Raw genomic sequence first — 98,443 nt, forward strand, 5'->3', positions numbered from 1 at the left:
TTAAGCAGCTTGCCCGAATGATGAACGTTTAAAACAAAAAAACGACGTTCAAAAAAATCGAAAATCGAACCTTTCACAAAAAAAGGCTGTCCTTACTGCTGTTGGCAATAACTTCTTGGACAGCCCCTTAAACCATATAGTTCAGCGGCTTCCTTGCCGGACTATCTCAACAACCGAAGGTGCAGCTATGGAATATACCCATAAACCCGTCGACGAGCTCTCCTTTACCGACGACTTTATGTTCGGTACCGTCATGAAAAACAAAGTTATATGTAAGGGTGTATTGGAGCGCTTATTGCACATCAAAGTCGGTAAAATAGAATACCCATCCCTGCAAAAAACGATAGCACCCTTTTACGAAAGCAAGGGCATACGCCTCGATGTCTATGTCTCAGAGCCCGAGCGCATCTTCGATATCGAAATACAAACGTCGATCCCGCCCTCTCTTCCCAAACGCACGCGCTATTACCAAAGCCTTATGGATGTCGATAACCTCTTACGCGGACAAAGCTACGCGGAACTGAAAGAGAGCTATGTCATCTTTATCTGTACGCAGGATCCCTTCGGAGAGGGCTTGCCCGTTTATACATTCCGCAGTGTGTGCAGTGAGGACGGCAGTATTCTTCTTGATGACAAATCGTATAAAGTATTTTATAATGTGGGTGCCTACGGTAAAGAGGGAGAGCCTGAATTGAGCGCCTTGTTGAAGTATCTTTGCGAGAGGCGGGCGACGAGCGGTTTTACACAGCACATCGATGAGCTTGTCGAAAAAGCGAAACGGAACGAAAAGTTCAGGAGCTGGTATATGTCGTTGAATATACGGGAAGATGATTTACGCATGGCAGGTGAAAAGATCGGCTTTGAGCGGGGCGTTGCTGCGGGGATACGCAGAGGCCGACGCGACGGCATCGCCGCGGGATCATATCAAAAAGCACGAGAGACGGCAAAGCTGATGGCTGAACGCAAATACCCGCTCTCTGAGATCCACCTTATGACCGGTCTTTCGGAAGCGGAAATCGAAAAACTGTAGTGTCATTTGCTTTTCAAAAAGCTTGACATCCGGCCTTTTAGGTAAAAATTGATTTCCGTATATCAAGGACGGTTTTTACGGGGCAAGGATATCTGAAACCATAGTCATAAAAAAACGACCGCCCTTTTCGGACGGCCGTTTTCGTTACATTACATTCGTACGATTTTTATGCGCTTTACGCGCACTCTGCACATACGCCGATCAGAACGGGCGCTTGGCGAGGTAGTCGTACTCCTGCCACGTCCGCTTTGCGGCTGCAGTCGCTTTTTCGAGCAGGATATTCGCACGCTCGGGATTTGCGGCTTTCAGCGCTTTGAAGCGGCCTTCGGCGTACATATAGTCGGCAAGCTGATAGTTCGGTTCGCGCGAATCGAGCTGGAAGGGATTGAGTCCCTGTTCTTTCCGGCGCGGATCGTAGCGGTACAGCGGCCACAGTCCGCATTCGACCGCCTGCTTTTGCAGCTTCAAACCGTCGCTCATATTGATCGTGTGGTTGATACAGTGCGAATAGGCGATGATGAGAGACGGACCGTCGTAGCTTTCGGCTTCGCGGATCGCTTTGATAGTCTGAGCGGCATTTGCGCCCATCGCAACCTTTGCGACGTAAATATAGCCGTAGCTCATCGCGATCATACCCAAATCTTTTTTCGCGATGTCTTTTCCCGCCGCCGCGAATTTTGCAACCGCGCCGAAGGGCGTCGCTTTCGACATCTGACCGCCGGTATTCGAATATACTTCCGTGTCGAGACAGAGGATATTGATATTGCGTCCCTGAGCGAGTACGTGGTCGACGCCGCCGAAGCCGATATCGTAGCCCCAGCCGTCACCGCCGATGATCCAGTTGCTCTTTTTAATAAAGTGATCGGCAAGCGACAAAAGCTCTTTCGAAAGCTCGTCTTTTTTATCTTTCAAAATCGTTTTCAAAGCCGCGACGTTTTTGCGCTGCGCTTCGATCGCCGCATCGTCCGCCTGCGTATTCGAAAGGAGCGCATCGATCTCTTTTGCTGCAATGCCCTTTTCCTTCGCTTTGGCTGCAACTTCGCGCGCGTATTCGGCGAGCTTTTCCGCCGTAAGGCGCATACCGAAACCGAATTCCGCCGCATCTTCAAAGAGCGAGTTGCTCCACACGGGACCCTGTCCGTTCGCGTTCGTTGCGTACGGCGTCGTCGGCAAGTTGCCTCCGTAAATCGAAGAACAGCCGGTCGCGTTTGCGATCATTGCCCTGTCTCCGAAAAGCTGGCTCACCGTTTTGATGTACGCCGTTTCACCGCAGCCCGAGCACGCGCCGCTGAATTCGAAGAGCGGCCGCTTCATGGAAAGCCCCTTCGCCGTCGCAAGGTTGAGCGTCGAAGCGTCCACTTCGAGCAAACCGAGGAAGTATCCCCATTTTTTGTTTTCGGCTTCTTTGTATTCGGGCGTAAAGAGTTCCATGTGCAGCGATTTTTTCGGCTGCGTCGGACACGCGTATACGCACAATCCGCATCCGGTGCAGTCTTCGGCGGAGATAGCGAGTACGAATTTCTGTCCGGGTTTTGCAGGCTTCAGTTCGATGCTCTTGAATCCTGCCGGAGCCTTTGCCGCTTCCTCGTCGGTCATCGTTTTCATGCGGATACAGGCGTGCGGACATACGAGAGCGCAGTTGCCGCACTGGATACACGTCGCTTCGTCCCAACACGCTACCCGCTCGGCGATACCGCGTTTTTCGTACTGCGTCGTCGCCGTGGGGAAAGTACCGTCAGCGGGCAATTTGCTGACCGGCAGTTTGTCGCCTTCTTGAGCGGCCATAGCGCCGAGCACGTTTTTGATAAAGGAATCGTTCGTGTTTTTCATCGCCGATTCCATGTGGAAATTGCCGCCGACCTTTTTGCCTTTGAGATCGACTTTTTCGACGGCGGCAAGCGCCATTTCGATCGTCGAAATGTTTTTGTTGACGACGTCCTGACCTTTTTTGCCGTAGGTTTTCGCGATGAATTTCTTCATGTATTCGACGGCGACATCTTCTTTCAAAACGCCCGAAATCTTAAAGAACGCGGCAAGCATGACGATATTGATGCGGTTGCCCATGCCGGCTTTTTCCGCGATCTTAAACGCATCGATGACGTAGAACTGCGCCTTTTTTTCGAGAATGCGCTTTTGCTGTTCGACGGGAATCTCCTCCCAAACATGCTCTTTGTCGAAACGGCTGTTGAGCAAAAAGATTCCGCCCTCTTTCAGATACTGGAGCATATCGTACACGTCCATGTATGCGAATTTGTGACAGGCGAGAAAGTCGGCGGCCGTAATCAAATACGGGCGGCGGATCGTCCGCTTGCCGAAGCGCAGGTGCGACACCGTGATGCCGCCGGATTTTTTCGAGTCGTACGAAAAATACGCTTGAGCGTTGAGGTCGGGGCGCGCATCGCCGATGATTTTGATTGCGATTTTATTCGCGCCGACCGTACCGTCGGAACCGAGTCCGTAGAACATCGCTTCGGTCATGCCCTGTTCGGCGATGAAAAAGTCGGGATCGTATTTCAGCGACGTCTTCGATACGTCGTCGTTGATGCCGATCGTAAAGTGATTTTTCACTTTGTCTTTCGCGTCGAGATTTTCGAAACACGAAATGACCATCGCAGGCGTAAACTCTTTCGAGCCGATACCGTAGCGACCGCCGATAATCTGCGCTTTGCGTCCGGCTTCTTCGAATGCCGTGCACACGTCTTCGTACAGCGGTTCTCCCAAAGCGCCGGGTTCTTTCGTGCGGTCGAGTACGACGATCTTTTTCGCCGTTTCCGGGATCGCTGCGAGGAATTTATCCGCAGCGAAGGGACGATACAGATGCACTTTTACGACACCGACCTTTTTGCCTTTCTGCTTGCACAGATATTCGACCGTTTCGTGAGCCGTGTCCGCGCCCGATCCCATGATGATCATAACCGATTTCGCGTCTTTTGCACCGACATAATCGTAGAGTTTGTATTTGCGTCCGGTAAGCTTTGCGAATTTCGCCATTTCGCTCTGCACGATCGCCGGGACAGCTTTGTAATAATTGTTGACCGCTTCGCGGCTCTGGAAGTATACGTCGGGGTTTTGCGAGGTACCGCGGATTTCAGGACGTTCGGGATTTAAGCCGCGAGCGCGATGTTCGCGTACGAGGTCGTCGTCCACCATGCCGCGCATCTCATCGAACGAAACTTCATCGTATTTTTGGATTTCGTGCGATGTGCGGAATCCGTCGAAAAAGTGCAAAAACGGAATGCGAGAACGGAGTGTCGCCGAATGCGCGATGACCGCCATATCCTGCGCTTCCTGCACGGAGTTCGACGCGAGCATAGCCCAGCCGGTTTGACGACACGCCATAACGTCCGAATGATCGCCGAAAATCGACAGGGCGCTCGTTGCGACGGCACGTGCCGCAATATGAAATACCGTGCTCGTCAGTTCGCCCGCGATTTTGTACATATTCGGAATCATCAGGAGCAAGCCCTGAGAAGCCGTAAACGTCGAGCTCAACGCGCCCGCCGTCAGTGCACCGTGTACAGCGCCCGCAGCTCCCGCTTCCGATTGCATTTCGACAACCGTCGGCACCGTGCCCCAAATATTTTTTTCGTTCTTTGCCGACAGATCGTCGGCAACCTCACCCATCGGGCTGGACGGAGTAATCGGATAAATCGAAATTACTTCGCTCAGCGCATGTGCAACGCGTCCGACCGCAGTGTTGGCGTCGAGCGTTACTTTCTGTTCTTCTGTTGCCATGGCAGCTTCCTTTTCTTGAAATGTATTGATTTGAAACGAGTATCAATTCGCACCGTCTATTTTACACCCGATGGCAGGGATTTGCAAGGGCGCATACGCCGTTTATCAAAGACACGTGATATTTTCGTATGCGCCGCATCTTGCGTCTCGGAACAAAGGCATCAGGGGCGCTTCGCATTTCCCGTATAAAGCAATACGTCGTCTGCCTGTTTTTGAAAATAATCGCGGATGCGGACGCGGGCATCGCCGGTGTCTTTTGCGTTTTGCATCTGCGTTTGAAAATAGTGCGCAAACGAAAAACCGAGACAGTAATACGCGAAAAAACGCTGCATACGGGTTTTCCAAAATTCTTGGGGCTGATATTTTTCAAGCATATCGATAAAATCGAGGGCGAGCTTTTCGCGGTCGATCACCGCATCGAAGCTTTCGTGCCGCAAATCCGCGGCAAGTTCGGCAAAAAGCCACGGTTTTTCGATCGCTCCCCGTGCGATCATAATGCCCGAAGCGTGAGGGGAGGCGCGCAGGGCATCGCGCATCGACGGCACATCGCGTACACCGCCGTTTAAAACGACGGAAATACCTTCTTTCGCATATCGCAGGGCAAGGCGTTCGACGTATTCCCATCTGAGAGGCGAGCGGTATTTTTCTTTACTCGTGCGCGGATGCAATGCAAAAAGCGTTACGCCTTCGGATGCGAGCATATCGCACAACGAAAAGAATCGCTCGTCGGTAAAGTGCTCATCGCCGAGGCGGAGCTTTACCGAAAGCCTTTTTCCCGAAGGCGAAAGCGCATCTTTTACGCTCCGCACCATAGCGCGAGTTTCGGAAGCATCTTTCGAAAGCCACGCCGCACCCGCTCCGCTTTTAACGATGTCCGGAGCCGAGCATCCCATATTGATATCGATCCCGATTCCCGGAAGCTTGCCGATCATCGAAGCGGCTTCCGCAAGGTGTTCGGCTTTCCGTCCGGTGATCTGCCACACCGTTTTTTCCGGCGCAGGATCGGGAATGACATAGTATTTTTCAAAGGGGCCGCCGTTGACGAAGGTAGCCGCGTTTATCATTTCGGAATAATATTCGTCGCAGCCGCCGAAGCGTTCGACGAGGGTGCGGAACGCCGCGTGCGTAACCGTCGCGACGGGCGCGCAGATCAATTTCATAGCGCTACTATATCACGTATCAAAAATCGATAAAATAGCCGCAGGGAAACTTCGCGTTCCGCGGCCGTTGCAAGCTGCTCGGAAAACTTCGCGCTCAGCGCCCGTTGCAAGCTGTGCGGACAATGCGGGCGCTTTTGCAAAAGGGGCTCCCGTGCTACAATGCGCTATGTACGAAATCGAACTGAAAGCGCATGTCGAAGACCGCATCGCAGTCGCGCACGCCCTCGATATTTTCGCACGGTACGAGGGTTCCCTCACAAAACGCGACACTTATTACCGGCTGCCCCTCGCTTGCGTGCCGACCGATACGGAGAAGTCATCCTCGAAGCGCACTGACGCAAAAGTGCATTCGGAAAATACAGCGGTGCAGGACCATATCGGCTGCCGCATACGGAAAACGGTTTTCGAAAAAACGGGCGAAACAAAAATCACGTTCACGTATAAACGGAAAGAATTGCGCAAAGATGAGAGCGGAATCGCAATCGAAGTAAACGACGAAAAAGAATGTCTTCTCTCCGATAGTGATGCGATCGAATCGTTTATCAAAGATGCGGGAGGCGGCATTTCGCACATAAAAGAAAAAATTATTAAAGAGTGGTATGCCGAAACAGAGGCGGGAGCGGCGCACATCGAACTGTGTACGGTCCCGCCGCTCGGAGATTTTCTCGAAATAGAAATACTGGCAAAAGACGATGCGCATACGGAAGACGCGAAACGCGCGATCCTGTCTATTTTCAAAAACTGCGGTATCGATGAAAGCGCGATCGAAAATCGCTATTACAACGATATGCTCGACGAAAAAGCGCGGGCAAATACGGCAAGCGGCGGGTAAAACCGCACGCCCTTGATACGCTCTGTTGAAGAAAGGCGCATTATCGTTTATCATCGAGCGGAGGCAGGAATCATGTTCGACAGAAAAAAATATAAATCGTTTGCGCGCATCCAATTAAAAAAGCGGCGGACGGTGCCCGCGCTCATGACGCTTATCACTATGCTCGTCCTGCTGCTCTTATCGCTTCCGTCGATCAAAACGTCGATCGCGATGTACAGCGAAATTTTGCAGGCATCCGCTTTATCGCTAAACAAAGACGTGCTCCTGCAAATCGTGCGTAAATATCAAAAAGCGACACCGCTCGATTCGTTTTTAAGCTGGGTCGTGTTTTTCGTAACGGCAATTTGTACGATCGCACAATACTGTGTGTATTTGAAGATGTCGCGGAGTCCCGAACCCGTATCGATCGAAGATTTTTTTGCGGGTTTTGCGCATTGGCTCCGCGCGATCGGAGCGGCGCTGTGGAAGCAGATTTGGATGTTTTTGTGGTCACTCCTTTTTATCATACCCTGCATGATTATCATCTTCGCGTTCATCCGATCGCTCAATTGGCGCTTGCTCTTCTTTATCATCCCCGCTATCATCCCCTACATCGTCAAAGGCATAGCGTATTCACAGATGAATTATATCGTTGCGGAATTTCCTCACGTACCGGTAGTGCAGGCACTCGACATCAGCAAAAAAATCACTCGAGGGCATAAAGGGGAATTATTCGTTTTGTATTTGAGTTTTTTAGGATGGGCACTGCTTTGCGTTTTGACATTCGGCATCGCATCGCTGTGGGTCATACCCTATCAAACGATGACATGCGTAAACGCGTATCACGCGCTTATGAAAGACGCGCTCGAATCGGGCGTCGTCACGCTTGAAGATATCGGAGACGTTAACGGAGAACACTATGGCAAAAAATAAAAAACGCGGCGGCATCATCGTATTCATCGTCATTTTGCTTATTGCGGCGGGGATCGGCGTCTACACGATAGCGACGGACAAATCGCGATACGACGGCAGTACGGGATTTTTTAATAATTTTATCGTTCGGAAAAATTACATCGCATCGCTGTACATCGAAGGCGTCATCGAAGCGGAAAACAAAACGTACAATCACGAGTGGCTCATCGACACGATACGATCGCTCGAAGACGACGAAAAAAACAAAGCGATTTTGCTGACCGTCGATTCTCCCGGAGGCGGCGTCTACGAATCGGACGAAGTGTATCTCGCCCTCCGCGATTATACGGAACACACCGGACGGCCGGTCTACGCGTACATGACGACGCTCGCCGCTTCCGGCGGTTATTATATTTCGTGCGCCGCCGAAACGATATATGCGAACCGCAATACGCTCACCGGTTCCATCGGCGTCATCGCAAGCCAATCGGTCGATATGACCGAACTGCTTAAAAAGCTCGGCGTAAAAGTGGAAACGATCACTGCGGGAAAAAACAAAAATATGCTCAATATCAACTCGCCGCTCACCGACGAGCAGCGGACTATCATGCAGTCGATCGCGGACGAAGCGTACGAACAGTTTACCGCCATCGTCGCAAAAAGCCGCGGCATGAAAATCGGAGAAGTGAAAAAACTTGCAGACGGCCGCATCTATACCGCGTCCCAAGCGAAAAAAAACGGACTCGTCGATGAAATCGGAACGTGGGAAGATGCGCTCGCTTCTCTTCGAAAAGAACTCGATGACGATGAAAGCGTCGTGACGACGTATCGCTACGAAAAAAAAGATTCGCTTTTAGATATACTTTCGGAAGCGACGAGCAAAGCGGGAAAAACCGACGCGCTCATCCCCGATGCGATCCGGAATGAACTCATGCTCGGCATTTCATATCCGGCGTACATTTATCGAAAGTAAATGCGGCAAGGATTGGAGGGGCGAAAGTTCCGAAGCGAGCATAAAGCGAGCGCAGGAATGAAGCCGAAAGGCGGAACCCCGAAAAGCCTGTTTTTTGCGATGCAATCGCAAAAAGCCGCCCTTATGAAGCCTTGTATCAATCTTTGAATACGCGGGCGACGGCGGCGTGGGAAGAGAATCGCACGGTCTTTCTGCGCCGAGGATTGCTCGGCCGATTCAGATTTTCGGTATTGCAATCTTTATGATTAAACAGACTCCTTATGATTTTCCGCTGCGAGGGATGCCGACTTTCCCTTTCCACGGAAACGCTTGTATGCAGATGCGGCCGCTTTTTTTCAGCTGAAAGACGAGTTCGGAAACGGTATCGTGTTCCCATGTATTGAGTCCGCAGATTTTTTGCGAGCGCTCGTTTAAGAGCGGAAGCAGCAGCCCTTCAAGTTCGATTTTCGTGTATGCGTTCCGGTGATTTGCTATAAAACGCAAGACGAAGTCTTCATCGCACGCAGCCGGGAAAAAACGATTTCGTACAAGACAGTATATTTTTTTATACGGCAGCATCGCTCGGAACGCTATCTTTTTTGCTTCGGCAGCCTCTTTCGCATCGCAGATATCGCAGCCGCTGCACACCGCCTCCTCCGCGCCGAGTGCGTCGAGGAGTACTTGCCTGCGGCAGTTTTTCGTTTCGGCGAATTCTTTCATCGCATATTCTCTGCTCCCTTTCGGAAAGCGTGCAAAGCGTTCGGCGTCTGTCGGGCTCCACAGCAAAATCGCGTTCGCATCTTTTCCGTCGCGTCCGCTCCGCCCGGCTTCCTGTATGTATTGTTCGGCCGTGTTCGGCGCATCGAGGTGAACGATCGTGCGTATGTCTTTTTTGTCGACGCCCATGCCGTAGGCGCAGGTCGCACAGAGAACGGCATCGGTTTTATCGTAAAACCATTTTTCGATTTCATCCTTTTCCGGTTTTTCCAAACCCGCGTGATAAAATCGCGCCGCTTCTTTGCCATAGCAGAGTACAAGGTCTCGCGCGACGTCTTCGGCCTGAACGCGCGTAGGGCAGAAAATTATCATCGGTTTTTGTTCGGTATGTGCGAGCATGAGCGCCGCGTGCTTTTTGCAGCAGCTGTATTCGACGCGATAGCGGATATTCGGCCGATCGCTTTCCGAGCGCACGATACGCGCGCTTCCGTCGAAAAGCACTTCCGCTATGCGGGAAAGCACTTGAGGAGAAGCCGTCGCGGTAAAAGCGGTGACGAGGGGCGAACCGAGTTTTTTGATGATATCCCCGAGCGTCAAATACGACGGGCGAAAACTGTCGCCCCATTCGGAAACGCAGTGAGCTTCGTCGATCGCGACGTGCGCGATGGAGCATTCGGAAAGTCGGGCAACAAGCTCCTCGTTTTGCAGCACTTCGGGATTTGCCAAAATGATCTTCGCACCCGCTTTTATTTTATTAAAATTTTCCTCACGCTCTTCGGCTGTTTGATTTCCGCGGAACGTAACATTGGTGATACCCCCTTCTTCCATGCGCCGCTTTTGATCGGCCATGAGCGCGAGGAGGGGATAGATGATGAGCGTCGGTCCGTCCAAAAGCAATGCGGGAACGAGAAAACACAAGGACTTCCCGGCTCCCGTCGGAAGGAGGACTATCTGCCTGCCGTATTCGGCAGCGTCGGTTGTGCTGCCCTCGTTCGATTTCTGAGCGCCGTCGTCGTTCGCATGGGTCGCAATGCCGCCCGCATTTGCACCGCTGCCCGCCGCTTTTGCAGCAATGTCTTCGTTCGCTTCCGAAGCATTGCCGTCACCCGCGCTTGTATTCGCAGTCGATTTTTTTTCGACCGCATTCGAAACATCCGCATTTGCCGCCGTCCTGCTGCGGTACGCGTCGATGATATTCGCGATGACGAGGCGCTGCCACGGATAGAGATAGCTTATACCGAAAGCGCGTTTTGCCGCACCGAGCGCTTCATCGTCCAAGCCTGCTTCGCCGTCGCTGCAGATTTCTTTTTCGATTTGCATAGTTTCCCCTTTTATTTTTCGTACCGGGAGAATGCCGAACTGCATTCTCCCACTGTAATAATCGGTTTAAAAAACAAATTTACGCGGAATTGCGGAGCGCTTTTTGACCCTGCCGCTTGCAAAGGGTACGAAGTTCCTCGTGCAACTTGCAACGAGCGCAAAGCGCGAAGTTCCTTGCGCAAACGGCAGGGGTGCTGCCGGGAGTGCAGCCGATTTTTATGTTACTCGCAATTTTTTTTAAATCGTATTCTCCGATGCGATTGTCCTGCACACTTGCTGTGCTTGCTCTTGCGGTTGAGAAAGATATCGTTTTATTATATAGTATAAATATGAAGCTCATACAAAAAGCGGCGTTCGCATCGCTCGTTCTATCCGCATCGCTGTTGCTTTCGTGCAAAACGCTCGTCGGCAATGCGCTTTCCACGGCACTCGCGGGTGCAAACGACAAGGGCGTTCCTCAAAAGAAAAAAGCGTCCGCCGCCGATCCTATGATCGCGATCACCGGCGAAACGGACGTAACGCTCGTCGGAGAATTTTTCCCGACGGTGCTCAAAAGCTATGAAATCCTGCAAGCTGCGAATCCCCGCCATATCGGTTTGATGACGATGACGGGTTCGCTCAATATCATGTATGCGAACGCGTTCGTGCAAACTCCTGCGGAAACGCTGCCGAACGAAGAATTCGATCGCCAGCACGAAGCGTTCGAACGCGCAAAGCTGCACTACCTGCGCGGCCGCGATCTCTGCCTTAAAGCTCTCGACGGAAGACACGCGGGTTTTCGCGCCGCCGTTTTGAGCGGAGACGAAGAGGCGGTCAAAAAGGCATGCGCAAAGCTCGGCAAGTACGATGTCGAAGCTTCTTATTGGGCGTGTGCGGGCTGGCTCGGTGCGTTCAGCCTCGATCCGCTCAGCGCCGATCTTCTCGGCACTATCCGTTCTCCCGCTCTGATCCTCGAACGCGCTGCTTTTCTCGCTCCCGATTACAATGCGGGTGCGATTTGGGAGCTTTTGTGCAATTTTTACATGAGCGCTCCTCCCGAATTCGGCGGAGATACGGAAAGGGGACTCCGTTGTTACAACGAAGCGCTCCGCGCATCGGGCGGAAAAACGCCAGGTCCCTATGTCACTTATGCCGAGGCGATATGCGTTCCTGCGGGAGACAGGGAAGGCTTTGAAGGCTCTCTTCGTAAAGCGCTCGCGATCGATCCCGATGCGGATCCTTCGAGCCGCCTTATGACGACGATCGTGCAAAAAAAAGCGAAACGATTGCTCGAACATGCGTCGGATTATTTTCTCGAATGGTGATCGCCGCATTCGCTTCGAATTGCGGCCGGTAATTTATTAATTTTCGATTGAGGAATACGATATGAAATTACGTTTTATTATTTTTTCGATGCTGTTTGCGTGCGTCGCCGTATTGCCGGCGCAGCAGGCAAAAACGCTTAAAATAGCGACCGTCGCGCCGAGCCGTTCCGCATGGGATGTGCAGGAGCGCATCCTCGCGCAGGATTGGGCGAAAGATACCGGAGGCGCGATCCAGCTGCAGTTTATGGGAACGAACGCGATGGGCGGAGAGACGGGCGTCGTGCAAAAGCTCAACACGATCCGTCCCGGACAAAAAGCGCCGATCGACGGAGCGATCTTTACGAGCCTCGGTATCGCAACGCTCGCGCCGGAAACGCATATTTTGACGACGGCCGTTCCGTTTATGTTTCGAGATCAGGACGAAGTCGATTTTGTGCTCGATACGTTCGCACCGACCTTTCAAAAAGCGATTTCCGCAAAAGGTTACGTGCTGCTCGGCTGGTTTAACGTCGGCTGGGCGTATTTTTACACGAAAAAGCCGGTACATACGCCCGCCGATTTAAAGACGCAAAAACTTTCCGTCGCCGGCATCGGGCTGCCGCAGCTTTCCGATGCGTTCAAAGCGGCCGGTTTCCGCACCGAAGATATTTCGCCCGATAAACTTTTGCAAAGCGTAAAAACGCCCGGGGGCGTCGAAGGTTTTTATTCGATTCCGATGTATGCCTATGCGGGGCAGTATTATAAATCGCTGCCCTATATTCTCGACGCGCCGATATGCCCCGTTATGGCAGCCCTCATCATATCGGCTCCCGTGTGGTCGGGCATTTCCGCCGCGCATAAAACGGCTATGCTGAACGGAGTCAAAAAAGCGCAGGCAAATTTTATCGCAGCTCAGCGTTCTTCCGATAAAGAATACCTCGACCGCTGCGTCGAAGACGGCTGTACCCTCGTCAAACTCACCGCCGCGGAGCGCAAAGTCATGGAAGAGACGCTCAGCAAAGACGCCGCCGCGATGATAAAAACCGGCCTCCTCGACGAAAAATTTTATGCCGATATCGAAGCGCTTTTAAAACGCCGGCGCGGTGAATAGCCGGTGAATACTATGCTGCGAAAAATCGAAAACGCTTTGGCGGTCATCCTCATCGCCCTCATCGCCGCGCTCCCGCTCTTTTTTAAATTTATGCAGGGTCTGTGCCGTGTGCAAGTGCCCGGCGCCGATATCGCTTTGCTCCATTTCGTATTTTTATTCGCAAGCCTCGCAGGGCTCATAACATGGCGCGAAGAGCGGCACTTGAGTCTCGCGTCGGTAAGCGCATCCTTCGGCGAAAAGATACGCCGCCCGATCGAAGCGGTCAAAACGGGAGGGGCAAGCTGTATCCTCTCGGCGCTCTTTATCGACGCGCTCTGCCAGCTTGTCAATCCTGCGCAGTTCGACGCGCGCTTTTGGGGCATGAGTACGCGGATTTTTTTCGCGTCTCTTCCGCTGTGCTATTTCGGCATCATTTTCGCGATCGCACGCAGAAAGGGCAATCTCATCGCCGCCGTCATCGGCATCGTACTCGGTATCCTCATTTCAATGGGACCCTTTACCGGCATCCTGTATTATCTTTTCGGCGTACAAAACGCGCAGCCCCTGTACGCGATAAACGATGCGTGGCTTTCGTTTTCGAAAATCGCGCTTTTGCCGCTCATCATCATTTTCGCAGCTCTCGCGTTTTGCGGTATGCCGCTTTTTCTCGTGCTCGGCGGCATCGCATACGTGCTCTTTTCCGCGAGCGGCGGCTACGTCGACGTCATCCCGCTTGAAACGTACCGCATACTCACCGATCGCAATATCGCGGCGATTCCCCTCTTTACGATCGCGGGCTACATCCTCGCGCACGGCAGCGCGGGAAACCGCTATGTCGCCGTATTCAAATCGCTCATAGGCCCGTTCCGCGGCGGAACGGTTATCGCGGCCGTCATCGTGACGACGTTTTTCAGCACCTTTACCGGCGTTTCCGGCATAACGATCCTCGCGCTCGGCCCGCTGCTTGCCGTCGTACTCACGGGTTCGGGCTATTCCAAGGACAGAGCCGAATCTCTCGTAACCGCATCCGGCGCGATAGGTTTGCTTTTTCCGCCGAGCGCCGCGATCATCATGTATGCGACCGTCAATTATTTTTCCGTCGACGTGTTCGAACTTTTTAAAGGCGCGATCATCCCCGGCTGCATTATGGCGGTTTCGATGATGGTGACGGGAGCCGTATTGGACAAAAAGGGAGAGCGGCCGAAGTTTTCCGTAAAAGAAGCGCGAGAGGCCGTCCTTCACTGCATCCCCGAACTGCTCATGCCGGTCTTTATTTCGGTACTGTATTTTAAAGGTGTGTTCGACCTCTTTGAAGTTGCGGCTTTCGCCGTCATCTACGCGTTTTGTCTTTCGGTGTTCGTGCGCCGCGATTTTACATTAACAAAATCGACCCGTGTCGTCGCTTCGAGCGTTCCCGTTTCAGGCGGCGTTTTGTTTATACTCGGCGCCGCGTCCGGCATCTCCTATTTTATGCTCGATGCGAACGTCCCCGCTATCCTGACGGACTTTATCACGCAGTACGTAAAAAATCCGTACGTGTTTTTGATATTGATGAACCTCGTCCTGCTCGTCGTCGGCTGTCTCATGGATATGTTTTCCGCGATCCTCATCGTTTCCCCGCTTTTGCTGCCGCTCGCGGAATCTTTCGGCGTGAGTGCGGTCAGAGCCGCCGTCATATTTTTGATGAACCTTTCGATAGGATTTTTGACGCCGCCGGTCGGCATGGATCTGTTTATTTCGTCCTATACCTTCGATAAGCCGCTTTCCCGCGTCGTCAAAGGCATCGTTCCGTTTTTGATCGTACAGTTTGCCGTCCTCATGCTCGTCACTTACGTGCCGTATTTTACGGAAGCGCTTTTGTAGGCGACAAAAGGTGCGCCCCGCGCAATGCGGGGCGTACCTTTTAGATGGAGGAGTCTACTGTGATCTGTCCGTCGATAATACCGCTTTTGCTGCCTTTCAATAGAGTTTTTACCGCGCCGGTTTTTACGGTAAAGAGGATGTCGCTTATACTGCTTTTCAAACTGAAAGCGTAATCCTTTATCGTTGCGACGTTTCCGGAGCGTATCGTTATCGATGTAATCTTTGTGCAGCCCATAAAAGCTTTTTCGCCGATAAATGTAAGATTTTCAGGGAATACGAGTTTCTCTTTTAAATTTTCGCACTGATAAAAAGCGAATCCTCCAATATACGTGAGCGTTGAAGGTAAAATCAAAGTCTCAAGTTTTTTACATCCGGAAAAAGCGCCTGCGTCGATTTTCGTCACACCGTCCGGTACGGTAAGCTGTCCTGTTAAATCATTACAATTTAAAAAAGCATTATATCCGATTTTCGTAATACCGCTCGGCAGGATTATATGTCCTCTCGGTTTTTCTCCCGTATATCCCGCAAGAACGATATCGCCGCCGACGGGTTCGGTTTTAAACTTCGTATAATTCGTAACGACGTAGACGGTTGTGCCGGCGGTCAATGAATCACTGTCGTCTATCGCTGCACCGTTTTCATCGTTCAGTTTCCACTCGTATACTCCGTAGTCGTCGCCTTGCCATTCGTTTTTTAGTTGCAATTTTTCGACTACATAGGATTTTATCACTTCCCATGATGTATTTTCCGGTATTTCGACCGCAGTTTCCTCTACGCGCTCATCGCCTTTTATCGTGATGTTTTGCGCTTTTTCGAAGGCGACTGAAATGACCGTCGGCTTTGTTATAATAAGACTGTAAGAGCTTTTTATTCCTGCTTCTATTATAGGTTCACTGCTTTGCAGCCACCCTCCAATGAGATAGTTAGGTGCAGTTTCAGTAACTTTCGCCGTAAAAGTCACGGTTTTTCCTTTTTCCACCGTATCGCCGTCATTGATTTCAGTTCCGTCGTCAAGTGCTGCAGTGATTTCTCCGCCCTCTGTGGCGACATTAAAGTTTACCGCGTATTTCAGCGTTTCAGGCTCACCGCCGCTTCCGCCCGAACTGTCCGATGCGTTCGTACACCCGCCGAATCCGACCGCTGCGGCAAGCGCAAAAGCGGCCGCCCATGCAGCAATTTTTATGTTTGTCCGTACTTTGCAATTTTTCATACTCTTTCCTCATATAGCAAATTGTGATGCCTTTTTACGCTCACACATACAGTATATAAGATTTTGGAGAAAAAAGCAACTTTGGAGATATTTTTTTTACTCCCCTACTCTTCTATCCCCTGCTCCCTGCTTTGCATTATACGCTTCGACGCGCGCTTTTATATCGCGGTAATTTTCGGGATAATACGCATACTTACGGACGAGGCGGCGCACTCCGTCTTTTATGCCGTAAAGGCGCAGTTCGTCGAAAGGCGGGTCTGAAGCGAATACGCTCCCGTCGACGATCGACGAAAGACCGTTTATCGCTATCCAATTTTCTTTGAGATTCCGCCCTTCGCGCATCGGAGCGTCGAGCGGCACGGCGATATAATCGCTTTCGCTTCGATAGGTTCTGTGATGCGATTTTGCGCGGTATCTTTCGAGAATGAGTTTTTCGTAGCCGAGCTTATCGAGCTTTTTTGCGCCTTCATACGTTTGAATATCCGCACGCCACTTCCATTCCCAAACGTTGACGACGACCGAAGCGGCTGCGACCGAAAAAACGAGAGCGGCGATAATGCCGAGCAGAACCGTCACGCTTCGAGTCCCGGAATCTTTTGCCTGAGCGATTTTAAAAACTGCGCGCCGCTTACCCCTTCGCGAAGGCATGCAAAAAGGCAATTGTCGCCTGCAACGGTGCCGAGTATATCGTCCAAGTCCATATTGTCGAGCGCGTTGCTGACCGTATTCGCGTGACCCGGAAAAGTTTTAATGACGACGATATTGCCCGAACAGTCTATACTGATATAACCGCGCAAAAAATCCTGAATGTAAATCTTTTCCGCTTCCGTGCGCTCTTCTTCTTTTTCGAGCGTGTAGATATAGCCGCCTTTTCCGTCGCTCATTTTGCCGACTTTGAGCAGCTTCAAATCGCGCGAAAGAGTCGCCTGCGTCACATCGTACCCCGCTTTTTGCAAGTGGGCGAGCAGCGACTCCTGGCTTTCGATCCTGTTATTTTTAATAAGTTTTTCTATCGCGCTAAGCCGCGCTCTCCTCTCTTTTACAGCCATCGTATATTGTATACCTCATTTTCACCGAACATACAATCGGATAATTCAGGGCGACTTTTTGCGATCGCATCGCAAAAACCGGGCTTTGCGGGGTTCCGGCTTTCGCCTTCATTCCTCCTCTCGCCTCCGGCTCGCTTCGGAACTTTCGCCCCTCCAATCCCTGTCGCATTAAAATCCGCATTCGACCGAATGCTTTTTCAATGCAGCTCGACGTAGGTTTTTCCCGCTCCTCCGTCTTCGGGAGGTGCAAAACGAAACGCTTTTATGCCCGCACAGTGCGAAAGATAATTTTGCACCGCCTGCTGCAGCACGCCGTTTCCCTTTCCGTGTATGACGCTGAAACGCTTAAAATCGTGAATCGTGCAGAGGTCGAGCTGCCGCTCAAGGGCGGCGATCGCTTCGGCTTCACGGAGTCCCAAAAGACGCAGTTCGAAAGCCGGATGTTCGAGCGCATCTTCGCGCTTCGTTTCGACGGTGACAAGCGGTGCGGATGAAAGCGAGAGCGAAGCGGCGGGCGTCAAATCTTTTTGCTTCATTTCGATTTTTATCGAACCGAACTGTACGAGAAATTTTTCCTTGCCCGTGCGCGAAAGGATCGTGCCGCTCATGCGTTTTTCACCTGCAATGACGGCAGTCCCCGGCTCAAAGGACGGCGCTTTGCTTTTCGTTTCGTTTGCATTGTCGGCGCTTCGGAGCGCGCGGAGCGCTTCGGCGTTTTTCACGCGGCGTTTTGTCGGTTTCGCGCTTTTCGGGTGCGGCATCGGAGTGATATTTTTAAATGCGTTTTGCGCATCGGAAAGTTTTTCGCCTTTTTCGTCGAGCGCTTTTTTTTGCGAGGCGACCGCTTCCGTCAATTCGTCGATATAGCGTTTTACCGCGAGCGTTTTTTCCCTCGTGATCTCGCCCTCTCTGATGACGCGAACGAGATTTTCAAGGCGCTTCCGGCTTTCCGAAAGAAAAGCTTCGGCTTTTTCGTGCGCCGCATCTTGCAGTTCCTGCTCCTTTTGCCGGTTTTCGAGCTCTTTTGCATCGAGAACGTATTGCCTTTCCGCAAGTTCTTCTTCTTTCCGACGGCAGTCTTGCAGGAGAGCATCGGCTTCGGCGTGCTTTGCCGTAAGTCCCGCGATAAGGGCGGAAATATCGGCGGTATTTCCCGCGATATACTCTCGCGCTTTTTCGACGACGGAAGGAGGGAGACCGCTTTTTTGCGCGATGTCGAGAGCGCGGCTTTCGCCCGGAACGCCCATAAGTATGCGGTAGGTCGGCGCGAGCGTTTCCCCGTCGAACTCGGCCGACGCGTTGATGCAGCTTTCGTGCGTCCATCCGTAATTTTTGAGTACGCCCTGATGCGTCGTTACGAGCGTAAAGGCTTTTTTTTCGATAAGCGCGTCGAGAACCGCCATGCCGATCGCAGCACCTTCCTGCGGATCGGTACCGCTTCCGAGTTCGTCGAGGAGGACGAGGCTTTTTTCGCCGCATTCGGCGATCGCGCGCGCGATGTTTTTCATGTGAGAGCCGAACGTCGAAAGCGACGAATCGATCGATTGTCCGTCACCTATGTCGGCGAACACTTTATCGAAGATCGGAAGACGCGAACCTTCCGCTGCGGGAATCGGAAAACCGCTTTGGTTCAAAAGCGAAAAGAGCGCTATCGTTTTGAGCGTAACCGTTTTGCCGCCGGTATTCGGCCCCGTGATTATTAAAACTCTTTTTCCGCTCATAAAGCGCACGTCTATCGGCACCGCTTTTTCTCCGAGCAGGGGATGGCGCGCCCCGAGCAGCGTGAGCGCATCATCCTTTCCGCAGGGAAGCGCATAGGCCGCGCGGTGTTCGCCGCCCCATTTCGCCCTCGCATAAGCTTCGTCGATCGCGATCATAGAAGGAAGAGCCGTTTCGAACAGGGGCACATAAGGCGCAAGCGATGCGGTAAGCTTTTTTAAAATCGCTTTGACCGCGATTTGGAGATTCGCCTCTTCTTCGAGCAGTTCGTTTCCCGTCCGTACCGATTCTTCGGGCTCTATGTACACGGTTTGCCCCGACTGCGACACTTCGTGCACGATACCCGCAATACGGTTTCTGTGAGAAGCTTTAACTGCAAGCACTTGATGACCCGAGCGAAGAGCGGGCACCGTCGATTCGAGGGCGGAGGAAAGCTTTTGGTTTGCCGTATACGAGCGCATAATGCTTTGAATTTTTTTATTGAGGTTTGCGATTTTCGTTTTTATTTCCCGGAGTTCGGGAAGATCTTTCAGCTCTCCGTCGACAGCGACGACCCGTGCGATCTCGGACGCGGGCTTCGTTAAATCGGGAAGGCGTCGGACGGTTTCGGAAAGCGTTTCTATCGAAAGCTCTTTTTCGGCTTCCTCGATGGATGACGAAAGTTTTTTGACCGAAGCGCAAAAGAGCGAAAGCGCCTGAAACTCTTCGACGGAAAGAGAAGAACCCGGAACGCTTATACGAGAAAAAAGGGAGGCGACCGGAGGCCACGAAAAAAGCGCGATTCCGAACGAAGATGCGTTGTATGCGCTCCAATCGCGGCTTATATTTTTAAGCGCTTCGATTTTCGCTTCGTCCGTAAGCGGAAGCCGTTCGCAAAAACTCTTTTTCCCTTCTTCGCTTACGCAGTAGGCGGCCGCTTCGTCTCTGATACGGAAATAGTCAAGCTCGGAAAGTGCTGATGCGTCCATGCTAATCTTCCCAGCTTTGCGATTTCATTTCATCCTTTATGCGCATCCAGCTTTCATAGCGTTCTTCGGTGATCACGCCCGCGTACACGGCTTCGAGGATTTTGCAGCCGGGCTCCGCCGTATGCGTACAGCTCATGCCGAAAGTACAGCTGCCGACGATCGGTTTGAACTCGCGGAAATAAAGCGCCAAATCTTCCGCTGCAATGTCGTGCAGCACAAAGCGGCGGATACCCGGCGTATCGATGATCGAAGCCTCATCTCCCTCTCGTCCGGTAAAGCGCTTATCGATGACGATCGTATTGAGCGAACCTTTCGTCGTCGTATGAGCGCCGCGCTCGTATTTTCGGCTTAAATCTCCCGTGCGGAGCGCTTCGTTTCCCGCAAGCGCGTTTATAAGGCTCGACTTTCCGACGCCCGACTGCCCGACAAAGGCTGCGACGTGCCCTGAAAGCGTGCGCGCCAATGCATCGAGACCCGTACCCGTTTTTGCCGAAACATACAATACCGCATATCCGAGGTCTTCCCATATTTTTGTACGCGCTTGAAAATCGATGTCGTCACCGGCTGCGAGGTCGCATTTATTGCACACGATAATCGGTTCGAGATTTTGACATTCGGCTTGTGCGAGTTCGCGGTCGATAAAGCGCGGGCGGAACGGCGGTTCAGCGGGAGTCGTCACCAAAACGATAAAATCGAGATTCGCCGCAAGAAGCTGCGGACATTTGCGTTTGACGTTCCAGCGCACAAACGAGTTTTTGCGCGGCACGAGCGACAGTATCTGCCCCTTCGAAGAATCGAGCTTATCGGCTTCGACTTCCACGATATCGCCCGGAGCGAGCGGATTGTAAAACCTGTCTTCGCTTTTTAATATTTTTCCTTTGAGCGAACACGAGCGCATCGCCCCGTCGGTGCAGCGCACCGTAAAAAAATTATTCGTTCCGTCGAAGACCGTTCCCTGCATAAAAAATATCGTAATAAAAAGAACGCGATTTTGCAAGCGGCGCATTCGATCCGGCGCTTTCGCTGCAAGTGCCTTATAAGAGCGGCAAGCCTTTCACAAAAACACGATGCCGAACACGGCTCCGAGCAGCATGACGAATACGGGATGGATTTTCGTCCTCATCAAAACGATAAGGGCTGCGGTATAAAACGCAAGACTCGGCCACACGAAAAGATTTTTCCAACCTTCGAGCGTCAAAAGCGAGACGAGGGAAAAAGGCCGGTTCAAGAGCGCGACGATAAAAACCTGAGCCGCAGCTACGAGGATGATTCCCGTAGTCGCAGGTCTAAGCGTCGAAAAAGCTGCTTTTACGAGCGGCGTATCGTGAAATTTCATAAAAAAATGCGCGATTATTAAAATGCAGATAACGGACGGCAGCATTTGGCCGAGCGTCGTAACGATGCCGCCGAAAACGCCGTACTGCGAATAGCCGATATATGTCGCCATATTGATGCCGATCGGTCCCGGCGTCGATTCGGAAATCGCGACCATATTGTAAAACTGTTCGGCGGAGATGACACCCTTGTCGACGAGGGTCTGCTGCATGAGCGTTATGGCGACAAGCCCTCCTCCGATCGTAAACGCACCGATATAAAAGAAAATCAAAAAAAGCTGAAAAAGCGAATACGTCGTTTCCATCACTTATCCTCCATGCCGCTTTCCGTTTTCTCGCTATCGTTCGATTTCGTTTTGTCGGAAAACGCACCGGACGCTTCCGTTTTACCGGACGCGCTCGAAGCGAATTCTTTTTTTCGGGAAAGCACCGAAACGATGACGCCCGTCGCAGCTCCCGCGATGATCATCCAATACGAGGGCACTTTGAAAAACCAAATCGCCGCAAACGAAACTGCGAGGCACAAAAATCCCAAAATCGATTTTACGGTCTTTTTTGAAAATTGAAACACGACCGACGTCAAAAGCGCCGCGACCGACACGTTGATGCCGCGAAGCGCTTTTTGCGCAAGCGGCAAGTGATCAACCGAACTGATAAAGCGCGCGATAAGCGAAATAATAACGACGGACGGAGTAACTATACCGAGCGTCGCGACAATGCCGCCTGCTATCCCCGCCTGCTTAAAGCCGACAAAGGTTGCGACATTTACCGCTATGATGCCCGGAGTCGATTGCCCTATCGCATAATAATCGAGCAGTTCGTCCTCGGTCATCCACTTCTTTTTTTCGATGAGGTCGCGCTGCAAAATCGGCATCATCGCCATACCGCCGCCGAATGTAACCGAACCTATCTTGGCAAGGGAAAGATATAAATCAATCAGTATCGGAATCTTTTTCATACGTATCCTTATTAATTTACAATATTAGTTTTCGTTCGCTCGAATATCGGCTTCACATCCGTAAACCGAAGCATAGCAGTCGCGCCACGCTTTCGCCGCCCTATCCATCGCAAAAGCGGCGTTCTCTTTACGCGAAAGCGTTTTATCGGGATAGATCGGTGAAAGGATATGGAGCGTCGCAATCTTTTTTTTACTGAAAAGCGAGCGGAGTTTTGAAGGCGCGGAAAAGGTGATAAACATCGGAATGACGGGCACTTTGTTTGCGGCGGCGATGTGAAACATACCGCTATGAAAAGGGCGCGGTTTTTCGTAGCGAAGCCACAGCGACTGCTCCGGATAGCCGAGCACGGCGCAGCCCTTTGCGAGCAAAAGTGAAAGCGTTTTTTGCAGCTTGTTCATCGCTTTCACATTTCCGCTGAACGGCAACGTCCCCGCCCCGCGCATGATGCTTCCGATGGGTCCTCTCATATTGTTAAATTCCGCAACCGTGATGTACAGCGTATGCCCGAAAACCGCCTCGCGCACGATCATGTTGTCGAGCGAATGCACGTGATTGCACACGGCGACAAAGCCTTTGATACCGCGGAGATTTTTGCGCCCTTCGACGCGGGCGCCGAGCACGAGTTTTGTCAAAACCGGGCCTAAAACGGAAGCCGTCGTGCGTATAAAGACGCGCCACAAAAAAAACGAAACCGTACGCGGAAGAAAAACATAATCGTCGGTTACCCGGATCATCGCATCATAGTCGATCGGCTGAACGTTTCCGTCGAACTCGCCTTTTTTTTCAAGCTCTGCGATGCGATTTTGTATTTCGCGCTGCGTATCGCCCTTGATGCCGCCGATATCCGTCATTCCGCTTCCTTCATCACCGTTTCAATGCGCTCGATCTGCTGCCACGCTGCGCCTTCGCCGTAATGCGGATTCCGAAGCAGCGTAAAAAATGCCGCAACGTAAAAATATGCGTATTCGGCTATAAAAAAGGGATTGTACAAAAGCACGGCGAGCTTTTCGCCGAACGTAATCTTGAGCGCTTTCGGATCGATTATGAGCGCGATAAACGTATAGAAGACGAGTACGCCGTAGAGTATGAGCATGATGATCATGCCGTATTTTAAAGCGGTAAAATTAATAAATCCGCACTTAAAATAATCGACAGCTGAAGCGATCATGTATAGCACAAAACAAACGGCGGTATTGCCGAAGAACAAAAAGAGCGGGCCGAAGCCGTACAAAAAATCGAAATTTCTTACACGGATGCCGCGTATCTTTTGCACAAACGAAAGCGAGCGATCGCGAAGAGATGCATAGGTTTGTTTTACGATTTTATTGCGGTATTTAAATGAAATCTGCATATAGCCGATGAGCCAACGCTCACGGCGCCGATCCAACGCTTTATGCGAAAGCGCTTCTTCGGTGTAGACGACCGCGTATTCGTAAAAACACGACGACCAGCCGTGAAGAATCGCATTGATCGTCATTTCAAGGTCTTCGGTAAAACTGCGGTACGGCCACCCGCCGATCTCTTCGATGACGTCGCCCCTGACCATAACGCCCGTCCCGCACATCGTACAGGGAACGCCTGCCTTCGCTCTGAACGCATTTCCCATCTTGTCGAGAAAGGTATACGTAAGCGCGCTGCAGTTCGTCGCAAGCGAACGGAGCTTTTTACCGCCGAGGAGATAATTTTTTACTTCGCGCTTACCGAGCACGATCTGAGCGTCCGACGCGAGAGCGTTGTTCATCTCTTCGATAAAATTGTCCGAAGCGATATTGTCTCCGTCGATGATGATATATGCGTCATAGCTTCCGTGCGAGCCGGAAAGCAATTCTTTGAGGGAACCGTCGAGCGCCATACCCTTGCACGTTTGATTTTTGACAATCTGCACATAGGTACCCTCGTATTTTTCCGCTATGGCGCAAGTCGGATCGTCTTCCGAATCGACGATGACGAAGGTATCGAATTTTTTGCGGTCGTAACTTTGGCGCGCAAGGCTGTCGAGTAAGAGTCCGATACCGGCGCTTTCGTCCCGCGCGGGGATAAGGACGGCAAATCGATTTTGCACGCGGTTTATTAAATGCTCGGGCTTTTTAAAACCGCTGACGTAATACAATAAGCGCGGTATGTATAGAACGAAGGCGATCAACGAAATAACGCCGTACATATGGAAGAGAGATACGGCTTGTATATCAGTCATACGCGAATGATAGGAAGTAAACGGGTAAATGTCAATTGCGCGCGTAGGGGTTCGGTATACGCGAAATCCGTGTATATACCGACATACACAACCAACGCACATATGTGCAAATGAATATATTTTCGCTTGCCGTGGTCATCACGACAATCACGACAACACACCCGCGATACGGATACCCCGTCAAACGGATATATTCACGCTTGCTTTTTTACGGTAATATGGATATATTAAAGGCGTGGTAATTACCTACTTTTTTCGTAGATAATTCAGCTTTTGTCCCTTACATAATCAGGAGTTCTATTATTTATGAGTGATCTGCTGCTCGACGTCCGACATGTGTCGGTCGATATAAACGAAAAGCCCGTGCTGCACGGCATCGATTTGAAAATCAATAAAGGCGAAACGCACGTATTTATGGGGCCGAACGGCGCGGGAAAATCTACGCTCGGCAACACGCTTATGGGAAATCCCGTCTACACGCTTACCGAAGGAAAGATCATCTTCGACGGCAAAGACGTAACCGAAGAAAAGACGGACGTGCGCGCGAAAGCCGGTATGTTTTTATCCTTTCAAAATCCGCTCGAAGTGCCGGGCATTTCCCTCGAAACTTTTATCAGAAGCGCGCTCCAGCAGCGCACGGGCGAGCGGATAAAACTTTTCCAATTTCAAAAAGATCTGCAGGCGGCGATGCAATTGTTAAATATGGACGCATCGTACGCTTCGCGCGATTTGAATGTCGGCTTTTCAGGGGGTGAGCGGAAAAAAAGCGAAATCCTGCAGCTGCTTATGCTCAAGCCCAAATTTGCCATACTCGACGAAACCGATTCGGGACTCGACGTGGACGCGGTACGCACCGTATCGAAAGGCATCGAAGCGTATAAACAAAACGGCGGCACGCTGCTCATCATCACGCATTCGACGAAGATACTCGAAAGCCTTGCCGTCGATTTTACGCACGTGCTTGTCAAAGGCAAAATCGTCAAAACGGGAGATGCATCCCTCGTCGATGAAATCAACAAAAACGGATTCGAACGCTTTGAAAAGGACGGCGGACAATGAGCGAAGTCATCGACAGAAACTCCGCCGCAAAAATCGATATCGATACGTCGATGTACGATTTCCGTTACAACGAAAAAGATTTTTATCGTAACGATCCCGGTCTGACCGAAGAAATCGTTTTAAAGCTTTCGAAAGACAAAAACGATCCCGAATGGATGAGGGACTTCCGCCTCGCATCTCTTAAAATCTACAACGAAATGCCCGTGCCGAACTGGGGACCGGATATAAGCGGACTGCACATCGAACACATTGCGACCTACGTGCGCCCGAATACGAAAATGCAAAACAACTGGGAAAACGTTCCCAAAGACATTAAAGAAACCTTCGAAAAGCTCGGTATTCCCGAAGCGGAGCGCACGTCCCTCGCAGGCGTCGGCGCACAGTACGACAGCGAACTCGTCTACCACAATATACGCGACGAAGTTGCAAAGCAGGGCGTCGTTTATTCCGATTTCGAAAGCGCGCTCAGGGGCGAATACGCGGACATGATCAAAGAACATTTTATGCGCTTGATTTCCCCGCGCGCTCACAAATTCGCAGCCCTTCACGGAGCGGTATGGTCGGGCGGTTCGTTCGTATACGTGCCCAAAGGCGTTCACCTCTCCTTTCCGCTGCAGTCGTATTTCCGTTTAAACGCTAAAGGGGCCGGTCAATTCGAACACACGCTCATCATCGTCGACGAAGGAGCGGATTTGCACTTTATCGAAGGGTGTTCCGCACCGAAATACAATGTCGCAAACCTGCACGCGGGAGCCGTCGAACTCTACGTTGCAAAAAACGCGCGGCTCCGTTATTCGACGATCGAAAACTGGTCGAAAAACATGTACAATTTAAACACGAAGCGCGCGCGGGTCGAAGCAGGAGGATCGGTCGAATGGGTGTCAGGTTCGTTCGGCTCGCACATTTCGTATCTCTACCCCGAAAGCGATTTGGTCGGCGAACGGGCAAGAGCCGAATTCACGGGCGTCACCTTTGCCGGAAGCGGCCAGAACCTCGACACGGGAGCGAAGATGGTGCACAGCGCACCCAATACGTCGAGCGTCATTACGACAAAATCGATTTCAAAAGGCGGAGGTATCAGTACTTACCGCTCGGCAATCTACATCGATAAAAAAGCGCACGGCAGCAAAGCTTCCGTTTCGTGTGAATCGCTCATGCTCGACGAAAAATCCAGAAGCGATACGGTGCCCGCTATGGAAATCCGTACCGACGACGTCGATGTCGGACACGAAGCGAAAATCGGACGCATATCGGGAGAGGCGATCTTTTACCTCATGTCGCGCGGCATCGCCGAAGACGAAGCGAGGAGCATGATCGTCAGCGGGTTTGCAAATCCCGTGAGCAAAGAGCTGCCGCTCGAATACGCCGTCGAAATGAATAATCTCATCCGCCTCGAAATGAAAGGCACTCTTTAAGGATCGCGTATGGCTGAAATATTAACAATTAATAATTTACCGACGCTTACGTGGAATTGGCTGAAGATAAATTCGACGCCTTTTTCAACCGATGCTCTTTTTTCGGGCGACGGAGATCCCCGTATAAGCGCCCTCCCCCAAGGTGTCGAATATGAGCGGCACGCAAACGCGGATGCCTATCGCGATCTCGAAACGGGCTGCGGCAAAGCGTTCGGCTCGCATTTTTTTAAAGATGCGAGCGCTTCGCTCCTCACCGTAAAAAAAGGCGTCCGTGCTAAAGAGCCCGTCCGTATCGATTTCGATTTGAGCGATAAAAGCGCGACAGAGGCATTCCACATCATCAAAGCCGAAGAAGGAGCGGAGATCACGGTTATCATGAGATACGAATCGGCGCGAGCTTCATCGGGTACGCAAATTCTTCGTACGATATGCGACGCGGGAAAAGACGCGTTCATTCACTTGATAAAAGTGCAGCTTTTGGGAAAAGGTTTTATGCAGGCCGACGATATCGGCACAACTTGCGCGGAAGGCGGCCGCGTCGAAGTGACGCACGTGATCCTCGGCGGAAAAGAAACGTACACGGGAGCTGCGGGGGCGCTTCCGGCTTTCGGAAGTGCTTTCAAAGCCGACACGGCGTACTTTTGCCGCGGAGAGCAAAAACTCGATTTGAATTACGTCGTGCGCCTCAGCGGAAAAAAGACCGACTGCCAAATGACAGCCCGGGGAACGCTGCAGGACAAAGCCGCGAAAACCTACCGCGGTTCGATCGATTTTATAAAGGGCGCGGCGGGGGCTGCGGGAAACGAGTACGAAGAAGTGTTACTGCTCTCTCCGACCGTCGTCAATAAATCGATCCCGCTCATTCTGTGCGGCGAAGAAGATATCGCAGGCGAACACGGCTCGACGATCGGAAAGCTCGGAGACGACACGCTCTTTTACATGCAGTCGCGCGGCATCGCAAAATCGGAAGCGGAAATGCTCATGGCTCGCGCAAAAATCGTACGCATCGCCGCTCTTATCCCCGACGAAGCGACGGTTGAAAAAATCAACGCTTACTTGGACGAGGTATTTTCACATGACTGATTTCCGAAGCGACTTTCCGTTTTTTTCGAATGAAAAAAATAAGGGTTTAATCTATTTCGACAACGCGGCGACGACGCAGCGGCCGCACCAAGTCATCGATGCGATAAGGCATTTTTACGAAGAAAACAATGCGAATCCCCTGCGCGGCCTCTACGATTTAAGCGTACGTGCGACCGAAGCGTACGAAAATGCGCGGCATACCGTCGCCCGTTTTATCAACGCGGCAGAAGATTGTGAAGTGATTTTTACGCGGAACGCAAGCGAATCGCTGAACCTCATCGCTTATACCTACGGCATGACGAATATACGCGAGGGCGACGAAATCGCCGTTTCGATTATGGAACACCATTCGAACATCCTTCCGTGGCAGATGGTAACAAAAGCGAAGGGCGCAAAGCTCGTCTATTTGGAATGCGATAGGGAAAGCGGCGTCATTTCCGACGAAGAGATTGCGGCAAAGATAGGAAGCCGTACAAAGATCGTGGCCGTTGCGCATGTAAGCAATGTGCTCGGTATCACAAACGATATCGAAAAAATCGCGAAGGCGGCGCACAAAGCGGGAGCGGTCGTCGTTGTAGACGGCGCACAAGCCGTGCCGCACATCAAAACCGACGTGAGAGCCCTCGATGCGGACTTTTACGCGTTCAGCGCCCATAAGCTCACCGGTCCCACAGGATGCGGTGTTTTGTACGGAAAAAAATCGCTTCTTGAAAATATGCCGCCTTTTTTACGCGGCGGTGAAATGATCGAATACGTTACGCGGGAAGAGGCGACATGGGCGCCGCTCCCTGCCAAATTCGAAGCGGGCACGGTAAACGCAGGAGGTGCGGTCGCTCTTGAAGCCGCCGTCAAATACATCGAATCGATCGGCTTCGATTACATAACGAAGCACGACAACTCACTCGCCTCGCGCCTCATCGAAGGCATGAAAAAAATCCCGCACGTAAGCGTTATCGGAAACTCCGACGGAAACCGGCACTGCGGCATCGTTACGTTTACGATAGACGGAGTGCACCCGCACGACATCGCGACCGTACTCGACACGGAGCGCATTGCGATCAGGGCGGGACACCACTGCGCCCAGCCGCTCGGAAGCTACCTCGGCGTTCCTGCGACGGCGCGGGCAAGTGTCTATTTTTACAACACCGAAGAAGAAGTCGACGTTTTTTTGAGTAAAGTAAAAAATATCCGATCGTGGATGGGATTTAAAGATTAGGGAAAACGCTTTCGGCTGCGGAACAAAAAAGCTCGGACGAAAGAGACGGCGCATAAACGCGAATACAAGGACGGCATTGTTATGGAAACGAAAGAACTGTATCGGGAAATCCTCAACGAACACAATTTGAATCCCTCTCATAAAAAACCGATGGCTCGTCCCTCCCTCGTTTTAAACGGCGTCAATCCGAGCTGCGGAGACAATATCACGCTCAGTTTACAGATCGATGATGACGGCACGATCACCGACGGCTCTTTTACCGGAAGCGGCTGCGCCATCTCCCAGGCGTCGGTCGATATGATGCTCGACCTCGTCGTCGGGAAAAATAAAACCGAAGCGCTGCACCTTGCAGACATCTTTATGAACATGATAAAAGGCGATGCGGCCGCATCCGATATCGAACAGCTCGACGAAGCGGCCGCCCTCGAAGACGTTTCGAAAATGCCCGCGCGCGTCAAATGCGCCGTACTCGGCTGGCGGACGATGATGGAAATGTTCGACAAAAACAAATCGGTCGGAAGCGGCAGCGCGACGCACTGCGACAACTGCACGCAAAAAGCCGTGTGCACGAAAAGCTAATACCGAAAGGTCAATCGCTGAATCGGAGAGGGGCCGATCTCCCGGCAAATACGCCTGTGCTCCGCAGTCGGATAGCCTTTGTGCCGCGCGTATCCGTAAGCGGGATATCGTTTATCCATTTCGATCATAATCGCATCCCGGCAGGTTTTTGCGAGTATGCTCGCCGCCATGACGGGAGCGTATTTTGCATCCGCTTTCACTTCCGATCGGCACTCACATCCGATATCGGGACAAAACGTTCCGTCGGCGACGGCGTATATCGTTTTTGCGGAAACACCTGCCCCCTCAGCCCACACGTTGAATTTTATCGAAAGCGCTTCGTACGCTTTTTTCATTGCGAGGAGACTCGCTTCGAGAATATTGATCTCGTCGATGACCGTGTGAGAGACGATGCCGATACCCCAGCACGCTTTTTCTTTAATAATTTTTTCGGCAAGTTCCCGCTTTTTTACGGAAAGTCTTTTCGAATCGTTTAAAATCGCCGGAGGAAAATCGTTCGGCAAAATCACCGCGGAAGCGACGACGGGTCCCGCAAGCGGTCCCCTTCCCGCTTCGTCGAGCCCGCACAAAAGGGGAGCCGACGCATCACCCGCACAAAACGCCGACATTATCGAGCGGTCGGAAAACTCATGCATCCGCGCATCACCTAATAGCCGCTTTCGGTATTGCCGTCGTATTCGAGGGAAATATTTTTTGCATCGGTATAGACCGCATCGAGCGATGTTCCCGAATGACGCAGGTCGGCAGCGAAGGAATTCCCGGTGATTTTGCTTTTTCCGCCGAAAAGTTCGACCGCCCTGCCGTAGCCTCCGGTAACGCGGCACGAAGACGAACGCAATTCGAATTCGCCGTCCTGCACGGAAAAGTTGACCGCGGTCTGCGCTATCGTCGAAATGCGCGAATCGATTATTTTTAATTTGGAGCCGACCGCCGATATACACGACGAATAGCGCTCCGCGGAAGAGGTAATGCCGCAGCCGCTTATCAAAACGACCGACGTATCCGCGCTTATGACGCTGCCGCTTTCGACAAAGGTCGCCCCTATTTCACAGTTTTCCGAAACGAGCACCGAGTGTTCCAAGCGTATGAGCGCATTATTGATTTTTCCCTTTGCGTCGCCGTCATCCCGTCTGACGATGAGATTCAAAAGCGCAAGGCTTGCGCTCCGCACGGTAAGGAAAGAACCCGTACCGAAAACAAGGCGCGCATCGCTTTCGCCGCGTATCGAACAGTTCGATGCGATGATCGTCTCCCCTTTCGGCATAGCGAGCGCACCCGAAATCGTGATGTTCGCAAATCGATTTTTTTCTACCGCGGCGAGGCAATCGGCAAGAGAAGCATAGGGATCGTCCCGCGTTCCGTCCGCGCGCGCTTTATCGGCCGACGCATCGACATAATAGTCGTATTTATCAACGACGACGTGGTATAGGGTATACGCGCTTTTGTTGCCGCTTCGGTCGGCGGCGTACGCGCAGATTTTATAATAGACGGGATCTTCGGACGGCGAATCGAGCGTAAGCGGAGAAGTAAACGGTGTAAACACATCCGCATGCACGACATCGATAAGGGATGCCGCATCTTTTTTTGTCATCGTTCCGGAAAGAGTCACCGGATCACTCACAGCGATAAAGAGATCGGAGTTCTCCTCTCCCGAAAGAAAAAGCTTCACCGCCTTTCTCGAATAAAAAGATTCTGCCGACGAAATGAAAACCGGAACCGAAGGAGGGCGGCGGTCGACTGCGTACGGAACGGAAATCGTCCCCTGATACACCCCGTCGTAATAGATGCCTGCCGTAAAGAGGCCCGACACTTCGTCGCCGAAAAACGTATCGATCTCCGCCGTTTCGAAAAACACCTTTCCCTGTCCTCTTTCGGGTTCGATACCGAATCGGAAACCCGCTCCGCCGTCCAGCGCAATGGCAAGCGAACCGTCTTCACGGCGCTCGGCGTCCGCTTGGGGTTTCGGCGGAAGCACAAAAGAGCTGACGGGATTGCCGGGAGCGACGGCGACGCTTTGCCACGAAATCGTGTGCGCGACTGTCCTGTCAAGGGTGACGCGATCTTTTCCGCCCGTCCAATACGCGTTATCGACCCTGTAAATGAGCGCGGCATTTGTAAAAGTCAATGTATTCCAATCGGTGATTTGAAAGGGAACGTCACGCATGCCGAAGGAACCGGACAGAGCCGGTTTTGTTTTTATGATAAAACGCCACTTCGCCGTACCGTCGGTAAGCACACACGGAATGCAGCGAGAGAGGATGCAGCCGGCGCCGTACGAAATCGAACGTCCCTCTTGAAAGAATTCGGATATGCCGCCGAGAGCGTAATCGAGTTCGGGAGGAAGGGAAAGCACGTCTCCCGCCGTGTAGCCGATAATACCGTTTGCGACGGCGTCTCCGATCGCACTCGCCGAATGCGATGTCGGAAACGGGACAGGTGCGACGGTATACGAAACGCGGTATTCGCTCAAGACGCCGCTTGCATCGACGGACGCGATGCGGAGTTCGACATCGCCTGAAACATCGAGCATGACCGGGCCGTCGTAGGCGAAACCGGATTCGCGCGGATCGGAACCGTTGAGCGAATAATACGCGTTTTCGCCTTCGGAAAGTTCAAGCATGAGCAGCTGTTTGTTTGCCCATACGCCCTTTACGGGATTAATAATTTTTACATCCGCCGAAACGGCTGCAAAAACCAGAGCCGCAAGTCCTATAAGGCATACGCGTTTTTTCATCGCGGTTTTCCTGAAGATTTAGACTTTTCCCAAAATCGGTTCGAGCACGGGACGCAGTTCGGGATCGTCTTTAAAATAATACTCTTCGAGCTCATCCTTTGAAAGCCCGACGAGTTCATGGCTCAAATAGTGAATCCACCGGTCGTCTTCCGGTTTTGTGATTTCCAAAAGCCTGCACCAATAGTCGGGCTGAATGGACTGCTGTTCTTTGTGATAGGTAAAGCGCTTATAATCGTGCACGACGATTTTTATATTGCTGCGGGGTACCCCTCTCTGCAAAAATATTTCGACGAGCGAATTTATCGTTCGTCCGGAATCGAAGATATCGTCGACGAGCATGATCTTATCGCCGGGACGGAGATATTCGGGTGCATACGTCCATCCGTCGACGTACACTTTTTCGTGCTGCTGAACGTCGGTATACGACCTCGCGACGACCGATGCGTACAAAACGGGATGATGATCCTTCCGCACGAGTTTGTAATATTCGCTGATAACGTTCGCCATGTACGCTCCACCGCGCAGCGAACAATAGATCACATCCGGCACAAATCCGTCGGAGTACATTTTATGCGCAATTTTAAGCGCATCGTTTCGCACAACGTCGAACGGAAGAAATTCCTTTATCATCGCTATAACCTCGTTCGCGTCATTATAATCGTAATCGTCGGAATGCTCAACACACATTGCGCGCTCTATCGGGGACACGTGATATTTTCGCGCGACGTACGACCGCACATCCCCTGCATCATACGAATGCGCCGCACACGGAGACACAGCCCTGGTTATGTGTGGAGATTTTCCTTTGCGAACGTGCGCGCGTCGACAGGCCGGCTGAACAGATAGCCTTGAAATTTATCGGGGCCGAAAGGCAGCAGTTTTTCCACGTTGCCGTATGATTCAATGCCTTCCATACACACCGTCATGCCGAGCGCGTGCGCCATGCCGACGATAAATTCGATTATCTTCAAATCTTTCATATCGCCCGTGAGCGCTTTTTGAATAAACGTATAATCGAGCTTGAGCGTATTCGCGTGAATGTCCTGCAGATAGCGCAGGTTTGAAAATCCCGTACCGAAATCGTCGATATCGATTTTTACGCCGAGCGCCAAAAGTTCGGCGAGTACCGATTGAATTTCTTCATCGTCGATATTGCCGCTTTCGGTTATTTCCAGAACAATATTTTTCGGATTGACTTTCGTACGCTCGAGCGCGATCTGCACTTCGCTGACGAGGTTCGACTGCAAAATCTGCACAAAGGAAATATTGACGCTCACATAGAGTTCGGGAAAGAGCGTATTCCACGCGGCACACTGAGCAAACGCTTTTATCAATACCCAACGGCCGACGGGCACGATGAGTCCGCTCCGTTCAAGAATAGGGATGAACTCTCCCGCGCCGACCGTGCCGAAGCGTTCGTTTTTCCATCTCAAAAGCGATTCCGCGCCGACGACGATTTTTGACAATTTTTCACTGTTGCTCTTCCCTACGGCCTTTGCATTTACGATGGGCTGGAACAAAAGTGTAAATCCTTCGAATTTGTTTTTTATGGAATCCCTCATCGCGCTTTCGATTTCGAGAGCGCGAAGATAGTTTGCATATTCGCGGGCATTGAACAGCTCGAGCATATCTTTGCCGTCCTTTCTTGCGAAGTCTACGGTAAACACGAGCTTTGCAAGTATTTCCGTAAGCGTACTCGTATCGTTGATAAACGCGATACCGCCTGCGGAAATGGTAAACACGCGCTTATAGCCCGACGCGTATTCGGCATCCCGAATGCTTTGCTTTATGCCGCTGTATCTGCGGCGTATTTCGTCCACGCTTCCGCCGCTGAAATTTATCAAAAGAAATTTGCCGCCGGAAAACAGATAAGCTTTCGTGTCATCTACGCATTGCCGCTTGCATGCATCCGCGACGATGGACAATATTTCGTTGCCTGCTTCAAAGCCCACGCGCTCGCTTATCGAAATAAGATTGTCGACTTCGATCTGCATCGCAAAACCGCTCAGCGCTCCCGCATCCATGCGCGCCGTATCGAAATCGAACTGAGCGTCCCGTTCCGAACCGAGATTTTCGTCTTCAAAGAAAGGATGCTTTTCTGCGGGATCAATGGACCCGGCGACGATATCGCGTGAAGAAACGGACAAGTGCAACATACGGATCTCAACGGAAACATATTCGCCGTATCTGTTGCGAATGTGGTACGTCGCTTTGATCCGGTTTTTTTTATTTGAAATAATGGATTCGATATCGCCGGAACAACGGACGCGTTCGTCCTCATGCACAAAGGTGATGATTGTCCGCGCCGCGCCCGAGAATTGTGCGCCGGGTAAATCGTAATGAGCCAATGTGCGCTCCGAAATAAAAAATGTATCGGCTGCGATATCGTACACGAATGCAAACGACTCGGTACAGGTTTCAAGAAGCGAGATAATATTTTTTACGATGCTCGAATCAACTTTGTTTTGCAAATTTCTCGTTCCGCTGCAGTACAGTATACAATACTCGATACGATATTGCAATTGCATTGTACACATTATTTTTCACCCGCAAAGTGCGAGCCGAATATTTTCTACACCAAATATTTTCTTGCTTTTCCGACAGGATGGTTTATAATGGGCGTATGACTTTTATACAAAATGTAGCCGAATATTACGACGAATTGTATCCCGTCGCAGAAGAACAAAAAAAATTTTACAGCCGTATGAGAGAATCCTATCCGTCTCCGGCACGATTTTTGCAGATAGGATGCGGAACCGGAGCACTTGAGCACGCGCTCGCCAAAAACGGCGCGGACGTAACGGGTCTTGAAGTTGCAAAAGAACTCATCGAAATAGCCGCCCTGCGCCGAAGAACGCAGCTCATGCCCATACGTTTTTTCCAGCTTTCAACCCTCGACATGACACGCTTTCTCGGAAAAAACTTCTATAACGTCATCTCGTGTCTGAACAGCCGTATCGTCTTCGTCAGAGATAAAACGCTCCTGCGTAAATTTTTTTTCGACTGCAAAGGGCTGCTCTCAGAAGGCGGCACACTCATCCTCCATCTGTATAATTTTTCGCGCGCGCTGCAAAGCGGAAGGACGGAACTCCGTACACGCAGCAGCATCCGCGTCAAACTTTTATCGACGCTTGCGCCGGGAAAAGAGGGAGCTTTTTTTATGAATCAAACGCTCGAAACGGGCGCCGGCAAAATTCTTCCGGTCATGGAAAACGAAGCGTTCTACCCTCTTTCAAAAGACGAAATCGTTTCGTTCGCAGAAGAAGCGGGTTTTACGGATTTTTCGTTTTACGGTTCATACGCTATGGAAGCGTTCACCGATCAGAGCGAAGATCTCATCTGCACCATACGATAGGCGCAGCATTTATCCGCACGATACAGCATTCGACGTAAGCTCTTGCCGAGTCCGGCCATCTGCACTATACGATAAAGCGGGGCATTCTAAGGTAAACTTTTTCCGACGCGGGCGATCGGTACTATGCGCGTCAGCCGATGCGCCAGCGGCTGCCTGAATCTTTGGCAAAGCGCTTGGCGTTCACTTCGAGCAGGCGGCCGTCTTCTCCGAGCATCTTTACCGTCGAGGTAATCGGATTTACTTCGGTGATTTTAAAATTCGTTCCGTCGTAAAAAAGGTGAATGCCTTCCGACGGCAGATTTTTCCGCGCTTCGCTGTACCAATCGAATTCGTACGAGAGACAGCACAAAAGCCTTCCGCACTGCCCCGAAATCTTCATCGAATTGAGCGAAAGATTTTGATCCTTTGCCATGCGGATCGACACCGGCTTGATCTTATCCGAAACGGCGTGGCAGCAGTAAGAACGGCCGCAAACGCCGAGACCTCCGGTGATTCGCGCTTCGTCGCGCACACCGATTTGCCTGAGTTCTATGCGCATTTTAAATACGGAAACCAAATCTTTGACGAGTTCGCGGAAATCGACGCGGTTATCCGAGCTGAAAAAAAACAGCGCTTTTTGCTCGGCGACGAGAAAATGCACTTGAATCAATTTCATGTCGAGACGATGATAGGCGACTTTTTCTTTAAAGACTTTCACCGCATCGCTTTCTTTTGCTTTCAGTTCTTCCGCGCGCTTTGCATCTTCTTTCGATACGATGCGGTCTATGTCGACGATGTCGCTCCGGCGCACGCCGCGCGGCTTTTTCGTTTCGCCGAGCACGACTGCGATATCGTGTCCGTACCGCGTCGGCACGATGACGCGCACCCCTGCTTCGATGCCTTGCACCCCGCCCGCCGTCGCAAAAATACTTTCGCGCGAATATTCGAGTTTTAAGTGATAGAGAGGTTCGTCGGGCGTAAAGTCCGTATCTCCCTGATCGCTTTCATCCGCAGCATCTTCAAGCGCTTCGAGATTTTCTCTCTCGTCATCTATATCGTTTTCAAAAATATCGCTCATCATCGCCTCTTACGCGCCTCTGCGCGTTTTTCGGTTTTAATAATCGGAAACCCGAACAAAATTACAAGTTCCGGAAATTTTCTTCGAATTTATTAATTTTTATTTTAGCATCAAGAAGCAAACACGTCTACGAGCAAACCGCGGATCTCTTCGACGCGTTTCAAAAGCAAAAATTTATCGGCTTGATTTGCAAGAATTTCCGCCGCAAGATTGTTGAGCTTTTCGTCGATGATCCGCACTTGCACGAATATACGCTCTTTATTTGTCCGCCGATTGCGCCGCCCTTTGAGTTCTTCAATCTCGAAGCTGTACTTTACGACGTATTTCATAAGCTGACTCACCGCGCGCCGATATTCGACAAAGGCATCTTCCGACATCGAATCGATGAGCTTATCGCCGGCAGTCGTCACGCGGTCTTTCAAAAAAACGACGGCGTCTTCGACCGACATCCCCGCGATTTCAGCCGGAAGCCCCGCCGACGCAAGTTCGTTCGCTTCTTCGTTTTTTTTCAGCATCGCGGAAAAGATCCCCGCCGTTTGTCGGGTATCCGCTTTTTTCCCTTTTTTTGCTTCTTTCGCCGCTTCCCCCGAAGCCGAGGACAGCGCAGTAAAATAAAGCGCCTGCCCCAGCGGATCGACCGTGTTCATGCAAACGCCGCCTTCGTACGGATGGCTTTCGCTTCGAGATACCGCTCCGATGCCGAAAGGTATTTTGCTTCGTCTTCGATGGAAATGCAGTGTCCGTGAAAGATCACCTTTTCTTCGATCCGGACTTTTTGCGAAATGATGTCGCCGATAACGGCAGCCGATGAAAGCAGCGTTACGCTTTCCTTTGCGATGATGTCGCCGAGCACGATGCCGCCGATGATCGCGGACTTCGCCGTAAGATTGCCGCAGAGCCGCGCACGCTCGCCGATCTGCACGTTGCCGTCGGTTTCGAGATCGCCGCGTACGTCGCCGTCCAAGCGAACGGAGCCGTTTATCCGAAGATCACCGGAAACGGCAGAACCTTCACCGATAACCGTATTGATCGAAAAGTCGTCGGAACGCAGCGCCATAAGTCAATTCGAAAGTTTTACGTTAATGTATTTTGCAGGGTCTACGACATCCGAACCGATGTGCACTTCGTAATGCAGATGCGGTCCCGTGGTAACGCCGGTGTTGCCGACATAGCCGATGACGTCGCGCTGAGAGACGAACTGCCCCTTCGTTACGCGCGAAGACATGAGGTGCGCGAAACGCGTATAGATGCCGTGCTTATGTTTAATAATGATGTAATTGCCGTAGCTTGCATCGTAACCGACCGTAACGACCTGCCCGCTCGCCGTCGCGATGACCGGATCGCCGGAACGGTAGGTCGAAAAATCGATGCCCTTGTGAATGTACCATTGCCCCGAAATCGGGTGCACGTTCGGACCGAAAGCCATGGAAATATGAGCGTTGACATTTTTCAGCGGCCAGATACTCGGTATCTCCGTAAAGAGCGTATTTTGATTTTCGAGCATTTTACCGATCTGCTCGACCGGCTGCACCGCATTTTCGAGGTAGGTTGCAAGCTGCTTCACGTCTTCCGTTTCGCGCATGGAACCCTTTACCGTTTCCTGCGTACCGAAAAGAGAAGAAAGATCGCTGTTTGAAAGCGAGGCGCGAGCGACGTTTGAGCTGTCCGTAATGCCGAGCAGCGCGAGCGACTGGGACAGGGACGTTTGAAAGCGTTTTGCCGCCTGCATGAGATTCATATTTTCGTCGCGGAGTTCGTCGAGACTCGCCTGCGTCAAACGATTCTGCGATGAAAGACGCGATATTTCGGCTCGCGAACCGATCGCTTTGCGATCAAAGTAAAAAAAAGATGCGACGATGCCGAAAACAAGCACGACGCCGAGACCGAGCGCAAAAACGTTTGTCTGAAAATTAACAACTTTGCTTTGCGAATGCGGAACGATCATTATCGTCAGCTTGCCGTCGAGGATTTTAAATATCCGCTGCGCACCGTTTTTTATGTAAGCTAAAAAAGAAAAAAACGCGCCGCTCGTTTTCGAAGCAACTTTTTTTTCAAACTTTTTATATTTTTGCGTCCGAGCCACAACCTCGCTCCTGTTTTATCCGAAATAGCCCCGCTGCCGAAACGCGGTCTTAACGGTGTATTGTAGCACATTCCGCGCCTGTATGTCAAATAGTAAAAATCTCCAATTCCAGTGCAAATTGCAATATTATCACAATTATGCTAAATTACATCGAGGAACAAAGAGAGGCTTTTATGAAAACAATACGACCCGTTTCCGACTTGCGCAACAATTTTGCCGATATTTCAAAAACCGTACACCAAACGCGGCAACCGGTATTTTTGACAAAAAACGGTTACGGCGATATGGTTGTCATGAGTATGGAAGCGTTCGAAGATATGCAGTTTGAAAGCGAAATCTACTGCAAATTGCAGGACGCGGAAAAGCAGGCCGATCTAACCGGAAATCGTTTTTCTTCTAAAGAAGTTCTTAAAGAGCTCCAAAAGATAACTGCGGAATGAAATACGCAATCGAATATCTGCCGGCGGCACTGGAGGATTTAAAAGAGATCGTCCGCTATATCGCGCGTACATTGCAAAATCCGAAAGCGGCCGAAAATTTGGCGCATGAAATTATTAAAAAAGTCGACTTGCTTGCCGACTTTCCCTATTCGGCACCGCGCTATACGCCGATAAAACCCCTCGAATACGAATACCGCAAATTATTGGTAAAAAATTACTTTGCGTTTTATCGCATAGATGAAATGAAAAAAACGATAACCGTTGTTCGCATTATCTATGCAAAGCGGAATACCGCTTTGCTGCACGAAAAGGCATAAACCGTATCCCATTTTCTGCAAGCATTTTTTGCGCTTTCTCTCGCTTTCCGTATGCTTTGATTTTATACGCGATAAACGCGTGCGAATTTTTCCGTTTCGCAGTATACTGGAACAGCAAGGAAAGCGTCCAAAAACCGAAGTTTTTGGACGGCTCACCCCTATTGTTTTGACGGCTCGTCGCATACCGCTTTACCGAAGAATTGTACAAAATTTTTACGGGAGACAAGTATGGAAAACTATTTGACGATCGGGCAAATGGCAAAGCTCAACCGCATTTCCGAACAAACGCTGCGCCTGTACGAAAAAAAAGGACTTTTGCCGCCTGCGGCGAAAGACGAATCGACCGGCTACCGCTTTTACGACATACGCCAAAGCGCCGTTTTGGATATGATCCGCTATATGAAAGCGCTCGGCATGAATCTCAAAGAAATTAAAATGCAGCTCGATGAAAGCGATACGTACTATATACATGAAATTCTTTTGCAACGACAAAATCAAATCGACAAAGCCATCGCGGACTTAAAATGCCGGCGCAGAGCCGTCCAGCGTACGATCGAAAGTTTCGAACGCTACCGCTGCGCACCGCCGGACGGTACGATCATCCTCGAGTATATCGGCAAACGCTTTTTGTACTGTACCGATTCGGGCATCAACGTGTACGATCACGATTTGGGCACATACGAAAAAATGCTGCGAGATTTGAAAAACAAATTGGAAACGCATTGCCTGCCGCAAACGTATTTTTACAACGCCGGCACTATTTTGCGCAAAGAAAACCTTGTGAAAAAAAATTTTTATTCTACCGAAGCATTCGTCTTTGTCGATCGGCAATTTGTTCCTGAGGATCTCATCACCGTTTTGTATCCGAGCATGTATCTGTGCATTTACTGCGATAATTTTTATAAAGAAAAAGAGTATATCGGCCGGCTGCTTGCCGAAATACGCAAACGCCGTTACGTTATCGCGGGCGATTATCTGTGCGAAGAAATTTCGGACATCGCGATGGCGTGGAAAAGCGAACGCGATCTCTTTTTACGTTTGCAAATTCCGATCACTTTCAAATAGACGGCGGTGTAAACATATCGGGGCACCTCGAAAAACTGAATTTTTTAGAGGCGTCAGCGTCAATTGATAAAAACGTATACAACCGGTTTCCGACGCATACAATAATTTTACCGATATTTCAATACTGAACGCATCGGTAAATTTTTCTTGACCTTATACCAAGTATAAACTTTACAATACTATCCGATGGGCGGCGCCATGTACAAAGAGCCGAAGATCGATTCTGCGACAGTCCGCCGTCCGCAAGGAGGTAGTATGGGTCAACAAAAAATTCGTGTCGTACAGTACGGATGCGGCAAAATGAGCAAGTGGACGCTGCGCTACTTGTATGAAAGCGGCGCTGAAATCGTAGGTGCTATCGACGTCAATCCCGCCGTCGTCGGAAAAGACGTAGGCGAATACGCGGGCTTGGGATTTCCGATCGGGGTGGTTATCAGCGACAATGCCGACAAAGTGCTCGACGAATGCGACGCCGACATCGCCGTTATGACGCTGTTCAGCTTTATGCGCGATATGTATCCGCACATGGAAAAATGCGCAAAACGCGGCATAAACGTCATTACAACCTGTGAAGAAGCGATTTATCCGTGGACGACCGCTTCCGCAATCACCAATAAGCTCGATAAACTGGCAAAAGAAAACGGCTGTACGATAGTCGGAGCGGGTATGCAGGACATTTATTGGATAAACATGATCGCCTGTGTTGCAGGCGGCGTTCATACAATCAAAAAGATCGAAGGCGCCGTAAGCTATAACGTGGAAGATTACGGTCTTGCCCTCGCAAAAGCGCACGGGGTCGGATTGACGACCGACGAATTCGAAGCACAGATAGCGCATCCTGAAACGCTTGAGCCGTCGTACGTATGGAATTCGAACGAATGTCTGTGCAATAAAATGGGCTGGACGATCAAATCGCAGTCGCAAAAATGTGTGCCGTATTTTTACGATACCGATCTGTATTCCGATACGCTCGGAAAGACGATCCCGAAAGGTAACTGCATCGGCATGAGTGCAGTCGTAACGACGGAAACTTTCCAAGGCCCGATCATCGAAACGCAGTGCATCGGCAAAGTGTACGGAAAAGACGACGGCGATATGTGCGACTGGAAAATACTCGGCGAACCGGACACGACGTTCTTTGTCAAAAAACCTGCGACGGTCGAACACACGTGCGCTACGATCGTAAACAGAATTCCGAGCGTGCTTGAAGCGCCGCCCGGCTACGTGACGGCAGATCTGCTGCGTCCGCTTGAATATCTGTCATACCCGATGCATTGGTATGTCAGATAGGTCGATAGGTGCAGGGGCCGTCGAAAAAGTAACCGACTTTTGAGACGGCTCCGAGTTTTTTGAGTTTACGGTATGACGTCCCTTATAATGCGGCATTGCAGAAAATGTCAATTTTCGAAAAAGCTGCATTCGTGCGCGAAAGCGTACACGTATATCCGCGAGTTTTCGATGAGAAAACTCGAAATTAAACGAGACGCGCTATTTCAGCGTTTCGTTTAAACGTTCGGCAAAAACGGCACCGATGCAACAAGCGAAACCGGATGCAGCGCAGCCGCATGAAAAAACATACGCGCCGTGCTACACTGCAAAACCCGTTTTCCAATGCCACACGGGTTTTGCGAGCGCGTTTGAAAAGGGCTGCGTACGATTGAAATCGGGGAGCCAGCTCGTATCGTCGGAAAGTTCCTGATAAAAAAGGTATTCGAAACCGTGAGCGTCGATGAGGTCGCGGATGTCCGCGTCTTCGGCCGGACTCACGAGACGGTTTTCGATCGCCGACAGGGCGTCCAGCCGCTTTGCACGCACGCTTTCGCTTTCTTCAAAGGGTACGGGCGTGTATTGCGACATGAGCGAAACGAGCGCTTTGCCGTCGGCATAACGCTTGAGCCATGCAAGCACATCCGCCGTTTCGGAAAAGCGTCCGGGCAAAAAGAGGTGGCGCACGATGACGCCGCGCTCGATCTTTTCTTTTTCGTTTCCGTCTTTTGTCTTTTGCACGAGAGAAAGCGGAAAACGCTCGATCATCCATCGGACGGCGCGAGCGGCAGCTTCGGGGTAATTTTCGGCACCGAAGAGATGCTTTGCAAGTTCGGGTGAAAGCGTTTTCAGATCGGGCAGCCATACGGACACGAGGTCTTCGAGCATTTCGAGCGTTTCGACCGATTCGTATGCCGACGAATTCCAGCAAAACGGAATCGACAGGCCGTCTTCGCGCGCAGTTTTCAAATACGAAGCGATGAGCGGGATCGCGTGGCTTCCGGTAACGAGGTTTATGTTTTCAGCGCCCGCATCTTCGAGCGTCCGGCAGATTTTAATAAATTCGGTTCTGTCGACGGCGCGCCCCATGCCGTTTTGCGAAATCTGATAATTTTGGCAAAAAGCGCAGCGGAGCGTACAGCCCGTAAAAAAAATCGTACCGCTTCCGCCGAACACGGTAACAGGCGGCTCTTCGCCGAAGTGCAGACACGCGGACGCGATGCGGAGGGCATCTCCTTCGCCGCACAATCCGCGTGCGGCTTTTCTGTCGACTGCGCATTTTCTGGGACACTGCACGCACGGAGCATACGCGCTTACGCCCGATTGTAAGGGCGGCGGAACGCCGTTGCGGAGCGAAGCGGAGCAATGAAGCGAAGCGGAACCCTGCAAAGCGGGTTCTTCGATCCGCTCCGTCCGAAAAGGCAATGACATAGGGCTACACCGCTTTTTGCTCGACGAGAGAAGCCATGAGTGACGAAAGCGATTCGATCGGAAGCGTTTCGGCTTCATCCTGCACGAGAGAGGCAAGATTTTTCCAATCGCCGGGAGAGAGGCTTGTCGTGTCGCCTTCCCCGCACAAAAACGAAAGCATCGCGGCAAGTTTTTCGGCGTGTTCCCTTGTCGGCTCGTTTTCGATATCGGACGACGAGTCGATGTATTCGCTAAGCCAATAGTCACCGACCGAGCGGGGAAGATCGCCGAGACCGCGGATCGCGTTTTCGAGGGAGCGCGCAATTTTTTCGCACGTTTTTTTCGCATCATAGCGGGCACCGTTTTCCGCCCGTTCGCGCTTGACCGCACGCATGATATCGCTCAGGAATTTTTCCGTATAGGTCATAGACTCACGGTATACCGCGAATGCCGATTTTTGTAAATTACCCGACGGATGCACGGGGAGTTTTTAATGTAACGGCTTACGACTCTACGCTTTCGGCGAGAACTTCGTTGCCGCCCGGAGTGCGGATTTTCTCCTTGACAAGAAGTCAATCTCGTCATACACTGTCGGTATGGACTTAAGAACAGTTTTAACGACCGATACCGTAGATCTCCATCTCAAGGGAACGACAAAGGAAGCGATTATCGACGAGATGCTCGAATTGCTCGTAAAGGCCGGTAAAGTTACGGATAAAGCGGCCGCCCGCGAATGCGTACTCGACCGAGAACGCAAAATGTCTACCGGCATGAAGCACGGCATCGCGATCCCTCACGGAAAAACGGACACGGTGAGCGACCTCGTCGCGTGCATCGGCATTTCCGACAATCCCGTCGATTTCGATTCTCTCGATCAGGAGCCGTGCCGCATCTTTATCATGACGCTTTCTCCGGTAAACAAAACCGGTCCGCATCTTCAGTTCCTCGCGGAAGTAAGTCTTCTGTTTAAGAGCCCGGAAAAACGGCAGCTCATCCTCGAAACGCAGGACAAAGCGGAAGTCATCAGAATACTCACCGAATAGCGTTTTTATTTTTTGTAAAACGGTCAAAGGCGGTCTTTATGTATTGCATGAAGACCGTTTTTATTTTAAACTCACGGCATGAAACTCGACGCGCGCTTCGAATCGAAAAACGGAAAACTCTATGCGCTCAAAACGGGCGAGGAAGCCGATACGGGCGCTTTGATTCCGTTCGACTCGAGCGTTCTTTCAGGCGCTTCGTCCGAAAGTGCGGAAGCGGAAGCACAAACATTTTCGCATGATGCGGGTAAAATCCTCGCCGTATACGTTCCGCTCCGCGCCGCAGAAATTTCTGAAAATACGTACGATGAAATGTATCTTGCAGCTCTCCGCATGTTTTTAAAAGGTATCGAAGCGTGCGGCGCGTATGCTGTCGTCGTACCGATTTCGGACTGCAGCGCGGAGCGGTTAACGCAAGCGATGTGCCATACGGCGCGGAGGATCAAAGACTGCGCAGCCGTCATCGGTTTTGCGCTCCCCGATGCACTGACGGAAAGCGAAGCGACAGCCTTTATCGACGCGATGAGCGCAAAGCACGCGCACTACGTCTATTTTTCGAACCGGCATAGGCTCTCGTCTTTCGTCGCGTACGCCGTCGAGAGCGGACGCGGGCAATCGTAAGCTTTCGCCGCAGGCGGAAAAGCGGCCGCATGCAGACGTAAGCTTTCGCCGTAAACACATCGAATATTTCGCTCACTGTACTTTTATTCTGCCTTAAAATTATGCAGCGAGTAAATCTTCAGATTTAGGAACTGGGCAATTCGTGCGCGCAAGCGCACACGTGTATCAGCGAGTTTTCTTTTGAAAACGGTTTGCCCTGCAAACTTGAAGTTAAACGAAACGCGCTATTTCAGCGTCTCGTTTAAACCTTCCTTAAAATGCGGCATTGCAGAAAATGTCAATTTTCGAAAATGCCGCAGCCGTGTGCGGGAGCGCACAAGTACATCAGCGAGTTTTCTGCAAGAAAACTCGATATTAAACGAAACGCGCTATTTCAGCGTTTCGTTTAAACCTTCGTATTATTCCGAAAGCTTTCCGTTTTTTATATTTTCTAATTTATATGCACTATTATCCAAGTGAATGATTAAATAATTTTATTTTAATAATTTATATTTTTCAAAAATATCAGTGTCGATTTTTTCTTGATTCATGTGAATTAATTTTAATACCAAAGGTTTCATTATTTCCTCATTTATTTTTTTAATTTCTTTTTCGAAAACATTTGTTTCCGCTTTTGAAAGTGTGTTTTCAGAATTACCGATATTTAAACAACCGAATTCATCAAATGAAATTCTTTCCAAATAAATCAAATTATTTTTTTTATTAAAATCAATAAAAACGCTTCCTTCATAACAACCCAAACAATATTTTGCAGTTCTTGATTTCGGCATTTTATAAGTATAAAAATTCAATCGATTACCGATCTCTTCCGCTTTTGTATTTCGCTTATTCTTTTTCATTGTAATCAGACGCTTCCGACTTTATTTTTGAAAATATTTTAATATAAACATTAAAATAAGACTGAAAAATAGAACGATCCTTATAATTAAACTGAATTTGGACATTTTTAATTTTACATTTTCAATTTCATAGTTTATTTTTAAATATTTGAATGGATTTGCCCAAGGATTAAAACCGAACTGAAACGTTTCTTTTTCAGTTTGCAGTTCAAGAACATTTACAGGAACAAACATTTGTTTTGTCTTGTAAAGTTTAGCAATTTTTATTTCAGAAAACAATATTTTCCAATTCCCACATTCTATACAGTCTTCAAAAACAGAAAATACTCCTCTTCTTGCAACAATCCAATTTGCAGAATATTTGGGATTACCATTTTCATTTTTTGTGGCTTTTGTAATACAACTATATATTTTTTTATTTCCCATAAAAAACCTCTAAAATTTTATTAGAAATCAATTTTCGTCTTTCGCAGAATATATACTCTATAAATGGGGCTGTCTCAAAAGTCGGTTACTTTCTCGACAGCCCGTCGAGTTTAAAATTAAGTCTTTGCTATTACTCTGCATTCTCTTTCCAGATTTCTAAATTATATTTTAAAGAATTTATTTGTTGAAATATCTGCATGGTTTCGATCTCATTTTTCCATTCTTCAAGTGTTTTTTTATTTTCGAACGAATTATACCATTCTTCATATGATTCTATTGTTGAAAATTTTTCTTCAAATGGGATTGTCAATGTAATATGTATTTGTATTATATCTTCATCTTTTAGCAGTTGTCGAACAAAATCAATTTTCAAATTCTTGCCATTACCCCAATCGTAAACACCATATTGGAAAAGTAACATATCTGCATCTTCCCAGCGGTTATATTTTTTACTTTCCTTTAAATAATTTTCAATAAAAACTTTTACTATATTTTTCACAGAATTATCAGTTTTTAACTTGTTTTTATATTCTTTTAATATCGTATCTTCAAATTTACTAAAAATCATATATTCTCCAAATTGCACCGCACGGTTTATTCCTCTAATAATTTCATTACGTTCTTGGCATCTTTTATTTTGTAAAACCCCGGAACGCTTAATTCAGAGGATAATCCGTATGACGTAAATCCGGATCGGTGAAAAAAACTCGGCTGTTCGGCGAACAGAATAGTTCCTGTTCCGTTTGCATATTCTATCAGTCTTAATGTAGTCCATTTCCCCTTCGGTATGCTTTCGATTCTTTTGTATTTTACAATTATTACTCTTTTATCCGTAACAAAATATTCTGTATTTTTTCTATTTAAGTAATCATGTATAAAGCGTCCTATCGTAATGTAAATTCCCGCTAAAATAAAAGGTATGCCCCACAACGTAAAAAAAATAGGAGCATCCTTTATTCGTAATACGTTTATTTCCCAAAAAACAACAAATCCTGCCCATAATACAGAAAAAGGGATCATAAAAATATCTGATTTTGTAAATACAATGCCTTGCTTGGGTTTTCCTTTCCAAAGCAAACTTTCATCAATATCAAATTTCATAATTACTCCCAGCTCTTCGCCTCGGCGGAGCGTCCGTATAACATACGCTTTACCTGTTATTGATAATTAAATACGGCTTTTCCAATACTCACTATTTATTTCTCGGTCTTTTTTGTCAATGCTATGCGTAACATCAGCAGACTTAAACATAAAGTTACCGGCGTAAATATTATTTTTTCAAAAAGTGTTTTTGCAAGTATATTTCCAACAGTATTAAAAGAAAATATTATAAACAAAATCCACGCAATAACTTTACCGGTTGTTTTTTCTGAGAAATATTTTTTATATAAGAGCACATATAGAAGACAAATTGTTTGTACTAAAATTGAAATTAATTCAAATATAAAAAGTTCACCTTTTGTTTTCAGTTGTCCGCCCCATAAGTAGTCTACAGGTATAATATCCAAAAATATTATTGAAATTATTATAGCAATATGGAAAACCATAAAAACAGAAAAAACAATTTTCAATATCCTTAATGTCTTTTGAATAGAAATCATAGAACCTCCTCCATATTATATTAATTGAATAATATGGATTTTTATAGATAGTATACGATAAGACAATGCAAATTTTACTTTCTCCCCTGCGCGGAGCGTCCGCCTGACATTTACTTAACCTGCATTTGCGGCTTGTCCGCGTGTCGACTTTGAACCTGTGTTATACGAATACAGCTTTTTTGTGTTAATACACCATGTTCTTTTTCTGGATTCTTTGCAAGAAGATATACACAACATTGGTTCATACTTACTTTCCGTTTATAGTATATATCTTCTGTACTTTAATCTTTTTATCAGGCCAATATGTATACTTTACTTTTTGAACAGATTGCTCTATAAGTTCTTCATTTTCAGTCTGATTTTGCCTCAAGCGTATCGCGTTGATACTCTATAGTTTTTACTTCCAGCGTCTCCAAAATTGAAGGAATAATTTTTTCCAATTCAGAATCTTTAATTTTCCTGTCAATTGCGATATATAGAATTTTTCCGTTACAAGGAAACAGATATACTTCTCTGAATGAATTTGATCCGGTCTTTACAGTCTCCTTTACACCCTCAAGGCCGTTTGCAGTTTTCACTTTTACAACATCCGATTTTTTTACCGAATGTGTTTCCTTTAGAAAATCCCCGAAAGCAATCAAAAAATCCGTCCATGTATCGTAATATGTCGAAAATTCAATAAGTTGAAATGAGCCTATTGAAAAAAATTCCTTAAAAGGTTTTTTAAGTGAAAAACCTGCCCAATAAGAATAATCGACCGTTGAATATACTTTTGCAAAGTTTTTCTGAGCAGGAAAAAGTTTGTTTTGGAGTGCGGTAAATTCTTTATATCCGGCCGGTAAAATAAATGAAAAATCATCCTCTTCTATTTTTATTTTACCGCGAATTTCAAAATTGTAATTGCCGGTATAACCGATGTTTTCATCATCAAACATCGCACCGATACACAAGTAATTATCCTCGTAGATATATTCGGAACCGTCTTCAAAAATTATTTTTAGATGAATTAACCATTCATATTCAGAACCGTAATATTCCTCATATAATTCTCTTGTAATTCCCCCAATTCTACCCGACGGAATTTTCTTAAGAACATATTTACATTTATTGTTTTTTATTTGAACCGGCATTTCGTAACATACGGTTTCATTATTGTTCTTATCGAGAAATAAAAGTTTTGCCGTTCCTTCAACAGCTTTTTCTTTCGGTATTGTAAACGTTATTTTTTCAATAGCATCTTTATAGTACATCTGCGAGTATTTATACGATGAACTGAAATTTTGCTGAGCATTACAATCGAATAGAAAGATATTAAACAAAACTAAAAATACATAAGTTTTTTTCATTTCCCAACCTTCACACTATCGGCGTGTGCGCCTAATATTGTTTTAAAATGCAAACGGGCGATGCTCGTTCTTAGTCGCCTTTTTCGGGAACATAATTTGATTTTACCATTCTTCTTTACCCGCCGCATAACCTGTTGAAACTTCCGAATGAATGTTATCAGGTGTAACAAGAGCCAGCATATCATCAAGCGATTTTTTCTGAGGAAGAATTACCATTTTGCCCTTTTCAGCAATTACTTCGATTTTACTGCCGCTTCTTACATTATTATCTTTTGCCCAAAAAGAAGGAATCCTAAAACCGAGGCTGTTACCCCATTTCTGAACTACTACCTGCATAACACACCTCCATATAGTGAGAATGTCGGTTTTGAAAGGCGGTACTTTTTTCATTTTATATCCAATGTGCGCCCCAATGCGGGCATCCGTATAACATTCGCTTAACCTGTTATTGATAATTAAATATGGCTTTTCCGTATGTACACAGTACATAGTTATTTCCGTCGGAATCTTTTTTAAATACAAACAGTTCCGTATCTTTTTTCGAGATACGTTCAAATCTGTGATTAACGATTTCATCTTCGTTCCACGCAAAAACCGCATCGGAGCTTTTATGCAATTGAATAAAATCCCGTATCTTCCGAACGATCGCGCTTCTGTTTTTCGCAGGCAAATCTTCACAAGATTTTTTTTGCAGGAAATAGAAATCGGCAATAACAAAAACAATACAAACAGTAATTTCGCCGTCATATCGTTTACATCGCGCAGCTTAGCTTTTCCGTCCGTCGGCAAGGAGTTTAAACTTCGCAAATATGCGTCGCCTCATGTTTGAAAATCGCGTGCGGCAAAGTACACTTACAAATCTTTCGCATCTTGAAAATATTCCGCGTAGATTTGCAGATGAACGTCTTCGTTGTCTTCAGTCGTTACAAAAATATCGTACACCTGCACATTCCTCAGTCGGGAAAACATTTCAGGATTCGGAGCTTCCTGCGTTCCGTGCATTTGGGCATCAAGATCTTTTTCATCGATTACGTCGAGTAGTTTTGAAAATCGTATACGATTCTTTTTTATCGCGTTATTCAATTTTTTCAGTGCCGCATCTTTTATATTGTACAAAGTGACCATATACGCGAGTTCACCGCCGCTGTCGTCAAGCGCCTGCACCATCGAAGTGCATTTTAATCCCGTAATGTGAAATTTTTTATTATTCGCCGAAGCGATTAATAAATCGGCATCTTCATTCGGAATGCCGTTCGTTTGAACGGCGGTAACTCCCATGTCTTTTATGACCATGTTTAAAAAAAACAGGGCGACATTGTTGTTTACTTCCGTAACCGTTTTTTCAGGTTCGTATTCATTGGCAAACACGCCGCTGAATCCCATTACCAATAAAATCAACAAGAAAAGCTTTTTCATTTTTCCTCCGAATTGCTTCCTGCCGCAAGTGTATAGTCGTTCCGCATCGTTTTCAAGTCTTCTTACCGATTCAAAAATCTCACGCGATTTATATTAAAAATAAATCAATACGCATTATGAACACGCGTCTTCGATAAACACGTCTCCATATCTTGGTTTTTGTCCGCCTTTGTGCTACACTCGGTTTCATGTTTGAAATACGTGTCGAAGCGAATTTTTCCGCAGCGCATTTTCTCCGCGATTACAACGGAAAGTGCGAAAGCCTGCACGGCCACAATTATACCGTACGCGCTCATGTAAAAGGAAGTACGCTCGGAAGCGGCGGTATGCTCATCGATTTTGCAAAGCTGAAAGCGGCGCTCAGAGCAGTATGCGCAGAGCTCGATCATACGAACTTAAACGATCATGCCGTCTTTTTGCAAAATCCGAGCGCCGAGCGCATTGCAAAATACATCTACGATGCGCTCATCGACAAAATGCGCCATACAGGCATCGATCTGTCGTACGCGAACGGAAAGGTGACCGCTTTTTTGGCAGCCGTCGACGTATTTGAAACCGATACGAGCCGTGCCCGCTACAGTCCTGAATGAAGTACGTGACTTTTTTTTAATAATACAGTTCGCTTTCAAAGCACGTCGCGTCTTTTTGTTTTCCGACAACGGTTATCTTTTTCGCCTCATCGTCAAAGGCTGCAAACATCGTTATCGTGTCGCCTTTTTTCGCTTCGTGCGAATAATTTATGCGGAAATCGGTAAAGGTTTTTCGCTGATACTCTTCCGGTAAACAGTCGATCGCGAACGCGCCGTAGCGGGAATTGTTCATGTGACCGTTCGCGTCTATGTCCGACCAGCAGATGGGACGGCTCGCGCATTCGACGAGGTTTTCGGGGATCGCGATTTTTCCCGGCGCCATGCAATCGTGTTCTTCTTTTCGTACCGGTTCGGGACGCAGCGTAAAATCCTTCGTGCGGATGATGCGGTGCGATGCGTAATCGGCGACGAACCACGAACTCGAACCGCTTACGAGGGGCATGCCGTCTCGGTCTGCTATTTCGTATGCTCTCATGAGTTGCAGCGCTTCGGGTTTTTCTTCCCACGTGGCGATCGTGACGACGTCGTTTGCTTTCGGCATTTTATGAAAACGGAAAGCGATGCGCGAAAGGAGGATCGCATAATTTCGTTCGGCGAGAAACGTAAACGAAATGCCGCGCTCGTAGTAATCTTCGATCGCCGTATCGGTCGTGAGCCGCAGCAGTTCTGAAAAATTGAGATTTGAAAGCATATTGCATTGACAAAAATGCAGCTTCATTTCGCTGTAAAAAGTTCCCTTATCGTCATAGCGTTGATGATAATCCATTACAACCTCACCGGAATATGCTGTGCGTTGAGTTCCTGTTTGATGCGGGCGATCGTATAGTTTCCCGAATGTACCATCGTTGCGATGAGCGCCGCGTCTGCTTTTCCTTCCGTAAACGCATCGGCGATGTGCTGCACGCATCCCGCTCCTCCCGAAGCGATGACCGGAACGGAAACGCTTTCGGAAATCATGCGCGTGAGAGAAAGTTCGTAACCGTTTTGCACACCGTCGGTATCGATCGCATTTAAAACGATTTCGCCCGCTCCGAGTGAAACCGCTTTTTGCGCCCATTCTTTCGCATCCAAATTCGTCTGCGTCCTTCCGCCGTTGATGAATACGCGGTAGCCGCTCGGCATCGCTTCATCGCGCGAAGCATCCATGCCGAGGACGATACATTGATTTCCGAAAACGCGGGCGCCCTCTCGGATAAGGTCGGGATTTTTTACCGCTTGCGAATTGAGGCTCACTTTTTCCGCGCCTGCAAGGATTGTCGAGCGTATATCGTCGATCGTCGCGATGCCGCCTCCGACACAAAAGGGAATAAACACTTCGCGAGCGACGCGTGCGACGAGGTCGAGTATGGGGCCTCTCCCGTTTGCCGACGCCATGATATCGTAAAAGACGAGTTCGTCCACGCCTTGCCGCCAGTATTCTGCGGCCATCGCAACGGGGTCTCCGATATCGCGGTTGTTTTGAAATCTGATTCCTTTTGTCGTGCGTCCGTCTTTGACGTCGAGGCAGACGATGATCCTTTTTTTCAGCATACCGCTTCTCCGCGGCAGTAATTTGCAAGGAGTTTAAGACCCTTCGATCCGGATTTTTCCGGATGAAATTGAAAAGCCGCGACGCTGCCGCTTTCGATGACTGCCGGAACGATGCCTCCGTAGTTCGTGTAAGCTTTGACGACGGAAGCATCCTCAGGCTGCATGACGTAAGAGTGCACGAAGTAAAAATCGGAATGCTCATCGACACCGGCAAAGAGGGGAGAAGAGCCGTTCGCATACGTCAAATCGTTCCATCCCATGTGCGGCACTTTGAGGCGAAGCGTTTCGTCGTGCGAGGCTTGCCACAGCGATGAAAATTTAATAATTTTTCCTTTGACGAGACCGAGACAGGCGGTATCCCCCTCTTCGGAATAATCGAAGATGATCTGCGAGCCGAGACAAATGCCGAGAATGGGTTTTTTCGCACCGCTCCAATCTTTTAAAAACGAATCGAAGCCCGTGCGCGAAAGCTGTTCCATCGCATAAGCGGCTTCTCCGACTCCCGGAACGATGAGACGGCTGCAGTGCGCGAGTTCATTCGGGCGCTTGGAAACCGTAAACGGAAAGCCCAGCGATTCGAGGGCGTGCTCGACGCTTTTTATATTGCCTGCGTTGTAATCGACGATTCCGATCATAGGAGCATAGTAGTATGAACGGCGGATTTTGTAAATTACCTTGACACCGATCAAAAGCAGCACGCGAAGCGGTCGAAAGTTTTGACATTACCTTGACAAAAAACGTATGCGGGGGAATAGTATATCAAGCGAGGTTGCCGTATGTTTTGGGATCGTGTAGCGGGAGTATATGATATTTTTGCGAACGTTATCAACGTAAAGGTGCACCGCGAGCTGTGCGAAAAAGTCGCCGCCCTCATCGCTGCCGATGACGAAGTGTTGGAATGCGCCTGCGGTACGGGCATGTTGAGCGCGCACATCGCACCCGAGTGCAAATCGCTCGTTGCGACGGATTTTTCTTCCGGTATGCTGAAAAGGGCGCGCGCAAAGTGCCGGAAGTATGCGAACGTCGAATTCAAGCTTGCAAATATTTCAGCGCTCGATTTCGCGGACAATACTTTCGACGTTGTCGTTGCGGGAAATGTCATACATCTTTTGGATGAACCGGAGGCGGCGCTGGGCGAGCTGAACCGGGTCTGCAAAACCGGCGGAAAGTTGATAATTCCGACATATATGAATAAGCGTGCGCTCGACGGCACGAGCGGATTTATAAAAGCGCTCGGAAAAGCGGGCGCGGATTTTAAAAAGCAGTTTACGTTTTCATCTTATAAACGCTTTTTCGCCGACGCGGGTTATACCGATGCGGCATACACTATGATCGAAGGGCGAGTTCCGTGTGCGATTGCAGTGCTCCAAAAACGTTAGGCAAAGCGTCGCCGTTATAAAACAGTAAGCGCGGCAGGTATTGCGAAAATCGATTTCGGACGCGATATTTTCGGTTTTGCTTTTATAAGATTTTTAAAACAGCTCTTTCATTAGGCAAAAATTGTCGTACATCTTTTGCCAGCGCGGATTATTTTGATGCGGAACGCAGTCTTCCTGCCAGCACCACCAAAAATATCCGCCGACATAGCGGTCGTTATACGGAGTCATGAGGTAATATGCATCGGCTCGTTTGTTAAAATTGGTTCCCGCCTTGTGCGCAGATGCAAAGCCGCATTCGCCGAAGGCGAGCAGCGAATTGGGAAAAAGCCGGTACAGGTTTTCGAATACGGTGTTCCAGTCTTCGTGTTCGCCGTCGTTATCTTCGTCGTAATAGCTGACAAGCACGTAATCGAGCGCAGCTTTCATATCCGCGGGAACGTACTTTGCAAGCCACGCTTCCATCGTCATGCTCTGATCGCCCTGCTTGAACATATATGCCGTAAGCGCCGTCTTATATCCGCGCGAATGCAAATATGCCCACGCCGCGTAGACTTTTTGCGCATTCAATGCGTTCGTACCGCCGAGCCATCCTTCACCGTTGATTTCGTTGCCGACTTCCCAAATATCGACATACGGAGCGAGGTGCAAAGCGCAGTCGGCAAAACGCGCGCTATACGCTTTGACGGTTTTATAGCGTTTCATATCTTCGGAATCGCAGGGACATAACATGATGTATGCGACTTCGTGCAGTCGGGAAAGAAGCGGAATAAAATCTGCCGGCTTTATATCGGCATCGACGACGACGCGTGCGGCGGGTTTTACGGGAAGCGCCCGTACGGCATCCGTAACGGCATCGATTGAAGAGGATGAAAGCGCATCGAGCGTTATGCCGTACAGCGGCGCGGATTTTTTTTGCAGCTCCTCTGCGGCTGTCGGATAAGCGCAAAGGCTTAGCGCCGCGATAATCGAAAACAGCGTATGTCGTATCATAATTTTCCGCCCTAATTAAAAAAAATAGTACGGATAAAAGATACAAGAACAATCATCATCTGTACAATCATACATCAGCAAGCAATCATCGGCTTGACAGGATCGGCGGAAAAGAATATCGTTAGCAACTGCTAATTATTTACACTGGTGGAGTATGTTCATGAGAAGAATTGCAATTTACGGAAAAGGCGGTATCGGAAAATCGACGACAACGTCGAATCTGTCTGCCGCGCTGAGTACGATGGGATATAAAGTGATGCAGATCGGCTGCGATCCGAAATCCGATTCCGTAAAAAACCTTATGGGCGGAAAAAAGATCGTGACGGTACTCGATCGGCTGCGCGAAGACGAAGAAGCCGAACTGCACCTTGACGATATCGTGTTTAAGGGCTTTAACGGCATTCTGTGTGTGGAAGCGGGAGGACCCACTCCGGGCATCGGCTGCGCGGGACGTGGCATCATCACCGCATTCGATAAATTGGAAGAACTCGGAGCGTATACGACATACCGGCCGGATATCGTATTTTACGACGTTCTCGGAGATGTCGTATGCGGCGGCTTTGCGATGCCGATCCGAAACGGCTATGCGCGCGACGTGTTTATCGTTACCTCAGGCGAGATGATGTCGCTGTATGCGGCTTCGAACATCGCACACGCTATTTCGAATTTCGGCTCTCGCGGTTATGCACGGTATTCCGGCGTCATCCTCAATTCGCGTAACGTTGAAAACGAACTCGAAACCGTAAACGAAGCGCTGAAAGAAATCGGCGGCAGTGTCGTTTCCGTCATTCCGCGCGACGGCGTCGTACAGCAAGCCGAAGATCAGGGCAAGACGGTGATCGAAGCCTTTCCGGAATCGCATCAGGCCGATTGTTATCGAAAGCTCGCCGAAGAAATCCTTGCGCGAAGTGAAGACGTCGCTCTTGAAAACGGAGTCGCGTAATGGAGTGCCGTTCAGCCTGTTTTACGACGACGCTGCACTACGAATCCCCCGCTCACGGCGGCTGGGGCGTCATCCGCGTCGCCGCCCTCGTACCGGAAGTGTATATGCTTTTCGTTTCTCCCTTCGCCTGCGGCAGACACGGCGCGCTCGGAGGAATCATCAACGGTGTAAAGGATAAAGTATCCTATCTTTTTATCGGCGAAAAAGAGATCGTCTCCGGCGATTACGAAGCACAGGTTTTCAGCGCAATCGAAGAACTTTTTGCGTTTTTGAAAAAAAAGCCGCGCGTGTTGTTTTTATTCGTGTCCTGTCTTGACGATATGCTCGGCACCGATCATGCGGCGCTCGATGAAAAACTTGAGCAAACATATCCGGACGTCCTTTTCCGTTCCTGCCACATGAATCCGATTCAATCGGATACGCCGCTTCCGCCGCTCGTGTCGCTGAATCGAAATATGTACAGTCTGCTCTCTTCTCCCGACGGAAAAGAAGCCGAACACTTTAAAAACTATGTAAATCTCATCGGAAACAATGTGCTTCCGGTAGCCGGTTCCGAACTCTACCGCATCATGGGCGACAACGGTATCCGCGTACGCCATATAAGCGAATGCAAAACATTCGACGAATACTATGCGATGCGGACGAGCGGTATGAATATCGTACTCTCTCCCGCCGCGGCTTTTGCCGCCCGCGATATGGAAAAAAATCCGGGCATTCCGTATTTTTTGTCGTACGTCACCTACGATCCCGACGGCATAAAAGATATGTACGGAGAGCTCGCGAAAAAACTTTCCGATGCGGGTATGAACGTATCGTTTGACATCGAGCGCGATTATGAAAATGCAAAAGCATCTCTCCGTGAAACCGCGGCTTTTTTAGACGGTACGCCCGTCGCGATCGATTTTCAAGCGGTAAAGCAGCCGTGTGCGCTCGCGAAGACGCTCATCTCTTACGGGTTTACGGTAAAGCTGCTCGCCGTCGATAAAATCCTTCCGTTTGAAAAAGAAAGTTTCGAGTGGCTTAAAACGCACGCTCCTCATTTGGAAATTGCAAGTCCGCTGCATCACGACTCTCCGAAATTCGCGTACCGATCGTACTCCGACTGTTTGTGCATCGGTTTCGACTGCGGCTATATGACCGGATCGGAAAAGGTCGTCAACATCATGGACGACGAGGGCAATTTCGGTTTTTCAGGCGTCGTCCGCCTTATGGAAATGATGCGGAGCGCAAATGCCCGCCGAGCCGATGTCGCCGAAATGATCAGGGAGGCAAAGCTTATTATATGAATAATTTGTGTTTGGTTTTGCCGCCCTTCGCGCCCGATTATTCGGGAGTCGCTTCTTCGCTCTTTGAGCTCGGAGGTATGATCGTTATCCACGATGCGTCCGGCTGCACGGGAAATTATTTGGGATACGATGAACCTCGCTGGATGAATTCGAAATCGATCGTGTTTTGCTCGGGGCTGCGCCATATGGACGCGGTACTCGGAAACGATAAAAAACTTGTCAAACGGATGATTGAAGCCGCCGAAAGTTTACAACCCGCTTTTATCGCGCTGCTCGGAAGTCCCGTTCCCATGGTCATCGGTACGGATTACGACGGCATCGCTTCGGAAGTGGAAAAAGCGACGGGGATCCCGTCGTTCGGCTTCGACACGAAGGGTACGGTGTTTTACGATAAAGGCGTCTCCATGGGGACGATCGCGCTTTTAAAGCGTTTCGCTCCGGCTTCAAAGCGCTGTGAAAAGCAAAACAATGCGATCAATCTCCTCGGCTTGACGCCGCTCGATTTCGGCAACAGCGGAAACGCAGAAGCTGTACGCGCCCTGTTTGAAAAAAGCGGTATTGAAATCATTGCAAGCCTTTCGATGGGACTTTCGCTCGACGATTTGAAACGCAGCCCCTCTGCGGCCTTGAACGTCGCGCTTTCGTATGCGGGGATCGAAATCGCAAAATATATGGAAAGGGTGTATCGCATTCCCTACATTGCGGGCGTTCCGCTCGGAGACGGAAAGGCGATGCTTACGGCCGTACGGCGCTTTCTTTCCGGCGAAAAAAGCGATTCGGGGAGCGTATGGGAAATCGCTTCGAAAGCGAATGCGGCGCAAACCTCGCACAAACGGATTTTGATTGCGGGAGAGCAGGTTACGGCATGTTCGATTCGAAACGAACTCAGGCGTATTTCTCGAACGGCGGACATAGAAGCGGCATACCTTTTCAATTCGTTTCCGGAATACGCCGAAACATGCGATCATAAAGCCGTGTGCGAACGGGAACTCATGGATCTTGTAAACGGCGGTTCGTACACCGATATCGTAGCCGATCCGCTTGTCGGAGAATTGATAAAAGATTCTTCCGTCAGGTTTCACGGTTTGCCGCACGTAGCCGTTTCGAGCAAAGTGTGCTGGGACGACACGAAGTGCGTCATAGGCGATGACATGACGCGCTTTCTTTTTGAAATCGCCGAAGGATGATCGGTAATCGGTGAAGAGAAAATTATTAATTGTTAATGGGTAATTGATAATTTTACGGTAGAGAGCATTATCGGTTTTTATTTTTGAGTAAACTGAGAATTGATACATAAAATCAATAGGAGGATATATGAAAAAGATGATCATAAAAGTCTGTGCCGTACTCTGTCTCTTTACGGCATCGCGTGCTTTTGCCGCGCCGAAAACGCATACCGTTGTCGACCACGCGGGCAATACCGTTGAAGTACCGAATAAAATCAACAGAATTGTTATCGCAAGTCTCTATCCGCTGCCTTCGGTCTATTGTCTGTATGCGGATTCCGCAAAAAAACTCGTCGGAATTCCTGCCAGTTCCATGGCGGCTGCAAAAGCATCGTTTCTTGTAAAAGCGTATCCCGAAATTGCAAACGCGAAGACGGGATTCGAAAAGGGCGGCGTCATCAACGCGGAAGAATTAATGGCGCTCAAACCCGATGTCATTTTTTACAATGCCGGAGCGAAATCGTCAAAAGCGATTTTCGATAAAACGGGAATCCCCGCCGTCGGCTTTTCAACGTCGATTGCGAAGTTCAATACGATCGAAACCTATGCGGCGTGGATCGATCTTTTGGCAAAAGTGCTCGGTGAAACGGATCGTTCGAAAAAGCTTATCGAGTACGGAAGAAAAATCGAACGCGACGTCAAAGCGCGTATCGCTTCGATCCCCGAAGAAAAAAAGCCGAGTGCGATGATCATCTATTCGTACGATAACGGAAAGATTACGACCTACGGAAAAAAGATGTTTCCTGAATATTGGATTACGACGGCAGGCGGGATCAATGCTGCGAAGTCGGAAGGCGGAGTGGTGGAACTCAATATGGAACAGATTTACGCATGGAATCCCGATATCGTGATTTTAACAAATTTCAATACCAAACTTCCCGAAGATTTCGACGACGGCATTGTCGACGGCAACGACTGGTCGAGCGTGAGCGCTGTACAAAAAAAACAAGTGTATAAATTTCCGCTCGGCATGTACCGCTGGTGTCCGCCGTCGTCCGATTCGCCGCTTTCGCTCGTATTCCTTGCAAAGACGATCCAGCCGAAATTATTTGAAGACTACGACCTCGATAAAATCATCGTCGATTATTATAAGGATTTCTACGGAATAACGCTCACTTCCGGCGACCTCCATACGATTTATCATCCGTCGAGATCCGCCGCAGGTTTGTAAACGAAAAGGAAAACGCAATTATGAATTATACTGCAGGGCAGCGCAAAATCATCTTTGCAGCTCTCGCCGTGCTGCCGCTTTTTACCGCCCTCATCTGTCTCGGATTCGGGCGCTATGCGCTCGGCGTTTTCGATACGGTGCGCATCCTCTTTTCCGGCGTGACGAAGGCGGAGATAACTGCGGTTGAACGCTCCGTCATCTTCAGCGTCCGCTTGCCGCGCATCATTTTGGCGGCTTTTGTCGGAGCGGGTTTAAGCTGCGCGGGTGCCGCGTTTCAGGGTTTATTTACGAATCCGCTCGCGACGCCCGACACGCTCGGAGTGGCAAGCGGCGCATCCTTCGGTGCGGTATCGGCACTTCTTTTTCGAAGCAATTTGATCGTCGTGCAGCTTTCAGCTCTTGTATTCGGACTCGTCGCCTGCGCCGTCACGTATTCGGTGGGACGATTCCGCGGACGCAGTTCGGTCGTCATGATCGTGCTTTCGGGCATGGTCGTCTCGGCACTCTTCCAAGCCTTTGTGTCGCTCGTCAAATACGCCGCCGATCCGCAGGATATTTTGCCGTCGATCACGTATTGGCTTATGGGCAGTATGTCGGGCGCAAGCTATAAAACGCTTTTGCTCGGTCTTCCGTTTATCGTTACGGGAACGCTCATCATCTTTTTGCTGCGCTGGCGGCTCAATATTTTATCGCTGAACGAAGACGAAGCGCGTTCGATGGGAATGAATATCCGCGTGATGCGCCTGCTCGTCATCGTCGCCTCATCTCTTATCACCGCGTCCGCCGTGTCGATGTGCGGTTCGATCGGCTGGGTTGGCTTGCTCGTTCCGCACATGGCGCGTATGCTCATGGGCAGCAACAATCGCACCGTAATTCCCATAAGCATCAGTTTGGGTTCGGTCTTCGTTATCGTTATCGATACATTTGCAAGAAGCATGAGTGCGGCCGAAATCCCGATTTCGATTTTGACGGCGGTTATCGGCGCGCCGTTTTTTATCGCGCTATTACGAAAAACGGGAGGTTCGTGGACATGACTTTTTCCGTACGGGGCGGCTCGTTCGCCTACGGTACCGAGCGCGTGCTCGATCGCATTTCGTTTTCCGTCGAAAGCGGAGAAGTGTTGTGCATACTCGGTCCGAACGGTGTCGGTAAAACGACGCTGCTCAAATGCATGATGGGATTATTAAAATGGGATGAGGGCGAAACCCTTATCGACGGGAGAGCGCTTGAAAGCTGGAGACAAAAAGATCTGTGGCGGCGCATCGCATACGTTCCGCAGGCGAAAGGTGTCGCGTTCGGTTTTACCGCCTTCGACATGGTGCTGCTCGGCAGAAGCGCTCACCTCGGCACTTTCGAACAGCCGGATGAAAAAGACAAACGCATTGCCCTTCGCGCAATGGAAGACACGGGTATCGCATCTCTCCGCGATAAGCTCTGCACCGAAATGAGCGGAGGTGAACTGCAGATGGTACTTATCGCGCGCGCTCTTGCGGTAGAACCCGAAATGCTCGTATTCGACGAGCCTGAATCGAATTTGGATTTTAAAAATCAATTGATAATTTTAAATACGATTTACCGTCTTGCAAAAGAGCGGCATATTTCGGCTGTCGTGAACACGCACTATCCCGCTCATGCGATGAAGATCGCCGACAAAGCGCTCATTCTGAACAGGGACGGTGAAAGCACGAGCGGCGCGATCGAAAAAGTCATCACCGAAGATTCGATGAAAAAGACGTTCAGCGTGCAAGTACACATCAACGAGTTCGAATATCAAAACACAAAATACAAGGACGTCGTCCCGCTGTATTTAGTGTGAATTATGGAAAAACGCGTGCGCTTTCGCGCACTGCTAAAAACTTTTTCGAAAGTTGTAACTTTCCGCAAAAGTTTTTTTGGAGGAATTATGAAAAAGAATATTGTCCGTATCGGAACGCTTTTCGCGTGCCTGGCGCTTTCGACCTTCGCCATTTCCTGCTCGAAGTCGGGCGCTGCGAAAGAGGCGGCAACGCGCACCGTTATCGATCACGACGACGAAAGCGTCGTCATCCCCGCAAAGGTCAATCGCGCCGTCGTTGTCGGCGTGTGGCCGCTTCCGTCCGTCATCACGGTATTTTTGGGAAGTCCCGACCGCCTCGTCGGCATTCCGCCCGCATCGATAGGGGCTGCAAAAGCGGGACTGCTCGGAGAACTTTTCCCGTCGTATTTGAATATCGATTCGCACTTTCTTGCAAACGATACGCTGAACGTCGAAGAAGTGCTCGCGCTCAAACCCGACGTCGTCTTTACAACGGCGCACCGTTCGCAGCAAAAAGAGGAAATCAAAAAGGCGGGACTCGCCGCCGTCGCCGTCAGTGTCAACAAATGGAATTACAATATTCTCGATACCTACGACGGATGGATCGACGTACTCAGTCAGGTTTTTCCGGAAAACGATAAAAAAGACGCGGTGAGCGCATACAGCCGAAAAGTCTACGAAACGATTCAGTCCCGCGTTTCGTCCATCCCCGAAAACGACCGCAAAAAAGTGCTGTTTTTGTTTATGTGTAATGAAAAAACTATCGTGACGAGCGGCAAACGTTTTTTCGGACAGTTTTGGTGCGACGCCGTCGGTGCGAAAAACGTTGCGGAAGAAGTAGGCGCTGAAAACAGCAACGCCGTCATCAATATGGAACAGATATACAAGTGGAATCCCGATATCATTTTAATAACCAATTTTACCTCCCAGACGGCCGACGATCTGTATAACAACAGGACGGCGAATTATGATTGGTCGCCGATCAAAGCGGTACAAAACCGAACCGTATACAAAATGCCGCTCGGAACGTACCGCAGTTATACGCCGAGTGCGGACACGCCGGTAACGCTGTACTGGATCGCAAAAAAAGTGTACCCCGAACTCTTCGGCGATATCGACGTCGAAAAGGAAGTGAAGTCGTATTTTAAAGATATGTATAATATCGATTTGACCGACGAGCAGATAAACCGTATGTACAATCAGGATTCGAAGGGTGCGGCAGGAACGAGAGGCGCCTAAGGATCGATCATCCTGTGCACGGAAAGCGCCGATAATTGCAGTATGAGAGATATTTTTTCGACGCTTTCACTCGCTAAATCCGTGCTCACCGACGCGCGCGTCATAGGCACGGCGATCGCCGTATTTTTGGTGATGGACTTCGCAGTCTTTGTCGCAAATTATACGAAAAAGCCCAAGCGGAAAAAGAAGCGGCGAGTCGAAGCGGCACCGGTAAATCAAAACGCGGAAGCGGCTCCTGCTCCCGAATCGGGCGAGGCGGAAACCGAAACCGCATAATACCGGTTGCGGCGCGTAAAAATGCTGCAGCGTTTGCCGGATTGCGATCGCTTGAACGAAAGCGTACGTTGCCGGATTACAGCCGCGCCTCCGTTTCCCGATCGCCGCTGCCGTCGGCGTGGCGCGGCCAATTCAGTTTTTCGATATTACAATCTTTATGATTAAACAGATTTATAAGCTGCGCCTCTACATCGTCGGATATTTTTACATAGGTGATTAAATCTTTTTTTTGATTTTCGCTGTAAATGCGTATAAAATCGCCGTCGATTTTCAAAATCAACGATTCATATTCATTTGAATCTATTTGATCATACGAAAAATATGAATCCCAGTCAGCCTCGTCTATTAAATCTCTGCTGTATGAAGGAACACCGTATCCCGTACAACGATATACGGTGTCGGATATTTTTTCAATTTTATTGAACAAAAAAGAATTGTCGTTATGGAATCTCAGCCCCATATTGCTGATAACGACATAAAACCGATCTTCTTCTAAAGCCAATGCTATATATTCTTCAGTTTCTTCCTGTATATCGGGATTTTGATTTTCCAATGCATATTTGTAATCATATTTTTTTATTATTGACGGGTCTTTATTTTTTAATACTTCAAGAAAATATGAAGGCACATATTTTTTCGCTATGCCGATTTCCTCTGCTGAAATTATCGATTCAGGGAGAACTTCGTTACAATCTTTTATCTTGAGATTTTTTATTGGAATAAATCCTTCGTATATAGTACTGTCATACACAAGGGAAAGTAATTTGTTTTGATTATTTTTATCGGTTAATCGAATTCTGCACTTTTCGCAATCTAAATTCACTACCGTATCTTTTCTTATTATTTTTTTATTATCTAACGACAGCATTAAATCTTCATCTCGAAAAAATACGGCAACGTTTTTTTCGGCAACGTAATGAAAATTTTCAGCATATAAAAAAAGTTCAAAAATAAAAAAAATAAACAATAAAACTTTTTTCTTGAACATGATTCAGTTCTTTACTCGGTAGCGAGCGGGACGAAGGTTTAAATTGAGAGTCTGAAATAGCGCCGTTCAATTTAATTTCGAGTTTTCTTTCGAAAACTCGCGGATACACGTGTGCGCTTTCGCGCACTAAAGCGCTTATTTGAACTTTACAGCAGTCCCGTATGCGATAACTTCGGCGGCGTTTTGCATAATCGCGGCAGACGAATAGCGAATGTTTACAACGGCATCGGCGCCCATCTGTTCGGCTTCCTGTACCATACGCTTTGTTGCAAGGGCACGCGCTTCGTTCATCATTTCCGTATAGCCTTTTAATTCGCCCCCGATTATCGTCTTTAAGCCCTGCAAAATGTCTTTGCCGATATTTTTGGACTGGATAGTGCTTCCTTTTACCAAACCGATCGTTTCCAAATCTTTGCCGGAAACGTAATCAGTATTTACCAAGATCATCTTCTTCTCCTCCTTTAATTTCTTTTATACGCTGGACAAGCAGCCATATAAAAGCTGCCGAAAGTGCGGCGGGAACAATGATTCCGATGAGTTTAAATATGAGCGGCGTAGCGAATTTTACAAAAAATACGCCGAATGCGGCATAATATGCTACAGTCAAAAAAACGATTACTATGGGTGCAATCATTTTTTTTGTATGCGGATGCATAACTTACGATAACACATCGTATACAACTTTACAAGAGGTTGTTTCACAAATCGATTACTTTTTCGAGCTGCTCCCGATAACAAGACTCACAGCACGAGTTCGCCGTTTTGCAAAATCGTCCGCTTCGAGCCGTCTTCGTAAGTTATTTCTATCGTCGGCTCACGTACAACGCCGTCGAGATGAATCAAAGCCGGCGCATCGTTGTCGTAATTTTCTCCGATCGCAAAGTGACAGGTGCGGAACGCTTTTTCATCTTCGAGCATATTCCCCGTGATGACGGCGGCCGGATTTAAGCCGATGCCGAGCTCTCCGATATTGCGTGCATTTCTGCGGTACACGCTTCCTTGTCCTTCGGGCAGCTTTCCTTCCTTTTCCATCGCGAGCGATTTCGCTTCCGCATCGGCGATCGTTTTTTTCAGACGCGCGGCTTCGTCTCCGCCGTCTATGTCGGTCACAAAACCGTCGGAAACCTGCACAACGATCGGTGTTTCAAGGAGCGCGTCCCCGTCACCGAACGACATAGAACCGTCGAATACGATTTTCCCGTTCGTGCCGGATGCGGTCTGCACGCTTTTTTCTTCAGCCCGCTCGCCGGCCTCTTGTGCGCCCTTCCCTTCCGCTCCGCCCTGCTCGCCGGCGGTTCCCGCATCTTCGGCATCGCCCTGAGCGCCGATCTTTTGCTTGATTTTATCGAGGATGTTTCCCTCGTCCTGCACGCCTCCCGTACCGACGACGGGGCTGATAAACACTTCTCCCGCGGGGATGTTTCCGCCCGTACCCGCTTTCGAAAAATCTCCGTCATCTTCCATCGCTTTTCGCCCCGCAACCGGAACGACGACATCCGTTCCGCCGGGAGAAGTAACGTGAACGGAGACAGCTTTTTCATACGCTTTTTTCAACGCCGCACAGCGAGAGGCGAGCTCTTTGTAATCGATCTGCACCGCGCGCTCGTACATCTCCTGCGTGATGCCCGGCATCCACACGGCGCGCATCGATTTTTTCCCGCTCAGCAAAAAGTCGAAGATGTGCATGAATTTCGTACCCGTTTTGTCGACATAGGGATGCGCCGATGCCTCGGGATCTTTTCCGAGCTTTGAAGAAGACACGGAAAAACACAAGTCGGGATTCGTCGCGATAGAGGCGAGCACTTCAGGAGATGCGTTATCGAAGGATTTTTTTGCGCTTTGAAATACAAGCACCGGCTCGCCGCCTGCTTTTTTTACCGACTCGAATAAATCCTGTGCAATCACATTCGTTTCGGGATTTGCAACGATGAGCACTCGCTCGCTTTTTTTTACGCGGCACACATCGCGTACGATGATCTCCGCCGGCAGTACGTCTTTCATATTCAATTTCCTCTGTAAATATATCGTGTCCGTCACATATCCGTTTTCGGATCCTGAGCGAACAGCGAAGTGATTTCTTTAGCGTAGATTTCGCCGATTCTGAAACGCATGATTTCCTGCTTTGCCGAAAGTTCGACGCCGACTTCAAAGGGCTTTGTGATAAGAACGAATTTATTGATCCGCTCGAACATCTTAAATCCGTTTTTCGAATTGATAAGCCCGTTGATTTCTCCCGCGTACAGCGTTTGAACGTATTCGGATGCGAGCAGATTTTCGTACGTATCGTATTGGATGCCGTTTTCCGCGGCGTAGCCTTTTACTTCGTCCTCATCGACCAGAATAAGCGCGCCGAGGTAACGTTCGTCCTGCCCTACGACGACGGCCGCTTTGATAAAGCGCGATTCCTGCAGTTTTTGTTCGATCGGAAGCGGTTCGATATTTTCGCCGCCGCGGAGCACGATCGTATCTTTCATGCGGCCTTTTAAAACGATTTCGTCGTGAATGGAAAGAATACCGATATCGCCCGTATCGAACCAGCCGTCGACGGTCATCACTTTTGCCGTCAAATCGGGACGCTTGTAGTAGCCTTTCATCACCGTACCGCCTTTCACCTGTACGATGCCCTGTTTGCAGCGTCCGAGCACGTAGCCGTCCTGATCGACGATGCGCACTTTAACGCCGCGTATCGGAGAGCCGACGTTGCCGAATACGGGATCGGCTATCGGCCGCACGGAGATGACGGGCGCGGTTTCCGTTAAGCCGTAGCCTTCGACGATCTTTACGCCGATCGACCAAAAGAATTCGTCGATATTGCGCGGATAGGCGCCGCCGCCCGAAACGCCCGCGCGGAAGTTTTTTCCGAGCATCGATTTGATTTTTCGAAACACGAGCACATCCCCGAGTAATTTGGGCGGATAGAGCAAAAGCCACGGGATGACGAGGAGGGCCCACAGAGCACCGATATAGTCCGGTCCGAAGCGCACGTTTTTTCGAAAGAGGAGCCTGTCGATGCGTGAATGCAAAATCGCGACGCCGACAAAAAATCGGAACAGCATATAAACGAAGCCGCCCGTTTTGCGCATCTTACGGTTGATGCCGTCATAGATCGCTTCGTATACGCGCGGAACGGCGGGCATAAGATGAGGATTGACCTTTTGAAAATCGGCGAGAAGGATGCTTCCGACCGGCTTCGAATAGCAGAGAGCCGCTCCTTGGATCATGATGACGTATTCGCACAGGCGCTGGAACACGTGCCACACCGGAAGCACGCACAACGCGCGGTCGCCCGGATTCAAATAGATGCGTTCCTGCAGTTCGTCGAGCTGAGTCAAAAAATTGCCGTGCGAAAGTTCGACACCCTTGGGCATACCCGTCGTACCCGACGTAAAGATGATGCACGCCGTATCGTTCCACTCTCCCTTTTCGAGTTCGGCTTCGATCTCCGCCCTGTGTTCGATATTGTATTTTTTCCCTTCGTTCAATAAATTATTAAAAAACAATAAATCGATTTTCGCTTTTTTTACGTCGGCTTTTATGTCGTCTGCGACGTCTTCAAAAGAAATGAGCGTTTTCAGATGCGGCAGTTCGCTCTTTACGGAAACGATTTTTTTAATCTGCGCGGCGTTTTCCGCAATGACGACAGCGCATTCCGTAAACGACAAAATCTGCTGCAAGTCGATAAGCGTCGCATCGCAGCCGCGCGGAACGTCTACGGCACCGAGCGCCATGATCCCCATGTCGGCCTGTTCCCATTCTTTGCGGTTGTCGGAGATGAGACCGATCGCTTCGCCGCGCACGACGCCGAGCTGCTTTAAGGCGGCGGCAAAATCGAGAGATGTTTCATACAGTTCCCGGTACGATACCGGCTCGAATACGCCTTCGGCGTTTTTCGAATATTGCGCCGCGATTTCGGGAAAGTCGGCGGCGGTTTTTTTCAGCATTTTCGGGAGCGTTTGTTCCATAATGGGAAGTATAACGGTAAAAAACGAAATGCGTCAATCTGAACGGTGAGCATCTGAACGGCGCGCAACGGACGCTGCGCACTTGCCGACAATCATACAACCGTACGGAGAATCGATCCGTGAACGGTAGTGCATAGAAAACGCCTCTACGTTCCCAAGTGCGGAAGCAGTTCTTCGTAATAAAATCGATCGTCTATTTTTTTGCCGTCGGCGGTGTGACCGAGTTTCCGATCGGCGCGGATTTTTTCACCGTGGAAGTCGCTTCCTGCCGTGGCAAACATGCCGTGCTCGCGTGCAAGCGATTCGAGGCGTTTGCAGTCATGCCCGCTCGCCCCAGGATGATAGGCTTCAAGCCCTTCGACGCCGCGGCCGTGTATGTCCTCCAAAATCGTATCGAGATGCCCCCACGACACGTAGAGCGACAGCGGATGCGCGATGACCGGCACTCCTCCCGAATCGACGATCGCCTCTATCGCTTCGTCGAGATTTACGCCTGAACGCTCGGCATAAAAAGGCTTACCTTTTCCGAGATATTTTTCAAACGCTTCCCGATTATCCTTTACGATTTTTTTGTACTTGAGGTATTCTGCAAAGTGCGGTCTGCCTATGGAACTGTCGGGGAAAAGCGAACAAAGCTCATCGTACGACGCATCGATGTCCGCTTCACGCATTTCAGCGATTATCCGAAGATTCCGTTCGGTACGCTTTTTTTGCAAAAAATCGACCAGCTCTCTCAAGGACGGCGAAATATGCGTAAAACCGAGTCCGAGCAAGTGAAATTCGCCGGTCGGCCATTCCACGAAAATCTCGATACCCCGTATAAAGGTAATATGCCGCTTTTCGGCTTCGGCGGCAGCTTCCGAAAGCCCTGTTATCGTATCGTGATCCGTCAGCGCAAGGACGGAAATACCGCTTTCACAAGCCTTTTCGACAAGCTCGGCAGGGCGGTATTGACCGTCGGATGCGTTGGAGTGAATATGTAAATCAATCATCCTAAAGAGCATAGCATAAATAGACGATTTATGATATAATAGTGTAATGTACCAGGGGATCTTGTATGCCTAAAGCGATGCAATATACAAAAGGATCGATCGTTTACTTTGAAGGGGATAAAGACGAGCGAATTTTTATCCTGCAAAAAGGTATTCTCGTCCTTACGACGACAGATGTGGAAACTCATCAGCCTGTTACCGAGCAGGTAAAAAACGGCGAGTTTTTCGGTGTCAAATCCGCACTCGGTCGTTTCCCTCGAGAAGAGACGGCAACCGCGCTTACCGACTGCGTTACGATCGCCCTGACTATTCAAGAATTCGAACAGATATTCAGCAGCAACAAACAGATCATCATGAAAATGCTGCGCGTCTTTTCGAACCAGCTGCGCCTCATACACAAAAAAACCGAAGCGATTCTTAACAATGTTCCGGAAGACCAGCAGACAGGTATGATCGCGGTCGCAAAAAGTTTTTACAACGACGAAGAGTATCTTTCGTGCTGCGATATCTGCGTCAAATTTTTATCGCTCTATCCGAACACCGCAAAAAAAGACGAAGTCGCAAAATTATACGCCGATGCGAAACTGCGCAACACGAAGATAAAAGAAAAAACAAAAAGTACCGATGCACCCGAAGAAGACGAAGAAGCTTCCGGCGCTCTGAAACAGTTTGCACTTCCCGCTTTCAAGCGTTTTGCAAAGCAGTATAAACCGGGCAACGTCATCATCAGCGAGTTCGAACCGGGCAACAGTTTTTACCTCATTCAGTCGGGGCGCGTGCAGCTCGTCAAATGCGTAAACGGCGCAAAGAAAAATCTCGATATCATGAAGCCCGGAGAATTTTTCGGAGAAATGGCCATCCTCGACAATTCCCCGCGTTCGGCAACCTGCGTCGCGATCGGCAACGTCGAATGTCTCGAATTCAACAAAGAAAATTTCGAACTGCTCATCATGGGCAATCCCCAAATCGCGATCATCTTATTAAAACTTTTTTGCAAGCGCATCTACGACCAACGGCGCCGCCTGCGCACGCTCGCGATCAAAGACGTGCAGGCCCGTATCGCAGACGTATTCCTCATGTTCGACGAAATGAATCCTTCGGCAAACGCGAACGACCGGCAGCGGAAGTTCAACGTATCGGCAGGAGATGTGGCGCACTGGGCGGGACTGTCACCGGAAGCGACGCGCGATGAAATTAATAAATTTGTTGAAAAGCGAAAAATCGAAGTGTACGACAGCTACATCATCGTAGACAATATCGCCGATATGAAGCGCATCGTCGATACGCGAAGCGGTCTTTCGGAACAAAAATAATTAATAAATTGAAAAAGGGGCTGTCCTTTCTTTTTGGACAGCCCCTTGCGTTTACGCCATAGTGCAAACCGGTCTCATCACACCGCCCGAAGCGCGCGGTCGACATCGGCGACGATATCTTCGACGTTTTCAAGTCCGCAGCTGAATCTCACCAAGCCGCCGTCGATTCCCGCCGCCGCAAGCTGTTCGTCTGTGAGCTGCCGGTGCGTCGAAGAGGCGGGATGGAGCACGCAGGTACGGATATCGGCGACGTGAACTTCATCGGTTGCAAGCGAAAGAGAATCCATAAAGCGCACTGCAGCCGCTCGCCCGCCTTTGATGCTGAGCGCAATGACGCCGCTCGTCCCCTCGGGCAAATATTTTTTTGCAAGCGCATGATTTGCGTCTCCCGCGAGCGCGGGGTACGTCACCGATGCGATCTTATCGCTTTTTTTGAAATACTCGGCAAGCGCGAGCGCATTTTTACAATACTGTTTCATCCGCAGCGGCAGCGTTTCAAGCCCCAAATTCAACAAAAACGCCGAATGCGCCGACGGATAACAACCGAAATCGCGCATGAGCTGCGTCCGCGCTTTGACGATATACGCCGCTTTTCCGAATTCTTTCGTATAGGTGAGACCGTGATAACTCGGATCGGGTTCGCAAAAATCCGCAAAAAAACCGCTCGCTTTGTACACCGCTTCCCAATCGAAATTGCCGCCGTCTACAATGACGCCGCCGCACTGAACTGCATGGCCGTCCATATATTTTGTCGTCGAATGAACGACGATGTCCGCTCCCCATTCGAAGGGGCGGCAAAGTATCGGCGTCGCAAAAGTATTGTCGATGATGAGCGGTACGTTCCGCGCATGAGCTGCCTTCGCCCAGGTTTCGAAATCGAATACCGCAAGCGAAGGATTTGCGAGCGTTTCTCCGAACACCGCTTTCGTATTCGGTTTGAACGCTTTGATAATCGTATCGTAATCGGCAGCGGCGGGAACTTGGATGCATTCGATGCCGAGCTTTTTGAGCGTAAAGCAAAAGAGATTTGTCGAGCCGCCGTAAATCGCCGAACTTGCGATAAAGCTGTCGCCGGCCGAGCACAGGTTCAGAATCGAAAGGAGGGAAGCCGCCTGTCCGCTCGACGTCAGCATAGCCCCGACGCCGCCTTCAAGATCCGCGATCTTTTTTTCAACGGCATCGCAGGTCGGATTCGCCATCCGGGAATATATATATTCCGTCGGCTTGTCGAAGAGAGCGGCGATGTGATCGCACGAATCGAATTTATACGTCGTACTCTGTACGATCGGCATAACGCAGGGCTCGCCGTTTTTCGGCTCATAACCCGAATGCAGACATTTCGTTTCGATATTCATAATTTGCTCCTATGATTATTGTCAATATAAAAATACTGCGCGCGCCGCACGCGATCAAATCGATTGCATACCGACGGCAGCACACGCATTTTAAAAATACAAGCGCACTCCGCCGGAAACGATAGCGCCGAACTCCGTCGGATATTCGCTTGTATCCGCAACGTGATAGTCGCGCTTTTCGTTTACGGGTGTCGGTCGGTCGATTACGGTAAAATAACTGTAGACGAATCCGACGTCGCCGTATATCGTAAGCGGCACTTTAAATTTGCGAAGCGAATATTCCCCGCCGATTTTTACGATGTGAAACCACTGGTACGCGCCGTCGTGCAAAAAATATTTGCGCATACTCTCGCGCTCATCGGGATCGAGCTCCGAATACTGAGAGCTACCGCGTACCGCCTGATTCCCGTATTCCGCACCGTGTCTGATAAATTGATATTCTATATGCGCTTTAAGCGTGGCGAGCGGAGATGCTTCGACGCGGACATTCAGTTCGTCCGAATTCGGCGGAAGATAATAGCCGATGTTTTCGCCTGCGGTCATATAGGCTTCCGAAATATAGTGCGAATACCACGGCGTGTAGTTGATACCGTGGTGCGTGTAGCAATAGGGTTCGATCTTCGTGTATCGGCATGCGACCGTCATAAACGGCAGCAGCGGCACATTCGCTTTTACGCCGACCTGCGTCGCGTACATATCGCGCGTCGCGTGGATAAAATCGCCGAGCAAACCGGTCGAACGGCTCAAACCGTTGAATTCGTCGAGGAAGAGCGACGCCCACACTTTACCGATTTTCGGATACGTAAACGAAATATTTCCGAACAGCGCGATATTGTCCAAGTCGCCGATATTGTTTTGATAAAAAACTTTATCCATGAGCGGATACAGATAGCCCAGTTCGATGCGCTTCGGCCAGATGACCGTCGTGCCGAAGTCTGCGTGCACGTATTTGAAATTGCATTCGATCATCGCGATCGAATACGCGTTTTGAAAAATCGATTCGGTATCATACTTCGTATAATGCGTCGTACTCTTGTAGATATCGCCGACGATATAATCGCTGTTCGGAAATTCGAGGATGCCGGTAAGCGTAGAAAGCGAAAACCATTTGAACGGTGAAAGTTCGGCTTCAAAAGCGAGAAAGGGGTGCGCGTAATTGCTGAACACGAGGCTTGAGCCTTTGTCCATCGCCGCCCATTCACGGTAGATGCGCCCGAAGCGCAGGAAGATTTTATCGTCGAGAAAAGCCGCCGCCATTTCCGAATTGATTCCGAAACCGAGCGCACCGTCGTCGCACCAGCCTTCAAGACCGTTTGCCGATAAGTCGGCGACCTTATACATGGAGCCGTCCCACGTTTTGTGATGCGAAAACGGGAAAAACGCTTTATTCGTATAGGTTTTGATGTACCTTTCGCCGCTGCCGTCTTCGGTTTCCGTATACCACCACTTTCCGATACTGTACGTTCCCTGATTTTGCAGCACGGCGCGCGATATATTTCCGAACAAACTGAAATCGTAGGAAAGATGTTCTCCGAAATCGCCGCGGAGCGAAACGGTCGGATGAATCGTAAAGCCCCACTGATCGTCGTTTTTATCGGTATAGATGCCGCCGGAAACAAAGACGTCCGCTTTAAACGTGACATCGACCGTAGTGCGAATCTTTCCCTTTCCTTCATAATAATATGCGCCGCGCATATTGTCCCTGCCGGGCTTCCGCTTAAACGATTCGAGCGTATCGTAGAGGATTTCTTTTTCCGTTTTCGTCAGGAGCGGAGAATCGGCTGCGTCGGAAAAAGCGATGATTTCATTGATCGCGCTTATAATCGTTTTTTCCGAATAGGGCTTTACTTTCGAAAGCGGACGGCAGAGGCCGCGCAGTTCCGCCTGTGCGATAATCGCATAGATCGGATGCTCAACGGGAACAGCCGCATAGGTCTGCGCGAAGATCATCGACCCCGAAGCTGCAAACAGTACGGCACAAACAGCAATACATAACAATCGCTTCATAAAAACCCCTGATATTGTCTATACAACAAAGCCCTATAAAACTCAATCGCCGGTCTCACCGATGATAATTTCATCGATTTTTTTTACCATACCGCCGATGCCGTCCGAAACGAGGGCGGCGATAAGCGGACGCGCTATGATGACCTGGGATGCTCCGTAAAACAGTGCGGTCTGTATATCATGACGCGTTCTGACGCCTCCGTCAACCCAAAGTGAACCGCAGTATTTTTTCAGCTCCGCCCCGTACGCAGCCAAAAATTCCGCAGTGCTTCCTTCGCGCGTATCGATACGGCCGCCGTGATTCGAAATAAACGCGATATCGGGCTTTACGGCTTTTACGAGCTCGATATCTTCTTTACAAAAAATTCCTTTTATCGCGTACGGCACGCCGACTCTCTTTCTGATTTCCGCGATCTGCTCAGGCGTTTTCTTTTCCAAATGCACGAGATCCCGCATCGTTGCGATATTGTACGAATCGATATCGTTTCCGATAATGTCCGCGACATCTTCGGCTGCCGCAATGCGCTCAAAAAGTTTTTCGTTCGGATAAGGTTTTAAAAATACGGCCGCTTTCAACTCCGGTTCGATTTTTTGCAATTTCCGCACCGCATCGAGCCCGTAGTGCAGCTTATAATCGGGGTACCCGTCCCCGACGCACACGGCGATCCCCGCATTTCTCGCTCCGGAAAAATACGGCAGATAAAAATATTCTTCTTTTTCAAAGCCGATATTCTGCACGGCACCGGTAACCGGTCCCGCGCGCACGGCGGAAGCGTCGACCGGTGTCGATAAAATCGCGCCGAGCGTTCCGTCCGCCGCCGCCTGTCGGCGGAGTTTTTTCCAACCTTCGAAATTAAGTTTGAAATTTTTATTATTATTAACGCCGCCCATACCGGGCATCTGTCCGATGCAGCCCCTTCCGTCACACACGGCGCACACGGCACATTTGAATTCAAATCGATTTGCCACAATACCCACCTGTTCCGGCATTATATACAAAACGACCGAAGTTTTCCACTAAAACGGAGCGAAAAATCTGCCGATACTTTAGAACGAATAACGATACGCTGCGATCTTTCACTGCCGCGCCGTATCGCAAAAGTGAAGGAGGCTGCCTTTTGCTGCGGCTTCCCGCACACGGTTTACGGGAGTATCGATGGAACGTTTGAATAAGCCGAAATATGCTGCCGGTATGCTTTTGCTGCTGCTTGCAGCTTTTTTTTCCGTTTCGCTCATGCTGCAACCTTTCGATTTTATCGCATATGATGCAGGTTTCGGCACCGTTTTGTTTTTGCTCGGCGCCATGCTCTTTTCGGTATACGGATTTTCAAGCGTACTCGTTCCCGTTTTTTTATTTTGTGCGGCGATGGCGTGCTTTTCGGGAAAATGGACAAGGCGTAAAACGATGCGGCTTTTGACAGCAGTCGTTCCGTTTTTTACCGCCGTGATTACCGAAAATATCTGCAAATCGATCGCGGAGTTCAGTTCCGATTTTACCAGCATAAAGATCGGCGTCACGATTGCGCTCGGTGCCGTGCTCATCGTCATAGAATGGCTCGGGGCGGGCATCATTGCGGATAAAATCGAGGACGCGGCAAGGAGCGCCGGTTTCAAAAAAATCCCGCAAAAGAAAATACCGTCGGAAAGGGATATCGACGAGCTCGATGATTTCCACGATGTAAACGATACCGGCACGGCAAAGGGTGCGGCAGGCGGCGAAGTTGTCGCAAGGGAAGCCGCAGCAAGCGAAACTCTTCATGCAAACGAAACGGCCCGCGAAGACGACGCGTATACGGCAGGCCGAGAGATCAATAAACTCGCCGAAGAGACCGCCGGCGCAGACAATACCGCCCGAACAAACGACGGACACGAGCGCATGAGCGAGGATCTCGCCTCTCCGTTTGAAAGCATCTTCGATGAAGATAAACAAAACGACGATGCGGCATCGGTCATTTCGGAAGCGGAATTCACCGCGCTCACCGCACGAGACGAGGCGCCGCTCGACGACATCGAAGAGATCGCATGGTCGGATACGTTTCCGGGAAACGATTCCGGCGCTCGGCAAGCGGATGATGGAGACGACGCATTTTCAGAAACGGGCGACGTACCCTTTTGGGAAAGAGAAAATGCAGAGCGTACAAAAAAAATCGACGCGCCGACGGACTTGAAAGCAACGGAGATCCCGCCGACAGAAGATGCCGAAGAAATGAGTGAAAACCGTTCCGATGATTTTCTCGATGCGGAAACGAAAGCGACGGACATTGCGCCGACAGATGTTGAAGATGTGCCGGAAGAAATGGAGGAGTCGGAAAACCGCTTGGATGATTTTTCCGATTCCGAAGCGAAAAACCTTTCCGACGATTTTTCCGATTCGGAAACGGCATTGCATTCCGCATACGATTCCGCACAGACGGAAGAAAGCGGCGCTTCCCTCGATCCCGATTTTTTCGACATCGATATGAATGCGGAAAGCGACGAAGAGACTGACAATGCCCTCGAACGGGAAATGCCCCGTAATCTTGCAGGCAGCGTGTTCAGCGATATGGATGAAGACGTGCGCAAAAACGTATCGCATTTTAACGATGCGCTTACCGTCGATACTCCGGTTATTCAAGACGCGGTCGTCGTGTCGGCGGTAGAACCGAAAAATACAAAAGAAGAGCTCGAAGACTTTTTCAGGGGCGACGACGGAGCAGAAAAGTCGGATCCGCCGAAGCCGGAACCGGTAAAAAAGCCGAAGCCGAAAGGACCGTATAAAGTTCCTGCGGATTTATTAACCGAATATAAAAACGATCAATATTGGATCATCGACGACGAAACGAAAGCTGCGTCCTCAGAGCTCAAAGAAACGCTCAACGAATTCAATATCGAAGCTGATATCATCGGCATAAAAAAAGGACCGGTCGTCACGATGTTCGAATTGCTTCCGGCGCCGGGCGTTAAGCTGAGCAAGATCGCGGCCTTACAGGACAACATCGCGCTGCGCCTTGCGGCAAGCAGCGTCCGCATCGTAGCTCCTATTCCGGGGAAAAAAGCGGTCGGCATCGAAATACCGAACAAAGAGCGCAGCATCGTCAGCTTTCGCGAAATCGTCGAAAAGGATATGAGCGAATACAAAAAGATGGCGGTGCCCGTCATCCTCGGAAAAGACATTCTCGGAAAACCGCAGATCATCGACCTCGTAAAAACGCCGCACCTTTTGATCGCGGGAGCTACGGGTTCCGGAAAATCGGTGTGCGTCAACAGCATGATCCTCTCGATTTTATACAAGCGGTCGCCGCAGGAAGTAAAGCTCATATTAATCGATCCGAAAATCGTCGAACTGAAACTTTACAACGACATTCCGCACTTGCTCGTTCCTGTCATCACCGAATCGAAAAAAGCCTTTCAAGCGCTGCAGTGGGCACTGTGCGAAATGGAGCGGCGCTACGCGCTTTTGGACGGTATGGGCTGCCGCGACGTGGCGAGCTACAATAAAAAGATCGAGGAAAAACACATCGCAACGGAAAAGATTCCGTACATCGTGCTGATCATCGACGAGTTTGCGGACTTGATGGCGACGACGGGCAAAGAACTCGAATCGACGGTCGCCCGGCTTGCGGCGATGAGCCGCGCGATCGGCATCCACTTGGTGCTCGCGACGCAGCGCCCTTCGATCGACGTCATCACCGGATTGATAAAGGCGAACATCCCTGCGCGCATCGCATTTATGGTCGCGTCGAAAATGGACAGTCGCATCATCATCGATCAAGTCGGAGCGGAAAAATTATTGGGCAGAGGCGATATGCTTTATTCGAGCGCCGTCAACCCGTTTCCCGTGCGCATTCAAGGCACTTTCGTAAGCGATCAGGAAGTCGAAGATGTCGTGGAACATGTAAAAAAATACGGAGAACCGGAATACATCGATGAAGAAATTTTTGTGCCGGATGACGAAGAAGGCGCGGAACCGAGTTTATTCGACGGCGAAGACCCCCTGTACAACCAGGCGCTTGACATCGTCGTACAGTCGGGAAAAGCGTCAGCGTCGTACATACAGCGCAGGCTTAAAATCGGCTACAACCGCGCGGCGCGTCTCGTCGAAGAGATGGAAGCGCGGGGTATCGTCGGTCCTGCCAACGGCAGCAAACCGCGTGAAATCATTCACGTACCGTAAAGGCGGCATCTCAGTTGCCCGCAACAGCACGCAAAATCTGCAAAAGCCCCGCTGCCGGAAAATACACACGGCAGCCGTTGCAGCGAAAAACGCTCACGGTGAGCCGCTTTCCCGCGTTTTTATTTTTTTGTGATGACGACGGAATTGTCCGCGTTGGAATACGGCGCGGGGATGTATTTGTCCGCCTGCCAGTCGTTTTCCCAGCGTTGCCCGTCGATGAGATAGCGGAATTGATATTCCCTGTCCGTGTCGAGATCCAATTTGACGGAAAAGGATCCGTCTTTATTTTTTTTCAACGGCGTTTCGGTGCTGCTCCAGCTGTTAAAATCGCCCGCGATATTTATCGTCTTTGCCGCGCCCGCCGCATCGGGGAGTACGGTGAACGTGACCGTACATTTTTTTCCGTCTTTTGAAAATGATTTTTTTAATGCCATGGAAACACCTCCACATTATACTTTTTATAAGGTCCGCCGTACAGCTGTTGTCAATCCGCTTCAAATAGTATACTATACTTTCATTAATAAGTAAACAAATATTTCGGAGCTCTGCGATGAATAATAAACGATACCTCTTTACGTCCGAGTCGGTAGGCGAAGGACATCCCGATAAAATTTGCGACCGCATTTCCGATGCCGTACTCGACGCCTGCCTCGCCAAAGATGCGGAAAGCCATGTCGCATGCGAAACTTTTGCGACAACGGGTATGGTACTCGTCGGCGGTGAAATTACAACAGAAGCATCGCTCGACATCGAACGGATCGCGCGCGATGCGGTAGAAAAAATCGGCTATACCGATGCCGCCTACGGTCTCGACTGCAACTCTATGGCCGTTCTCAACGTCATCCACAAACAATCACCCGACATCAATCAAGGCGTCGTTGGCAAAGGCCTCAAAGAATACTCGGGTCAGCAGGGAGCGGGCGACCAGGGGATGATGTTCGGATTCGCATGCAGCGAAACGCCCGAACTTATGCCGGCTCCCGTCACGTACGCGCATAAACTGCTTTTAAAAGCGACCGAACTCCGCAAAGACAAGACGATCTCCTGGCTGCGCCCCGACGCGAAAAGCCAAGTGACGATCGAATACGAAGGACACGTTCCCCTGCGGATCGATACCGTCGTCGTCTCTCATCAGCACGATCCTTCGGTCGAATACGGCGAAATCAAAGAGACGATAATCGAGCGGATTGTAAAACCCGTGCTCGAGCCGACGGGCTTGCTCGACAAAGATACGAAATATTTTATCAATCCGACGGGGCGTTTCGTCACCGGCGGCCCCCAGGGGGATTCGGGATTGACCGGACGTAAAATCATCGTAGACACCTACGGCGGTATGGGTCGCCACGGCGGCGGTGCGTTCAGCGGTAAAGATCCGTCGAAAGTCGACCGGTCGGCAGCTTATATGGCGCGCTATATCGCAAAAAATATCGTCGCCGCAGGTCTCGCCGACAGAGCCGAAATCGAACTCGCGTATGCGATCGGCGTTCCCTTTCCCGTGTCGATTATGGTCGATACTTTCGGTACGGAAAAAACACCGGTCGAAAAAATTACGAAAGCCGTAAAAGAAATCTTCGACTGTACTCCTGCGGGTATCGTTAAAACGCTCGATCTCAAACGCCCGATCTACGAAGCGACGACGGCCTACGGGCATTTCGGACGCAGCGAATTCAGCTGGGAAAAAACCGATAAAACCCATGCGCTGAAGCGCGCCGCGACATAATCCCATGACACTGCTGACAGAGCGGGAGATATGCACGGTATTCGACCGTTTTAAAAAGCAAAACCCCGATCCTAAATCGGAACTCCGATGGAAAAACGCGTATACGCTGCTTTTGTCGGTCGTGCTTTCCGCTCAGGCGACCGACAAAAGCGTCAACGCCGCAACCGAAGCGCTCTACAAAATCGCCGACACGCCCGAAAAAATCATCGCCCTCGGACAAAAAAAACTCGAAACTTACATTAAGTCGATCGGTCTCTACCATACGAAGGCGGCGCACATCATCGCGCTCAGTAAAATCCTCATCAACGATTTCAACGGAAAAGTGCCTTCGACACGCGAAGAGCTTATGAAGCTTCCCGGCGTCGGCAGAAAGACGGCGAACGTCGTACTCAATGTCGTCTTCGACAAACCGACGATGCCCGTCGATACGCACTTGCTGCGCATCTGTCCGAAAATCGGACTCGCCGAAGGCGCAACTCCGCTTGCCGTCGAAGAAAGCCTCGTTTCCCGCATTCCCAAGCGATATATGCGTCACGCGCACCACTGGCTCATCCTGCACGGACGCTACGTGTGCACCGCGCGAAATCCGAAATGCGATACCTGTCTCATAAACGACATCTGCAAACACAATGACGCTTCAAAAAATTAACGAAAATTAATAATCGGCAAGAGGTTGAAAATGGATGAATCGACAAGCGCCGTAACGATCGGCGTACAGCAGGCACAGGAACAGATTTCCAAACACAAGGAAACGCTCTTTGCATGGGTAAAATCGTTTTTTACGTGGACGAATCTCTTTCGCGCTGCGGGAGCGCTCTTCGTCATCGGCATCATTTGGTTTTTGTATAAGCTCGCCTTCCATGCGCTCAATCGCGTAAGCGAACAAAAGATAAACAAACAAAACAATCTCGCCCTGCATAAATTATTAAAATACGTTTTTTACTCGGTGCTCGTCATGTATATACTCAGCTGCTTCGGTATCAAACTTACCGCTCTGCTCGGAGCTGCCGGTATTGCGGGGCTTGCCGTCGGTTTTGCGGCGCAGACGACCGTCAGCAACGTTATCAGCGGACTCTTCGTCATAACAGAAGGTGTTGTCAAAGTCGGCGACCGCATCGTCGTCAGCGGAGTTACCGGAGACGTCGATTCGATCGATTTGCTTTCGACGAAAGTGCACACGCTCGACAATCAGCTGGTGCGCATTCCGAATTCGTCGATCATCAATACGACCTTTCAAAACAATTCGTACTACGCGACGCGGCGCATAACGTTTGCGTTCGGTCTAAAATACGGCACCGATATCCGCTATGCGCTCGACGTGCTTTTAAAAGCGCCCGAACTGTGCGAAACGGTTATCAAAAAGCCTGCGCCCGCCGTATGGGTGGACGGGTTCGGCGACAGCAATATAAATATGATCGTCGCAGTGTGGTGTAAGAGTTCGGATTTTCTCAAAACGAAAAACGATATGTTCGTCGCGCTGATGCGCGTTATGAACGAAAACGGTCTCGTCATGTCGTATAACTGCGTCGAAATCGTACCGCATAACGATTCGATCCCTGTCCCGCCGCCTGTAAAAAAATCCGGCGCGCGGCGAAACTAGCGCTTTTTACGGCAAGCACGACATATCGAGCTTGTCGAAGCCTGAGAGCAGGGTTTTTGCGATCTTAATAATTTTTTCCGCATCGCCTTTGCGTCCTCCTTCGATGTTGAGCGGCATAACCGGATCGTGCAGGCTCAAGCGGAGAAGCATCCAACCCTGCGCGTCTTCTCCTTTAAACGAAACGCGGATCCCCTCGTAAGATTCCGGGAGCTCATAGCCTGCAGTTTCGGCGCGCTTTTTAAATTCGGCGAGTACGGTTTTGCCGTAGGTTTTAAAATCGTCCGTGCCGATTTTAAATCGGTATTCGCATTCTTCGACGAGCGGCGGAAGACGCGCGATGAGGCTGTCTATCGTTTTTCCTTCCGCTTTCGCTTTTGCGAGCGCGATGATGAGCTTTACCGCGAGAAAAGCGCCGTCGTCGAGATAGTAATTGTCTTTGAGCGCGCCGTGTCCCGACGTTTCCATCGCAAGCGGCGAAACGATGCCCTTTGCGTTGAGCTCTTTGCATTTGTTGATGACGTTTTTGTAGCCGCGCATATAGCGCAGATGGCGCAAGCCGAGCACCTTTTCCAAAAAATACGTAAGCCTGTCCGACGTTACCGAATCGGTGACGATCGTTCCGCCCGGATACGAAGGCACTAAAATCGCGGAAATCATCGCGATGATCGCATCGCGGTTCACTTCGGCTCCCGTGTGCAGAACTGCGGACATGCGGTCGACGTCGGTGTCGAAAATCAATCCCAAATCGGCGCCCGCTTCGACGGTTGCACTTCGGACGGCTTCCATTGCAGCTTTATTTTCAGGGTTCGGGATGTGGTTCGGAAACATGCCGTCCGCTTCCAAAAAGCGGCTGCCTGCAGTATCGGCTCCGAGCGGCTGTAAAATCGACGAAACGAAAAAGCCCGCGCATCCGTTTCCCGCATCGACTGCGATCCGTAAACCTGCAAGCGGTTTGTCGCTTTCGGATTTTGCAAGCTCCGCGCAGATAGTTTTCCGCAAGTGCGCGGCATACAGCGACAGCAGATCGAAAGAGGCAAGCGGTGAATCGGAAAAAGCTTCATCGAGAGGCGCCGCGCTTTTCAATATCGATTCGATATCGTCGTGTTCGAGGCCTCCGTCACGGTCGAAAAATTTTGCGCCGTTTCTGTTGTACGGAAGGTGGCTTGCCGTCATCATCACCGCGCCGTCGTATTTCGTTTCGGGAAATACGGTCGACATAAACATAGCAGGAGTCGTCGAAAGGCCGCAGTCGACCACGTGTGCGCCTTGAAAGGCCATGCCTTTTGCAAGGGCGGCCGAAAGAGACGGGCCTGAAATGCGTGAGTCGCGCCCGATCCCGATCGTGAGCGAGGAAAGGGGTTTATCGATTTTTTTTGAAAGCCACAGCGCAAACGCCTGCCCGATGCGGCTGCACGCCGCTTCCGTAAAGTTGACGCTTTCGCCTTCGACGCCGCTTACGGCTATGCCGCGGATATCGCTGCCGTTTTGCAATTTCATCATATCGTACTCTGTCATACGATCACTATACAATAAAATAAAAAATTATATAAGAGAATGTCCGTATTCGAAATCGTACCGTTGACAGCAAAACACAATATCACTACCATCATATGCAACAAAATCAACAAGCGACGGCGAATGGAATTCCTTCGCCGCGCAATCGTTTTTCAGAAGGAAAATACTATGAAACGAATCATCACCGTACAGGATATTTCATGCGTCGGAAAGTGCTCGCTCACCGTAGCGCTTCCCGTCATTTCCGCAATGGGAGTCGAAGCCGCCATCCTTCCGACGGCAGTGCTTTCGACGCACACCGCATTCAAAGGCTTTACGTTCCGCGATCTCACGGAAGACATCACGCCGATATGCGATCATTGGAAGAAGGAAAAAATATCGTTCGACGCGATCTACACCGGCTACCTCGGCTCTTTCGAACAGCTCGATTTGATGAAAAAGATGTTCGCCGACTTCGGCGGAAAAGACGTACTCGTCTTCGTCGATCCGTGTATGGCCGACAACGGAAAACTCTATCCGGGCTTTACGCAGGAGTTCGCGTTTGCGATGGCAAAGCTCGCAGGTCTCGCCGACGTCATCGCACCGAATATGACCGAAGCGTCGTTTATGCTCGGCGTTCCGTACAAAGCTGCGGGCTCATACGATGAAGCGTACATCAAAGACATACTCAAAAAACTTGCAGACCTCGGTGCAAAGCGCATCGTTTTGAAAGGCGTTGAGTTCGCTTCCGAACCCGGAAAGATCGGTATCATGTCCTACGATTCGAAGAGCGGCGCTTATACGAGTTACTTTCACGAAAAATGCGCGACGAGTTTTCACGGTACCGGAGACATCTTCGCAAGCGTCTGTGTCGGCGCTCTCATGCGCGGTCTTTCGCTCGAACAATCCTATGCGCTCGCTGCGGACTTCGTCGTCGAATCGATTAAAGCAACCGTTTCACACAAAGATTACAACTGGTACGGCGTCGATTTCGAAAGCGCTATCCCTTACCTCGTAAAGCGGCTCGGAGCGTAACCGATGCGTTTACTGTTTATCCGGCACGGCGACCCGAATTACGATTTGGACATTTTGACCGAAAAGGGAAAGCGCGAAGCCGCCCTGCTTGCAAGCCGCGTCGCAAAATGGCAGGTTACCGATTTTTTCGCCTCGCCCTTGGGACGCGCACAGGAGACGGCTCGAATCGCGATGAAGGACACCGGACGCAAAGCCGAAACCTGCGATTGGCTACAGGAATTTCATTATAAAGTGCGCGATCCCGAAACGGGCAAAAACAAAATCGCGTGGGACTGGCTTCCGTCTTTTTATACCGACCCCGCAAACAAAGCGCTCCTCGACGCCGACAAGTGGATGCATACTCCCGTTATGGAATCGGGCAATATCGCACAGCGCTTCGAAGAAGTGTGCGCAGGATTTGACGGCATCCTCGCACGCTACGGCTTCGTGCGCGAAGGCGGCATCTACCGGACTGACGGCACTCATTGTCAAAAAGGCGTATTCAACGATTCGATCGCACCCGTTAAACGATCCTACGATGACCGAACGCTCGTCTTTTTTTGCCACTTGGGCGTCATGTTCGCGATCATCGGTCACCTCGTAAAAATATCGCCCGTGCAGTTGTGGCAGGGCTTTTACGTCGCGCCGACATCGGTGACCGTCCTCGCATCCGAAGAGCGTGTTCCCGGCACCGCATTTTTCCGCGTACAGACTTTCGGCGACACGAATCACTTGCACGACGGAAATGAAGCGCCTTCGGCGGCAGGATATTTTACCGACGTGTTTTCCGATTAATAAACACGATCACAATTCGCTTCAGGACAACCGCACCGGAAAATATACTCGCTGAAAAATAGCGTGTAATATAAAAAACCGGCTGCACTCCCGGCAGCAGCCCTGCCGTTCACCGCGGCTGACCGTAATCGGAATCGGACTGCGCAATCTCTTTTCACAAAGAGATTGCTTGCCATCGGTCAGAGTGGCTCGGCGTCAGTGCCGCTGCCTTGCGTTCCGCCTTTTTTATATAATTATACGCTTGCTTTTCCATATACATTTCCGGTGCGGTTGCTCTGACATTCGATATTTACAACCGTCGGAGGTTCATAAGCCGATCATCGTACAATTGCACAGCGCTCATACGCTGCGCGAACGTTTATTCACCGACGCAGCAAAACGGCGCCGCCGCTCGCATTGCGGAGCGCGTCGGAAAATTTTTGCAATTCGACGCTTTCGATTTCGCCGCTTACGCTTACCGCCGATTCGAAGCGTTCTGCAATATCAAAAAGACGGAACTCTTTCATAATGTGCCGAAGCTTTTCATAGGCGGCATACGAAGCGGTAAACGAAAAGCGCGTTTTTTCGATAAGCTCCGAAAAGGCACCAAGCCTCTCGGCTTTTTCGATAACCGCCTTTGCCGCATCCGTGTACGCTTTAACAAGACCGCCCGTACCGAGGAGCGTTCCGCCGAAATAACGCGTGACGGTCAAAAGCGCATTCGTGCAGTTTTTCCCGCACAGTACATCGAGCACCGGACGAGCGGCCGTTCCCGAAGGTTCGCCGTCGTCGCTCATGCCGCGTATTTCAGCCGAAGGCCCGATGACGAAAGCGTGGACGACGTGAGAGGCGTCGGAGTATTTCGCTTTTTGAGATTTTAATAATTCGCGCGCTTCGCTCTGCGACGTACAGGGCAAAAGTTCGGCAATAAAGCGCGAATGCTTTACGAGCGTTTCAGAAACCGCATAGCCTGTAAGCTCATCCAAAAAACTTTTCTCCGCTCAGGCTTCTTTCGGCGGCTCGACATCGACCGATTCGACTTCTTTCGGAGCTGCGCGCGTACCCTGTGCTTTCAATCCCTTTGTAGGGAAAGCGGACGCTTTAAAACTTTCGTCGAGTTTTTTTAAGCGCGCTTTTTTCGCGTAGTGCAGCGTAAACGTAAAATTTTTCCGCGTATCGACGTGGAGCACTTCTTTGCCGTCGGGCGCAAAAAAATAATCGCGATTCATGATATAACCTTCGACACGGCATCGTTTAACAAAAACGTATTTCGTTTCGGGGTCGCGGTAGATGACCGTAAAGAGCACTTTCGAAAGACTTTCTTTGTCCGCAAGCCCGCACCAAAACATGCCCGGCCCGACGAACACTTTTTGCGGAGAATCGGTTACGCTGAATATGCCGCTCCGCCGGACAAAGAGTACCCTGTCGTAGGGCGTAATTTTAAGCACTTCGACGCCGCCCGAAACGCCCGTTCCGAGATAGCCCGACGTGCCGTCGTATTTGAGCGGGATATCGCGTTTGACGATTTCTTTGACGTCGACCTTTTCGATGTCGGCTATCGTCGTGAGGCGCTGCGTCTTTTCCGCGTCGAGCTTTGCAAGCAAGCCGTCGAGCCACGTGATTGCATAAGCGGCAAGATGCTTTAAAAGCTTGTCGATTTCTTTGATGCGGTTTTTCGCGGCTTCCACTTCCTGACGGTTTTTGTTGATATCGTAAAGCGAAATGCGGCGGATCGGAATCTTCAGCAAGTGATCGACATCGTCGTCGGTTATGGGACGCAGAAGTTCTTTTTTAAACGGCACAAAACCTTTTTTTACCGCATCGACGACTGCCTCTTGCGTTTTCATCTGTTCGATATTTTTATAGATGCGCTCTTCGATAAAGATGCGCTCAAGCGTCCGCAAATGCAGCTTTTCGAATTGTTCGGCACGCTCGACGGTGAGTTCGTCTTTCAGCACGCCGACGAGCTGCTTTGCATGAAATTTAATAACGTCGGTTACGGTAATCTGCACCGGCATATTGTTGCGGATGACGAGCAGATTGCAGTATATCGTCTGTTCGCATTCGGTGTATGCATAAAGCGCATCGACGATATCGGCGGCATACACGCCGCGCGGAAGCTTTATTTCGATGTTGACGGTTTCGGCCGTGTAATCGTTGATCGACGCGATGCGCACTTTATTGTTTTTAGCGGCTTTTTCGATCGAATCCATGAGCGACTCGGTCGTCGAACCGAAGGGCAGCTCGGTGATCGTAATCTTTTTTTCGTCGCTTAAATCCATCTTCGCTCTCGTAACGATTTTGCCCAAGCCGTCCTGATAGTCCGACACGTCGATGAGACCGCCCGTTTGAAAGTCGGGATAGAGCGTAAACTTTTCGCCGCGCAGACATTTTTTTTCGGCTTCGATGACTTCGCGGATATTGTGGGGAAGGATTTTCGTACTCATGCCGACGGCGATCCCTTCCGCGCCCAAAATCAGTACAAGAGGCAGCTTTGCGCGAAACATAACAGGCTCTTTATTGCGCCCGTCGTAGCTCGGAACGTAATCGGTGATTTTCGGATTGTAGAGGATATCGCGCGCAATGGGGCGCAGACGGCATTCGATATAACGCGCCGCGGATGCCGAATCCCCGGTGTAGAGGTTTCCGAAGTTTCCCTGCCGATCGACGAGCAAATCCTTATTGGCAAGAACGACGAGCGCCGAATAAATGGAGGCATCCCCGTGCGGGTGATATTTCATGCACTGACCGACGACGTTTGCGACTTTGTGAAATTTGCCGTCGTCCGCTTCGAGGAGCGTGTGGAGGATCCTCCGCTGTACCGGCTTCAGTCCGTCGACGAGTTCGGGAATCGCACGATCTCGGATAACATAGCTTGCATATTGAATGAAATTGCTGTCGAAAAGATTTTTCACGTATGCCATACCGTTTCAGTATACAGCAAATGCGGACTTCTGTCTTGCAACACGATACGGCAGTCGCGCGCCGCCGGTGCAAAAGATATGTGATATTTTCGTGTGTCGGTACGTGCGGCGAAAACCGTTTGTCGTTTTATACCATATACCCCAGACACGAAGAAATCTGCCGAGCGGTTTCACAAATCATATAGATATTCGAATCCATCTGCTCTTTTGCAATATAATTTTCGAATGCGCTCATGCTCACCGCTGCGACGATTTTTCCGCTCGAATCGCGGATCGGCGCGGCATTGCAGTTGTCGTTTAAGATAAGCTCTTCGCGGTCGATCGCATATCCCTGTTCCCGTACTTTCCTCAGTTCACGCTGCAAAAGCGCGTAGTCGGTAATCGTGTGAACGGTAAACTCTTTCAGCCCGCCGCTTTTATCGATAATTCTTTCAAGCTCTTCGGGGTACAATTCGGAAACGAGCACTTTGCCCAAAGCGGAAGCGTTAAACGGAACTTTTCTTCCCGGCGTAAAATACGTTTTGAGTACGACTTGTCCGTCGATCCTGTCGGTCTGTACCACTTCGCCGTCGTAAAGAACTCCGAGATTGATATTCGCTTCGGGAAAGCGATGCGCAAGCATTTCCATATACGGAAGCGCGAACTTCCGTATATGAATCGAAGAAAGCGCGCGGTTAAACAGCTTTAACACTTTGAGTGAAAGCGTATATGTCCCCGCCGTTTCGTTTTTTATCAAATAACCGGCGGACGTCATCGTCGAAAGCAGACGGTAGGCCATATTGACGTTTACCTGCAGCGCTTTCATGACATCCTGCACCGTAAACGGATCTTCCCGGTCGGCCGCCATGTCGAAGATCGCAAGGCTTCGCGAAACTGTTTTTACATTATATTTTTCTTCTTTATCGCCGGTCATATTATGTGGAGTATACCGATATTGAAGATAAAATGAAATATCGAAACGTAATTTTTCATTATCGTACCATACACGGTTTTTTCGAATCGAATTTCCATCCGGAAATAAGATGCTGCATACCGACATCATCTCGGCGATCCCCGTACGGAAGTTTTTTATAAAGTGCATTTGCTTTCAGGATCGCATCCATATCGATTTCGAGACCGAAGCCCGGTGCGTCGGGGATATGAATTCTGCCGCCGATGATTTTGTACGGAGAACGGGTAAGGTGCTGTCCGTCCTGCCAAATCCAATGCGTATCCATCGCCGTCACCGAAGGACAGGCGGCGGCGGTTTGCGCAAAAATCGCAAGCGATATGTCGAAGTGATTATTCGAATGACAACCCCATGTCAACCCCCAGTTGTCAAGCACTTGGCCGATACGTACCGAATCGCTCATCGTCCAAAAATGCGGATCGGCGAGCACTATGTCGATCGATTTTTCTACTACCGCATGATAAAACTGTCTCCAATCGGTTGCGATCATATTCGTCGCCGTGGGAATTCCCGTCCGCATTTTAAATTCGGCCATCGTTTCGCGTCCCGAATAGCCGCCTTCGGTACCGCACGGATCTTCAGCGTATGAGAGACAGCTGTCCTTACACAGGCGAACGGCATCGGCAAGTTTCCACGCGCCGTTCGGGTCTATGTTGATGTGCGCATCCGGAAATTCCTTCCCGAGCGCAGCAACCGCTTCCATCTCTTTTTCTCCGGAAAACACGCCGCCTTTGAGTTTAAAATCTTTAAATCCGTAATATTCTTTTGCGGCATGTGCCTGCGCTACGATACCCGCCGTATCCATGGCCGGTTTTCTGCGCGTACGGAACCAAATATTGTCCGATGCATCTTCTGTGATATAACGCTCGTCGTATTTTCTTCCGTCCGCCTGATAAAACAAATAGCCGAGAACCGTAACGTCATCCCGTTGCTTGCCGTCGCCCAAAAGTTCGCATACGGGAAGACCGAGAAACTGTCCCCATAAATCGAGAAGAGCGGCTTCAATTGCGGATTCGGCATGAACGACATCTTTCAATTTCGTCAAATCGAGATTTTGTATGCCGTCGCTGTTTTTCGTTCTTTCGTTGTGACCGGTTTTCAGTTTCGCGACAATCGTTTTATATTTGCACAGCGGCTGACCGACGACAAAGGGAACGGCATCTTCAAGCGATTTCGTAATCGCTTCTCCGCCGTGAACTTCTCCGATGCCCGTATGACCGGCATTATCTTTTAAAATAACGATATTGCGCGTAAAAAACGGTGCATGTGCTCCGCTCAACGAAAGCAGCATACTGTCATAGCCTGCAACGGGATAAACCTGCATCTGTGTTACAATCGGCGTATCGACGTTCGTCATATATCCTCCGAATATTAATAATCAAACCGGCTGCGGTCCGTTTTTTACTGAAGCTCCGGCGTTTCGCATTGAATGTATCCCCTTAATAATCGAGCGGATGATTGAAAAACAGGCAAGTGCGATAAATATGATTGCGATAGGATGCTTAAATATTTCAAGAGCATCTCCGTTCGAATACTGTAACCCGCGTCTGAGATTTGTTTCAAAATCTTTTGCAAGGATAAAGCCCAGTATGAACGGCGGCAACGGCACACTGACGACTTTCATCACATATCCGATAACGCCGAACAGCAAAAGGCTGAATATATCAAATACCCGATAATTGAGCGCGTACGATCCGATACAGCACAAGACAATAATAACCGGCAATAAAATATATGACGGGATTTTTAATATTTTTACGAAACCGCGCAGGCATGTAAACATAATAACAGCCATAAAAACCGACGATAAAATCATAGCCGCATAAATCGTATAGACGGTCTGCGCGCTCGTTTGGAAAAGAAGCGGACCCGGGGTAAGGCCGTGCAGCATAAATCCTCCGAGCAGAATCGCCGTAACGCCGTCGCCCGGAATACCGAGCGTAAGCAACGGAATCATGGCTCCTCCGATGCTTGCATTGTTCGAAGTTTCGCTTGCTATAACACCGTCTACGATTCCCGTACCGAATTTTTCGGGATGCTTCGATGAATTTTTTGCAACCGAATATGCGATCAGATTGCTCGTCGAACCGCCGATTCCGGGAAGAATACCGATGCCGAGCCCGACAACCGCCGAGCGGATAAAATTTCCGATTTGATCTTTTATATCGCTCCACGTAAAACCGAGTCCTTTCAGACGATACTCGGTCATCGAAGCGTCTTTGTGCTCCGTAATCGCCGTTTCGAGAACTTCGCTTACCGCATACAAGCCGACGAGAACCGGGAGTAAAGCGAATCCCGAAGTAAGATCGAGCGAATTGAATGTAAAGCGTTTTGCCGAATCGATCGGTGCAAGCCCGACGGTTGCAAACATCATACCGAACAATGCGCTCAACAAACCTTTTGCCATCGACTTGCCGGCAAGGCTGGAAATAAGCGTCAGGGCGAAAAGCGTCACGCCGAAATATTCCCATGGCCCGAAACGTATCGTGAGTGCCGCAAGCGGTTTTGAAATGATAACCATTGCCGCGATACTGAAGACCGTTCCGATAAACGAACTGAATATGCCTACACCGAGTGCTTTGCCCGCTTCACCTTTCAGCGCAAGAGGTCTTCCGTCGAACGTCGTCGCAATCGAAGCGGGGGTACCCGGCATATTCAGTAAAATAGCCGAAACCAGCCCTCCCGATGTACCGCCGATATAAATCGCCGTAAGCATCGATAAACCCGTTTCTTTTGTCAAAACATACGTAATCGGAAGCATCATAGAAATACCGGCAACCGTTGTCAGTCCCGGAATCGCTCCGAAGATAATTCCAAATACGACTCCGAAAATTATCAAGCCGACAGTGAGCGGTTGGGTAAAAAGACCTATAAAACTTGAAAGCAGCATAATACCCCCGTCAATAACCGAAAACGCCTCTCGGTAAAATCAAACCGAGCAGATTATTAAAAACCGTATACACGAGAAAAGAAACGGCAACCGAAAAAAGAACCGTAAAGATTCCGGTTTTCGCATTTTTACGCGGAACCAATAAAAAAATCATTGCCGAAAGGTAAAAAACGGTTGAAACGATAAAACCTAATTTGTCGAATAAAAAAATATAAACGGTAAGGAGTACGATTGCGAAAACAAATTTACCGAATACATTCCGGTTTATACGTACCGACGTATCCGAGACATTGACCGTACTCAGCTTTTTCAATTTTAAAACGGCTTGTATGACCACTGAGAAACTCAGTATCGCCATTATGACGGCGAGAATTTGCGGCACGATTTTCGAAGACAGTCCCGCGTCTCCGAACGGATTATATGACTCTATCGGAAACGTCCCGGCAAAATACGCTATCGCCAGCAGGAAAAAAAATAATCCGATACCGATATCTTTTTTTATTTTTTGTTCCATAAGCATATCTCCTTTATACGGACAATGCGGCAAACGATGCCGTTCGCCGCATTTGAGGATTGCTATTTTTTTACACCCGCTCTGATTTGATCGCGGATCGCCATAAGCGCATCGTATTGTGATTTATAAAGAGCTGTCGTTGCCGCAGGATCTTTGTACATCGGTATCTGATACAGTTTTTCCAAATCCGCTTTGTACTGAGTATTCGTCTTAATAATTTTTTCACACGCAGCGGCAAATTTGGCGACGATCGCTTTATCCGTTCCCTTAGGCATAAAAAACGTATTGTCGTAGCTGTAGCCGCAGTTTACGCCGAGTTCTTTCAATGTCGGCACATCTTTAAGGATATCCGAACGTTCCGTACTTACATTGGCTATTATTCTCAGCGTACCGTTTTTTACATAATCGATAACTTGGCTGTAATTCAATTCGGTTACATCAACGTGATTGCCGAGAATGAGTTGGAGCCTTTCTCCCGAACCTCCGGAGCTGACAACATTAAACTTAGCGCCCGCAGCTTGAACCGCGATTCCTATCCATTGCGTCGATGCGCCGGTATTTGCGGTAAAGCGATATTTGCCGGGTTCGTTTTTCGTTGCATTCACGACATCCTGATATGTGTGCCAATCGGGATGCTGTTTTGCATTGATGAGAAGAACTTCATCCGATGCACGGGAAAATACGCATACCGGTTCGAAATCCTGATAACCGAAATCGACCATACCCGAAACCTGTGCCATGTGCATCGATATTTGATGGACGAGCACGGTGTATCCGTCATTTGCGGAATCCTTTACCTGCGCCGCTCCGATCGTACCGCCGGAACCCGCAACATTCGTCACTACGACGGGCTGCCGGAGTTCCTGCGTCAAATACTTTGCAAGCGTACGCGCGTTGACATCAGAATTACCGCCGGCGGCAAACGGAACAATCAAATTGATCGATTTTTTCGGCCAATCGATGCCGCCCGCATCCTTGTCTCCGTTTGCAAAAACGGAAAACGCCAGTGTTAAAACCGTAACCATTACAATTAATTTTTTCATAACGCCCCCTTATTAAAAATAATTCATATAAAGAACTTACGTAATAAGTCCCATTTCTTTCAAAAGCACACGAAGCGCTTCCCGTTGCTCACCGCTCAAAGGCCGTATCGGCGGCAGGCACTTCCCCGCATTGTACCCCTCAAGCTCCAAGCCTTCTTTAATAACTTCGGGGAAGGTTCCCATATTACATGCAATGCGAAGGGGATTAAGCGCAAACTGCGCATCAAGAGAGCCCTTAAAATCGCGCGCTTTGAATTTATCGTAGATATCAGCGACGAGACGCGGCGCCACATTTGCGCAGGATGCGATGGAACCAGCCGCACCGGAACACAATCCCGCATAGATAAGCGTATCGCGTCCGATTAAAACGCTGAACTTGTCATTGCCTTTTGTAAGCCGCAAGTATTCAGCCGAATTCGTAAAATCTCCGGTACTGTCTTTGATGCCGATGATATTATCGATTTCGGCGAGACGGGATACGGTATGGGGTTCTATCGTTACGTTCGTTTTCGGTTTATTGTTGTACATGATCACCGGAAGCTTTGTATTTTCCGCAATCGTTTTGTAGTATTCGTATAATTCATCCTGCGTTTGAGAAACAAACATCGGGGTAAGGACGGAGACGGCATCGAAACCGACATCTTCGGCGATATGTACGCGCTCTATCACTCCTCTCGTCGTAATGTGGCTTGCACCCGCGTAGATCGGAACGCGGCCGCGCACTTCATCTTTTGTCGCTTCAAATATGACTCGTATCTCATCCGTATCGAACGCATAGAATTCGCCGGTCGTGCCGAGAGGGAAAATACCGTGCACGCCGCATTCAATCAAATGATTGACAATCTTCCTAAAAGCTTTTTCATTGAACTTTCCGTCATCGGTAAACGGCGTTACGACGGGAGGAATAATTCCATAGGGTTTAAACATTTCAAAGCTCCTCGTTGTATGTTACCTGACCAGACACGGCTTTTTCGGATCGAATTTCCAGTTCGGAATAAGATATTGCATACCGACGCTGTCGTCACGTCCGCCGAGTGATTGTTCAAGATATAGCTCATGCGCTTTTCGTATCCGCTCCATATCGGGTTCGACCCCCAATCCGGGCTTTGCAGACAATTCGATATATCCGTCTTTTATGGAAAGCGGTTCCTTTGTAAGACGTTCGGTACCTTCCTGCCAAATCCAGTGCGTATCGATTGCGTTCAGATTTCCCGGCACCGCGGCCGCCGTATGTGCAATCATCGCGAGCGAAATATCGAAATGATTGTTCGAGTGCGAACCCCATGTCATGCCGAACTCGCTGCACAGCTGCCCGACCCGTACCGCTCCGCGCATCGTCCAAAAGTGACAGTCCGCAAGCGGTATATCTACCGACTGGAGCTCTATCGAATGGCAAAGCTCTCTCCAGTCCGTCGCAATCATATTCGTTGCGGTCGGCATGCCTGTTGCACGACGGAATTCGGAAAGGATTTCTCGTCCCGAATAACCCTGTTCCGCACCGCACGGATCTTCGCAGTACGTCAAAATACCGTGCATATCTTTGCACAATTCTATCGCTTCGGAAAGCGACCAAGCTCCGTTAGGGTCGAGCGTCATACGCGCATCGGGAAACGCTTTTTTCATCGATTTGATAATTTCTATTTCTTCGCGTCCGGAAAGAACACCGCCTTTCAACTTAAAATCTTTAAAACCGTATTTGTTTTGTGCAGCCTTCGCAAGGGCTATGAGCGCATCGGCGTCCATGGCTTTGTTACGGCGGAGTCTGTACCATTCGCACGGAGAATCGTCTTCAAAAGTATACGGCAGATCCGTTTTTTTTGCGTCTCCGATAAAAAAGAGATAGCCGAGCGTCAAAACCTTTGTACGCTGTATGCCGTCGCCGAGCAAGTGTGCGGAAGGGACTTCGAGAAACTGCCCGAGCAAATCGAGAAGCGGCGCTTCGATCGCTGTAACGACGTGAACGCCCGTACGCAAGTCGAAGGTTTGTAAACCGCGTACGTCTTCTCCTCCTTTACTTTTCAGATAATCCGAAACTTTTTTCAGCGTATTTTTATAATCGCCGAGTGCGCTTCCTTCAACAAGCGATTTGCATTCTTCAAGCGCTGCGGTAATTTTTTTACCGCCCGGAACTTCTCCGCATCCGATCTTTCCCGTACTGTCGGTTAAAATAACGACATTACGTGTAAAATACGGAGCGTGAGCCCCGCTCAAATTCAGCAACATACTGTCTTTGCCGGCCACCGGATATACATCCATCCGCTTTATTACAGGAATCGCACTCATCCGACTATCCTACCTTCCAATCTTTACGTTCGTCATCTTTTCATAGTATTTTACAAGCGCACTGTGATCGTCTTTTTCAAAGCCGTCGACTTTCAGCGCCTGCATCATTTCCATAACTTCGGCGGTAAGCGGAACGGGAGAAGTCACCGCGTGCGCCGCGTTGAGCGCGTTCGTCAAATCTTTGATATGGAGTTCGATTCTGAAACCGGGCTTGTAATCGTGCGCGAGCATCATCGGCGCTTTTGCGTTCATAACGGTAGAACCCGCAAGACCGCCCTTTATCGCTTGGAACACGAGTTCGGGGTCGACGCCGGCTTTGCGCGAAAACATCAGCGCTTCCGCGAGAGAGGCGATATTGCAGGCGACGACGATTTGATTTGCGAGCTTTGCGACGTTTCCCGCACCGAGCTCTCCGACGTATACGACCGAACCCGCCATCGCTTTGAGCACGTCGAAATAGGTATCGAACAGCTCTTTTTTTCCGCCGACCATAACCGACAGCGTGCCGTCTATCGCCTTCGGTTCGCCTCCCGAAACGGGAGCGTCGAGCATATCGACACCGAGCTTTGCAAGGTCGGCTCCGATTTTGCGGCTTTCAACGGGATCGATAGAACTCATATCGATGAGGATCGAGCCTTTTTTCACCGTTTCCGCGATGCCGCCCTTGTCGAAAACGGCCGCGCGCACGTGCGGAGAATTCGGTACCATCGTGATAATGACGCTGCATTCTTTCGCAACGGCAGCTCCGTTTTCCGCAGCCTTTGCCCCGCAGCCTACAAGTTCGGCGACTGCGTCTTTATTGAAATCGCATACGACGAGTTCATGTCCCGCTTTGATAAGGTTTTTGCTCATCGGTTTGCCCATAATACCGAGTCCGATAAATCCTATTTTCATAATATACCCCCGAAATATAAAATACCTTTTCTTACAATCCCATAGCACAGATCTTTTTATATCGACCTTCTAAAATCATAAGGCATACCAGTATTTTTGTCAAGTAAATTTATATTTTTCAATGTATTTATATATATTTTTATAAATCAAATTGATTTTTACAGATAATATTGATATAAAATAAAAAAATTAGATTAAATTCAGGATTTAATACGGAACTGCCGGGTACTACAATTGAGAAAATAAAAATTACCGCGCGTTTTTTAAAACACACGGTAAAACGATGAGATAAAAATCAACAGTATCAATATCACAGAACCCGCACGAAAAGAGAAAATTTCGGCGTGTCTCGCATCTTTTTGCAGTACGCGCGATCAAAAAGCGCCCCCTACAGCGCGTCGAAAAAGCCCTTCGCTTTCAAGAGTTCCGCGTTCAAAATACCGCCGAGCGCGGCACCGCGTTTCGTATTGTGGCTCAGCGAAACGAATTTTACGTCGAACACGTTGCACGGTCGGAGCCGTCCGATAACACAGGCCATGCCGCCTTCGGTTTCGCGGTCACGTCTCGGCTGCGGGCGGTTTTCTTCGGAACGAAGCACGATCGGATGAACGGGGGCGGACGGCAGCTGTAATTCCTGCGGAACCGAGCGATAGTTCTTCCACACGCGCGCGATCTCTTCGAGCGAAGGTTTTTTCTCCTGCGGTAAATCGAAGTCGAGGTTTACGCAGGCGGTGTGTCCGTCGACGACGGGAACGCGTGTACACGTCGACGATACGGCAGGACCCGCCGCATTGACGATTTCGCCGTCTTTGACCGAACCGAGTATCTTCAAACATTCGCGCTCGGTCTTTTCTTCTTCGCCTCCGATAAACGGCACGATATTGTCGATCATATCGAAGGACGGCACGCCGGGGTACCCCGCCCCGCTGGTCGCCTGCAGCGTCGTCACGATCATGCGCTTGATCGGATAGCCCGCCTCTATGAGCGCGTGGATCGGCATCATATAAGTTTGCAACGAGCAGTTCGGCTTTACGACGATAAAGCCCTTGTCCCAGCCGTAATGCCGTTTTTGAAAAGCGATCACGTCAAGGTGCGCCCAGTTGATTTCCGGCACGAGCATGGGTACGTCGCTCGTCCAGCGGTTTGCACTCGCGTTTGAAACTACGGGAATGCCCTCCGCCGCATAGCGCGCTTCGAGCGCTTTGATTTCGTCTTTGCTCATTTCAAGCGCGCTGAATACGAACGCGCATTTGCCGAGCGCACGCGGCGCATCGTTTGCATCCTCGACGGTAAGCTTTGCAACGCCCGAAGGGATATCAGCCCCGATGAGCCAGCGGTTTACGACCGCTTCTTCGTACGATTTACCCGCAGAGCGCGGACTTGCCGCGACGTAGCTCACTTCAAACCACGGATGATTTTCAAGCAGCGCGATATAGCGCTGACCGACCATGCCCGTTGCACCGAGCACGCCTACCGGTATCTTTTCCATAACAATTTCCTTAATAATTTTATTCGTCAAATGTAAGTTCGGCGGAGCGCAACGCACGCCTTACAATCCGCACGATGCAATCCGCGCCTTATAATCCGCACACCGAAAGCGCTTCTTCGATGATTTTCTTTGCCTCGTCGTGCACTTCGACGAGCGGCAAACGCACGCTCCCCGAAGGCAAACCTTTGACACGCATCGCATATTTTATCGACGTGGGATTCCCGTCGACAAAGGCCGCTTTGAAAAACGGCAGCAAGCGGTAATGGATTTTCCGAGCCGCCTCATAATCGCCCGAAAGAGCAGCCTTCACCATTTCCGTAACCGGAGCAGGCGCCGCATTCGAAACGACTGATACGACGCCGTCGCCGCCGCATGCGATGAGCGGAAGCGTCATCGCGTCATCCCCGCTCAGTACGGCAAAGTCGGGATGCTTCGATTTAATCGTGTCGATAACGTCCGTCATCTGAGAAATGCTGCCGCTCGCTTCTTTTACGCCCGCGATATTCGGCAAATCCGCGATGCGCGAAAGCGTCGGCGTATCGATATTTTTTCCGGTACGACCGGCGATATTGTACACGAGGATAGGAATGCCTACGCGAGAAACCGCTTCAAAGTGGCGGAAGATACCTTCGGACGAAGGCTTATTGTAATACGGAGTTACGACGAGAGCGGCATCGGCACCCGCCTTTTTTGCGCGCTCCGTATAGCGGACGGCATCGCGCGTATTGTTGCTGCCCGCGCCGAGGACGACGGGTACTTTGACACCCCTCTCTTTTTCGAACGCACGCACTTCTTCCATTACGACATCGATGATACGCTGCTCTTCGTCTTCATCGAGCGTCGGCGTTTCGCCCGTCGTACCGAGCGGCACGAGTCCGTCGATGCCCTCTTCCATTTGAAAACGGAGCAGCTTTCGATATCCGTCATAATCGATCGAACCGTCTTCCTTCATCGGCGTAATCATCGCCGTAAATGCACCGCGTAAC

General features: G+C 49.7%; 93 protein-coding genes. 36 read left to right on the top strand and 57 right to left on the bottom strand.

Going from position 1 to position 98,443, the window contains the following annotated elements; all coding sequences use genetic code 11:
• Nucleotides 1-187 precede the first annotated feature (187 nt).
• Nucleotides 188-1,030, top strand: coding sequence for an Rpn family recombination-promoting nuclease/putative transposase (locus H9I36_RS09965; RefSeq protein WP_187385209.1), 843 nt, complete (start codon nucleotides 188-190; stop codon nucleotides 1,028-1,030).
• A gap of 201 nt (nucleotides 1,031-1,231) precedes the next feature.
• Here H9I36_RS09965 and nifJ read toward each other — a convergent pair whose 3' ends face one another.
• Together nifJ and H9I36_RS09975 are read right to left on the bottom strand one after the other, a co-directional pair.
• Nucleotides 1,232-4,765 (bottom strand): pyruvate:ferredoxin (flavodoxin) oxidoreductase, encoded by a 3,534-nt coding sequence (gene nifJ / locus H9I36_RS09970; RefSeq protein ID WP_187385210.1) that lies wholly within the window; start codon nucleotides 4,763-4,765, stop codon nucleotides 1,232-1,234.
• Nucleotides 4,766-4,926: 161 nt separating this feature from the next.
• Nucleotides 4,927-5,925 carry a tRNA-dihydrouridine synthase family protein gene (locus tag H9I36_RS09975; protein WP_187385211.1) on the bottom strand — a complete coding sequence of 333 codons (999 nt, stop codon included), beginning with the start codon at nucleotides 5,923-5,925 and terminating at the stop codon, nucleotides 4,927-4,929.
• A 166-nt stretch (nucleotides 5,926-6,091) separates the two neighbouring features.
• On the opposite strand from H9I36_RS09975, the gene H9I36_RS09980 reads away from it, so the two are divergent.
• From H9I36_RS09980 to sppA, 3 genes are all read left to right on the top strand, one after another.
• On the top strand, nucleotides 6,092-6,757 hold the full coding sequence (locus H9I36_RS09980; protein ID WP_187385212.1) for a CYTH domain-containing protein: 666 nt from the start codon (nucleotides 6,092-6,094) through the stop codon (nucleotides 6,755-6,757).
• 72 nt (nucleotides 6,758-6,829) lie between these two features.
• The gene (locus H9I36_RS09985) at nucleotides 6,830-7,669 is read left to right on the top strand and encodes a DUF975 family protein (RefSeq protein ID WP_187385213.1); all 840 of its coding nucleotides are present in this window, start codon (nucleotides 6,830-6,832) and stop codon (nucleotides 7,667-7,669) included.
• Entirely contained in the window at nucleotides 7,656-8,621 is a 966-nt protein-coding gene (gene sppA, locus H9I36_RS09990; RefSeq protein ID WP_187385214.1) for a signal peptide peptidase SppA, read from the top strand. The genes H9I36_RS09985 and sppA overlap by 14 nt, the downstream gene beginning before the upstream one ends.
• A gap of 258 nt (nucleotides 8,622-8,879) precedes the next feature.
• On the opposite strand, the gene H9I36_RS09995 is transcribed toward sppA, so the two are convergent.
• Nucleotides 8,880-10,637: a RecQ family ATP-dependent DNA helicase gene (locus H9I36_RS09995; protein WP_187385215.1), complete on the bottom strand. Its 1,758-nt coding sequence runs from the start codon at nucleotides 10,635-10,637 to the stop codon at nucleotides 8,880-8,882.
• A 329-nt stretch (nucleotides 10,638-10,966) separates the two neighbouring features.
• Between H9I36_RS09995 and H9I36_RS10000 the strand changes: the two genes are divergently transcribed.
• The 3 genes from H9I36_RS10000 to H9I36_RS10010 all read left to right on the top strand — a co-directional run bounded on the left by H9I36_RS10000 (nucleotide 10,967) and on the right by H9I36_RS10010 (nucleotide 14,873).
• Nucleotides 10,967-11,941 (top strand): TRAP transporter TatT component family protein, encoded by a 975-nt coding sequence (locus tag H9I36_RS10000; protein ID WP_187385216.1) that lies wholly within the window; start codon nucleotides 10,967-10,969, stop codon nucleotides 11,939-11,941.
• A gap of 61 nt (nucleotides 11,942-12,002) precedes the next feature.
• Nucleotides 12,003-13,031 (top strand): TRAP transporter substrate-binding protein DctP, encoded by a 1,029-nt coding sequence (dctP, locus tag H9I36_RS10005; RefSeq protein ID WP_187385217.1) that lies wholly within the window; start codon nucleotides 12,003-12,005, stop codon nucleotides 13,029-13,031.
• 12 nt (nucleotides 13,032-13,043) lie between these two features.
• Nucleotides 13,044-14,873 (top strand): TRAP transporter large permease subunit, encoded by a 1,830-nt coding sequence (locus H9I36_RS10010; RefSeq protein WP_187385218.1) that lies wholly within the window; start codon nucleotides 13,044-13,046, stop codon nucleotides 14,871-14,873.
• Nucleotides 14,874-14,913: 40 nt separating this feature from the next.
• Here the strand turns inward: H9I36_RS10010 and H9I36_RS10015 are convergent, their stop codons facing one another.
• The 9 genes from H9I36_RS10015 to H9I36_RS10055 form a co-directional block, all read right to left on the bottom strand.
• Nucleotides 14,914-16,083 carry a leucine-rich repeat domain-containing protein gene (locus tag H9I36_RS10015; RefSeq protein WP_187385219.1) on the bottom strand — a complete coding sequence of 390 codons (1,170 nt, stop codon included), beginning with the start codon at nucleotides 16,081-16,083 and terminating at the stop codon, nucleotides 14,914-14,916.
• A 96-nt stretch (nucleotides 16,084-16,179) separates the two neighbouring features.
• The gene (locus H9I36_RS10020) at nucleotides 16,180-16,659 is read right to left on the bottom strand and encodes a hypothetical protein (protein ID WP_187385220.1); all 480 of its coding nucleotides are present in this window, start codon (nucleotides 16,657-16,659) and stop codon (nucleotides 16,180-16,182) included.
• Nucleotides 16,656-17,132, bottom strand: a complete 477-nt coding sequence (locus tag H9I36_RS10025) for an arginine repressor (protein ID WP_016519908.1) — start codon at nucleotides 17,130-17,132, stop codon at nucleotides 16,656-16,658. Before H9I36_RS10025 ends, H9I36_RS10020 begins: the two co-directional genes overlap by 4 nt.
• A 197-nt stretch (nucleotides 17,133-17,329) precedes the next feature.
• The gene (locus H9I36_RS10030; protein WP_187385221.1) at nucleotides 17,330-19,819 is read right to left on the bottom strand and encodes an endonuclease MutS2; all 2,490 of its coding nucleotides are present in this window, start codon (nucleotides 19,817-19,819) and stop codon (nucleotides 17,330-17,332) included.
• Nucleotide 19,820: 1 nt separating this feature from the next.
• Nucleotides 19,821-20,780 (bottom strand): ribosome small subunit-dependent GTPase A, encoded by a 960-nt coding sequence (rsgA, locus tag H9I36_RS10035; protein WP_187385222.1) that lies wholly within the window; start codon nucleotides 20,778-20,780, stop codon nucleotides 19,821-19,823.
• Between the two features lie 93 nt (nucleotides 20,781-20,873).
• On the bottom strand, nucleotides 20,874-21,458 hold the full coding sequence (locus H9I36_RS10040) for a chromate transporter (protein WP_187385223.1): 585 nt from the start codon (nucleotides 21,456-21,458) through the stop codon (nucleotides 20,874-20,876).
• Nucleotides 21,458-22,111 carry a chromate transporter gene (locus H9I36_RS10045; RefSeq protein WP_255422726.1) on the bottom strand — a complete coding sequence of 218 codons (654 nt, stop codon included), beginning with the start codon at nucleotides 22,109-22,111 and terminating at the stop codon, nucleotides 21,458-21,460. Before H9I36_RS10045 ends, H9I36_RS10040 begins: the two co-directional genes overlap by 1 nt.
• A 24-nt stretch (nucleotides 22,112-22,135) precedes the next feature.
• Nucleotides 22,136-22,963 (bottom strand): lysophospholipid acyltransferase family protein, encoded by an 828-nt coding sequence (locus H9I36_RS10050; protein ID WP_187385224.1) that lies wholly within the window; start codon nucleotides 22,961-22,963, stop codon nucleotides 22,136-22,138.
• Nucleotides 22,960-24,306 (bottom strand): glycosyltransferase family 2 protein, encoded by a 1,347-nt coding sequence (locus H9I36_RS10055; protein WP_187385225.1) that lies wholly within the window; start codon nucleotides 24,304-24,306, stop codon nucleotides 22,960-22,962. Before H9I36_RS10055 ends, H9I36_RS10050 begins: the two co-directional genes overlap by 4 nt.
• A 306-nt stretch (nucleotides 24,307-24,612) precedes the next feature.
• On the opposite strand from H9I36_RS10055, the gene sufC reads away from it, so the two are divergent.
• The 5 genes from sufC to sufU all read left to right on the top strand — a co-directional run bounded on the left by sufC (nucleotide 24,613) and on the right by sufU (nucleotide 29,658).
• The gene (gene sufC, locus H9I36_RS10060; protein ID WP_187385226.1) at nucleotides 24,613-25,365 is read left to right on the top strand and encodes a Fe-S cluster assembly ATPase SufC; all 753 of its coding nucleotides are present in this window, start codon (nucleotides 24,613-24,615) and stop codon (nucleotides 25,363-25,365) included.
• Nucleotides 25,362-26,780, top strand: a complete 1,419-nt coding sequence (gene sufB / locus H9I36_RS10065; protein ID WP_187385227.1) for a Fe-S cluster assembly protein SufB — start codon at nucleotides 25,362-25,364, stop codon at nucleotides 26,778-26,780. The genes sufC and sufB overlap by 4 nt, the downstream gene beginning before the upstream one ends.
• A 9-nt stretch (nucleotides 26,781-26,789) precedes the next feature.
• Nucleotides 26,790-27,863, top strand: coding sequence for a SufB/SufD family protein (locus tag H9I36_RS10070; protein ID WP_187385228.1), 1,074 nt, complete (start codon nucleotides 26,790-26,792; stop codon nucleotides 27,861-27,863).
• Nucleotides 27,856-29,079 carry an aminotransferase class V-fold PLP-dependent enzyme gene (locus H9I36_RS10075; RefSeq protein ID WP_187385229.1) on the top strand — a complete coding sequence of 408 codons (1,224 nt, stop codon included), beginning with the start codon at nucleotides 27,856-27,858 and terminating at the stop codon, nucleotides 29,077-29,079. The genes H9I36_RS10070 and H9I36_RS10075 overlap by 8 nt, the downstream gene beginning before the upstream one ends.
• A gap of 81 nt (nucleotides 29,080-29,160) precedes the next feature.
• On the top strand, nucleotides 29,161-29,658 hold the full coding sequence (gene sufU, locus H9I36_RS10080) for a Fe-S cluster assembly sulfur transfer protein SufU (protein ID WP_187385230.1): 498 nt from the start codon (nucleotides 29,161-29,163) through the stop codon (nucleotides 29,656-29,658).
• Here the strand turns inward: sufU and H9I36_RS10085 are convergent.
• The 4 genes from H9I36_RS10085 to H9I36_RS10100 form a co-directional block, all read right to left on the bottom strand.
• Nucleotides 29,655-30,266 (bottom strand): ribonuclease HII, encoded by a 612-nt coding sequence (locus tag H9I36_RS10085; protein ID WP_187385297.1) that lies wholly within the window; start codon nucleotides 30,264-30,266, stop codon nucleotides 29,655-29,657. The two genes, sufU and H9I36_RS10085, sit on opposite strands and share 4 nt — an antisense overlap.
• A gap of 38 nt (nucleotides 30,267-30,304) precedes the next feature.
• On the bottom strand, nucleotides 30,305-32,392 hold the full coding sequence (locus H9I36_RS10090) for a hypothetical protein (RefSeq protein WP_187385231.1): 2,088 nt from the start codon (nucleotides 32,390-32,392) through the stop codon (nucleotides 30,305-30,307).
• A gap of 18 nt (nucleotides 32,393-32,410) precedes the next feature.
• Entirely contained in the window at nucleotides 32,411-33,022 is a 612-nt protein-coding gene (locus H9I36_RS10095; protein WP_187385232.1) for a phosphoribosyltransferase, read from the bottom strand.
• 155 nt (nucleotides 33,023-33,177) lie between these two features.
• Entirely contained in the window at nucleotides 33,178-34,863 is a 1,686-nt protein-coding gene (locus tag H9I36_RS10100) for an EAL domain-containing protein (RefSeq protein WP_187385233.1), read from the bottom strand.
• A gap of 152 nt (nucleotides 34,864-35,015) precedes the next feature.
• Between H9I36_RS10100 and H9I36_RS10105 the strand changes: the two genes are divergently transcribed.
• Nucleotides 35,016-35,747 carry a class I SAM-dependent methyltransferase gene (locus H9I36_RS10105; protein ID WP_187385234.1) on the top strand — a complete coding sequence of 244 codons (732 nt, stop codon included), beginning with the start codon at nucleotides 35,016-35,018 and terminating at the stop codon, nucleotides 35,745-35,747.
• A 130-nt stretch (nucleotides 35,748-35,877) separates the two neighbouring features.
• Here H9I36_RS10105 and H9I36_RS10110 read toward each other — a convergent pair whose 3' ends face one another.
• The 4 genes from H9I36_RS10110 to H9I36_RS10125 form a co-directional block, all read right to left on the bottom strand.
• Complete coding sequence (locus H9I36_RS10110; RefSeq protein WP_187385235.1) at nucleotides 35,878-36,804, bottom strand: PSP1 domain-containing protein; 927 nt, start codon at nucleotides 36,802-36,804, stop codon at nucleotides 35,878-35,880.
• A gap of 110 nt (nucleotides 36,805-36,914) precedes the next feature.
• The gene (locus H9I36_RS10115; protein WP_187385236.1) at nucleotides 36,915-37,451 is read right to left on the bottom strand and encodes a YaaR family protein; all 537 of its coding nucleotides are present in this window, start codon (nucleotides 37,449-37,451) and stop codon (nucleotides 36,915-36,917) included.
• The gene (locus H9I36_RS10120; protein WP_187385237.1) at nucleotides 37,448-37,861 is read right to left on the bottom strand and encodes a bactofilin family protein; all 414 of its coding nucleotides are present in this window, start codon (nucleotides 37,859-37,861) and stop codon (nucleotides 37,448-37,450) included. The genes H9I36_RS10115 and H9I36_RS10120 overlap by 4 nt, the downstream gene beginning before the upstream one ends.
• 3 nt (nucleotides 37,862-37,864) lie before the next feature.
• Complete coding sequence (locus H9I36_RS10125; protein WP_187385238.1) at nucleotides 37,865-38,887, bottom strand: M23 family metallopeptidase; 1,023 nt, start codon at nucleotides 38,885-38,887, stop codon at nucleotides 37,865-37,867.
• Between the two features lie 173 nt (nucleotides 38,888-39,060).
• Here H9I36_RS10125 and H9I36_RS10130 point away from each other — a divergent pair, with 173 nt between their 5' ends.
• The 4 genes from H9I36_RS10130 to H9I36_RS10145 all read left to right on the top strand — a co-directional run bounded on the left by H9I36_RS10130 (nucleotide 39,061) and on the right by H9I36_RS10145 (nucleotide 41,999).
• Complete coding sequence (locus H9I36_RS10130) at nucleotides 39,061-39,327, top strand: type II toxin-antitoxin system Phd/YefM family antitoxin (protein ID WP_187385239.1); 267 nt, start codon at nucleotides 39,061-39,063, stop codon at nucleotides 39,325-39,327.
• The gene (locus tag H9I36_RS10135) at nucleotides 39,324-39,644 is read left to right on the top strand and encodes a type II toxin-antitoxin system RelE/ParE family toxin (protein WP_187385240.1); all 321 of its coding nucleotides are present in this window, start codon (nucleotides 39,324-39,326) and stop codon (nucleotides 39,642-39,644) included. Before H9I36_RS10130 ends, H9I36_RS10135 begins: the two co-directional genes overlap by 4 nt.
• Before the next feature lie 228 nt (nucleotides 39,645-39,872).
• Nucleotides 39,873-40,709 (top strand): MerR family transcriptional regulator, encoded by an 837-nt coding sequence (locus H9I36_RS10140; protein ID WP_187385241.1) that lies wholly within the window; start codon nucleotides 39,873-39,875, stop codon nucleotides 40,707-40,709.
• A 255-nt stretch (nucleotides 40,710-40,964) separates the two neighbouring features.
• Entirely contained in the window at nucleotides 40,965-41,999 is a 1,035-nt protein-coding gene (locus H9I36_RS10145) for an NAD(P)H-dependent amine dehydrogenase family protein (protein ID WP_187385242.1), read from the top strand.
• Nucleotides 42,000-42,296: 297 nt separating this feature from the next.
• On the opposite strand, the gene H9I36_RS10150 is transcribed toward H9I36_RS10145, so the two are convergent.
• The gene (locus H9I36_RS10150) at nucleotides 42,297-43,406 is read right to left on the bottom strand and encodes a radical SAM protein (protein WP_187385243.1); all 1,110 of its coding nucleotides are present in this window, start codon (nucleotides 43,404-43,406) and stop codon (nucleotides 42,297-42,299) included.
• Nucleotides 43,407-43,410: 4 nt separating this feature from the next.
• Nucleotides 43,411-43,812 (bottom strand): hypothetical protein, encoded by a 402-nt coding sequence (locus H9I36_RS10155; RefSeq protein WP_187385244.1) that lies wholly within the window; start codon nucleotides 43,810-43,812, stop codon nucleotides 43,411-43,413.
• A gap of 169 nt (nucleotides 43,813-43,981) precedes the next feature.
• Between H9I36_RS10155 and H9I36_RS10160 the strand changes: the two genes are divergently transcribed.
• Both H9I36_RS10160 and H9I36_RS10165 read left to right on the top strand, forming a co-directional pair.
• On the top strand, nucleotides 43,982-44,428 hold the full coding sequence (locus H9I36_RS10160) for a PTS sugar transporter subunit IIA (protein WP_040770099.1): 447 nt from the start codon (nucleotides 43,982-43,984) through the stop codon (nucleotides 44,426-44,428).
• A 78-nt stretch (nucleotides 44,429-44,506) separates the two neighbouring features.
• On the top strand, nucleotides 44,507-45,046 hold the full coding sequence (locus H9I36_RS10165; RefSeq protein WP_187385245.1) for a hypothetical protein: 540 nt from the start codon (nucleotides 44,507-44,509) through the stop codon (nucleotides 45,044-45,046).
• A gap of 473 nt (nucleotides 45,047-45,519) precedes the next feature.
• Here H9I36_RS10165 and H9I36_RS10170 read toward each other — a convergent pair whose 3' ends face one another.
• From H9I36_RS10170 to H9I36_RS10205, 8 genes are all read right to left on the bottom strand, one after another.
• Nucleotides 45,520-45,885, bottom strand: a complete 366-nt coding sequence (locus H9I36_RS10170; RefSeq protein ID WP_187385246.1) for a hypothetical protein — start codon at nucleotides 45,883-45,885, stop codon at nucleotides 45,520-45,522.
• Nucleotides 45,886-45,906: 21 nt separating this feature from the next.
• Nucleotides 45,907-46,311, bottom strand: coding sequence for a hypothetical protein (locus H9I36_RS10175; RefSeq protein WP_187385247.1), 405 nt, complete (start codon nucleotides 46,309-46,311; stop codon nucleotides 45,907-45,909).
• A 130-nt stretch (nucleotides 46,312-46,441) separates the two neighbouring features.
• Nucleotides 46,442-46,879 carry a hypothetical protein gene (locus H9I36_RS10180; RefSeq protein ID WP_187385248.1) on the bottom strand — a complete coding sequence of 146 codons (438 nt, stop codon included), beginning with the start codon at nucleotides 46,877-46,879 and terminating at the stop codon, nucleotides 46,442-46,444.
• A gap of 26 nt (nucleotides 46,880-46,905) precedes the next feature.
• Complete coding sequence (locus H9I36_RS10185) at nucleotides 46,906-47,412, bottom strand: hypothetical protein (RefSeq protein ID WP_021331302.1); 507 nt, start codon at nucleotides 47,410-47,412, stop codon at nucleotides 46,906-46,908.
• A 95-nt stretch (nucleotides 47,413-47,507) separates the two neighbouring features.
• On the bottom strand, nucleotides 47,508-47,912 hold the full coding sequence (locus H9I36_RS10190; protein WP_187385249.1) for a hypothetical protein: 405 nt from the start codon (nucleotides 47,910-47,912) through the stop codon (nucleotides 47,508-47,510).
• Nucleotides 47,913-48,262: 350 nt separating this feature from the next.
• Nucleotides 48,263-49,162, bottom strand: a complete 900-nt coding sequence (locus H9I36_RS10195) for a hypothetical protein (RefSeq protein ID WP_187385250.1) — start codon at nucleotides 49,160-49,162, stop codon at nucleotides 48,263-48,265.
• 198 nt (nucleotides 49,163-49,360) lie between these two features.
• Complete coding sequence (locus tag H9I36_RS10200) at nucleotides 49,361-49,594, bottom strand: AbrB/MazE/SpoVT family DNA-binding domain-containing protein (RefSeq protein ID WP_187385251.1); 234 nt, start codon at nucleotides 49,592-49,594, stop codon at nucleotides 49,361-49,363.
• A 516-nt stretch (nucleotides 49,595-50,110) separates the two neighbouring features.
• Nucleotides 50,111-50,674 carry a hypothetical protein gene (locus tag H9I36_RS10205; protein WP_187385252.1) on the bottom strand — a complete coding sequence of 188 codons (564 nt, stop codon included), beginning with the start codon at nucleotides 50,672-50,674 and terminating at the stop codon, nucleotides 50,111-50,113.
• A 188-nt stretch (nucleotides 50,675-50,862) separates the two neighbouring features.
• On the opposite strand from H9I36_RS10205, the gene queD reads away from it, so the two are divergent.
• Nucleotides 50,863-51,264, top strand: a complete 402-nt coding sequence (gene queD, locus H9I36_RS10210) for a 6-carboxytetrahydropterin synthase QueD (RefSeq protein ID WP_187385253.1) — start codon at nucleotides 50,863-50,865, stop codon at nucleotides 51,262-51,264.
• Between the two features lie 16 nt (nucleotides 51,265-51,280).
• On the opposite strand, the gene H9I36_RS10215 is transcribed toward queD, so the two are convergent.
• The 3 genes from H9I36_RS10215 to hisH are packed head-to-tail and all read right to left on the bottom strand — an operon-like array spanning nucleotide 51,281 to nucleotide 53,429.
• Nucleotides 51,281-52,030 (bottom strand): acyl-[acyl-carrier-protein] thioesterase, encoded by a 750-nt coding sequence (locus H9I36_RS10215; RefSeq protein ID WP_187385254.1) that lies wholly within the window; start codon nucleotides 52,028-52,030, stop codon nucleotides 51,281-51,283.
• Nucleotides 52,030-52,794, bottom strand: a complete 765-nt coding sequence (gene hisF, locus H9I36_RS10220; RefSeq protein ID WP_187385255.1) for an imidazole glycerol phosphate synthase subunit HisF — start codon at nucleotides 52,792-52,794, stop codon at nucleotides 52,030-52,032. Before hisF ends, H9I36_RS10215 begins: the two co-directional genes overlap by 1 nt.
• The gene (gene hisH, locus H9I36_RS10225) at nucleotides 52,788-53,429 is read right to left on the bottom strand and encodes an imidazole glycerol phosphate synthase subunit HisH (protein ID WP_187385256.1); all 642 of its coding nucleotides are present in this window, start codon (nucleotides 53,427-53,429) and stop codon (nucleotides 52,788-52,790) included. The genes hisF and hisH overlap by 7 nt, the downstream gene beginning before the upstream one ends.
• 141 nt (nucleotides 53,430-53,570) lie before the next feature.
• Here hisH and H9I36_RS10230 point away from each other — a divergent pair, with 141 nt between their 5' ends.
• On the top strand, nucleotides 53,571-54,173 hold the full coding sequence (locus tag H9I36_RS10230; RefSeq protein WP_187385257.1) for a class I SAM-dependent methyltransferase: 603 nt from the start codon (nucleotides 53,571-53,573) through the stop codon (nucleotides 54,171-54,173).
• A gap of 93 nt (nucleotides 54,174-54,266) precedes the next feature.
• Here the strand turns inward: H9I36_RS10230 and H9I36_RS10235 are convergent, their stop codons facing one another.
• Nucleotides 54,267-55,163 carry a glycoside hydrolase family 113 protein gene (locus tag H9I36_RS10235; protein ID WP_187385258.1) on the bottom strand — a complete coding sequence of 299 codons (897 nt, stop codon included), beginning with the start codon at nucleotides 55,161-55,163 and terminating at the stop codon, nucleotides 54,267-54,269.
• Nucleotides 55,164-55,323: 160 nt separating this feature from the next.
• Between H9I36_RS10235 and H9I36_RS10240 the strand changes: the two genes are divergently transcribed.
• The 8 genes from H9I36_RS10240 to H9I36_RS10275 all read left to right on the top strand — a co-directional run bounded on the left by H9I36_RS10240 (nucleotide 55,324) and on the right by H9I36_RS10275 (nucleotide 63,099).
• Nucleotides 55,324-56,106, top strand: a complete 783-nt coding sequence (locus tag H9I36_RS10240) for a nucleotide-binding protein (RefSeq protein ID WP_187385259.1) — start codon at nucleotides 55,324-55,326, stop codon at nucleotides 56,104-56,106.
• Nucleotides 56,106-57,392 (top strand): nitrogenase component 1, encoded by a 1,287-nt coding sequence (locus tag H9I36_RS10245; protein ID WP_187385260.1) that lies wholly within the window; start codon nucleotides 56,106-56,108, stop codon nucleotides 57,390-57,392. Before H9I36_RS10240 ends, H9I36_RS10245 begins: the two co-directional genes overlap by 1 nt.
• A complete protein-coding gene (locus H9I36_RS10250; protein WP_187385261.1) occupies nucleotides 57,389-58,579 on the top strand; it encodes a nitrogenase component 1 in 1,191 nt (396 codons plus the stop codon). The genes H9I36_RS10245 and H9I36_RS10250 overlap by 4 nt, the downstream gene beginning before the upstream one ends.
• Before the next feature lie 127 nt (nucleotides 58,580-58,706).
• Nucleotides 58,707-59,789 (top strand): ABC transporter substrate-binding protein, encoded by a 1,083-nt coding sequence (locus H9I36_RS10255; RefSeq protein WP_187385262.1) that lies wholly within the window; start codon nucleotides 58,707-58,709, stop codon nucleotides 59,787-59,789.
• Between the two features lie 20 nt (nucleotides 59,790-59,809).
• Nucleotides 59,810-60,823, top strand: coding sequence for a FecCD family ABC transporter permease (locus tag H9I36_RS10260; protein WP_187385263.1), 1,014 nt, complete (start codon nucleotides 59,810-59,812; stop codon nucleotides 60,821-60,823).
• Nucleotides 60,820-61,605 carry an ABC transporter ATP-binding protein gene (locus H9I36_RS10265; RefSeq protein ID WP_187385264.1) on the top strand — a complete coding sequence of 262 codons (786 nt, stop codon included), beginning with the start codon at nucleotides 60,820-60,822 and terminating at the stop codon, nucleotides 61,603-61,605. Before H9I36_RS10260 ends, H9I36_RS10265 begins: the two co-directional genes overlap by 4 nt.
• A gap of 87 nt (nucleotides 61,606-61,692) precedes the next feature.
• Complete coding sequence (locus H9I36_RS10270) at nucleotides 61,693-62,823, top strand: ABC transporter substrate-binding protein (RefSeq protein ID WP_187385265.1); 1,131 nt, start codon at nucleotides 61,693-61,695, stop codon at nucleotides 62,821-62,823.
• A 42-nt stretch (nucleotides 62,824-62,865) separates the two neighbouring features.
• The gene (locus H9I36_RS10275; RefSeq protein ID WP_187385266.1) at nucleotides 62,866-63,099 is read left to right on the top strand and encodes a hypothetical protein; all 234 of its coding nucleotides are present in this window, start codon (nucleotides 62,866-62,868) and stop codon (nucleotides 63,097-63,099) included.
• A gap of 76 nt (nucleotides 63,100-63,175) precedes the next feature.
• Here H9I36_RS10275 and H9I36_RS10280 read toward each other — a convergent pair whose 3' ends face one another.
• The 6 genes from H9I36_RS10280 to H9I36_RS10305 all read right to left on the bottom strand — a co-directional run bounded on the left by H9I36_RS10280 (nucleotide 63,176) and on the right by H9I36_RS10305 (nucleotide 69,041).
• On the bottom strand, nucleotides 63,176-64,087 hold the full coding sequence (locus tag H9I36_RS10280) for a hypothetical protein (protein WP_187385267.1): 912 nt from the start codon (nucleotides 64,085-64,087) through the stop codon (nucleotides 63,176-63,178).
• A gap of 135 nt (nucleotides 64,088-64,222) precedes the next feature.
• Nucleotides 64,223-64,534, bottom strand: a complete 312-nt coding sequence (locus H9I36_RS10285) for a YbjQ family protein (RefSeq protein ID WP_187385268.1) — start codon at nucleotides 64,532-64,534, stop codon at nucleotides 64,223-64,225.
• Nucleotides 64,515-64,721 (bottom strand): hypothetical protein, encoded by a 207-nt coding sequence (locus tag H9I36_RS10290; protein ID WP_255422727.1) that lies wholly within the window; start codon nucleotides 64,719-64,721, stop codon nucleotides 64,515-64,517. Before H9I36_RS10290 ends, H9I36_RS10285 begins: the two co-directional genes overlap by 20 nt.
• A 107-nt stretch (nucleotides 64,722-64,828) precedes the next feature.
• A complete protein-coding gene (locus H9I36_RS10295; protein WP_187385270.1) occupies nucleotides 64,829-66,088 on the bottom strand; it encodes an aminopeptidase in 1,260 nt (419 codons plus the stop codon).
• 32 nt (nucleotides 66,089-66,120) lie between these two features.
• Nucleotides 66,121-68,049, bottom strand: a complete 1,929-nt coding sequence (locus tag H9I36_RS10300; RefSeq protein WP_187385271.1) for an AMP-dependent synthetase/ligase — start codon at nucleotides 68,047-68,049, stop codon at nucleotides 66,121-66,123.
• A 146-nt stretch (nucleotides 68,050-68,195) separates the two neighbouring features.
• Nucleotides 68,196-69,041: a PHP domain-containing protein gene (locus H9I36_RS10305; RefSeq protein ID WP_187385272.1), complete on the bottom strand. Its 846-nt coding sequence runs from the start codon at nucleotides 69,039-69,041 to the stop codon at nucleotides 68,196-68,198.
• A 65-nt stretch (nucleotides 69,042-69,106) separates the two neighbouring features.
• Here H9I36_RS10305 and H9I36_RS10310 point away from each other — a divergent pair, with 65 nt between their 5' ends.
• Nucleotides 69,107-70,354, top strand: a complete 1,248-nt coding sequence (locus H9I36_RS10310) for a Crp/Fnr family transcriptional regulator (RefSeq protein ID WP_187385273.1) — start codon at nucleotides 69,107-69,109, stop codon at nucleotides 70,352-70,354.
• Nucleotides 70,355-70,431: 77 nt separating this feature from the next.
• Here H9I36_RS10310 and H9I36_RS10315 read toward each other — a convergent pair whose 3' ends face one another.
• The 3 genes from H9I36_RS10315 to H9I36_RS10325 all read right to left on the bottom strand — a co-directional run bounded on the left by H9I36_RS10315 (nucleotide 70,432) and on the right by H9I36_RS10325 (nucleotide 74,685).
• On the bottom strand, nucleotides 70,432-71,709 hold the full coding sequence (locus H9I36_RS10315; protein ID WP_187385274.1) for an O-acetylhomoserine aminocarboxypropyltransferase/cysteine synthase family protein: 1,278 nt from the start codon (nucleotides 71,707-71,709) through the stop codon (nucleotides 70,432-70,434).
• 90 nt (nucleotides 71,710-71,799) lie between these two features.
• Nucleotides 71,800-73,716, bottom strand: a complete 1,917-nt coding sequence (locus tag H9I36_RS10320) for a hypothetical protein (RefSeq protein WP_187385275.1) — start codon at nucleotides 73,714-73,716, stop codon at nucleotides 71,800-71,802.
• A gap of 42 nt (nucleotides 73,717-73,758) precedes the next feature.
• Nucleotides 73,759-74,685 (bottom strand): alpha-hydroxy-acid oxidizing protein, encoded by a 927-nt coding sequence (locus H9I36_RS10325; protein WP_370586968.1) that lies wholly within the window; start codon nucleotides 74,683-74,685, stop codon nucleotides 73,759-73,761.
• A gap of 187 nt (nucleotides 74,686-74,872) precedes the next feature.
• On the opposite strand from H9I36_RS10325, the gene H9I36_RS10330 reads away from it, so the two are divergent.
• Nucleotides 74,873-77,869 (top strand): DNA translocase FtsK, encoded by a 2,997-nt coding sequence (locus H9I36_RS10330; RefSeq protein ID WP_187385277.1) that lies wholly within the window; start codon nucleotides 74,873-74,875, stop codon nucleotides 77,867-77,869.
• A gap of 119 nt (nucleotides 77,870-77,988) precedes the next feature.
• Here the strand turns inward: H9I36_RS10330 and H9I36_RS10335 are convergent, their stop codons facing one another.
• Complete coding sequence (locus H9I36_RS10335; RefSeq protein WP_187385278.1) at nucleotides 77,989-78,303, bottom strand: isoamylase early set domain-containing protein; 315 nt, start codon at nucleotides 78,301-78,303, stop codon at nucleotides 77,989-77,991.
• Between the two features lie 116 nt (nucleotides 78,304-78,419).
• On the opposite strand from H9I36_RS10335, the gene metK reads away from it, so the two are divergent.
• From metK to H9I36_RS10350, 3 genes are read left to right on the top strand one after another with little or no spacing between them, the layout of a single operon-like run.
• The gene (metK, locus tag H9I36_RS10340; protein ID WP_187385279.1) at nucleotides 78,420-79,589 is read left to right on the top strand and encodes a methionine adenosyltransferase; all 1,170 of its coding nucleotides are present in this window, start codon (nucleotides 78,420-78,422) and stop codon (nucleotides 79,587-79,589) included.
• Nucleotides 79,590-79,593: 4 nt separating this feature from the next.
• Nucleotides 79,594-80,238: an endonuclease III gene (gene nth / locus H9I36_RS10345; RefSeq protein WP_187385280.1), complete on the top strand. Its 645-nt coding sequence runs from the start codon at nucleotides 79,594-79,596 to the stop codon at nucleotides 80,236-80,238.
• Nucleotides 80,239-80,268: 30 nt separating this feature from the next.
• Nucleotides 80,269-81,189 carry a mechanosensitive ion channel family protein gene (locus H9I36_RS10350; RefSeq protein WP_187385281.1) on the top strand — a complete coding sequence of 307 codons (921 nt, stop codon included), beginning with the start codon at nucleotides 80,269-80,271 and terminating at the stop codon, nucleotides 81,187-81,189.
• A 6-nt stretch (nucleotides 81,190-81,195) separates the two neighbouring features.
• Here the strand turns inward: H9I36_RS10350 and H9I36_RS10355 are convergent, their stop codons facing one another.
• Nucleotides 81,196-82,704, bottom strand: coding sequence for a phosphohexomutase domain-containing protein (locus H9I36_RS10355; protein WP_187385282.1), 1,509 nt, complete (start codon nucleotides 82,702-82,704; stop codon nucleotides 81,196-81,198).
• 168 nt (nucleotides 82,705-82,872) lie between these two features.
• On the opposite strand from H9I36_RS10355, the gene H9I36_RS10360 reads away from it, so the two are divergent.
• Both H9I36_RS10360 and H9I36_RS10365 read left to right on the top strand, forming a co-directional pair.
• A complete protein-coding gene (locus tag H9I36_RS10360; protein WP_187385283.1) occupies nucleotides 82,873-83,718 on the top strand; it encodes a pyridoxamine kinase in 846 nt (281 codons plus the stop codon).
• A gap of 3 nt (nucleotides 83,719-83,721) precedes the next feature.
• The gene (locus H9I36_RS10365; protein ID WP_187385284.1) at nucleotides 83,722-84,492 is read left to right on the top strand and encodes a histidine phosphatase family protein; all 771 of its coding nucleotides are present in this window, start codon (nucleotides 83,722-83,724) and stop codon (nucleotides 84,490-84,492) included.
• Between the two features lie 362 nt (nucleotides 84,493-84,854).
• Here the strand turns inward: H9I36_RS10365 and H9I36_RS10370 are convergent, their stop codons facing one another.
• From H9I36_RS10370 to dapA, 12 genes are all read right to left on the bottom strand, one after another.
• Nucleotides 84,855-85,457 carry an IMPACT family protein gene (locus H9I36_RS10370; RefSeq protein WP_187385285.1) on the bottom strand — a complete coding sequence of 201 codons (603 nt, stop codon included), beginning with the start codon at nucleotides 85,455-85,457 and terminating at the stop codon, nucleotides 84,855-84,857.
• Between the two features lie 15 nt (nucleotides 85,458-85,472).
• Complete coding sequence (locus tag H9I36_RS10375; RefSeq protein ID WP_187385286.1) at nucleotides 85,473-87,395, bottom strand: DNA topoisomerase IV subunit A; 1,923 nt, start codon at nucleotides 87,393-87,395, stop codon at nucleotides 85,473-85,475.
• Nucleotides 87,396-87,522: 127 nt separating this feature from the next.
• Nucleotides 87,523-88,308 (bottom strand): IclR family transcriptional regulator, encoded by a 786-nt coding sequence (locus H9I36_RS10380; protein ID WP_187385287.1) that lies wholly within the window; start codon nucleotides 88,306-88,308, stop codon nucleotides 87,523-87,525.
• A 58-nt stretch (nucleotides 88,309-88,366) separates the two neighbouring features.
• Complete coding sequence (locus H9I36_RS10385) at nucleotides 88,367-89,701, bottom strand: enolase C-terminal domain-like protein (protein WP_187385288.1); 1,335 nt, start codon at nucleotides 89,699-89,701, stop codon at nucleotides 88,367-88,369.
• 21 nt (nucleotides 89,702-89,722) lie between these two features.
• A complete protein-coding gene (locus H9I36_RS10390; RefSeq protein ID WP_187385289.1) occupies nucleotides 89,723-91,234 on the bottom strand; it encodes a tripartite tricarboxylate transporter permease in 1,512 nt (503 codons plus the stop codon).
• A gap of 10 nt (nucleotides 91,235-91,244) precedes the next feature.
• On the bottom strand, nucleotides 91,245-91,748 hold the full coding sequence (locus tag H9I36_RS10395; protein WP_187385290.1) for a tripartite tricarboxylate transporter TctB family protein: 504 nt from the start codon (nucleotides 91,746-91,748) through the stop codon (nucleotides 91,245-91,247).
• Between the two features lie 62 nt (nucleotides 91,749-91,810).
• Nucleotides 91,811-92,791, bottom strand: a complete 981-nt coding sequence (locus H9I36_RS10400; RefSeq protein ID WP_187385291.1) for a tripartite tricarboxylate transporter substrate binding protein — start codon at nucleotides 92,789-92,791, stop codon at nucleotides 91,811-91,813.
• Nucleotides 92,792-92,827: 36 nt separating this feature from the next.
• Nucleotides 92,828-93,718 carry a dihydrodipicolinate synthase family protein gene (locus tag H9I36_RS10405; RefSeq protein ID WP_187385292.1) on the bottom strand — a complete coding sequence of 297 codons (891 nt, stop codon included), beginning with the start codon at nucleotides 93,716-93,718 and terminating at the stop codon, nucleotides 92,828-92,830.
• 21 nt (nucleotides 93,719-93,739) lie between these two features.
• On the bottom strand, nucleotides 93,740-95,047 hold the full coding sequence (locus H9I36_RS10410) for an enolase C-terminal domain-like protein (protein WP_255422728.1): 1,308 nt from the start codon (nucleotides 95,045-95,047) through the stop codon (nucleotides 93,740-93,742).
• A 36-nt stretch (nucleotides 95,048-95,083) separates the two neighbouring features.
• Nucleotides 95,084-95,968, bottom strand: a complete 885-nt coding sequence (gene garR / locus H9I36_RS10415; RefSeq protein ID WP_187385294.1) for a 2-hydroxy-3-oxopropionate reductase — start codon at nucleotides 95,966-95,968, stop codon at nucleotides 95,084-95,086.
• A 388-nt stretch (nucleotides 95,969-96,356) separates the two neighbouring features.
• On the bottom strand, nucleotides 96,357-97,457 hold the full coding sequence (gene asd / locus H9I36_RS10420; protein WP_187385295.1) for an aspartate-semialdehyde dehydrogenase: 1,101 nt from the start codon (nucleotides 97,455-97,457) through the stop codon (nucleotides 96,357-96,359).
• Between the two features lie 88 nt (nucleotides 97,458-97,545).
• The coding region (gene dapA / locus H9I36_RS10425) for a 4-hydroxy-tetrahydrodipicolinate synthase (protein WP_187385296.1) at nucleotides 97,546-98,443 on the bottom strand (898 nt) is incomplete at its 5' end.

Source organism: Treponema sp. Marseille-Q4130, assembly GCF_014334325.1.
Lineage (GTDB): Bacteria > Spirochaetota > Spirochaetia > Treponematales > Treponemataceae > Treponema_D.

Coding starts and splice junctions, on each gene's coding strand:
- H9I36_RS09965 (WP_187385209.1), top strand. CDS start 188: ATGGAATATACCCATAAACCCGTCGACGAGCTCTCCTTTACCGACGAC.
- nifJ (WP_187385210.1), bottom strand. CDS start 4,765: ATGGCAACAGAAGAACAGAAAGTAACGCTCGACGCCAACACTGCGGTC.
- H9I36_RS09975 (WP_187385211.1), bottom strand. CDS start 5,925: ATGAAATTGATCTGCGCGCCCGTCGCGACGGTTACGCACGCGGCGTTC.
- H9I36_RS09980 (WP_187385212.1), top strand. CDS start 6,092: ATGTACGAAATCGAACTGAAAGCGCATGTCGAAGACCGCATCGCAGTC.
- H9I36_RS09985 (WP_187385213.1), top strand. CDS start 6,830: ATGTTCGACAGAAAAAAATATAAATCGTTTGCGCGCATCCAATTAAAA.
- sppA (WP_187385214.1), top strand. CDS start 7,656: ATGGCAAAAAATAAAAAACGCGGCGGCATCATCGTATTCATCGTCATT.
- H9I36_RS09995 (WP_187385215.1), bottom strand. CDS start 10,637: ATGCAAATCGAAAAAGAAATCTGCAGCGACGGCGAAGCAGGCTTGGAC.
- H9I36_RS10000 (WP_187385216.1), top strand. CDS start 10,967: ATGAAGCTCATACAAAAAGCGGCGTTCGCATCGCTCGTTCTATCCGCA.
- dctP (WP_187385217.1), top strand. CDS start 12,003: ATGAAATTACGTTTTATTATTTTTTCGATGCTGTTTGCGTGCGTCGCC.
- H9I36_RS10010 (WP_187385218.1), top strand. CDS start 13,044: ATGCTGCGAAAAATCGAAAACGCTTTGGCGGTCATCCTCATCGCCCTC.
- H9I36_RS10015 (WP_187385219.1), bottom strand. CDS start 16,083: ATGAAAAATTGCAAAGTACGGACAAACATAAAAATTGCTGCATGGGCG.
- H9I36_RS10025 (WP_016519908.1), bottom strand. CDS start 17,132: ATGGCTGTAAAAGAGAGGAGAGCGCGGCTTAGCGCGATAGAAAAACTT.
- H9I36_RS10030 (WP_187385221.1), bottom strand. CDS start 19,819: ATGGACGCATCAGCACTTTCCGAGCTTGACTATTTCCGTATCAGAGAC.
- rsgA (WP_187385222.1), bottom strand. CDS start 20,780: ATGCAGGGAACGGTCTTCGACGGAACGAATAATTTTTTTACGGTGCGC.
- H9I36_RS10040 (WP_187385223.1), bottom strand. CDS start 21,458: ATGGAAACGACGTATTCGCTTTTTCAGCTTTTTTTGATTTTCTTTTAT.
- H9I36_RS10045 (WP_255422726.1), bottom strand. CDS start 22,111: ATGAAAAAGATTCCGATACTGATTGATTTATATCTTTCCCTTGCCAAG.
- H9I36_RS10050 (WP_187385224.1), bottom strand. CDS start 22,963: ATGACGGATATCGGCGGCATCAAGGGCGATACGCAGCGCGAAATACAA.
- H9I36_RS10055 (WP_187385225.1), bottom strand. CDS start 24,306: ATGACTGATATACAAGCCGTATCTCTCTTCCATATGTACGGCGTTATT.
- sufC (WP_187385226.1), top strand. CDS start 24,613: ATGAGTGATCTGCTGCTCGACGTCCGACATGTGTCGGTCGATATAAAC.
- sufB (WP_187385227.1), top strand. CDS start 25,362: ATGAGCGAAGTCATCGACAGAAACTCCGCCGCAAAAATCGATATCGAT.
- H9I36_RS10070 (WP_187385228.1), top strand. CDS start 26,790: ATGGCTGAAATATTAACAATTAATAATTTACCGACGCTTACGTGGAAT.
- H9I36_RS10075 (WP_187385229.1), top strand. CDS start 27,856: ATGACTGATTTCCGAAGCGACTTTCCGTTTTTTTCGAATGAAAAAAAT.
- sufU (WP_187385230.1), top strand. CDS start 29,161: ATGGAAACGAAAGAACTGTATCGGGAAATCCTCAACGAACACAATTTG.
- H9I36_RS10085 (WP_187385297.1), bottom strand. CDS start 30,266: ATGTCGGCGTTTTGTGCGGGTGATGCGTCGGCTCCCCTTTTGTGCGGG.
- H9I36_RS10090 (WP_187385231.1), bottom strand. CDS start 32,392: ATGAAAAAACGCGTATGCCTTATAGGACTTGCGGCTCTGGTTTTTGCA.
- H9I36_RS10095 (WP_187385232.1), bottom strand. CDS start 33,022: ATGATAAAGGAATTTCTTCCGTTCGACGTTGTGCGAAACGATGCGCTT.
- H9I36_RS10105 (WP_187385234.1), top strand. CDS start 35,016: ATGACTTTTATACAAAATGTAGCCGAATATTACGACGAATTGTATCCC.
- H9I36_RS10110 (WP_187385235.1), bottom strand. CDS start 36,804: ATGAGCGATATTTTTGAAAACGATATAGATGACGAGAGAGAAAATCTC.
- H9I36_RS10115 (WP_187385236.1), bottom strand. CDS start 37,451: ATGAACACGGTCGATCCGCTGGGGCAGGCGCTTTATTTTACTGCGCTG.
- H9I36_RS10120 (WP_187385237.1), bottom strand. CDS start 37,861: ATGGCGCTGCGTTCCGACGACTTTTCGATCAATACGGTTATCGGTGAA.
- H9I36_RS10130 (WP_187385239.1), top strand. CDS start 39,061: ATGAAAACAATACGACCCGTTTCCGACTTGCGCAACAATTTTGCCGAT.
- H9I36_RS10135 (WP_187385240.1), top strand. CDS start 39,324: ATGAAATACGCAATCGAATATCTGCCGGCGGCACTGGAGGATTTAAAA.
- H9I36_RS10140 (WP_187385241.1), top strand. CDS start 39,873: ATGGAAAACTATTTGACGATCGGGCAAATGGCAAAGCTCAACCGCATT.
- H9I36_RS10145 (WP_187385242.1), top strand. CDS start 40,965: ATGGGTCAACAAAAAATTCGTGTCGTACAGTACGGATGCGGCAAAATG.
- H9I36_RS10150 (WP_187385243.1), bottom strand. CDS start 43,406: ATGTCATTGCCTTTTCGGACGGAGCGGATCGAAGAACCCGCTTTGCAG.
- H9I36_RS10155 (WP_187385244.1), bottom strand. CDS start 43,812: ATGACCTATACGGAAAAATTCCTGAGCGATATCATGCGTGCGGTCAAG.
- H9I36_RS10160 (WP_040770099.1), top strand. CDS start 43,982: ATGGACTTAAGAACAGTTTTAACGACCGATACCGTAGATCTCCATCTC.
- H9I36_RS10165 (WP_187385245.1), top strand. CDS start 44,507: ATGAAACTCGACGCGCGCTTCGAATCGAAAAACGGAAAACTCTATGCG.
- H9I36_RS10170 (WP_187385246.1), bottom strand. CDS start 45,885: ATGAAAAAGAATAAGCGAAATACAAAAGCGGAAGAGATCGGTAATCGA.
- H9I36_RS10175 (WP_187385247.1), bottom strand. CDS start 46,311: ATGGGAAATAAAAAAATATATAGTTGTATTACAAAAGCCACAAAAAAT.
- H9I36_RS10180 (WP_187385248.1), bottom strand. CDS start 46,879: ATGATTTTTAGTAAATTTGAAGATACGATATTAAAAGAATATAAAAAC.
- H9I36_RS10185 (WP_021331302.1), bottom strand. CDS start 47,412: ATGAAATTTGATATTGATGAAAGTTTGCTTTGGAAAGGAAAACCCAAG.
- H9I36_RS10190 (WP_187385249.1), bottom strand. CDS start 47,912: ATGATTTCTATTCAAAAGACATTAAGGATATTGAAAATTGTTTTTTCT.
- H9I36_RS10195 (WP_187385250.1), bottom strand. CDS start 49,162: ATGTACTATAAAGATGCTATTGAAAAAATAACGTTTACAATACCGAAA.
- H9I36_RS10200 (WP_187385251.1), bottom strand. CDS start 49,594: ATGCAGGTAGTAGTTCAGAAATGGGGTAACAGCCTCGGTTTTAGGATT.
- H9I36_RS10205 (WP_187385252.1), bottom strand. CDS start 50,674: ATGAAAAAGCTTTTCTTGTTGATTTTATTGGTAATGGGATTCAGCGGC.
- queD (WP_187385253.1), top strand. CDS start 50,863: ATGTTTGAAATACGTGTCGAAGCGAATTTTTCCGCAGCGCATTTTCTC.
- H9I36_RS10215 (WP_187385254.1), bottom strand. CDS start 52,030: ATGGATTATCATCAACGCTATGACGATAAGGGAACTTTTTACAGCGAA.
- hisF (WP_187385255.1), bottom strand. CDS start 52,794: ATGCTGAAAAAAAGGATCATCGTCTGCCTCGACGTCAAAGACGGACGC.
- hisH (WP_187385256.1), bottom strand. CDS start 53,429: ATGATCGGAATCGTCGATTACAACGCAGGCAATATAAAAAGCGTCGAG.
- H9I36_RS10230 (WP_187385257.1), top strand. CDS start 53,571: ATGTTTTGGGATCGTGTAGCGGGAGTATATGATATTTTTGCGAACGTT.
- H9I36_RS10235 (WP_187385258.1), bottom strand. CDS start 55,163: ATGATACGACATACGCTGTTTTCGATTATCGCGGCGCTAAGCCTTTGC.
- H9I36_RS10240 (WP_187385259.1), top strand. CDS start 55,324: ATGAGAAGAATTGCAATTTACGGAAAAGGCGGTATCGGAAAATCGACG.
- H9I36_RS10245 (WP_187385260.1), top strand. CDS start 56,106: ATGGAGTGCCGTTCAGCCTGTTTTACGACGACGCTGCACTACGAATCC.
- H9I36_RS10250 (WP_187385261.1), top strand. CDS start 57,389: ATGAATAATTTGTGTTTGGTTTTGCCGCCCTTCGCGCCCGATTATTCG.
- H9I36_RS10255 (WP_187385262.1), top strand. CDS start 58,707: ATGAAAAAGATGATCATAAAAGTCTGTGCCGTACTCTGTCTCTTTACG.
- H9I36_RS10260 (WP_187385263.1), top strand. CDS start 59,810: ATGAATTATACTGCAGGGCAGCGCAAAATCATCTTTGCAGCTCTCGCC.
- H9I36_RS10265 (WP_187385264.1), top strand. CDS start 60,820: ATGACTTTTTCCGTACGGGGCGGCTCGTTCGCCTACGGTACCGAGCGC.
- H9I36_RS10270 (WP_187385265.1), top strand. CDS start 61,693: ATGAAAAAGAATATTGTCCGTATCGGAACGCTTTTCGCGTGCCTGGCG.
- H9I36_RS10275 (WP_187385266.1), top strand. CDS start 62,866: ATGAGAGATATTTTTTCGACGCTTTCACTCGCTAAATCCGTGCTCACC.
- H9I36_RS10280 (WP_187385267.1), bottom strand. CDS start 64,087: ATGTTCAAGAAAAAAGTTTTATTGTTTATTTTTTTTATTTTTGAACTT.
- H9I36_RS10285 (WP_187385268.1), bottom strand. CDS start 64,534: ATGATCTTGGTAAATACTGATTACGTTTCCGGCAAAGATTTGGAAACG.
- H9I36_RS10290 (WP_255422727.1), bottom strand. CDS start 64,721: ATGATTGCACCCATAGTAATCGTTTTTTTGACTGTAGCATATTATGCC.
- H9I36_RS10295 (WP_187385270.1), bottom strand. CDS start 66,088: ATGAAAGACGTACTGCCGGCGGAGATCATCGTACGCGATGTGTGCCGC.
- H9I36_RS10300 (WP_187385271.1), bottom strand. CDS start 68,049: ATGGAACAAACGCTCCCGAAAATGCTGAAAAAAACCGCCGCCGACTTT.
- H9I36_RS10305 (WP_187385272.1), bottom strand. CDS start 69,041: ATGATTGATTTACATATTCACTCCAACGCATCCGACGGTCAATACCGC.
- H9I36_RS10310 (WP_187385273.1), top strand. CDS start 69,107: ATGCCTAAAGCGATGCAATATACAAAAGGATCGATCGTTTACTTTGAA.
- H9I36_RS10315 (WP_187385274.1), bottom strand. CDS start 71,709: ATGAATATCGAAACGAAATGTCTGCATTCGGGTTATGAGCCGAAAAAC.
- H9I36_RS10320 (WP_187385275.1), bottom strand. CDS start 73,716: ATGAAGCGATTGTTATGTATTGCTGTTTGTGCCGTACTGTTTGCAGCT.
- H9I36_RS10330 (WP_187385277.1), top strand. CDS start 74,873: ATGGAACGTTTGAATAAGCCGAAATATGCTGCCGGTATGCTTTTGCTG.
- H9I36_RS10335 (WP_187385278.1), bottom strand. CDS start 78,303: ATGGCATTAAAAAAATCATTTTCAAAAGACGGAAAAAAATGTACGGTC.
- metK (WP_187385279.1), top strand. CDS start 78,420: ATGAATAATAAACGATACCTCTTTACGTCCGAGTCGGTAGGCGAAGGA.
- nth (WP_187385280.1), top strand. CDS start 79,594: ATGACACTGCTGACAGAGCGGGAGATATGCACGGTATTCGACCGTTTT.
- H9I36_RS10350 (WP_187385281.1), top strand. CDS start 80,269: ATGGATGAATCGACAAGCGCCGTAACGATCGGCGTACAGCAGGCACAG.
- H9I36_RS10355 (WP_187385282.1), bottom strand. CDS start 82,704: ATGACAGAGTACGATATGATGAAATTGCAAAACGGCAGCGATATCCGC.
- H9I36_RS10360 (WP_187385283.1), top strand. CDS start 82,873: ATGAAACGAATCATCACCGTACAGGATATTTCATGCGTCGGAAAGTGC.
- H9I36_RS10365 (WP_187385284.1), top strand. CDS start 83,722: ATGCGTTTACTGTTTATCCGGCACGGCGACCCGAATTACGATTTGGAC.
- H9I36_RS10375 (WP_187385286.1), bottom strand. CDS start 87,395: ATGGCATACGTGAAAAATCTTTTCGACAGCAATTTCATTCAATATGCA.
- H9I36_RS10380 (WP_187385287.1), bottom strand. CDS start 88,308: ATGACCGGCGATAAAGAAGAAAAATATAATGTAAAAACAGTTTCGCGA.
- H9I36_RS10385 (WP_187385288.1), bottom strand. CDS start 89,701: ATGACGAACGTCGATACGCCGATTGTAACACAGATGCAGGTTTATCCC.
- H9I36_RS10390 (WP_187385289.1), bottom strand. CDS start 91,234: ATGCTGCTTTCAAGTTTTATAGGTCTTTTTACCCAACCGCTCACTGTC.
- H9I36_RS10395 (WP_187385290.1), bottom strand. CDS start 91,748: ATGGAACAAAAAATAAAAAAAGATATCGGTATCGGATTATTTTTTTTC.
- H9I36_RS10400 (WP_187385291.1), bottom strand. CDS start 92,791: ATGAAAAAATTAATTGTAATGGTTACGGTTTTAACACTGGCGTTTTCC.
- H9I36_RS10405 (WP_187385292.1), bottom strand. CDS start 93,718: ATGTTTAAACCCTATGGAATTATTCCTCCCGTCGTAACGCCGTTTACC.
- H9I36_RS10410 (WP_255422728.1), bottom strand. CDS start 95,047: ATGGATGTATATCCGGTGGCCGGCAAAGACAGTATGTTGCTGAATTTG.
- garR (WP_187385294.1), bottom strand. CDS start 95,968: ATGAAAATAGGATTTATCGGACTCGGTATTATGGGCAAACCGATGAGC.
- asd (WP_187385295.1), bottom strand. CDS start 97,457: ATGGAAAAGATACCGGTAGGCGTGCTCGGTGCAACGGGCATGGTCGGT.